At 72.2% G+C, this 113,084-nt stretch carries 100 protein-coding genes and 1 pseudogene (2 of these 101 only partly in view); 55 read left to right on the forward strand and 46 right to left on the reverse strand.

Annotated features, from left to right (window positions below; translation table 11 throughout):
- The 4 genes from ACSMTC_RS08460 to ACSMTC_RS08475 form a co-directional block, all read left to right on the forward strand.
- On the forward strand, positions 1–57 hold the 3' portion of the coding sequence (locus ACSMTC_RS08460) for a WD40/YVTN/BNR-like repeat-containing protein (protein WP_436559035.1). It extends 1,032 nt beyond the left edge of the window; 57 of the gene's 1,089 nt are visible here — the last part of the coding sequence; its start codon lies beyond the left edge, outside the window; its stop codon occupies positions 55–57.
- A 210-nt stretch (positions 58–267) separates the two neighbouring features.
- Positions 268–825, forward strand: a complete 558-nt coding sequence (locus ACSMTC_RS08465; RefSeq protein ID WP_436559036.1) for a hypothetical protein — start codon at positions 268–270, stop codon at positions 823–825.
- Positions 826–915: 90 nt separating this feature from the next.
- Positions 916–1,755: a DUF4097 family beta strand repeat-containing protein gene (locus ACSMTC_RS08470; RefSeq protein ID WP_436559037.1), complete on the forward strand. Its 840-nt coding sequence runs from the start codon at positions 916–918 to the stop codon at positions 1,753–1,755.
- Positions 1,756–1,905: 150 nt separating this feature from the next.
- Positions 1,906–3,099: a cytochrome P450 gene (locus ACSMTC_RS08475; RefSeq protein ID WP_436559038.1), complete on the forward strand. Its 1,194-nt coding sequence runs from the start codon at positions 1,906–1,908 to the stop codon at positions 3,097–3,099.
- 272 nt (positions 3,100–3,371) lie between these two features.
- Here ACSMTC_RS08475 and ACSMTC_RS08480 read toward each other — a convergent pair whose 3' ends face one another.
- The gene (locus ACSMTC_RS08480) at positions 3,372–3,881 is read right to left on the reverse strand and encodes a MarR family winged helix-turn-helix transcriptional regulator (RefSeq protein WP_436559039.1); all 510 of its coding nucleotides are present in this window, start codon (positions 3,879–3,881) and stop codon (positions 3,372–3,374) included.
- 89 nt (positions 3,882–3,970) lie between these two features.
- Here ACSMTC_RS08480 and ACSMTC_RS08485 point away from each other — a divergent pair, with 89 nt between their 5' ends.
- The 6 genes from ACSMTC_RS08485 to ACSMTC_RS08510 all read left to right on the forward strand — a co-directional run bounded on the left by ACSMTC_RS08485 (position 3,971) and on the right by ACSMTC_RS08510 (position 9,533).
- Positions 3,971–4,753, forward strand: coding sequence for a dioxygenase family protein (locus tag ACSMTC_RS08485; protein ID WP_436559040.1), 783 nt, complete (start codon positions 3,971–3,973; stop codon positions 4,751–4,753).
- A 135-nt stretch (positions 4,754–4,888) separates the two neighbouring features.
- Positions 4,889–5,659 carry an SDR family NAD(P)-dependent oxidoreductase gene (locus tag ACSMTC_RS08490; protein WP_436559041.1) on the forward strand — a complete coding sequence of 257 codons (771 nt, stop codon included), beginning with the start codon at positions 4,889–4,891 and terminating at the stop codon, positions 5,657–5,659.
- 38 nt (positions 5,660–5,697) lie between these two features.
- Positions 5,698–6,072: a MerR family transcriptional regulator gene (locus ACSMTC_RS08495; protein WP_436559042.1), complete on the forward strand. Its 375-nt coding sequence runs from the start codon at positions 5,698–5,700 to the stop codon at positions 6,070–6,072.
- Positions 6,073–6,136: 64 nt separating this feature from the next.
- The gene (locus ACSMTC_RS08500; RefSeq protein ID WP_436559043.1) at positions 6,137–7,669 is read left to right on the forward strand and encodes an AMP-binding protein; all 1,533 of its coding nucleotides are present in this window, start codon (positions 6,137–6,139) and stop codon (positions 7,667–7,669) included.
- A 178-nt stretch (positions 7,670–7,847) separates the two neighbouring features.
- A complete protein-coding gene (locus ACSMTC_RS08505) occupies positions 7,848–8,648 on the forward strand; it encodes a TIGR03084 family metal-binding protein (RefSeq protein ID WP_436559044.1) in 801 nt (266 codons plus the stop codon).
- 195 nt (positions 8,649–8,843) lie between these two features.
- Positions 8,844–9,533: an aspartate/glutamate racemase family protein gene (locus tag ACSMTC_RS08510; protein WP_436559045.1), complete on the forward strand. Its 690-nt coding sequence runs from the start codon at positions 8,844–8,846 to the stop codon at positions 9,531–9,533.
- A gap of 35 nt (positions 9,534–9,568) precedes the next feature.
- Here ACSMTC_RS08510 and ACSMTC_RS08515 read toward each other — a convergent pair whose 3' ends face one another.
- The 3 genes from ACSMTC_RS08515 to ACSMTC_RS08525 all read right to left on the reverse strand — a co-directional run bounded on the left by ACSMTC_RS08515 (position 9,569) and on the right by ACSMTC_RS08525 (position 15,996).
- Entirely contained in the window at positions 9,569–12,904 is a 3,336-nt protein-coding gene (locus ACSMTC_RS08515) for an error-prone DNA polymerase (protein ID WP_436559046.1), read from the reverse strand.
- Positions 12,905–13,117: 213 nt separating this feature from the next.
- The gene (locus ACSMTC_RS08520; RefSeq protein ID WP_436559047.1) at positions 13,118–15,178 is read right to left on the reverse strand and encodes a DNA polymerase Y family protein; all 2,061 of its coding nucleotides are present in this window, start codon (positions 15,176–15,178) and stop codon (positions 13,118–13,120) included.
- Between the two features lie 41 nt (positions 15,179–15,219).
- Positions 15,220–15,996 (reverse strand): hypothetical protein, encoded by a 777-nt coding sequence (locus ACSMTC_RS08525; RefSeq protein WP_436559048.1) that lies wholly within the window; start codon positions 15,994–15,996, stop codon positions 15,220–15,222.
- Between the two features lie 310 nt (positions 15,997–16,306).
- Between ACSMTC_RS08525 and ACSMTC_RS08530 the strand changes: the two genes are divergently transcribed.
- On the forward strand, positions 16,307–16,726 hold the full coding sequence (locus ACSMTC_RS08530; protein ID WP_436559049.1) for a RidA family protein: 420 nt from the start codon (positions 16,307–16,309) through the stop codon (positions 16,724–16,726).
- A gap of 123 nt (positions 16,727–16,849) precedes the next feature.
- Here the strand turns inward: ACSMTC_RS08530 and ACSMTC_RS08535 are convergent, their stop codons facing one another.
- The gene (locus ACSMTC_RS08535; protein WP_436559050.1) at positions 16,850–18,697 is read right to left on the reverse strand and encodes a glycoside hydrolase family 15 protein; all 1,848 of its coding nucleotides are present in this window, start codon (positions 18,695–18,697) and stop codon (positions 16,850–16,852) included.
- A 248-nt stretch (positions 18,698–18,945) separates the two neighbouring features.
- On the opposite strand from ACSMTC_RS08535, the gene ACSMTC_RS08540 reads away from it, so the two are divergent.
- From ACSMTC_RS08540 to ACSMTC_RS08555, 4 genes are all read left to right on the forward strand, one after another.
- Entirely contained in the window at positions 18,946–19,866 is a 921-nt protein-coding gene (locus ACSMTC_RS08540) for an oxygenase MpaB family protein (protein WP_436559051.1), read from the forward strand.
- A 340-nt stretch (positions 19,867–20,206) separates the two neighbouring features.
- On the forward strand, positions 20,207–21,808 hold the full coding sequence (locus ACSMTC_RS08545) for an AMP-binding protein (RefSeq protein ID WP_436559052.1): 1,602 nt from the start codon (positions 20,207–20,209) through the stop codon (positions 21,806–21,808).
- 100 nt (positions 21,809–21,908) lie between these two features.
- Complete coding sequence (locus ACSMTC_RS08550; RefSeq protein ID WP_436564624.1) at positions 21,909–21,983, forward strand: putative leader peptide; 75 nt, start codon at positions 21,909–21,911, stop codon at positions 21,981–21,983.
- A 132-nt stretch (positions 21,984–22,115) separates the two neighbouring features.
- Entirely contained in the window at positions 22,116–23,129 is a 1,014-nt protein-coding gene (locus ACSMTC_RS08555; protein WP_436559053.1) for an isopenicillin N synthase family dioxygenase, read from the forward strand.
- A 72-nt stretch (positions 23,130–23,201) separates the two neighbouring features.
- Here the strand turns inward: ACSMTC_RS08555 and ACSMTC_RS08560 are convergent, their stop codons facing one another.
- Complete coding sequence (locus ACSMTC_RS08560) at positions 23,202–23,855, reverse strand: hypothetical protein (RefSeq protein ID WP_436559054.1); 654 nt, start codon at positions 23,853–23,855, stop codon at positions 23,202–23,204.
- 214 nt (positions 23,856–24,069) lie between these two features.
- Between ACSMTC_RS08560 and ACSMTC_RS08565 the strand changes: the two genes are divergently transcribed.
- Together ACSMTC_RS08565 and ACSMTC_RS08570 are read left to right on the forward strand one after the other, a co-directional pair.
- Complete coding sequence (locus ACSMTC_RS08565; protein ID WP_436559055.1) at positions 24,070–24,510, forward strand: BlaI/MecI/CopY family transcriptional regulator; 441 nt, start codon at positions 24,070–24,072, stop codon at positions 24,508–24,510.
- Between the two features lie 3 nt (positions 24,511–24,513).
- A complete protein-coding gene (locus ACSMTC_RS08570) occupies positions 24,514–25,446 on the forward strand; it encodes a M56 family metallopeptidase (protein ID WP_436559056.1) in 933 nt (310 codons plus the stop codon).
- Between the two features lie 62 nt (positions 25,447–25,508).
- Here the strand turns inward: ACSMTC_RS08570 and ACSMTC_RS08575 are convergent, their stop codons facing one another.
- The gene (locus ACSMTC_RS08575; protein ID WP_436559057.1) at positions 25,509–25,781 is read right to left on the reverse strand and encodes a hypothetical protein; all 273 of its coding nucleotides are present in this window, start codon (positions 25,779–25,781) and stop codon (positions 25,509–25,511) included.
- Positions 25,782–26,034: 253 nt separating this feature from the next.
- Here ACSMTC_RS08575 and ACSMTC_RS08580 point away from each other — a divergent pair, with 253 nt between their 5' ends.
- On the forward strand, positions 26,035–26,760 hold the full coding sequence (locus tag ACSMTC_RS08580) for a MerR family transcriptional regulator (protein WP_436559058.1): 726 nt from the start codon (positions 26,035–26,037) through the stop codon (positions 26,758–26,760).
- Between the two features lie 119 nt (positions 26,761–26,879).
- Here the strand turns inward: ACSMTC_RS08580 and ACSMTC_RS08585 are convergent, their stop codons facing one another.
- From ACSMTC_RS08585 to ACSMTC_RS08610, 6 genes are all read right to left on the reverse strand, one after another.
- On the reverse strand, positions 26,880–29,045 hold the full coding sequence (locus ACSMTC_RS08585; protein ID WP_436559059.1) for a 3-hydroxyacyl-CoA dehydrogenase NAD-binding domain-containing protein: 2,166 nt from the start codon (positions 29,043–29,045) through the stop codon (positions 26,880–26,882).
- A 39-nt stretch (positions 29,046–29,084) separates the two neighbouring features.
- A complete protein-coding gene (locus ACSMTC_RS08590) occupies positions 29,085–30,332 on the reverse strand; it encodes an acetyl-CoA C-acetyltransferase (RefSeq protein ID WP_436559060.1) in 1,248 nt (415 codons plus the stop codon).
- Between the two features lie 44 nt (positions 30,333–30,376).
- The gene (locus tag ACSMTC_RS08595; RefSeq protein ID WP_436559061.1) at positions 30,377–31,519 is read right to left on the reverse strand and encodes an acyl-CoA dehydrogenase family protein; all 1,143 of its coding nucleotides are present in this window, start codon (positions 31,517–31,519) and stop codon (positions 30,377–30,379) included.
- A gap of 31 nt (positions 31,520–31,550) precedes the next feature.
- Positions 31,551–32,693, reverse strand: a complete 1,143-nt coding sequence (locus ACSMTC_RS08600; protein ID WP_436559062.1) for a CaiB/BaiF CoA transferase family protein — start codon at positions 32,691–32,693, stop codon at positions 31,551–31,553.
- A 437-nt stretch (positions 32,694–33,130) separates the two neighbouring features.
- Positions 33,131–34,228: an IS701 family transposase gene (locus ACSMTC_RS08605; protein ID WP_436564625.1), complete on the reverse strand. Its 1,098-nt coding sequence runs from the start codon at positions 34,226–34,228 to the stop codon at positions 33,131–33,133.
- A 111-nt stretch (positions 34,229–34,339) separates the two neighbouring features.
- Positions 34,340–35,221, reverse strand: a complete 882-nt coding sequence (locus tag ACSMTC_RS08610) for an oxygenase MpaB family protein (protein WP_436559063.1) — start codon at positions 35,219–35,221, stop codon at positions 34,340–34,342.
- Between the two features lie 193 nt (positions 35,222–35,414).
- Here ACSMTC_RS08610 and ACSMTC_RS08615 point away from each other — a divergent pair, with 193 nt between their 5' ends.
- From ACSMTC_RS08615 to ACSMTC_RS08630, 4 genes are all read left to right on the forward strand, one after another.
- On the forward strand, positions 35,415–35,678 hold the full coding sequence (locus ACSMTC_RS08615) for a DUF1876 domain-containing protein (protein WP_436559064.1): 264 nt from the start codon (positions 35,415–35,417) through the stop codon (positions 35,676–35,678).
- A 282-nt stretch (positions 35,679–35,960) separates the two neighbouring features.
- Entirely contained in the window at positions 35,961–37,331 is a 1,371-nt protein-coding gene (locus tag ACSMTC_RS08620; RefSeq protein WP_436559065.1) for a sensor histidine kinase, read from the forward strand.
- A complete protein-coding gene (locus tag ACSMTC_RS08625; protein WP_436564626.1) occupies positions 37,331–37,975 on the forward strand; it encodes a response regulator transcription factor in 645 nt (214 codons plus the stop codon). The genes ACSMTC_RS08620 and ACSMTC_RS08625 overlap by 1 nt, the downstream gene beginning before the upstream one ends.
- A 337-nt stretch (positions 37,976–38,312) precedes the next feature.
- Positions 38,313–38,960: a Pr6Pr family membrane protein gene (locus tag ACSMTC_RS08630; RefSeq protein ID WP_436559066.1), complete on the forward strand. Its 648-nt coding sequence runs from the start codon at positions 38,313–38,315 to the stop codon at positions 38,958–38,960.
- A 12-nt stretch (positions 38,961–38,972) separates the two neighbouring features.
- On the opposite strand, the gene paaK is transcribed toward ACSMTC_RS08630, so the two are convergent.
- The 4 genes from paaK to ACSMTC_RS08650 form a co-directional block, all read right to left on the reverse strand.
- Positions 38,973–40,232: a phenylacetate--CoA ligase PaaK gene (gene paaK / locus ACSMTC_RS08635; RefSeq protein ID WP_436564627.1), complete on the reverse strand. Its 1,260-nt coding sequence runs from the start codon at positions 40,230–40,232 to the stop codon at positions 38,973–38,975.
- Between the two features lie 300 nt (positions 40,233–40,532).
- On the reverse strand, positions 40,533–40,901 hold the full coding sequence (locus tag ACSMTC_RS08640) for a toxin Doc (RefSeq protein WP_436559067.1): 369 nt from the start codon (positions 40,899–40,901) through the stop codon (positions 40,533–40,535).
- A 2-nt stretch (positions 40,902–40,903) separates the two neighbouring features.
- A complete protein-coding gene (locus ACSMTC_RS08645) occupies positions 40,904–41,155 on the reverse strand; it encodes a hypothetical protein (protein ID WP_436559068.1) in 252 nt (83 codons plus the stop codon).
- Between the two features lie 65 nt (positions 41,156–41,220).
- Positions 41,221–42,828, reverse strand: coding sequence for an ABC-F family ATP-binding cassette domain-containing protein (locus tag ACSMTC_RS08650; protein WP_436559069.1), 1,608 nt, complete (start codon positions 42,826–42,828; stop codon positions 41,221–41,223).
- Between the two features lie 269 nt (positions 42,829–43,097).
- Between ACSMTC_RS08650 and ACSMTC_RS08655 the strand changes: the two genes are divergently transcribed.
- The 3 genes from ACSMTC_RS08655 to ACSMTC_RS08665 all read left to right on the forward strand — a co-directional run bounded on the left by ACSMTC_RS08655 (position 43,098) and on the right by ACSMTC_RS08665 (position 46,265).
- Positions 43,098–44,753 carry an ABC-F family ATP-binding cassette domain-containing protein gene (locus ACSMTC_RS08655; protein WP_436559070.1) on the forward strand — a complete coding sequence of 552 codons (1,656 nt, stop codon included), beginning with the start codon at positions 43,098–43,100 and terminating at the stop codon, positions 44,751–44,753.
- Positions 44,754–44,837: 84 nt separating this feature from the next.
- A complete protein-coding gene (locus tag ACSMTC_RS08660) occupies positions 44,838–45,512 on the forward strand; it encodes a nitroreductase family protein (protein ID WP_436559071.1) in 675 nt (224 codons plus the stop codon).
- A gap of 162 nt (positions 45,513–45,674) precedes the next feature.
- A complete protein-coding gene (locus ACSMTC_RS08665; RefSeq protein ID WP_436559072.1) occupies positions 45,675–46,265 on the forward strand; it encodes a GNAT family N-acetyltransferase in 591 nt (196 codons plus the stop codon).
- A 74-nt stretch (positions 46,266–46,339) separates the two neighbouring features.
- Here the strand turns inward: ACSMTC_RS08665 and ACSMTC_RS08670 are convergent, their stop codons facing one another.
- Entirely contained in the window at positions 46,340–47,296 is a 957-nt protein-coding gene (locus ACSMTC_RS08670; protein WP_436559073.1) for an aldo/keto reductase, read from the reverse strand.
- Between the two features lie 221 nt (positions 47,297–47,517).
- On the opposite strand from ACSMTC_RS08670, the gene ACSMTC_RS08675 reads away from it, so the two are divergent.
- From ACSMTC_RS08675 to ACSMTC_RS08690, 4 genes are all read left to right on the forward strand, one after another.
- Positions 47,518–48,681: a serine hydrolase domain-containing protein gene (locus ACSMTC_RS08675; protein WP_436559074.1), complete on the forward strand. Its 1,164-nt coding sequence runs from the start codon at positions 47,518–47,520 to the stop codon at positions 48,679–48,681.
- A gap of 200 nt (positions 48,682–48,881) precedes the next feature.
- Positions 48,882–49,607, forward strand: coding sequence for a polysaccharide deacetylase family protein (locus tag ACSMTC_RS08680; RefSeq protein ID WP_436559075.1), 726 nt, complete (start codon positions 48,882–48,884; stop codon positions 49,605–49,607).
- A gap of 238 nt (positions 49,608–49,845) precedes the next feature.
- Positions 49,846–50,952: a calcium:cation antiporter gene (locus ACSMTC_RS08685; RefSeq protein ID WP_436559076.1), complete on the forward strand. Its 1,107-nt coding sequence runs from the start codon at positions 49,846–49,848 to the stop codon at positions 50,950–50,952.
- A gap of 111 nt (positions 50,953–51,063) precedes the next feature.
- Entirely contained in the window at positions 51,064–51,222 is a 159-nt protein-coding gene (locus ACSMTC_RS08690; RefSeq protein WP_436559077.1) for a hypothetical protein, read from the forward strand.
- A 427-nt stretch (positions 51,223–51,649) separates the two neighbouring features.
- Here the strand turns inward: ACSMTC_RS08690 and ACSMTC_RS08695 are convergent, their stop codons facing one another.
- On the reverse strand, positions 51,650–52,657 hold the full coding sequence (locus tag ACSMTC_RS08695; RefSeq protein ID WP_436559078.1) for an NsdA family TPR-like regulatory protein: 1,008 nt from the start codon (positions 52,655–52,657) through the stop codon (positions 51,650–51,652).
- Between the two features lie 468 nt (positions 52,658–53,125).
- Here ACSMTC_RS08695 and ACSMTC_RS08700 point away from each other — a divergent pair, with 468 nt between their 5' ends.
- A complete protein-coding gene (locus ACSMTC_RS08700; RefSeq protein WP_436559079.1) occupies positions 53,126–53,305 on the forward strand; it encodes a hypothetical protein in 180 nt (59 codons plus the stop codon).
- Between the two features lie 53 nt (positions 53,306–53,358).
- Positions 53,359–54,510 (forward strand): Gfo/Idh/MocA family protein, encoded by a 1,152-nt coding sequence (locus ACSMTC_RS08705; RefSeq protein ID WP_436559080.1) that lies wholly within the window; start codon positions 53,359–53,361, stop codon positions 54,508–54,510.
- Positions 54,511–54,795: 285 nt separating this feature from the next.
- Here the strand turns inward: ACSMTC_RS08705 and ACSMTC_RS08710 are convergent, their stop codons facing one another.
- The gene (locus ACSMTC_RS08710; RefSeq protein ID WP_436557603.1) at positions 54,796–55,638 is read right to left on the reverse strand and encodes an IS5 family transposase; all 843 of its coding nucleotides are present in this window, start codon (positions 55,636–55,638) and stop codon (positions 54,796–54,798) included.
- A gap of 191 nt (positions 55,639–55,829) precedes the next feature.
- Between ACSMTC_RS08710 and ACSMTC_RS08715 the strand changes: the two genes are divergently transcribed.
- Positions 55,830–56,399 carry an NUDIX hydrolase gene (locus tag ACSMTC_RS08715; protein WP_436559081.1) on the forward strand — a complete coding sequence of 190 codons (570 nt, stop codon included), beginning with the start codon at positions 55,830–55,832 and terminating at the stop codon, positions 56,397–56,399.
- A 95-nt stretch (positions 56,400–56,494) separates the two neighbouring features.
- Here ACSMTC_RS08715 and ACSMTC_RS08720 read toward each other — a convergent pair whose 3' ends face one another.
- The 3 genes from ACSMTC_RS08720 to ACSMTC_RS08730 form a co-directional block, all read right to left on the reverse strand.
- Entirely contained in the window at positions 56,495–57,508 is a 1,014-nt protein-coding gene (locus tag ACSMTC_RS08720) for a YdcF family protein (protein ID WP_436559082.1), read from the reverse strand.
- 206 nt (positions 57,509–57,714) lie between these two features.
- A complete protein-coding gene (locus tag ACSMTC_RS08725) occupies positions 57,715–58,875 on the reverse strand; it encodes a Cmx/CmrA family chloramphenicol efflux MFS transporter (RefSeq protein WP_436559083.1) in 1,161 nt (386 codons plus the stop codon).
- A 371-nt stretch (positions 58,876–59,246) separates the two neighbouring features.
- Positions 59,247–60,401 (reverse strand): FAD-dependent oxidoreductase, encoded by a 1,155-nt coding sequence (locus tag ACSMTC_RS08730; RefSeq protein WP_436559084.1) that lies wholly within the window; start codon positions 60,399–60,401, stop codon positions 59,247–59,249.
- Positions 60,402–60,512: 111 nt separating this feature from the next.
- Here ACSMTC_RS08730 and ACSMTC_RS08735 point away from each other — a divergent pair, with 111 nt between their 5' ends.
- Entirely contained in the window at positions 60,513–61,085 is a 573-nt protein-coding gene (locus tag ACSMTC_RS08735; RefSeq protein ID WP_436559085.1) for a TetR/AcrR family transcriptional regulator C-terminal domain-containing protein, read from the forward strand.
- A gap of 362 nt (positions 61,086–61,447) precedes the next feature.
- Here ACSMTC_RS08735 and ACSMTC_RS08740 read toward each other — a convergent pair whose 3' ends face one another.
- A complete protein-coding gene (locus tag ACSMTC_RS08740; protein ID WP_436559086.1) occupies positions 61,448–63,046 on the reverse strand; it encodes a CocE/NonD family hydrolase in 1,599 nt (532 codons plus the stop codon).
- Between the two features lie 206 nt (positions 63,047–63,252).
- Here ACSMTC_RS08740 and ACSMTC_RS08745 point away from each other — a divergent pair, with 206 nt between their 5' ends.
- Complete coding sequence (locus ACSMTC_RS08745; protein ID WP_436564628.1) at positions 63,253–63,954, forward strand: TetR/AcrR family transcriptional regulator; 702 nt, start codon at positions 63,253–63,255, stop codon at positions 63,952–63,954.
- Positions 63,955–64,109: 155 nt separating this feature from the next.
- On the opposite strand, the gene ACSMTC_RS08750 is transcribed toward ACSMTC_RS08745, so the two are convergent.
- A complete protein-coding gene (locus ACSMTC_RS08750; RefSeq protein ID WP_436564629.1) occupies positions 64,110–66,479 on the reverse strand; it encodes a Tex family protein in 2,370 nt (789 codons plus the stop codon).
- Between the two features lie 287 nt (positions 66,480–66,766).
- Here ACSMTC_RS08750 and ACSMTC_RS08755 point away from each other — a divergent pair, with 287 nt between their 5' ends.
- The 4 genes from ACSMTC_RS08755 to ACSMTC_RS08770 all read left to right on the forward strand — a co-directional run bounded on the left by ACSMTC_RS08755 (position 66,767) and on the right by ACSMTC_RS08770 (position 71,940).
- On the forward strand, positions 66,767–68,044 hold the full coding sequence (locus ACSMTC_RS08755; protein ID WP_436559087.1) for a glycosyltransferase family 87 protein: 1,278 nt from the start codon (positions 66,767–66,769) through the stop codon (positions 68,042–68,044).
- A gap of 217 nt (positions 68,045–68,261) precedes the next feature.
- A complete protein-coding gene (locus ACSMTC_RS08760) occupies positions 68,262–68,786 on the forward strand; it encodes a PadR family transcriptional regulator (protein WP_436559088.1) in 525 nt (174 codons plus the stop codon).
- 11 nt (positions 68,787–68,797) lie between these two features.
- The gene (locus tag ACSMTC_RS08765; protein ID WP_436559089.1) at positions 68,798–69,502 is read left to right on the forward strand and encodes an ABC transporter ATP-binding protein; all 705 of its coding nucleotides are present in this window, start codon (positions 68,798–68,800) and stop codon (positions 69,500–69,502) included.
- Positions 69,499–71,940 (forward strand): FtsX-like permease family protein, encoded by a 2,442-nt coding sequence (locus ACSMTC_RS08770; RefSeq protein WP_436559090.1) that lies wholly within the window; start codon positions 69,499–69,501, stop codon positions 71,938–71,940. Before ACSMTC_RS08765 ends, ACSMTC_RS08770 begins: the two co-directional genes overlap by 4 nt.
- Positions 71,941–72,013: 73 nt before the next feature.
- Here the strand turns inward: ACSMTC_RS08770 and ACSMTC_RS08775 are convergent, their stop codons facing one another.
- The 7 genes from ACSMTC_RS08775 to ACSMTC_RS08805 all read right to left on the reverse strand — a co-directional run bounded on the left by ACSMTC_RS08775 (position 72,014) and on the right by ACSMTC_RS08805 (position 78,973).
- The gene (locus ACSMTC_RS08775) at positions 72,014–72,568 is read right to left on the reverse strand and encodes a hypothetical protein (RefSeq protein ID WP_436559091.1); all 555 of its coding nucleotides are present in this window, start codon (positions 72,566–72,568) and stop codon (positions 72,014–72,016) included.
- A gap of 41 nt (positions 72,569–72,609) precedes the next feature.
- Positions 72,610–73,038: a hypothetical protein gene (locus tag ACSMTC_RS08780; RefSeq protein ID WP_436559092.1), complete on the reverse strand. Its 429-nt coding sequence runs from the start codon at positions 73,036–73,038 to the stop codon at positions 72,610–72,612.
- A gap of 31 nt (positions 73,039–73,069) precedes the next feature.
- Positions 73,070–73,864, reverse strand: coding sequence for a hypothetical protein (locus tag ACSMTC_RS08785; RefSeq protein WP_436559093.1), 795 nt, complete (start codon positions 73,862–73,864; stop codon positions 73,070–73,072).
- Between the two features lie 28 nt (positions 73,865–73,892).
- Complete coding sequence (locus ACSMTC_RS08790; RefSeq protein WP_436559094.1) at positions 73,893–74,348, reverse strand: hypothetical protein; 456 nt, start codon at positions 74,346–74,348, stop codon at positions 73,893–73,895.
- A gap of 42 nt (positions 74,349–74,390) precedes the next feature.
- Positions 74,391–75,938, reverse strand: coding sequence for a phenylacetate--CoA ligase family protein (locus ACSMTC_RS08795; RefSeq protein ID WP_436559095.1), 1,548 nt, complete (start codon positions 75,936–75,938; stop codon positions 74,391–74,393).
- A gap of 112 nt (positions 75,939–76,050) precedes the next feature.
- A complete protein-coding gene (locus ACSMTC_RS08800; RefSeq protein WP_436559096.1) occupies positions 76,051–77,463 on the reverse strand; it encodes a pyridoxal phosphate-dependent decarboxylase family protein in 1,413 nt (470 codons plus the stop codon).
- A gap of 766 nt (positions 77,464–78,229) precedes the next feature.
- A complete protein-coding gene (locus tag ACSMTC_RS08805; protein WP_436564630.1) occupies positions 78,230–78,973 on the reverse strand; it encodes an SGNH/GDSL hydrolase family protein in 744 nt (247 codons plus the stop codon).
- Between the two features lie 401 nt (positions 78,974–79,374).
- Between ACSMTC_RS08805 and ACSMTC_RS08810 the strand changes: the two genes are divergently transcribed.
- Positions 79,375–80,220: a GNAT family N-acetyltransferase gene (locus ACSMTC_RS08810; RefSeq protein ID WP_436559097.1), complete on the forward strand. Its 846-nt coding sequence runs from the start codon at positions 79,375–79,377 to the stop codon at positions 80,218–80,220.
- 260 nt (positions 80,221–80,480) lie between these two features.
- Here ACSMTC_RS08810 and ACSMTC_RS08815 read toward each other — a convergent pair whose 3' ends face one another.
- From ACSMTC_RS08815 to ACSMTC_RS08825, 3 genes and pseudogenes are all read right to left on the reverse strand, one after another.
- Entirely contained in the window at positions 80,481–81,263 is a 783-nt protein-coding gene (locus ACSMTC_RS08815; RefSeq protein ID WP_436559098.1) for a PASTA domain-containing protein, read from the reverse strand.
- Positions 81,263–81,856 (reverse strand): SigE family RNA polymerase sigma factor, encoded by a 594-nt coding sequence (locus ACSMTC_RS08820; RefSeq protein WP_436559099.1) that lies wholly within the window; start codon positions 81,854–81,856, stop codon positions 81,263–81,265. Before ACSMTC_RS08820 ends, ACSMTC_RS08815 begins: the two co-directional genes overlap by 1 nt.
- Before the next feature lie 249 nt (positions 81,857–82,105).
- Positions 82,106–82,456, reverse strand: a pseudogene (locus tag ACSMTC_RS08825) (winged helix-turn-helix transcriptional regulator); the annotation flags it as partial.
- A 102-nt stretch (positions 82,457–82,558) separates the two neighbouring features.
- Here ACSMTC_RS08825 and ACSMTC_RS08830 point away from each other — a divergent pair.
- Entirely contained in the window at positions 82,559–83,770 is a 1,212-nt protein-coding gene (locus ACSMTC_RS08830; RefSeq protein WP_436559100.1) for a pyridoxal phosphate-dependent aminotransferase, read from the forward strand.
- Positions 83,771–83,811: 41 nt separating this feature from the next.
- Here the strand turns inward: ACSMTC_RS08830 and ACSMTC_RS08835 are convergent, their stop codons facing one another.
- The 5 genes from ACSMTC_RS08835 to ACSMTC_RS08855 form a co-directional block, all read right to left on the reverse strand.
- Positions 83,812–84,147, reverse strand: coding sequence for a YnfA family protein (locus tag ACSMTC_RS08835; protein WP_436559101.1), 336 nt, complete (start codon positions 84,145–84,147; stop codon positions 83,812–83,814).
- Between the two features lie 129 nt (positions 84,148–84,276).
- A complete protein-coding gene (locus tag ACSMTC_RS08840; protein WP_436559102.1) occupies positions 84,277–85,932 on the reverse strand; it encodes a purple acid phosphatase family protein in 1,656 nt (551 codons plus the stop codon).
- Positions 85,933–86,141: 209 nt separating this feature from the next.
- A complete protein-coding gene (locus tag ACSMTC_RS08845; protein ID WP_436559103.1) occupies positions 86,142–86,852 on the reverse strand; it encodes an MBL fold metallo-hydrolase in 711 nt (236 codons plus the stop codon).
- Positions 86,853–86,919: 67 nt separating this feature from the next.
- Complete coding sequence (locus tag ACSMTC_RS08850; RefSeq protein ID WP_436559104.1) at positions 86,920–87,720, reverse strand: aminotransferase class IV; 801 nt, start codon at positions 87,718–87,720, stop codon at positions 86,920–86,922.
- Positions 87,721–87,795: 75 nt separating this feature from the next.
- Complete coding sequence (locus ACSMTC_RS08855) at positions 87,796–88,254, reverse strand: (2Fe-2S) ferredoxin domain-containing protein (protein ID WP_436559105.1); 459 nt, start codon at positions 88,252–88,254, stop codon at positions 87,796–87,798.
- Positions 88,255–88,725: 471 nt separating this feature from the next.
- Between ACSMTC_RS08855 and ACSMTC_RS08860 the strand changes: the two genes are divergently transcribed.
- Complete coding sequence (locus ACSMTC_RS08860) at positions 88,726–89,160, forward strand: CBS domain-containing protein (RefSeq protein ID WP_436559106.1); 435 nt, start codon at positions 88,726–88,728, stop codon at positions 89,158–89,160.
- Positions 89,161–89,264: 104 nt separating this feature from the next.
- Here ACSMTC_RS08860 and ACSMTC_RS08865 read toward each other — a convergent pair whose 3' ends face one another.
- Entirely contained in the window at positions 89,265–90,920 is a 1,656-nt protein-coding gene (locus ACSMTC_RS08865; protein ID WP_436559107.1) for an FAD-binding dehydrogenase, read from the reverse strand.
- Between the two features lie 320 nt (positions 90,921–91,240).
- Here ACSMTC_RS08865 and ACSMTC_RS08870 point away from each other — a divergent pair, with 320 nt between their 5' ends.
- Positions 91,241–92,164, forward strand: coding sequence for an SGNH/GDSL hydrolase family protein (locus ACSMTC_RS08870; protein ID WP_436559108.1), 924 nt, complete (start codon positions 91,241–91,243; stop codon positions 92,162–92,164).
- A 117-nt stretch (positions 92,165–92,281) separates the two neighbouring features.
- Here ACSMTC_RS08870 and nicT read toward each other — a convergent pair whose 3' ends face one another.
- On the reverse strand, positions 92,282–93,394 hold the full coding sequence (gene nicT / locus ACSMTC_RS08875) for a Nickel transporter NicT (protein ID WP_436559109.1): 1,113 nt from the start codon (positions 93,392–93,394) through the stop codon (positions 92,282–92,284).
- Between the two features lie 368 nt (positions 93,395–93,762).
- Here nicT and ACSMTC_RS08880 point away from each other — a divergent pair, with 368 nt between their 5' ends.
- Positions 93,763–95,790: a CocE/NonD family hydrolase gene (locus ACSMTC_RS08880; RefSeq protein WP_436559110.1), complete on the forward strand. Its 2,028-nt coding sequence runs from the start codon at positions 93,763–93,765 to the stop codon at positions 95,788–95,790.
- Positions 95,791–95,886: 96 nt separating this feature from the next.
- Here ACSMTC_RS08880 and ACSMTC_RS08885 read toward each other — a convergent pair whose 3' ends face one another.
- Positions 95,887–96,645 carry a DeoR/GlpR family DNA-binding transcription regulator gene (locus ACSMTC_RS08885; RefSeq protein ID WP_436559111.1) on the reverse strand — a complete coding sequence of 253 codons (759 nt, stop codon included), beginning with the start codon at positions 96,643–96,645 and terminating at the stop codon, positions 95,887–95,889.
- Between the two features lie 73 nt (positions 96,646–96,718).
- Here ACSMTC_RS08885 and ACSMTC_RS08890 point away from each other — a divergent pair, with 73 nt between their 5' ends.
- From ACSMTC_RS08890 to ACSMTC_RS08900, 3 genes are all read left to right on the forward strand, one after another.
- Positions 96,719–97,885, forward strand: a complete 1,167-nt coding sequence (locus tag ACSMTC_RS08890) for an MFS transporter (RefSeq protein WP_436559112.1) — start codon at positions 96,719–96,721, stop codon at positions 97,883–97,885.
- Positions 97,886–98,079: 194 nt separating this feature from the next.
- Positions 98,080–99,027 (forward strand): hypothetical protein, encoded by a 948-nt coding sequence (locus tag ACSMTC_RS08895; protein WP_436559113.1) that lies wholly within the window; start codon positions 98,080–98,082, stop codon positions 99,025–99,027.
- A 206-nt stretch (positions 99,028–99,233) separates the two neighbouring features.
- Entirely contained in the window at positions 99,234–99,995 is a 762-nt protein-coding gene (locus tag ACSMTC_RS08900; protein WP_436559114.1) for a peptidylprolyl isomerase, read from the forward strand.
- Positions 99,996–100,320: 325 nt separating this feature from the next.
- On the opposite strand, the gene ACSMTC_RS08905 is transcribed toward ACSMTC_RS08900, so the two are convergent.
- Positions 100,321–101,814 carry a DUF2079 domain-containing protein gene (locus ACSMTC_RS08905; protein WP_436559115.1) on the reverse strand — a complete coding sequence of 498 codons (1,494 nt, stop codon included), beginning with the start codon at positions 101,812–101,814 and terminating at the stop codon, positions 100,321–100,323.
- Positions 101,815–102,125: 311 nt separating this feature from the next.
- On the opposite strand from ACSMTC_RS08905, the gene ACSMTC_RS08910 reads away from it, so the two are divergent.
- The 9 genes from ACSMTC_RS08910 to ACSMTC_RS08950 all read left to right on the forward strand — a co-directional run bounded on the left by ACSMTC_RS08910 (position 102,126) and on the right by ACSMTC_RS08950 (position 110,773).
- Positions 102,126–102,332, forward strand: coding sequence for a hypothetical protein (locus ACSMTC_RS08910; RefSeq protein ID WP_436559116.1), 207 nt, complete (start codon positions 102,126–102,128; stop codon positions 102,330–102,332).
- A gap of 53 nt (positions 102,333–102,385) precedes the next feature.
- Positions 102,386–104,581, forward strand: a complete 2,196-nt coding sequence (locus ACSMTC_RS08915; protein ID WP_436564631.1) for a heavy metal translocating P-type ATPase — start codon at positions 102,386–102,388, stop codon at positions 104,579–104,581.
- Positions 104,578–105,063 (forward strand): copper chaperone PCu(A)C, encoded by a 486-nt coding sequence (locus ACSMTC_RS08920; RefSeq protein ID WP_436559117.1) that lies wholly within the window; start codon positions 104,578–104,580, stop codon positions 105,061–105,063. Before ACSMTC_RS08915 ends, ACSMTC_RS08920 begins: the two co-directional genes overlap by 4 nt.
- A 62-nt stretch (positions 105,064–105,125) precedes the next feature.
- The gene (locus ACSMTC_RS08925) at positions 105,126–105,644 is read left to right on the forward strand and encodes a GNAT family N-acetyltransferase (RefSeq protein WP_436559118.1); all 519 of its coding nucleotides are present in this window, start codon (positions 105,126–105,128) and stop codon (positions 105,642–105,644) included.
- Between the two features lie 142 nt (positions 105,645–105,786).
- Positions 105,787–106,731 carry an ATP-binding cassette domain-containing protein gene (locus tag ACSMTC_RS08930; RefSeq protein ID WP_436559119.1) on the forward strand — a complete coding sequence of 315 codons (945 nt, stop codon included), beginning with the start codon at positions 105,787–105,789 and terminating at the stop codon, positions 106,729–106,731.
- Positions 106,732–106,881: 150 nt separating this feature from the next.
- The gene (locus ACSMTC_RS08935) at positions 106,882–107,706 is read left to right on the forward strand and encodes an ABC transporter permease (RefSeq protein WP_436559120.1); all 825 of its coding nucleotides are present in this window, start codon (positions 106,882–106,884) and stop codon (positions 107,704–107,706) included.
- Positions 107,707–107,740: 34 nt separating this feature from the next.
- Positions 107,741–109,150 carry a sensor histidine kinase gene (locus tag ACSMTC_RS08940; RefSeq protein ID WP_436559121.1) on the forward strand — a complete coding sequence of 470 codons (1,410 nt, stop codon included), beginning with the start codon at positions 107,741–107,743 and terminating at the stop codon, positions 109,148–109,150.
- Positions 109,147–109,815: a response regulator gene (locus ACSMTC_RS08945; RefSeq protein WP_436559122.1), complete on the forward strand. Its 669-nt coding sequence runs from the start codon at positions 109,147–109,149 to the stop codon at positions 109,813–109,815. The genes ACSMTC_RS08940 and ACSMTC_RS08945 overlap by 4 nt, the downstream gene beginning before the upstream one ends.
- 175 nt (positions 109,816–109,990) lie before the next feature.
- Positions 109,991–110,773: a class I SAM-dependent methyltransferase gene (locus tag ACSMTC_RS08950; protein WP_436559123.1), complete on the forward strand. Its 783-nt coding sequence runs from the start codon at positions 109,991–109,993 to the stop codon at positions 110,771–110,773.
- A gap of 46 nt (positions 110,774–110,819) precedes the next feature.
- Here ACSMTC_RS08950 and ACSMTC_RS08955 read toward each other — a convergent pair whose 3' ends face one another.
- Together ACSMTC_RS08955 and ACSMTC_RS08960 are read right to left on the reverse strand one after the other, a co-directional pair.
- Positions 110,820–112,421: an ABC-F family ATP-binding cassette domain-containing protein gene (locus ACSMTC_RS08955; protein ID WP_436559124.1), complete on the reverse strand. Its 1,602-nt coding sequence runs from the start codon at positions 112,419–112,421 to the stop codon at positions 110,820–110,822.
- Positions 112,422–112,710: 289 nt separating this feature from the next.
- Positions 112,711–113,084 carry the 3' portion of a sodium:solute symporter family protein gene (locus tag ACSMTC_RS08960; RefSeq protein WP_436559125.1) on the reverse strand. The gene runs 1,105 nt beyond the window's last position, so the window shows 374 of its 1,479 coding nt (coding positions 1,106–1,479); its start codon lies beyond the right edge, outside the window; it ends in the stop codon at positions 112,711–112,713.

A 113,084-nucleotide genomic window follows, 5' to 3' on the forward strand; every position in this document is an offset into this window, starting at 1 on the left:
CTGCTCGCCTCGCACCTGCCGGACGTGCTCTGCGTCCGGGCGGCGAGGCTCGACTGATACGTCGCCACCTCTCCGTACCTGGCTCGCCTGAGGAATCGTCACCATGCTGAGTGGAACTACCTGAGCAGTCGTCACCGTGCCCAACTGGCAACTCTTCGGGGCGCGCGGCGCGGTTAAACGCCCCCTGACCTGGGGGTACGCCACACGCCACCAAGCTGAGCCAGAAAGGCACTTGAAGTGGTGCCATAGTGGTGCCACCATGGCGTCATGGACCTCACGCCGTACGTCGACAGTCTCCGGCAGCAGCTCGCGATTGCCGCCGAAGCCGGCGGTGAGGACGCCCGCGAACTCGCCGAGCGCCTCACCGCACCACTGGAGGCGGCCGCTCGGCTCACCCTGCTGAACGCGCTCTCCGCCGCCGCCAGTGAGATCACCCGCGACCTCGCGCCGGGCTCGGTCGACCTACGGCTGCGGGGTCTCGACCCCGATTTCGTCGTGACCCCACCGCTCACCCACCAACCGTTCATCCACGAATCTCTCAAGGGTGCCCGCGAGGACCACGCCGAGCCCGCACCCACCGCCGTCCACTCCTCGGCGCCGCAAGCACCGCCGGAGGCGGAGGAGGGCGGCACGGCACGGATCAACCTCCGCCTGCCCGCCCATCTCAAGGTCCGGGTCGAGGAGGCCGCGAGCCGGGAGGGCCTCTCGGTCAACTCCTGGCTCGTCCGTGCGGCCTCCGCCTCCCTGGAGTCCGGCGCCAACGAGCACCGGGGCGGCCGCAGCCACCGCTGGGGCAGCCAGAGCTACACCGGCTGGGTGCGCTGACCCACCCGCCACAGCGACACCGCCTCATACCTCTCGTCTCACTCGTCCCACCCGCGGGACGCCCAGCAGACCCATCAGGACGGTACCGCCATGCCAGTTTTCGACACCCCCGAGCCGATTTCCGCCACGGTCCAGCTCGACCTCGGCGCGGTCCGGATCACCGCCGGCCACCGCACCGAAACCCTCGTCGAGGTGCGCCCGAGCGATGAGCTCAGGGAGGCCGACATCCGGGCCGCCGGGCGCACCCTGGTCGAGTACTCCGACGGCAGGCTGCTGATCAAGGGGCCCAAGCAGCGCTCCCTGTTCGGCCGGGGCGGGTCGGTCGACATAGCGATAGAGCTGCCCGCCGGCTCGCAGGTGCACGGCAGTGCGGCCATGGCCGAGTTCCGCTGCACGGGCCCGCTGGGGGACTGCAGGCTCAAGACCTCGTACGGTGACATCGAGCTCGACCGGGCGGGCGCCCTGCAGCTGGACACCGGCTACGGAGACATCACCACGGACCACTCGGTGGGCCATGCCGAGGTCGCCACCGGGTCCGGCGGTATACGGATCCGCGAGATCGACGGCACCGCCGTGATCAAGAACTCCAACGGCGACAGCGAGATCGGCGAGGTCACCGGCGGCCTTCGGCTGAACGCGGCGAACGGTGACATCTCGGTCGACCGGGCGCACTCCGACGTCACCGTCAGGACCGCCCATGGGGACGTCCGGATCGGCGAGGTGACGCGCGGTTCAGTCCTCCTCGAAAGCGCCTACGGCGAGCTGGAGGTCGGCATCCGCCGGGGCACCGCCGCCTGGCTGGACGTGCGCTCCGACTACGGCGCACTGCACAACCGCCTCGGCGCCTTCGACGGCCCGACGGAGTCGGACGAGACCGTCGAGGTGCGGGCCCGCACCGGCTACGGCGACATCCTGATCCGGCATTCCTGATCCACTCGGCCCACCCACCCACGAACGACCCGTCCGAAGCACCATCTCGCACCACGGCCCGTCAGAGGACCGGGCTCCGCCACGCACCATCGGTACGGAGCACCGCCCCTCTGAAGTCCAGCCGACATCCACCTGGAAGGGACCCAAACGATGATCATCCCCGCCGACGAATGGGGCAGCCACCCCCAGCAGTTCTGGCTGCGCGGGAGGCAGCCGGAGCAGCCGGTCCGGTTCGACGAGAAGCTCGGCTTCTGGAACGTCTACGGCTACCAGGAGTCGCTCGACATCCTGGGCGACCCGGGTACCTACTCCTCCGACACGACCCGACGGTTCCTCCCCGACGCCGACGAGTCGCTCACCGCCGGCAACCTGGTCCAGCTGGACCCGCCGGACCACCGCAAGCTGCGCACGCTGGTCAGCCATGCGTTCACCCCGAAGATCGTCGCCGAGCTCGAACCGCGGATCGGTGCACTCACCCACGAGCTGCTGGACGCGACCACCGGCCAGGATCGACTGGAGCTGGTGAACGACTTAGCGTATCCGCTGCCGGTGATCGTCATCGCCGAGCTGCTGGGCGTGCCGAGCAGCGACCGCGCCATGTTCCGGGAGTGGGTGGGCAACCTCCTCGACAACGACGACCAGTTCTCGCTGAGCGACCAGAGCGAAGAACAGAAGCGCCTCCTCCAGAAGCGGATAGAGCAGGCGCAGGTCATGGTCTCCTACCTCCACTCACACGCCGACGAGCGCAGGCGGCAGCCCCGGGAGGACTTGCTGACCCTGCTCGTCCAGGCGGAGGTCGACGGCGAGCGGCTCACCGACCGGGAGGTCGCGAACTTCGCCAACCTGCTGCTGACCGCCGGGCACATCACCACCACCATGCTGCTCGGCAACACGGTGCTCTGTCTGGACGCCAACCCCGAGCAGGCGGCGCGGGTACGCGCGGACCGCTCGCTGGTGCCGGGCGCGATCGAGGAGTCCCTGCGCCTCCTGACCCCGTTCACCGCCGTCTTCCGCCGCACCACCACCGAGGTGGAGATCGCCGGGCAGCGAATAGCCGAGGACGAGGTGCTCGCGGTGCGGCTCTCGGCGGCCAACCGGGATCAGCGCCAGTTCGCCGACCCGGACGTCTTCGACCCCACCCGGGATCCGAATCCGCACATCGGCTTCGGCCGTGGCATCCACTTCTGCCTGGGCGCACCGCTGGCCCGTCTGGAGGGCCGGATCGCGCTGAACATCCTGCTGGACCGCTTCCCGGTGCTGCGCACCGACCCGGACAACCCGCCGGTCTTCATGGCCGCCCCGGATCTCACCGGCCTCAGGTCGCTGCCGCTCCTGACCAGTTGACACAGCCCCAGCCGACCCAGCGGTAGCCGCTGACAGGCAGGACCTGGCGCCGGGGCAGCCACATCGAGAATGCGGCCGCCCCGGCGCACCCCTCCGAACGATCAGACTGCCCAGGGAACCCAAGGGCACTGCCGACAAACACCGATCCCCGGCAGGTCAGCGCACTCCGTGCGCACCCCGGCCATGCACCGTCCCGTCCACGACCACAAGCCGGGCATACGCGCCGCCAGCGCTTGGCCTCAGTGCTCGGCCTCAGCAGCCGACGCCGGCGCTCAGCGCTCGGACCCTCCACGCTCGGAGCCGCCGCGCTCGGCACTCCCCCGCTCGGCCGCGCGCAGTCGCTCACTGACCTCGCCGAGGCTCTCGCCCAGCATCACCAGTTGCTCCCGGCTCAGTACGTCGATCAGCACCTCGCGCACGGTGGCGACATGCCCCGGCGCAGCCGCTCGCAGGACCCTCCAGCCCTCCTCGGTCAGCTCGGCGAAGACCCCGCGCACATCACTGTCACAGGAGCGACGGCGGACCATCCCGGCCTTCTCCATCTGGGTGACCTGGTAGGTCAGACCGCTCTTGGAGGTGACCAGCCGGTCGGCGAGGTCGGTCATCCGCAGTGAGCCGTCGGGGGCCGCGGAGAGCTGCACCAGGATCTCGTACTGGGTGTGGGAGAGCCCGGCGTTCTCCTTGAGCTGCTGCTCCAGGCGCCGTTCGATGAGATTGCTGGCGACGACGAAGCCCCGCCAGGCGGCCATCTCCTGCTCGTCAAGCCAACGGGGTTCGTCCATGACCCCCATCCTACCCTGTTGTTCAAATTCGAACGAAGGTGTACCGTCGGTTCAAATTTGAACTATCAAGTTGGGAGTCGAAGCAGCCCATGAGCACCACCACCCCGGCGCGCATGCCCGCCCTCTATCTCTCGCACGGCGCGCCCCCGCTGGCCGACGATCCGATCTGGCCCGGCGAGCTGGCCGCCTGGTCGGCCGGGCTGCCCCGGCCCAGAGCGATCCTGATGATCTCCGCACACTGGGAGGAGGCCCCGCTCGCCCTCGGCGCGACCACCACCGTGCCGCTGGTCTACGACTTCTGGGGATTCCCCCAGCACTACTACCGGGTCCAGTACGCCGCGCCTGGCGCACCGGAACTCGCCGAGAGCGTGCGCAAGCTGCTGCGCGCCCCTGGCACCCCGGTCCAGGACATCCCCGACCGGGGTCTGGACCACGGTGCCTACGTACCGCTGGTGGAGATGTTCCCGGACGCCGACATCCCGGTACTCCAGGTCTCGATGCCGACCCTCGACCCGCAGCGGCTGCTGGAGCTCGGCCATCGACTGGCCCCGCTGCGCGACCAGGGCGTACTGATCGTCGGCAGCGGCTTCTTCACCCACAACCTGCGGGCGATCAGCCCCGACGGCCGAGTGCCCTCCGTGATGGCGGAGTTCGACGACTGGGGCCACCGTGTCCTGGCCGCCCAGGACCTCGACGCGCTGCTCGACTTCGAACGCAAAGCCCCTGCCGCGAAGTTGGCCCACCCGCGGACCGAGCACTTCGCGCCGCTCTTCGTCACCCTCGGCGCGGCCGAAGGTGACCTGGCCTCGCAGCGCAGCGTCATTGACGGCTTCTGGATGGGCCTGGCCAAGCGCTCGATCCAGTTCGGCTGACCCGGCCGCCCCGGCTGACCCGGCCGCCCCACCGGTCCACCGACCCACCGGTCCACCGACCCACCGCTCCCGCAGTCCGCCTCCGTGCCACCACCTTGACCCTGACACTGGCGGCAGGGTTGCACGCTCTCCCCCATGGACAGCATCGACAGCACCTCGCTGCACGGAAAGGTCGTCGTGGTCACGGGCGCGGGGACCGGTATCGGCCGCGCGACCGCGCACGAGTTCGCCGCGCTCGGCGCCCAGGTGGTGGCCGTGGGACGCCGCCCCGAGCCGCTCGCCGAGACGGCCGCCGCCGGGGGCTCCCGCATCACTCCCCTGCCGGCCGACGTCACCGCCCCCGGCGCACCCGACCAGGTCGTCGACGCCGTGCTGGCCCGGCACGGGCGCCTGGACATCCTGGTGAACAACGCCGGGATCGTCCGCAGCGCACCGCTCGGCGCCATCTCACAGGCCACGCTCGAACCGCAGTTGGCCACCAATCTCATCGCCCCGATCCTGCTCACCCAGGCCGCCCTGCCGGCGCTGACCACCGCCCGCGGCGTGGTCGTCAACATCACCACCTCGGTCGGCCAGCGCGCCTGGCCCGCCGGCGGCGCGGTGTACGCGGCCACCAAGTCCGCGCTCGAACTCCTCACCCGCAGCTGGGCGGTCGAGCTCGCCCCGCGTGGCATCCGGGTGGTGGCCGTCGCCCCGGGCGCGATCGAGACACCGATCGGTGAGCACTCGGGTCACACGCCCGAGCAGTCCGAGCGGATCCGCGACTGGCAGATCGCCCACACCCCGCTCGGCCGACTCGGCCGGCCCGAGGAGGTGGCCTGGGCGATCACCCGGCTGGCCTGCCCGCAGAGCTCCTTCGTCACCGGCGTAGTCTTCCCGGTGGACGGCGGCGCGGTCGTCGCATGAGACCGGCGGGTGTGCGGGGCCGAGGGTGTGGGGCGAGGGTGCGGATCGGTGAACTGGCCACGGCCGCAGGCGTATCGGTCCGTGCCCTGCGGCACTACGAGCAGTCCGGCCTGATCCACTCCGAGCGCACGGACAACGGCTACCGCCGGTACGGCGACCAGGCCGTCAACCGGGTGCGCAACATCCGCCACCTGCTCGACGCCGGGTTGACCCTCGACGACGTCCGGGTCTTCCTGTCCTGCCTGGACGGCGACCTGACCACCACCACCCCCTCCGGCAGGGGCCTGCAGGTGGCGCTGGACAGGCTCGCCGTGCTGGAACGGCGCATCGCCGCGCAGTGCGAGATTCGCGACCGGCTCGTGTCGGCACTGCGCTCGGCCGGGGTGGCGATCGGCGAAACGGTCCTCAACTGAACCACCGGGCCGCACCCGTGGCCAGGGGGGTGCGTGGAGCGGCCCGGCCGGGCAGAGTGGCGTCATGCACACTCCACTCACCGTGATGGACTTCCTCGACCGGGCCGAGCTGGTCTACGGGGACCGTGTCGGCCTGATCGACGAGCCGGTTCAACCCGCTTCCTCCTTAGGAGAGGTGACGTACCGACGGCTGGCCGAGCTGGCCCGTGCGCAGGCCGCCGGCCTGGACCGGCTCGGGGTCGGGCCCGGCGAGCGGGTCGCCGTCGTCTCCCACAACTCGGCCCGCCTGATGACCTCGCTCTACGGGGTGAGCGGCCACGGCCGGATCCTGGTGCCGGTCAACTTCCGGCTGAAGGCCGAGGAGGTGGCGTACATCGTCGAACAGAGCGGCGCTTCCGTCCTGTTGGTGGATCCGGAGCTGGACCAGGCGCTCGCCGGGATCGCGGTCAAGCACCGGTTCGTCCTCGGTGCCGAGAGCGACGAGGTGCTGTACGACTTCGCCGGCGAACCGGTCCGGCACCCGGTCTCCGAGTCGCAGACCGCGACCGTCAACTACACCAGCGGAACCACCGCCCGCCCCAAGGGAGTCCAGCTCACCCACCGCAGCCTCTGGCTCAACGCGGTACTGATGGCACTGCACTTCGGGGCGAGCGACCGGGACGTCTATCTGCACACGCTGCCGCTGTTCCACGTCAACGGCTGGGGCATGCCGTTCGGGCTGACCGGGCTCGGCGCGCAGCACGTCATCCTGCGCAAGGTGGACGGCACCGAGATCCTGCGCCGGGTCGAGCGGCACGGGGTGACCCTCCTGAGCGGCGCGCCCGCCGTCGCGGCGATGATCCTGGAGGCCGCCGCCGACTGGGACGGGCCGATCCCCGGCCGGGGCCGGGTCCGTATGGTCATCGCCGGCGCGCCGCCGCCCACCGCGATGGTGCAGCGCTTCGAGGACGAGCTGGGCTGGGAGTTCATGCAGCTCTACGGCCTGACCGAGACCTCCCCCCTGGTCACGGTCAACCGCGGCCGGGCCGAGTGGGACCACCTCCCCTCCGCCGAGCGGGCGGAGAGGCTGGCTCGGTCCGGTGCGCCCGCGCTGGGCACCCGGCTGCGGGTGGACGGGCAGGGCGAGGTGCTCGTCCGCTCCAACACCGTGCTGGAGGGCTACTGGCAGCAGCCACAGGAGACGGAGGCGGCACTCAAGGACGGCTGGTTCCACACCGGTGACGGCGGCGCTCTCACCGACGGCTACCTCATCATCGCCGACCGGAAGAAGGACGTCATCATCTCCGGCGGCGAGAACGTCTCCTCGATCGAGGTGGAGGACTGCCTGTACCGGCACCCGGCGGTCCTGGAGGCCGCGGTGATCGGTGTGCCGGACGCGAGGTGGGGCGAGACGGTCAAGGCACTGGTCGTGCTCAGGGACGGCCACAGCGCCGACGAGGCCGAGCTGATCGCGCACTGCAAGCAGCGGCTGGCGGGCTACAAGTCGCCGACCTCGGTGGAGTTCCGCGACGCCCTGCCCAGGACCGCGACCGGGAAGCTGCAGAAGTTCCGGCTGCGCTCGCCGTACTGGGAGGGGCACGAGCGGCAGGTCAACTGACCGCCGCGGAGCACGCGGCAGCCGGCCGGGGCCCGGTCGCGGGCACCCGGCCCGGCTCCCCGTCCGGCCGACCCGTGGTGTCCGCGATGCCGCGGGCGGTGCGGCCGGTGTGACCGGTGCGGCCGGTGCGGCACCCCGCCGTTGGAATCGATTGGCACCATGGAAGGAAGGCACACCGATGGCAGACCTGACCGCGCTGCTGGACGACCTGCGGGCCGAGAGCGCCGAACTGGACGGCCTGGTGGCCGGGCTGGACCGCGCCGGCCTCGCCACCCCGACCCCGGCCGCCGGGTGGACCATCGCCCACCAGCTCTCCCATCTGGCCTGGACGGACCGCTGGTCGCTGCTGGCGGTCCGCGACGCGGAGGGCTTCCGGGCCGCCGTCGAGCGGGAGTTCACCTCCGGCGCGGAACCGATCGAGGCGGGCGCGGCGGAGGGCGTGGGCGAGGAGCCCGCCGCGCTGCTGGGCCGCTGGCGCGCGGGCCGGGCGGAGTTGACCTCGGCCCTGCGCGAGGCCGAGGCCGCAGGGCTGAGGCTGCCGTGGTTCGGGCCGCCGATGAAGCCGGCCACCATGGCCACCGCCCGGCTGATGGAGACCTGGGCCCACGGGCAGGACGTCGCGGACGCCCTCGCCGTGGAGCGCGAACCGACCGGCCGGCTGCGGCAGGTGGCCCACCTGGGCGTACGGACCATGGGGTTCGCGTTCGCGCTGCACGGACTTCCGGTACCGCCGCCACAGCTGCCGGTCCGGGTCGAACTCACCGCGCCCACCGGCGAGCTGTGGGCCTGGGGACCCGAGGACGCGGCGGACCGGGTGAGCGGTCCCGCGCTGGACTTCTGCCTGCTGGTGACCCAGCGGCGGCACCGGGACGACCTGGCGCTGCGCGCCGAGGGTGCGACGGCCTCCGCCTGGCTGCCGATCGCCCAGGCCTTCGCGGGTCTCCCCGGAGGAGGGCGGCTTCCGGGGGAGACGGGGTGACCGCAAGCTCCCCGGGGTGAGCGGTTCACCGCCTCGGGCTCGATCCCGGTCGTCCTGACCGGGTGACGGGGCGACGGCACCGGCTGGGACGCCTGCTGCGCCACCGCCTCTCCGGTCTGCCGGTCAGCGACCTCACCGGCCCGCCCGCCCGACCTCACCCGCGGTCCGGATCATCGGGCATGCGAGAGTGACCGGATGAAGACCATCGGCCTGCTCGGCGGAATGAGCTGGGAATCCACGGCGGAGTACTACCGCCTGCTCAACGAACTGACCAGGGAGCGCCTGGGCGGCCTGCACTCGGCCCGGTGCGTGCTCTACTCGGTCGACTTCGCGGAGATCGAGCGCCTCCAGGTCGAAGGACGCTGGGAGGAGGCGGGTGCCGTGCTCGCCTCCGCCGCCGGGTCCCTCGAGGCGGCGGGCGCGGACCTGCTGCTCATCTGCACCAACACCATGCACAAGGTCGCCGACCAGGTCGCGGCGGCCGTCGGGATCCCGCTGCTCCACCTCGCCGACACCACGGCGGCGGCCGTCCGGGCGGCCGGTCTGCGCCGGGTCGGCCTGCTGGGCACGGCGTTCACGATGGAACAGGACTTCTACCGCGACCGCCTGGCCGCCCACGGCCTCGACGTCCTCGTTCCCACCCCCGAGAGCCGCGCCGTCGTCCACCGTGTCATCTACGAGGAACTGTGCCAGGGCATCGTCCGGGCCCAGTCGCGCCTGGCCTATCAGGAAGTCATCGCCGAACTGGCCGCCGCCGGCGCGGAAGGAGTCATCCTCGGCTGCACCGAGATCGAGCTGCTCATCGCCCCCGAGCACAGCACCCTCCCGGTCTTCGCCACCACCCGTCTGCACGCCGAGGCGGCGGTGAGCGCCGCCCTCAAGTAGGGGCCGTCCTGGGGCGTGCCCTCTCCTCCGCTGCCTCACACGCCGATCCGCAGGGCGGTCAGACGGGTGGCGACCAGGTTGGTGGCACCGTGGTCGCGCTCGACGAGGCCGTGGACGAGGAGACCGGCCCGGTCCAGGGCGGTACGGCGGTCGGGTTCCCAGACCGGACGGCTGCAGACGACGTTGATCAGACCGGTCTCGTCCTCCAGGCTGAGGAAGAGGACACCGCCGGCCGTGGGCGGACGTTGGCGGTGCGTCACCAGTCCGCCGACCAGGACGGAGGTACCGGGCTCGACCCCGGGGAGGGCCGACGCCGGGAGGACACCACCCCGGTCGAGGGCCGGACGCAGGTGCTGCATCGGGTGGCTGGTGGCGGAGGTGCCGGTGGCCCAAAGGTCCGCGATGGTCTCCTCGACCGGGGTCATGGCGGGCAGCGGCGGAGCGTCCACACCGGGAGCGGTACCCGGCAGGCTGTCCGGGGAGAGCGTCGCGTACACCCCGGCGGACCACAGCGCCTGGCGCCTGGTCAGTCCGAAGCAGCCGAAGGCCCCGGCCGTGGCCAGTGCCTCCAGGACGGGTGCGGGCAGGGCGGTGCGGCGGGCGAAGTCCTCCAGGTCCGTGTAGGGCTGTCCGGCGGCGACCACCTCGGCCTGGGGGGTGCCGAGCCCCCGGACGGTGGTCAGGCCGAGCCTGATGGCGGGCTGGCCGACGGCGGGCTGACGGACGGCGGCCCGCCCGGCCCGGTCGCGGACGGGCTGCTCCGGGGCGGGCTCTGGGGCGGGCTCCAGGCTGGGACCGGGAGAGCTGGCGTTGACGTCCACACCGCGGACCTGGACGCCGTGCCGCCGGACGTCGGCGACCAGGCTCAACGGCGAGTAGAAGCCCATGGGCTGGTTGGCCAGCAGGGCACAGGTGAAGGCGGCCGGGTAGTGGTACTTGAGCCAGGCGCTGGCGTACACCAGGTAGGCGAAGCTGATCGCGTGGCTCTCCGGGAAGCCGTAGTTGGAGAACGCCTCGATCTTGGTGTAGACGTCTTCGGCGATGACGGCGGGGATGCCGCGCTCGGCCATGCCGTCCAGCAGGCGCTGCCGCAGTTCGGCGACCCGCTGGTGGGAGCGTTTGGCGCCCATCGCCTGCCGCAGCCGGTCGGCCTCGGCCGGGCTGAACCCGGCGCAGTCGATGGCCAGTTGCATCATCTGCTCCTGGAACAGCGGTACCCCGAGGGTCTTGCTCAGGGCGTTCTCCATCAACGGGTGCGGGCAGCGGGCCGGTTCGGCCCCGGCGCGGCGGCGCAGATAGGGGTGGACGGAGCCGCCCTGGATCGGTCCGGGCCGGATCAGTGCGACCTCGACCACCAGGTCGTAGAACTCGCGCGGCTCCAGCCTCGGCAGGGTGGCCATCTGGGCACGTGACTCGACCTGGAAGACGCCGACCGTGTCGGCCCGGCAGAGCATCTCGTACACCGCCGCGTCGTCGTCCGGGATGCTCGCCAGGTCGAGCCGGCGGCCGTAGTGGGCGGCGATCAGGTCGCAGGCGTCGTGCAGGGCGGAGAGCATGCCGAGGCCGAGCAGGTCGATCTTGACCAGTCCGGCTCCGGCGGTGGAGTCCTTGTCCCACTGCAGCACCGAACGCCCCGGCATCCGGGCCCACTCGGTGGGGCAGATCTCGCCGACCGGTTCCCGGGTGAGCACCATGCCTCCCGAGTGGATGCCCAGATGCCTCGGCAGCCCGTGGAGCCGGCGGCCGAGGTCGAGCACATCGGCGGGGATCACCGCGTCCGCCCCCGGCGGACTGCGGAAGTCGGCCTGCCGGGTGAAGGCCTCGATCTGCCCCGGCGGGTAGCCGAGCACCCGGGCCGCGTCGCGCAGCGCCAGCCGGGGCCGGTAGGTGACGACGTTGGCGACCTGGGCGGCGTGCTCACGTCCGTAGCGGCGGTAGACGTACTGGATGACCTCCTCACGGCGGCGGTTCTCGATGTCGAGGTCGATGTCGGGCGGCCCGTCGCGTTCGACGCTGAGGAAGCGCTCGAAGAGCAGCCGGTAGCGGACCGGGTCCACGGCGGTGATGCCGAGGGCGTAGCAGACGGCGGAGTTGGCGGCGGAGCCCCGGCCCTGGCACCAGATGTCCTGCTCCCGGCAGAAGTCCACGATGTCGTGGACGATGAGGAAGTACCCGGCCAGGTCCAGCTGTTCGATGACGTCGAGCTCACGGGCGAGCTGGCGCCGCGCGGGTGCGTTGTCCGCGCCGAACCGGACCGGACCGGCCTCGGCGACCAGGGCGCGCAGATGGCTGATCTCGCTCTGCCCCTCGGGCACCGGGAAGCCCGGGAGCCGGGGGGCCAGTCCGCCGAAGTCGAAGGCGCAGGCGCGGCCCAGTTCCACGGTGGCCTGCTGGACACCGGGGTAGCGGGCCAGCCGGGCGGCCATCTCCCGGCCGGAGCGCAGATGGGCCGTGCCCGCGGCCAGCGTCCAGCCGGCCGCCTGCTCGACGGTCCGGCGTTCGTGCAGCGCGGCGAGCCCCTGGGCCAGCCTGGCTTCGGCCGGGGTGGCGTGGTGCACGTTGTTGGAGGCGACGACGGTCAGGCCGAGCCCGGCCGCGAGCGCGGCCAGCCGGGCGTTGCGCAGATCGTCACCGGGCAGGCGCTGGTCGACCAGTTCGACATGGACGTTCTCCCGGCCGAACGCCTCGACGAGCCGGAGGAGTTCACGTGTCGCCGCCTCCGGACCACCGGAGGCCAGGGCGGCCGGTACCCGCCCCCTGCGGCAACCGGTGAGCACCGCCCACTGGCCCTGGTGGGCGGCGGCGAGCCGGTCGAAGTCGTACGCCGGGCGGTTCTTGGCGCCGCCCGCGAGCTGGGCGGCACTGATCTCGGCGGACAGGCGGCGGTAGCCCGCCGGACCGCGGGCCAGCACCAGCAGGTGCTCGTCCCGGCTCAGGCCGAGCTCGGCGCCGAAGACCGTCCGTACTCCCAGCTCCCTTGCCGCGTCGGCGAACCGGACCACCCCGTACAGGCCGTCGTGATCGGTGAGCCCGACGGTCTCGATGCCGAGCCGGGCGGCCTCCCCGGCCAGCACCTCGGGGTCGCTGGCGCCGTCGAGGAAGCTGAACGCCGAGTGGGTGTGCAGCTCCGCCCACGGAACGGCCGCCCCCGACGGGGCCGGGAACGGGGTCAGGGCCGGAGCCGGAGTCAGGGCCGGAGCCGGGTCCGGGGCGTGCGGGGACGGACGGTGGCGGCGCAGCGGTACGACCTCGCCGCCCGACCGCTCGGGCTCGGCCCCGGGCCCGGCTCCGGTTCCGGGCTCGCCCGGTCGGCCGGTCATGCGGCGGTGCAACTCGCTCCAGGGGAGCGAGGGGTGGCTGGTGAATCCCATCGCGGGTAGTGCTCCGTCGGGGTGGTGCGGATGGTGCCGGTGGCGCGGGTCCGGCCCTGTCGAGCCCCCTTCGTTCCGTCCGCCCGTGCGCGGTCGCGGGCTGCGCCGGTGCCGGCGGGTAGGTGGGTACCGGCAGGTGCGCCGGCTCCGGTCGTAGGCGGTGCCGGTAGCAGGCGGTACCGGTCATAAGAGCAGTGCCGGCCATGGACGGCATCAGTCATAGGCGGCCTCCACGGACCAGTGGCCGTTCTCGACGGTGAGCATCAGGGCCCGGTCGCCGGCCACCGTGATCTGGAAGCGGGCCCGGCGGCGGCGCCTGGCCGGGTCCCACCAGTACTCGACGGCGGGCCAGGGCCCGGTCCAGCCGGTGACCTCCAGCAGGCTGCCGCCCAGGGCGAGCCGGGCCGGCGGGGCGGACACCTCGGCCCGCCCGCTGACGGTGACGGGTCGGCCGTCCGGGTCCAGGACGGTGACCGGTACCGGGCTGCGGGGCACCACACTGGGCGCCGGGTCCTGCAACCGGCCCGGCCAGGGAGCGGGTGCGGGCGCCTCGTACGCCTCTCCCCAGGGGACGCGCGCCAGTTGCTCGGCCGGGCCGCGGCCGCCGGCGGGCTCGGCCCGGCGCAGTCCGGCATGCCCGAGCACCGCCTGTACCCGGGCGACGGCGCGTTCGATCCGGTCCTCGGCCACGGCCTGTCCCCAGAGCGCCAGCTGCCGCCCCTGATCAGGGACCAGGCCGTCGGGGACCAGGCGCAGCACGGTGAAGCCGGCGCCGGCGGCGGGATCGCCGAAGTCCGCGGGGCCGGCGGGGGCGGCGGAGGGGGCCGCCGCGAAGGTGCCCGCTGTCTGCCAGGCCTGGAGCTGCCAGCGGACTCGTTCCGCGAGTGCGAAGGGGCCGAGCCTGCCCTCGTGCCGCCAGAGGCGGGCGGCGGTCCGGCCGTCGGCGCAGGTCACCTCGACGGAGAAGCGCCGGCAGGCCAGCCCGGCCGCGGCCAGCCGGGCGTGCAGCTGTTCGGCGAGTGCACGGGCGACGAAGATCAGTGGTTCGGCGAGCAGCTCCGGCGGGTCGAAGCGGTGTTCCACCGCGAGGTCGAGGCCTTCGGGGCGGGGTACCAGCGGACGGGACTGCAGTCCCCGGGCGCGGCGGTGCGCGGCCGTCCCGGTCGGACCGAAGCGGTCGGCGACCGCCCGTCCGGAGAGCGCGGCGAAGTCGCCGACGGTCTGCACCCCGAGCCGGACCAGCAGTTCGGCCAACGGCTCGTCCCCGAGCGCGGCCACGGGGTACGGGGCGAGGAACTCCCCCGTCCTGCCGTCCGGTACGAGTACCCCCGCACGGGCCGCCAGCACTGCCGCGAACAGCCCGTCGGCCACCCCGACCCGGCAGCGCGGCGGCACCCTCGCTGCGTCCGGCGAGTCCGGTACGTCCGGCGAGTCCGGCGAGTCCGGCGGGGTCACCGAGGCGCTCCGGGCCGCCGAAGCCTCCGAAGCCTGCGTGGTCTCCGTGGTCGCCGAAGCCCTCGGAGTCCGAGGGGCCAGCGGGTCCACTCCGGGGTGGTCGGCGGCAAAGTCGCGGCCGGCCTCCCCGGGGGCGGTCCGCTCACGGTGCGGCGGCGTGACCGCACCGGCGGCCCGCCCCTCCTCCGACGGTCCGTCACCTCCGTACAGCGGCAGTACCCGTGCCCCCGTGTCCGCAGCCCCCGCCCCGCCACCGGGTGTCTCCTCCCCACCCGGCAGCCGCGCCCCCGGCGGCGGCGCGTCAGCCGGAGCTTCGGGAGCGGGCCGGGACATGCCCCGGGCCAGGGCCTCGGTGACTGCCGCGTGCACCTGGGCGGCCAGTGCCTCCTCACCGCCGAAGTAGCGGCCGGGTCCCTTGACCGGGATCGCGGACATGCCCGGGCGCAGCACCTCCACCCGGGGCGTGAACGCCTCCACCGCGGCGACCGCCGGTTCGAACAGCCGGGTCTCGGCCTCCGGGTCGCGGTCGCGGAGTTCCAGCGCCGGGCAGAGCCGCTGGGCCAGCCGCAGCCGCTGCCCACGGCGTACACCCGCGGCGCGGGCCGCCTCCGAACAGGCCAGCACCCGTCCCGCCTCCAGCACCGCCACCGCCCGGTCCGTACCGGCGGCCTCCGGTGCCGTGGCCACGACCGGCCAGTCCGGGCACCACACCACCAGCACCCGAGGAACGCCCGCACCCACGCCCATGCCCGGGTCGGCCGCCGCCTCCCCGTCCGCACTCGGGCCGCCCCGCTCCGCCGTCACCTTCGTCGCCGCCATCTCACACCGCCGCACCACTCGCGCCATCGCCCGACCGCTGCTCACACCACCGCCAGCCCGAGACCGCCGGCCGCGGGCTCCGCCTCAGCAGGCCCGGCGGTCCCGGGAAGCCCAGCGGATCCGGGAAGGCCGACGACTCCGGGAAGGCCGACGGCTCCGGGAGACCGAGCAGGCACCGCGTCGGCCGACTCAGCGGGTTCGACCACCCGCGCCGCCCCGTGTTCGTCCGGCAGCCACAGGCGCGCGGTACGGGCCCGGGCTCCGGCCCCGCGGCCCTCCGCCGTGACCTCGGTCTGCCGTCCCACCAGCTGGCCGTACCCGTCACCGAGGCCGAACCAGCGGGCGGACTTCACGGCCAGCCGCAGTCCGGCGCCCGGCCAGGGGCCGGCGACCAGCAGCGCGCAGCCGCCGCGCCGCAGCACGGCGGTGAGCCTGGCCGCCAGCTGGGCGGACACCGGCCCCTCGGGGCGCAGCAGGATCAGCCCGACCGCTCCGGCCAGGGCCGCGACGACCTCCGGCCAGTGCTGTCCGGGGTCGTCCACGAGCAGCAGCCGCCGCAGGTCGAATCCGTATCCGGCGGCGGCCGCCAGCCCGAGGTCGGGCAGCCCCACGGCCGCCGACCAGGCGCCCTCGACCGCCGCCGCACCGGCCGCCAGGGCCAGTAGCAGACCGGTGTCACCCAGGACCGACACCACCGCACCACGCCGCAGTCCGCCCCCGGGCAGCAGCGGTGCCAGCGCCGGGAGGACGGGCAGCAGGTCTTCTCCGGTCGGCGTGAGGGCGGCCGGCCGGATCAGCGTGGAATCGAAAGTGGGCACACTTCAGGATCGAACATATGTTCAGTGATATTCAAGTCCAACTATCTGATAGAGCAGCAGAAACGTCCTGACCTGCACATATGTGAAACCCTGAGATCATTCGGTCACACTCCGCATTCGGGGGCAAAATCGAACACCCGCATCCGCCGACACCGCACCGACAGCCCGCCCCCACTCCGGCCCGCGCCACCCCGGCCCGCGCCACCCCGGCCCGCGCCAGCCCATCCAGCCCGGCCCGCCACGCGGCCCGGCAGCCGCCGGCGCCGTTTTTCACTGGCGGGGCGGACGGGCGACAGCCCAGGATGAGCCCATGACCGAACAGCAGACCCGACTGACCCACATCACCGCTCCCGAAGGCGTCGCCCCCGGAAACGGATACAGCCATGTCGTCCTGGGAACCGGCCGCCTGGTCGCCGTCTCCGGGCAGGTCGCCCTCGACGCGGACGGCAAGGTGGTCGGCGAGGGCGACCCCGAGGCTCAGGCGCAGCAGGTCTTCGAGAACCTGGAGCGCTGCCTGGCCGCCGCCGGCGCCACTTTCGCGGACGTCGCCAAGTTCACCTACTACATCACCGACGTCGCCTACCTGCCGGCCATCCGGACGGTGCGCGACCGGTTCATCGACACCGAGCGCCCGCCGGCCTCCTCGGCGGTCCAGGTGGCCGCGCTCTTCCGGCCCGAACTACTGCTGGAGATCGAGCTGTTCGCGGTGGTCGGGCCCACCGACCGGTGAGCGCCGGCCAAGCGTCGTCCGCCCCGGCGGGCGCCGACCAAGCGTCGTCCGCCCCGGTGAGCGCCGGCCAAGCGTCGTCCGCCCCGACGGGCGTCAGCCCAGCGCCCATCGCCCCGGCGGGCGTCAGCCCAGCGCCCGGTCGAGGTTGAACGCGGCGCTGATCAGCGAGAGATGGGTGAACGCCTGGGGGAAGTTGCCCAGTTGCTCGCCGGTCGGGCCGATCTCCTCGGCGAAGAGGCCGAGGTGGTTGGCGTAGGTGAGCATCTTCTCGAAGGCCAGCCGGGCCTCCTCCAGGCGCCCGGCGCGGGCCAGGGCCTCGACGTACCAGAAGGAGCAGATCGAGAAGGTGCCCTCGGTGCCGCGCAGGCCGTCGGGACTGGACTGCGGGTCGTAGCGGTAGACCAGCGAGTCGGACACCAGGTCGGCGGTGAGCGCGTCCAGGGTGGAGAGCCACTTGGGGTCGGTGGGCGAGACGAACTTGGCCATCGGCATCATCAGCAGGGCGGCGTCGAGCACGTCGCCGTCCAGGCTCTGGACGAACGCTCCCCGCTCGGCCGACCAGCCGCGCCGCATGATCTGCCGGTAGATCGCGTCGCGGCTCCGCCGCCAGCGCGGGAAGTTGGCGGGCAGGCCGCGCCGGTTCGCCATCCGGATGGCCCGTTCGATCGCCACCCAGCACATCAGCCGCGAGTACAGGAAGTTCCTCCGGCCGCCCCGGCTCTCCCAGACGCCTTCGTCGGGCTGGTCCCAGTGGCTGCACAGCCAGTCCACCACTCCGCCGACCTCGTCCCACCGGTCGCTGCCGATCGGCTGCCCCCACTTGTCGTACAGGTAGACGGAGTCGATCAGCGCACCGTAGATGTCCAGCTGCAGCTGGCCGGTGGCGGCGTTGCCGACCCGCACCGGGGCCGAGCCCAGGTAGCCCTCCAGGTGGGAGAGCTCGTACTCGGGCAGCTCGCGCCGCCCGTCGATGCCGTACATGATCTGCAGCGGGCCGGTGGCGTCGATGTCCCCCAGCGAGTCCAGTTGCACGGCCCGCTCGTCCAGGAAGGCCATGAACGCCTCGGCCTCCGAGGTGAAGCCCAGCCGGAGCATGGCGTAGACGCAGAAGGCGGCGTCACGGACCCAGACGTACCGGTAGTCCCAGTTGCGCTCGCCGCCGATCTGCTCGGGCAGGCTGGTGGTCGGCGCGGCCACGATGGCGCCGGTGGGCGCGTAGGTGAGCAGCTTCAGCACCAGTGCGGAGCGGTGCACCGTCTCGCGCCAGCGGCCGTGGTAGCGCGAACCGGCCAGCCAGCGGCGCCAGAACCTGACCGTGGCCCCGAACTGGTCCTCCGCCTCGGCCCGGGGGCAGGCCCTGGGGCTGACCTCGTCGCCGATCTGGTCGAGGGCGAACACCACGGACTCGCCCTCCAGGAGCTTGAAGTGCGAGAAGACGTCCCTGCCGTCGCACTCCAGCGTCGTGGTGGCGCTCAGTGCCAGCGACAGCGACTGCGATTCGAAGGTCGCCTCGTGGCCCTGCAGCCGCACGGTGTGCGGTTCGGCCCCGTAACCGAAGCGGGGGGCCACCTTGGCCCGGAACGGCAGGGTGCCCCGTACGCAGATCACCCGCCGGATCAGCCGGTGCCTGGCCGCCTCGCGGGACTCGTCGACGACCGGCATGAAGTCCTGGATCTCCGCCACCCCGTCGGCGGCGAAGAACCGCGTGATCAGTACGTTGGTGTCGGGGAAGTAGAACTGCCGGGTACGGGTCGGCACGTCGGCGGCCAGTTCGAACGATCCGCCCCGCTCCGCGTCGAGGATGGAGCCGAAGACACTGGGCGCGTCGAAGCGCGGGCAGCAGTACCAGTCGATGGTGCCGTTGGTACCCACCAGTGCGGCGGTGCGGAGGTCGCCGATCAGGCCGTGTTCGGAGATCGGCAGATAGCGCGAGCCGTCCACTCCCCCAAGACCAGCGATGTCGAATGCCATACCGGCCTCCCTACCGCCGCCGCACGGGCACCGAGAAACCTCGCATTTCATGGTAAACCGCCCCGGAAGCGGACACCCGGTGGCAGTATCCGGGGCCGCCCGGGCAGGTCCCGACCCGCCCGGGCGCGCTCCCTCCCGCGCATCGGCGATCCGCCCCGACCACTCGCACCGACGGCGCGTCAGACCGTAGAGTCTGGGCGACCGTTCAGCAGCGACACGTCGCCACAGCGCGGCCGTGAGGGATCCCGATGAAGCGTCACGTGTGGTTGGACCGGATACACCGGCTGGATCCGGAGACCGACTTCGCCGAGATCTACCGGATCAGCAGCCAGTACGAGTTCCCCTGGGACACCAACCAGTCGCTCGGCTTCGCCCTCTACCGCACCTACGCCGTGCCGAGCATCGGCCGCCTGCTGGCCGGGACCGGCGAGTTCACCGGGCGGACCCAGAAGCGGTACGACGACACGGTGCTGATCCTGGACGCGGTGGTCGAGCACGGCTTCGACTCCGCGCAGGGCCGCGAGGCGATCCGCCGGATGAACCGGATGCACCGGCGCTACGACATCTCCGACGAGGACTACCGCTACGTGCTTGCCACCTTCGTCGTGATGCCCAAGCGCTGGCTGGACGAGTACGGCTGGCGGCCGTACTCCCCGCACGAGGTGCGGGCGGCCGTCAACTACTACCGCCAACTCGGCCGCCACATGGGGCTCAAGGACATCCCGGAGACCTACCAGGAGTTCGAGCGGCTGCTGGACGACTACGAGCGGGCCAACTTCGCCTTCGACCAGGGCGGCCGGGACGTCTCCGACGCGACCCTCGCCCTGACCGCGAGCTGGTACCCGAAGATGCTCGGCGGGGCGGTGCGCGCCGCGTCGGTCTGCCTGCTGGACGACCCGCTGCGCGAGGCGTTCGGCTACCCCCGCCCGTCCGCGCCGCTGCGCCGGGCGGTCCGGGCCGCGCTGCGGCTGCGCGGTCGGGTGGTGCGGATGCTGCCGCCGCGCCGCAAGCCGGCTCCGGCCCGCGAGAGCAGTCAGGTCAGGGGCTATCCGAACGGCTACCGGCTGAGCGAGCTCGGCACCTTCGAGGAGGGCGGCGGCTGCCCGTTCACGGCGGCGGATCCCGCTTCCGCGGATCGCACCGGCGCCGGACATGTCAGTCCCCGGTAGTCCCGATCTCGATCCTTGAACCTTCGGTCGTCGCCGATGATTCCGGTTCCGGGCGGACTTGCCGGGGGCTTAGCCAGATCCTGGATCATTGTCACAGAGGCCGATGAACGTCTTCATCTTCCAGCGTGGCTCTGTCCGGTTTTCCGGTGTAATGACCAGTTTCCTCCGTATTCGGCCCAGGTCAAGACCCCGGGGTGACAATCCCGCCGAGAACTTTGCGCATCCGGCCGGACACCGTCGGCCACGGAAGATGTCTTGACGAACCGTCCCCGTTGGCCAAATCTGGTCGGGCACAGCGCGACACCCCCGCCCCGATCCACCGACGAGCCGGAGGTCCACGGTGACCGAGCAGGCGTCCTACTCCCGCGGCAGCAGCGGGAATCCACTGCCGGCCTGCACCATCGGGGAGCGCCTCGACCAGGTGGTGTCCGCCTTCCCGGAGCGGGAGGCGCTGGTGGACGTGGAGAGCGGGCGGCGCTGGACGTACCGCGAACTGGCCGAGGACGTCGACCGGCTGGCGGCGGGACTGCGGGCGCGCGGGGTGGCCGAGGGCGACCGGGTGGGCATCTGGGCGCTCAACTGCCCGGAGTGGGTGCTGGTGCAGTACGCCACCGCCCGGCTCGGCGCGATCCTGGTGAACATCAACCCGGCGTACCGCAGCGACGAGCTGGCGTACGTACTGAACCAGGCCGGGGTCAGCCTGCTGGTGGCCCAACCCGCCTACCGCGACAGCGACTACCGGGCGATGGTGGCCGAGGCGCGGGCCGGGGGGCGGTGTCCCACGCTGCGCGAGACGGTGTGGATCGGCGAGTCCGGATGGCCGCAACCGGCGGGGCCGGCCGAGGACTTCCCGGTGCTGCACTGCGACGAGCCGATCAACATCCAGTACACCTCCGGAACCACCGGCTTCCCCAAGGGCGCCACCCTCTCGCACCGCAACATCCTCAACAACGCCCACTCGGTGGGCGAGTTGCTCGGCTACACCGAGCAGGACCGGATCTGCGTGCCGGTGCCGTTCTACCACTGCTTCGGCATGGTGATCGGCAACCTGGCGGCGCTCAGCCACGGCGCCTGCGTGGTGATCCCCTCGCAGGGCTTCGACCCGGCCGCCGCACTGCGCGCCGTCGCCGCCGAGCGGGCCACCTCGCTGTACGGGGTGCCGACCATGTTCATCGCCGAACTCGGCCTGCCGGACTTCGACTCCTACGACCTCTCCTCACTGCGGACCGGCCTGATGGGCGGCTCGCCCTGCCCGGTGGAGGTGATGAAGCGGGTCCAGGCGGACATGCACATGAGCGAGGTCGCCATCGTGTACGGGATGACCGAGACCTCACCGGTCTCCACCATGACCCGGCGCGAGGACGACCTGGCGCACCGCACCGAGACGGTCGGCCGGGCGATGCCGCAGGTCGAGGTGAAGGTGGTCGACCCGGGGAACGGACGGACGGTGCCGCGCGGCGAACCGGGCGAGCTGTGCACCCGGGGGTACTCGGTGATGCTCGGCTACTGGAACGACCCCGAGCGCACGGCGGAGGCGGTCGACGCCGAGGGCTGGATGCACACCGGCGACCTGGCCGTGATGCGCGAGGACGGCTATCTGTCGGTGGTCGGACGGATCAAGGACATGATCATCCGCGGCGGGGAGAACGTGTACCCGCGCGAGATCGAGGAGTTCCTGCACACCCACCCGGCGATCGCGGACGTCCAGGTGGTCGGGGTGCCGGACGACCGGCTGGGCGAGGAGATCTTCGCCTTCGTCGTCCTGCACGACCCGGCGGACACGCTCGGCATCGAGGAGGTGGCCGCGTACTGCGCGGGACGGATCGCGCACTTCAAGACGCCGCGCCACGTGCGGGTGGTGCGGGAGTTCCCGATGACGGTGAGCGGCAAGGTCCGCAAGACCGAACTGCGCGAGCTGGCGGCCCGGGACCTCGAACGGTGAGTGCGCCGGATGCGGCCACGCGCCACATCCGCACCACCCTCCACAGGCGGTTACCAAAATGTGTTCGACCACCGCCCATAAGTTCATCTAACCTAGGCGCATGCTTATTCTTATGAGTCGGCGCCACGTGGACCTGTGCCGCGTCACGAGCATGTCCTGTCGACGCTCAAGCTGATCCCGCCTCCCCGCCCTCAGGGCACCACCCTCCCCCGGCACCGCTGCGCCCGCCCTCATCCCGGCGCGACAGTGGGCGGCTCTCCGGCGACCGCCGGACCAGCCGGGGCATCGACCTCAGCGGATGTCATCCATGACTCAGCAGTCGCACCCCGTCAACCTGCCCGTGATCGACCTGTCGCTCGCCGACGGCAGCCCCGAGGAGCGCGCCCTCCTCCGCAGCACCCTGCGTGCGGCCGCCACCGGCGTGGGCTTCTTCCAGCTCGTCGGCCACGGCATAACCCCGGCCGAGACGGCCGCCCTCACCGGCGCCATGCGGGCCTTCTTCACCCTCCCCGAGGCCGACCGGCTCGCCGTGGCCAACCTCAACTCCCCGCACTTCCGCGGCTACACCCGCACCGGCGACGAGCGCACCGGCGGCAGCCAGGACTGGCGCGACCAGCTGGACATCGGCGCCGAACTGCCCCCGCACGTCCCCGGCCCCGGCGAGCCGGCCTACTGGTGGCTGGAGGGTCCCAACCAGTGGCCCGAGGCGCTGCCGGAACTGCGCAGCGCGGCGCTGGGCTGGATCGACCGGCTGAGCGGTGTCGCCCAGCGACTGCTGCACGAACTCCTCGCCTCGATCGGCGCCCGGCCGGACTTCTACGACCACGCCTTCGCCGGGCACCCGCACCTGCGGCTCAAGCTGGTCCGCTACCCGGGCACCGCGCCCGACGGCGCCGGGCAGGGCGTCGGCTCGCACAAGGACTACGGGTTCATCACGCTGCTGCTCCAGGACGAGGTCGGCGGGCTCCAGGTGGAGCGCCCCGACGGCTCCTACCTGGATGTGCCGCCGATGCCGGGCGCCTTCGTGGTCAACCTGGGCGAGCTGCTCGAGGTCGCCACCGAGGGCTACCTCAAGGCCACCAGCCACCGGGTGGTCAGCCCGGCCGGGGCGCGCGAGCGGTTCTCGGTCCCGTTCTTCTACAACCCGCGCCTGGACGCCCACATCGAGCCGCTGGACTTCCCGGGCGCCGGGCTCGCACCGGGTACCACCCAGGACCCGGCCAACCCGCTGTACGCGGACTTCGGCTTCAACGAGCTGAAGGGGTACCTCCGCGCCCACCCCGAGGTGACCCGCCGCCACCACGCCGCGCTGGCCTCCTAGCACCTAGCCGGCGCACCCGCACCGCCGCCGGCCTTCCGACGCAGCGTCGGACCGGGTCGGCGGCGCGGGCCCTCAGGCCGACAGGTCCCCGCCGGGGGCGGGTTCGAGCCGGCCCAGCAGGAAGGGGAGCATGCCCCGTTCGAGCAGTGCGGCCCGCCAGGTCTCCCGGGCCAGCAGCAGACCGTCCGGCACCGGCTCGGCGCCGTTGCCCTGCGCCAGGGCGGCCGAACGGTGCCGGCCCGCCGTGATCAGCAGTCCGACCACGCCGACGAAGGCGCTGGCCGCCGCGACGATCGCCGCGGACCAGGCGGCCTCGACCATCGAGTCGGCCAGCCCGCGCTCGGAGTGCGCGAAGAACTCGAGCAGGTAGCCGATCAGGTAGCAGAGCACCGCGGCGGCGCCCGCCAGGACCGGGGTGAAGACCGCGAACGCGCTCATCAGGCCACCGCCGTCGCGCCGCCCGCCCCGCTCCTCCCGCGGCCGCGCGGCAAGCGTTCCGGCCAGGTCGGCCGCGGCCCGCAGTCTGGCGTACTCGTCGTACTCGTCCGCCGCGGCCGAGGCGATCTCCGCCGAGGCCGACCTGGCCAGGGCGCGCAGGCTCGCGCTGTCCAGCCCCTGGGCGCTGCGGGCGAGGGCCGCGCGGATGCCGTCGGTGGCCAGCGCCTGGGTGAGCGCACGCTCGAAGTCGGCCTGGTCCTGCTGCCGAAGCCGAGGAGGTACGTCCACAGGTGTCCTCCGATGCGTTGGACGCCGGACCGGACCGGCCGGCTGCCCGAGTCGCGGATAAAGCATTGCGGCGCACTGAATCTACAGCAGTGTAGAGGAAGCGGGTCACCGCCGAAGGGCGGGTGGCGGCCGTCCGCGGGGCGCTCATTAGGATGAGGGGCGCGCATGACGACGCACGCCGCGCGCACGGGCGGGCCCGCCGGGAGGAGACACCATGGACCGGAGCAGAGGCGACCTGGGCAGGCGGCCACGCAAGCGCGGCCAGGGGGAGCTGGAGAGCCAGGTCCTGGAGGTGCTCAGAAGCGCCCCCGAGCCGGTCACGGCGGGTTGGGTGCAGGAGCGCCTCGGTGGCGGACTGGCCTACACCACGGTGATGACCATCCTCTCCCGGCTGCTCGCCAAGCAGGCGGTCTCCCGCAGCCGCTCGGGCCGGGTCTACCTCTGGCTGGCCGCCTCGGACGCGGCGGGACTGGCCGCGATCAGGATGCGCAGGGTGCTCGACACCGAGTCCGACCGGGACGCGGTGCTGGCCAGCTTCGTCAGCGCCCTGCTCCCCGAGGACGAGCGCCGGCTGCGGGCCCTGCTGGACACCACCGCCGAGGGGCGGTCGGCGGGATCGGCGGACGGACGCCCGGCCGGGCGACGGGAGCGCTGAGCCATGGGTGTCTTCGTCTTCCTCCCGCTGGTCCTGCCGCTGACGGCGCTGCCGATCGCCCGCCTCGCCGAGCACCACCTGCACCCGCGCAACGCGGTCCGGCTGCTCACCTGGATCAGCGTGAGCATGGCCGTGTGCAGCTCGCTCTGCCTCGGCCTGCTCTTCGTGGTCGGCACGGCGCAGATCCCGGGCAACCCGCTGCCGGACAACTGGTCCGATCCCGAGGTGCGCGCGGCCGTCCCGTTCCACGAGGAGGTCGGTACGGCGGCGGTGATCGTCCTGGTCACCGTGCTGACCATGTGCTCGGTCACCCTGCGGCGGCACCTGCGGATCAGGGCCCGCGCCCAGCGCGCCCTGGAGTTCGTACCGCGCGACTCCGACCTCGCGGTGCTGCCCGACAGCGACCCGTACGCCTATGCGGTGCCAGGCGCACCCGGGCGGATCGTCGTCTCCACCGGCATGATCGACAGCCTTGAGGCCGAGGAGCGCCAGGCCCTGGTCGCGCACGAGCGCTCCCACCTGGCCAACCGCCACCACCGCTACCTGATGGCGACCCAACTGGCCAGCTGCGTCAACCCGTTCCTGCGGCCGCTGCAGAAGGCCGTCGCCTACGCCACCGAGCGCTGGGCCGACGAGGAGGCCGCGCACAGCGTCGGCAGCCGCCGGGTGACGGCCCGCGCGGTCGCCAAGGCCGCCCTGGTCTCCCGGCACATACCCGCGCCCGGATTCGCCGCCTTCGCCGCCCCCGGGCCCGTTCCGCGCCGGGTGGCCGCCCTGCTCAACCCCGAGGTACTGCCCGAGTCCTGGCCGCCCGCGCGCAGCCCGGTCGGCCTGGCCACGATGGTCGCCGCCGCCGGCACCGCGGCCTCGGCGCTGTCCGCGCTGAACGCGGCCGTCGCCCTGCTGCTCGTACTCAAGGCCGCCACGCCGCTGTAGCCCGGCGCCCGAGGGCGACGGCTGTCGGGCGGCTCGGCCGGTCTTATGCGCTCAAGGCCGGTTCAGGTCCCCGAGAGCGGCAGCAGGACCAGCCGCTCGGGGTCGAAGGGCATCCAGGTCGGCGCCCCGCCCCTCCCGATGGTCCGCACCCGGCACCACGCCTCGCCGCCGGCCGGCTGCCACCAGGCGTTGATCCGGCCCACCGCCCAGGTCCCGTCCTCCCGGTGGACCTCGACCGGCTGGTACACCCTGCGCACCTCCGCCTCGGGCGGCTGGAAGGCCCCCTCGTCATGGCGCCGGGCCGCGTCCCCGGAGCGCTCCTGTGTTCCGTGCACCGTCCCGCTCCCCTGCTCCGTGGGCGACTGTCACCAGAACTCTACATACCTGTAGAAGTCTCCGGGGCGGTTCCGCGACCCGGCCTCCGGACCGCGGCCGGTCGTCTCCGCGGCAGTCGCCCCAAGCCTCCCGGCGACGCCGGCCTCACGTCGTCCTGGCATGGACCCCGGGGCCGCGGCGGTGTCACACTGATGCTGTCACAGCGGCACTGCCGTATCGGGCTCCCCCTGAACCAGCATGAGGTTTCGTTCCATGACAGCAACGTCGGCCGGACCGCTGCGACTTACCGTCGACGAGCTGGCCGCCAGAGCCGGGGTGACGGTGCGGACGCTGCGGTTCTACAGCACCAAGGGCCTGCTGCCGCCGCCGGAACTGGGGCCGCGCCGGGTCGGGCTGTACGGTCCCGAGCACCTCGGCCGCCTTGAGCTGATCGAGGAGCTGCAGCGGCAGGGCCTCACCCTGGCGGCGATCGAACGGTATCTGGCCCAACTGCCGGAGGACATCAGTTCGCTGGACCTGGCCATCCACCGGGCCCTGGTGGCCTCCTGGACCCCGGAGGCCGCCGAGGAGGCCACCAGGGACCAGCTGGGACGGCGGGCCGGCCGGGCGCTCTCCGACGCCGATGTGGACCGGCTGGCCGCGATGGGCGCACTGCACCGCACCGCCGATCCCGAGGTGTTCAAGATCGACCCGGGTCTGCTCCCGCTCGGGGTACGGGTGTTGGACGTACCCATCCCCCTGGAGACGCTGGTCGCGGCCCGGGCGGTGGTCCGTCTGCACAGCCAGGCGACCGCCCACGACCTGCACCGGCTGTTCCGTGAGACGGTCTGGAAGCCCTACCGCGAGAGCGCCCCGCCCCCGGCGGAGCTGGAGCGGATGAAGGAACTGACCGACCAGATCCAGCCGATGGTGGTCCAGGCCCTGGTGACGGCCTTCCAGCGGTCCCTCGCGGACGAACTGGCCGCACAGCGGAACTGAGCCCCAAGGACGCGGAGCCCGACGCGTCCGGGCAGACCCGCCAGGGGCGCGGGGAACCGCTCGACCACCCCTACGGAGGTGCGTGGTCGCGCACGGTCCCCCGCGCCCCTGGCGGAGCCTCAGTCCTGGAAGCGTCCGCCCTCCGCCGCGAGGCGCTCCAGCAGCGCGGGCGCCTCGAAGCGCTCGCCGTACGTCGCCGCCAGCTCCCGGGCGCGGGCCAGGAACCCGGGCAGTCCGCCCTCGTATCCGTTGATGTACTGGAGCACGCCACCCGTCCAGGCCGGGAACCCGATGCCCAGGACGGAGCCGATGTTGGCGTCCGCGACCGAGGTGAGCACCCCCTCCTCCAGGCAGCGCACCGAGTCCAGCGCCTCGGCGAAGAGCATCCGCTCCTTCATGTCCTCGAACGGGATCCGCGCCTGGGCCCGGGTGAAGTGCTCCCGCAGCCCCGGCCAGAGGCGGGTGCGCTTCCCGTCCTCGTACTCGTAGAAGCCGGCGCCGCCGCTGCGCCCCGGCCGGCCGAACTCGTCGATCATCCGGTCCATCACCGCGTCCGCCGGGTGCGGGGTCCAGGTGCCGCCGGTCTCCTCGACCGCGCGCCGGGCCTCGTTGCGGATCTTGCGCGGCAGGGTGAGCGTCAGCTCGTCCAGCAGCGAGAGCACCTTGGCGGGGTAGCCGGCCTGGGCGGCGGCCTGTTCGACCGAGACCGGGTCGGCCCCCTCGCCGACCATCGCCACGCCCTCGTTGATGAACTGGCCGATGACGCGCGAGGTGAAGAAGCCGCGCGAGTCGTTGACCACGATCGGGGTCTTGCGGATCTGCCGGACCAGGTCGAAGGCGCGGGCCAGCGCCTCGTCACCGGTCCGCGGTCCCCGGATGATCTCCACCAGCGGCATCTTGTCGACCGGCGAGAAGAAGTGCAGGCCGATGAAGTCGGCGCTGCGGGAGACCCCTTCGGCGAGCAGGCCGATCGGGAGGGTGGAGGTGTTGGAGCAGAGCAGCGCGTCCGGCGCGACGACGTCCTCGATCTCCTGGAAGACCTTGTGCTTGAGCTCCGGGTTCTCGAAGACCGCCTCGATCACCGCTTCGCAGCCCGCCAGGTCCGCCGCCTCGGCGGTCGGCGTGATCCGGGCCAGGAACTCCTCCCGCTCCTCGGGCGTGGTCCGCCCGCGCGCCACCGCCTTGTCCAGCAGCCCGGCGGAGTAGGCCTTCCCGCGCTCGGCGGCCTCCAGCGAGACGTCCTTGAGCACCACCCGCATCCCGGCCTTGGCACAGGAGTACGCGATGCCCGCGCCCATCATCCCGGCACCGAGCACGGCGACCTTGCGCACCTCGCGGGCTGGCACGTCCTTCGGCCTGCTCGCACCGGAGTTGACGGCCTGCATGTCGAAGAAGAACGCCTGGATCATGTTCTTGGCGGTCTGTCCGCAGGCCAGCTCGGTGAAGTACCGGGACTCGATCACCAGCGCGGTGTCGATGTCCACCTGGGCGCTCTCCACCGCGGCGGCCAGGATGTTGCGGGGGGCCGGGTAGGGAGCGCCGTTCAGCTGCTTGCGCAGGTTGGCCGGGAAGGCGGGGAGGTTGGCCGCGAGGGCCGGGGTGGCCGGGGTGCCGCCGGGGATCCTGTACCCCTTGACGTCCCAGCGCTGCACCGCCTCGGGGTTGGCCTCGATGAAGGCGCGCGCCTTGGCGGTCATCTGCTCGGTGCTGTCGGCGAGTTCGTCCACCAGGCCGATCTCCAGCGCCTGCGCCGGACGGTACTGGGTGCCCTGCAGCAGCACCTTGAGCAGCGCGTCGGTGATGCCGAGCATCCGGACCGTGCGGACCACGCCACCGCCGCCGGGCAGCAGGCCGAGGGTGACCTCGGGCAGTCCGATCCTGCTGCCGGGGACGTCCAGCGCGATGCGGTGGTGGCAGACGAGCGCGAGCTCGAGGCCGCCGCCGAGGGCGGCTCCGTTGATCGCGGCCACCACCGGCCTGCCCAGCGTCTCCAGCTCGCGCATGGCGCGCTTCAGCCGCAGCGTGTTCTCCAGGAACTCGCCCGCCTGCTCGGGCCTGATCGCGCGCAGCATGTGCAGGTCGCCGCCGGCGAAGAAGGTCTTCTTGGCCGAGGTGACGATGACGCCGCGCAGCCCCTCGGTCGCCTTGAGGCGCTCGACCACGGCGACGAACGCCTCGGTGAAGGCGGCGTTCATGGTGTTGACGGACTGGGCCGGGTCGTCGAGGACGAGGGTGACCACGCCCTCCTCGTCCTGCTCCCAGCGGATGGCGGTTGCTTCGGTCATGGGGATGAGTCCTTGGGGAGTCCGGGAGTCAGGAGGTGGTCAGATGCGCTCGATGACGGTGGCGATGCCCATGCCGCCGCCGACGCAGAGGGTGGCCAGGCCGTAGCGCAGGTCGCGGCGCTCCAACTCGTCGATCAGGGTGCCGATCAGCATCGCGCCGGTCGCGCCGAGCGGGTGGCCGAGGGCGATGGCACCGCCGTTGACGTTCACCTTGTCGTGGCTGAAGCCGAGTTCGCGCATGAAGCGCAGCGCGACCGCGGCGAAGGCCTCGTTGATCTCGACCAGGTCGATGTCCTCCGGCCGCAGGCCGGCCTTGGCGAGCGCCTTGCGGGTGGCCGGGGCGGGACCGGTGAGCATGATGGTGGGCTCGGAGCCGGAGACCGCGGCCGAGACGATCCGGGCGCGCGGGCGCAGCCTGTAGCGCTCGCCGATCTCGCGCGAGCCGATGGCGACCAGGGCGGCGCCGTCCACGATCCCGGAGGAGTTGCCGGCCGTGTGGACGTGGTCGATCGACTCGACCCAGTGGTACTTCTGCAGCGCCACTGCGTCGAAGCCGCCCGCCTCGCCGATGGCGGCGAACGAGGGCTTCAGGCCGGCCAGTGTCTCCACGGTGGTGCCGGGGCGGAAGAACTCGTCGCGCTCCAGCACCACGAGTCCGTTGCGGTCCTTGACCGGTACCACCGAGCGCTCGAACTTGCCGTCGGCCCAGGCCTTCGCGGCGCGCGCCTGGGACTCGGCGGCGAAGGCGTCCACATCGGTGCGGGAGTAGCCCTCGATGGTGGCGATCAGGTCGGCGCCGATGCCCTGCGGAACGAAGCCGATCTGGTAGCTGGTCATCGGGTCCATCGCCCAGGCGCCGCCGTCCGAGCCCATCGGGACCCGGGACATCGACTCCACACCGCCGGCCAGGATCAGGTCCTCCCAGCCCGAACGGACCTTCGCCGCGGCCAGGTTGACGGCCTCCAGGCCTGAGGCGCAGAAGCGGTTCTCCTGGACGCCCGCCACCGAGTCCGGCAGCCCGGCGGCGACGGCGGCGATCCGGGCGATGTCGGATCCCTGGTCGCCGAGCGGGCTGACCACGCCGAGCACGATGTCGTCGATCGCGGCGGGGTCCAGGTCGGGGAAGCGGGCGCGGATCTCGTGGATCAGGCCGACCACCAGGTCGATCGGCTTGGTGCCGTGCAGCGAGCCTCCCCCAGGCCCTTGGGGGCCTGGGCGGTGCCCCCCTGCCTTGCCCCGGCCGCGCGGGGTGCGGATCGCGTCGTAGACGTACGCTTCGGTGGTCACGGTGGGATGCCTTTCGGAAGGTTTCAGCCGGGTTCAGCCGGGGTTCAGCCGAGGAGCGAGCGGCCGATGATCTCTTTCATGATCTCGGTGGTGCCGCCGTAGATGGTCTGGATCCGGCCGTCGGTGAACGCCTTGGCGACCGGGTACTCCGCCATGTAGCCGTATCCGCCGTGGAGTTGGAGGCAGCGGTCGGCGGTGCGCTTCTGCAGCTCGGTGGCCCACCACTTGGCCATCGAGGCGTCCACCGGGGTGAGCGCGCCACGGTTGTGCTCGGTGATGCAGCGGTCGATGAACGTCCGGGTGACCGCGCACTCGGTCGCCAGCTCGGCGATCTCGAACCGGACGTGCTGCAGCTTGGCGAGCGGGCGGCCGAAGGCGGTGCGGTCCTTGACGTACGCGGTGGTGAGCTGGACCAGGTGCTCGGCCCCCGCGATCGCGGAGACCGCGATCGTCAGGCGCTCCTGGGCGAGGTTGCGCATCAGGTACACGAAGCCCTGGTTCTCCTCACCGAGCAGGTTCTCCTTGGGGACGCGTACGTCGTCGAAGAACAGCTCGGCGGTGTCCTGGGCCTTCTGGCCGATCTTGTCGAGGTTGCGGCCGCGCTCGAAACCCTCCATCCCGCGCTCCACCACCAGCAGGCTGAGGCCGTGCGCGCCGCCCTCGGGAGTGGTCCTGGCGACGACCACCACCAGGTCGGCGAGGATGCCGTTGGAGATGAAGGTCTTGGCACCGTTGAGCACGTAGTGGTCGCCGTGGTCGACCGCGCTGGTCCTGATGCCCTGGAGGTCGGACCCGGCGCCCGGCTCGGTCATCGCGATCGCGGTGACGGTCTCACCGCTGCAGAAACCGGGCAGCCAGCGCCGCTTCTGCTCCTCGTCGGCGAGCGAGGTCAGGTACGGGCCGATGATGTCGTTGTGCAGTCCGAGGGCGAGACCGCTGACCCCGGCCCTGACGAACTCCTCGGCCAGCACGGCCGGATAGCGGAAGTCCGCGGTGCCCCCGCCGCCGTACTCCTGGGGAACGGCCAGGCCGAGCAGCCCCTGCTTGCCCGCCGCCAGCCAGGCGGAGCGGTCCACGATGCCCGCCTGCTCCCAGCGTTCGTTGTGCGGGAGCACCTCTCGGGCCAGGAACTCGACGACGCTCTCCCGGAACGCCTCGTGCTCCTCGGTGTAGATCTCGCGCTGCACTGCGCTCTCCTCAGTGGTTCGGCGTTCGGGGTCAGTGATCGGTTGTCGGCCCGGAGTCCGGCAGCAGTCCGGCCACACCCCAGTCACGGGCCACCTCACCGGTGTGCGCACCCGGCCGGGCGGGCGGGCGGCGCAGCTCGCCCGGGGTGGCCGAGAAGCGCGGCGCGGGCGCCGGCTGGGTGATGCCCTGGTGCGTGGTGTACGTACCGCGCGCCGCGAGGTGTGCGTGCCCGGCCGCCTGCGTGAGCGTCAGCACCGGTGAGGTGCAGGCATCGGTGCCCTCGAAGACGGCCGTCCACTCGGCCTGGGTACGGGTGGCGAAGCGGGCCGCGATCCGTGCCCGCAGCTCGGGCCAGCGGGCGAGGTCGAACTGGCCGGGGGCGTCGTCCTCCAGCTCCAGCAGCCTGGTGAACTCGGCGTAGAACTGCGGTTCCAGCGCGCCGACGGCCATGTACTCGCCGTCGGCGGTGCGGTAGACCGAGTAGCAGGGAGCACCTCCGTCGAGGAGGTTGACCCCGCGCCGGTCCTGCCACTGCCCGGCGGCCAGCAGGCTCCAGAGGATCGCGGTGAGGTGGGCGGCGCCGTCCACGATGGCCGCGTCCACGACCTGGCCGACACCGGTGGCACGGGCGTGGTGCAGGGCGGCCAGCAGACCGACGACCAGGTAGAGCGAGCCTCCCGCGTAGTCGCCGAGCAGATTGGCGGGAATGGCCGGGGCCTCGCCGGGCGCCCCGATCAGCCCGAGCACCCCCGCCGTGGCGGCGTACCCGATGTCGTGGCCGGCACTCGCGGCGAGTGGCCCCTCCTGCCCCCAGCCGGTGATCCGGCCGTAGACCAGCGCGGGGTTGCGGGCCAGGCACGCCTCGGGCCCGACCCCGAGCCGCTCGGCCACTCCCGGGCGGTACCCCTCGATCAACAGGTCGGCGCGTGCGGCGAGTTCGAGCACCAGGCCGGGCCCCTCGGGCGACTTGAGGTCGATCACCACGGAGCGCTTGTTGCGATTGGTGACGTCGTGCTCCGGTTCCGGCCCGATCGGCGGCGGACCGGGGCGGTCCACCCGGACCACGTCCGCACCGAGGTCGGCGAGCAGCATCCCGGCGAACGGCCCCGGGCCGATCCCCGCCAGCTCCACCACGCGTACCCCCGCGAGCGGCCCACTGCTGCGCTCCGGCACCGGCGGCTCTCCCCTGTCCGATGTGTTTGACAGTTTGGCTGTCACAGTCGTGATGATAGGGATCCGACTCACCGGTAACAAGGGCCGGTGCCCCCGGTGACGCGAGGAACCGCGCAGGCAACCCGCCGTCCCCTCCCCCGAGTCCACCACCGGAGAGCCGCACGCGCGAGCAGTCCGCCGCCGCGGACCCCGGCCCCACCGCCGGCGACCGGCGCCGTCCGGGGATGTCCCATGGTGCCGCTGCGGCTAGTACTGCAATCACAGTTATGGGATGTGGCCTCGGCGTTTGTAGTGGCTGAGGCGGGCTCGGGTCTGGCTGAGACGTCGCCACCATGACCAGCGCAGATGATGCGCCGGAGTGAGGTGGTGGGGGTGGAGGATCAGGCCGATGAGGCGGCGAATCTCCGCGACAGACAGGGGTATGAGGTCGCTTTGTCCTAATCGGCAGCCCCTTTTTCCAGCTCGTGGGCGCGGATCGCGGTCAGCGCGGCGAGGGCGGCCATGGACAGGGTGATGTGCCGGTACCAGGCGTCGTAGCGGCGGACCTGGTAGTGGTCCAGGCCACACTCGTTCTTCGCGACCTGGAACGACTCCTCTATTGCCCACCTCGCCGCGGCGACCTTGACCAGGTCTTTCAACCGGGTGGCCACAGGCCCGTAGCACACGTAGTGGGCGATCTCGGTCGGGTCGCTGACCGAGCGGCGGGCCAGCACCCAGTGCCCGACGCCGTCCTCCCACACCGGGCGGATCGCCACCCTGGCCCAGTCGTAGACCCGCTCGCCATGGGAGCCCTTACCACCGGACAGGCGCTTCCAGGCCTGCCGCGGCAGCGCGGCGACCAACTCGTCGACCCGGACCTCACGCCACCGCGTCGTGATCACGGTGTCGTTGACCCTGGTGGCCAGCACATACCCGATGCCGCGCTGCTCCAGCCAGACCCGCAGGTGCTTGACCTGCCCGTAGGCCTCGTCCGCGGTCACCCACGCGAACGGCACCCCGGCGTCGATCGCGCGCTGCAGCATCCAGCGGAAGTGCTCGTTCTTCGTCGCGAACGGCACCTCATCGGGCACGCCGGCCGCCCGGCAGCGCTCGCGGTCGTCCGTCCACGAGGCCGGCAGGTACAGCTCCCGGTCGATCAGCGCGCGGCCCTTCGCCGAGGCGTAGGCCAGGAACGTGCCGATCTGGGAGTTCTCCGTCCGTCCCGCCGTCCCCGTGTACTGGCGCTGGACCCCGGCCGACCGCGTGCCCTTCTTCAGGAAGCCGGTGTCGTCGCCGATAAGGATCCCGTCCTTGGCACCGATGGTCTCCACGACGAAGTCCCGCACGTCGTCACGGACATCGTCCGCGTCCCAGTCCGCCTCGCCGAGCAGGCGTTGCATCCCGATCGGATGTCCCTCGCCCGCGCGCTCCGCGAGGGTCCACCCGTTCTTCCTCTCCAGCGGAGCGATCAGCCCTGCCATATACGTCAGGGCACGCGCACGCGGCTCCGACCTGGAAAAACGCGCAGCGAACCGCGCGTGCAGCCCGGACAGCATCTCCTGCCAGGCCTCAACCTGCCCCACCCCGAGATCCACAGACACGGCGAAACACAACCACAGCCACCGGCAGAACTCACAACCGCCCCACCCGTAACTGTGATTGCAGTACTAGTCCCGTGCGAGGTTGCGCGCCGGTGACTCCACGCGCCCCGCGGCCACCCCGCGCTCGCGCCGCCATGCGGCCCGTGCCCGCGGGTGGAACCGCCGCTCGAACGGCACCAGCCGCCATCCCGCGGCGACCAGCCGCCCGACGACCCGGAGCCCGAACGCGCTGCGCCGTGACCACCGGTACCCGAGCCGCTCCCGCACCACCGGCGGATAGAGCCCGACCGTCAGCCACACCCCGAACCGGGCGAGCGGCACCCGCAGCACCCGCCACACCGGCTGCGGCAGCCACCCCAGCGCCGGCGGCCGGGCGATCCGCCGGATGTCCAGCACGGCCCGCGCCGCCGGACTGTCCTCCAGCACCTCGGCGCACATCCGGTCCCAGTACGCGCGAAAACCGTCCCAGTCGGCCGGCGCCGGACGGTCGCTGACCCCGTACAGCGCGTACCAGCGCAGGCTCTCGGCGTACAGCCGCTCCCGCTCCGCCCGGGTGAGCGGGCGGCCGAAGTGCTCGCAGAGCAGCACCGGGATCATGACGAAGGTGGCGTGCGCCCAGAAGAAGGTGTCCGGGTCGAGCGCGTGGTACCGGCGGCCCTGGCGGTCGGTGCCCTTGATGCCGAGGTGGTAGTCGCGCACCCGGCGTGCCGTGCGGGCGGCTTCGGGGCCGTCGTAGACCACCCCGGCGATCGGATAGAGCGAGCGGAACAGCCGCTCCCAGCGCTCCTCGAAGAAGTGCGAGTGCTGCTCGACCCCGGCGCCCAGCCCGGGGTGCATGTTCTGCATCGAGCCCGCCCACAGGGCGAGCAGCAGGGAGCGCCAGTCACTGAAGTACCGCCAGGTCAGCGAGGACGGGCCGAGCGGTTCGGGGTCGGTCCGGCCGGTCATGGCGCCTCCCGTTCCAGGGCCTCGCGGAGCCGGTGTCGCAGAGCCGGTGTGACAAATCCTGCTCCGTGGCGTCACCGAGGGTCAACAGCCCAAGCCGCCGCGGATCTCCCGGAACCCGGCCACGCCTTGCGGGCGTCCCCCGTCCGGCGGATTCTGAGGCTTACGATCTCTCCATTCGAGGAGATGAGCCACCATGCACAATCACTGGATCGTCGACCTCAACTTCGAAGAGGACGAGAACCGCACCACCTGCACCGCCTCGCTGAGCGGCTTCAGCGCGCCCGGAGTCCAGGGCCTCGGCGTGGCCCGCCGCAACCCGGACGACACCCCGGACGCCACCGTCGGCGAGGAGCTGGCCGCCGCCCGTGCCTGCTCCAACCTGGCGCACGAACTGATCAACAAGGCCGCCACCGGAATCGAGGTCCGCACCCACGAGCGCGCCCACCTGATCTTCTGACCCGGACACCTTCTGATCGCCTGCGCTTCTGACGGGAGCCGGCGGCTGCCTGCGGCCACCCCCTGGGGAGGAGGACGTGATCCCCCGCCAGAGGGAGGCGGATCGTAGGCGGGGGCGATGACCGCACCGGGCCGGTGGCGGGAGAGTCCTGGACATGGGCTCCACCGACCACCGTCTTCCCCGCCCCGGCGGCATGCGCAGGGCGCTCAGCGGCATCACGATCGCGGCGGCCTTGTCCTGCCCGCTGCTCGAACGGTCCGCCACTGACGTAGGGTCAGCCAGATGACTACGGTGGTGGGCGCCCTGGTCGGCCGGCGGGCCGCGCTGCGCTGGGTGCACCTGGTGCTCGGCGGCGCGCTGCTGATGCCGTACTGGCTGCTGTCCACGGTGCTGCTGGGCGCCATCGTGCCGGGGGTGAACACCGACCCGGGGCACCAGGTCCTGTCACAGCTGCTCGCCCTTCCGCTCTCGCTGCCGATGGCGGCGGTCACGGCGCTGGTCCCGGTGGTCCGGCCGCTCGAAAGCGCGGCGGCCCGGGCGCTGTGCGCGGGTGCGGCAGGAGCACGGGGCGACGGCCTGGCAAGCGAGTCGGCGAGCACACCCGCCCGCTCCTGGGCGGCGCGGCGGCGGACCTCCGCCTGGTTCGTACTGCACGTCCTGCTCGGCGGCATCGTCAGCGGGATGTCGCTCTCGGTGCCACCGGCCGTGCTGTTCCTTCTCTCCTCCTCGTTCGGCGCCTTCGGCCGTGCCGGCCAGGAGACGGTCCGCCGGGTCTTCGGCGAGCACGCACCACCTCAGCTGCTGATCGCATCGGCCCTGCTGCTCCTGCTGCTGACCACCAACGCCCTCTGCGGAGCCCTGCTGGCCCGCTGCGCTCCCCTGCTGCTCGGCCCGACCCCCGGCGAACGGCTGGTCGCCGCCGAGCGGCGCGCCGCCGAGCTGGCCCACCGCAACCGGCTGGCAAGGGAGTTGCACGACTCGGTGGGCCACGCGCTGAGCGCGGTGACCATCCAGGCGGCAGCGGCGGGCAGGGTGCTGCGCTCGGAGCCGGAGTTCGCCGCGGAAGCACTGCGGGCCATCGAGGAGACCGCGCGCGCGGCGGTCGCCGAACTCGACACCGTCCTCGGCCTGCTGCGCGAGGAGACGGCCGACGAACGGCGGGCCGACGGCGGCCCGACGCTCTCCGAACTCGACACCCTGATACGGCAGATGGCCCTGGCCGGAGTGCGGGTCGAGACCCTCATCGGCCCGGGACTCGGCGGCCTCGCGCCCGAACTCTCCCGCGAGGCCTACCGGATAGTCCAGGAGGGCCTCACCAACGTACTCCGCCACGCCGGCGGGGTATCCGCCCGGCTGAGACTCGAACTCTCCGACGGCAAGCTTGAGTTGGAGCTGGAGAACCCGCTCGGCGCCGACCGTCCCAGCCGCCCCGGCGGTGGCCGCGGACTGCGCGGGATAGCCGAGCGCGCCGCGACCCACCGCGGCGGCTACCGGGCCGGCCCGCAACCGGACGGCAGCTGGCGGCTCCTGGTCTGGCTTCCTGCCCCCGCACCGCCGGCCGCCCGTAGCGCCGAACCGCCGCACCGCGGTGCGCCGGACACCGAAACCGCCGAGTACGGCGAAGCCGAGTACAGCAGAGGGGGACGGCCGTGATCCGAGTGGTGATCGCCGATGACGAGCGGCTGGTACGCACCGGCCTGCGGGTGGTGCTCGACGCCGAACCGGGAATCGAGGTGGTGGGCGAGGCGGCGGACGGCGCCCAAGTCCTCCCGCTGGCCCGCGAACTGCGGCCGGACGTCGTCCTGATGGACGTCCGGATGCCCGGCCTGGACGGCATCCGGGCCACCGAACTGGTCCTGGACGCGCTCCGGCCCCCGCCGAAGGTCCTGGTGGTCACCACCTTCGAGAACGACGACTACGTCTACGAGGCGCTGCGCGCCGGGGCCGCCGGCTTCCTGCTGAAGCGGGCCCGCGCGGAGGAGATGGTGCAGGCCGTCCGGCTGGTGGCGCACGGCGAGTCGCTGCTCTTCCCGGCCGCCGTGCGGGAGTTGGCCGTGCGGCACTCCGCCCGCCGCGACCGCGCACCCGCCCCGCTCCCCCGGCTGACCCAGCGGGAGGGCGAGATCCTGCGGCTGATGTCCGCCGGACTGGCCAACGGCGAGATCGCCGAACGGCTGGTGGTGAGCCCGGAGACGGTCAAGACCCATGTCGCCGGCATCCTCGGCAAGCTCGGTGTCCGGGACCGCACCCAGGCCGTGATCGCCGCCTACGAGTCCGGTTTCGTCCGCCCCCGCTGAACCCCCGGGGTTCAACCCCTCGGCATTGCCGCCCCACTAAGACCGACCGGCAATAGGGAGCGTGGGTGAAGAAGGGGGTCCCCCCGGCCGAAGGCTGGGGGAGGGTCGAGAGCCGAGTCTGGGCGTGCAGCGTGAGGAGAGCGCAGCGGCGCTGCGCGCGACGAGGGATGTGCGTTCAGGCGAGAGCTATCGGCACGCGACGCCGCGGGCCCTATTGCCGGTCGGTCTAAGCTACCTTGGCGTTCCGCCGGTTCCCGTCGGACGGGTTTCGCCTGGCCGGTACCCGTGGGTAGAGTGCGACGATCCGACAAACCGTACGAAAAGAACCGGTGAACGCATGTCAGTCTGGACCCGTCCCGCGCTCTGGTGGCGCCTGGCCATCATGCTCTCGGCCGGACTCGGGCTGATCCTCGGCACCGGCTCCCTCGTCTACTTCACCGTCCAGAGCAACGTCATCGTGTTCGGCTACTTCACGGGCGCCGTGTACTGGATGACCAAGCGCAACACCACCGACGGCCCGGCGCCCCGGCTGCGCGGCGCCGCCGTGCTCTACATCACCATCACCGGCCTGGTCGCCCACATCATCCTCAACCACGGTGCGAACCCGCTGCCGGGCCTGGTGTCCGGACCCGACCGGCTCCAGAACTGGTCCAGCTTCTTCCTGCACTACGTGACGCCCGTGATGGTCATGCTCGACTGGCTCTGCCTCAAGCCGCGCAACGTCTCGCACTGGCGCAACCTGCCGCTCTGGCTCTCCTTCCCGCTCGGCTACGCCGCGGTGACCGAGCTGCGCGCCGCGCTCTTCCCGCACTTCGACAACAAGTACCCGTACTTCTTCCTGGACCCCACCGAGCACGGGTACGCCTGGGTGGCCGGCCAGATCGCCCTGCTCACCGTCGAGTTCATAGCCCTCGGCGCCGCCGTGGTCGCCCTCGACCGCCTGGGCACCGCCGTGCTCCGCAGGCTCCGCCCGGCCACCGCCTGAGCCCGGCGGGGCTCACCGCTCCCGCAGGTCCACCACCCGGCGGATCTTGCCCACCGAGCGCTCCAGGGTCTCCGGGTCGACGACTTCCACCTCGACCGTGACGCCCACCCCGTCCTTGACGCCCTTGGCGATCTCCTCGGCCGCCGCCGCGCGCCGCTCGGATCCGGTGTCCGGGCGGGCCTCGATCCGGACCGTCATGTGGTCCATCCGGCCGCGCCGGGACAGCCGCAGCTGGAAGTGGGGGGCGACGCCGGGTGTGCGCAGCGCGATCTCCTCGATCTGGCTCGGGAAGACGTTGACCCCGCGCAGGATGATCATGTCATCGCAGCGTGCGGTGATCTTCTCGATCCGGCGGAAGGCCGGACGCGCGGTGCCGGGCAGCAGCCGGGTCAGATCGCGGGTGCGGTAGCGGATGACCGGCAGCGCCTCCTTGGTGAGCGAGGTGAGGATCAGCTCGCCGCGCGTTCCGTCGGGCAGCACCCGGTCGGTGAGCGGGTCCACGACCTCGGGCAGGAAGTGGTCCTCCCACAGGTGCAGCCCGTCCTTGGTGTCCACGCACTCCTGCGCCACCCCGGGGCCGAGCGCCTCGGACAGCCCGTAGATGTCGACCGCGTGGATGCCCATCCGCTGCTCGATCTCGCGGCGCATCTCCTCGGTCCAGGGTTCCGCGCCGAAGATGCCGATCCGCAGTGAGGTGCCGCGCGGGTCGATGCCCTGGCGCTCGAACTCGTCCAGCAGGGTGAGCAGATAGGAGGGCGTGACCATGATGATCTCGGGCTGGAAGTCCTGGATCAGCTGGACCTGCCGGGCGGTCATCCCCCCGGAGGCGGGGATGACCGTGCAGCCGAGCCGCTCCGCCCCGTAGTGCGCGCCCAGCCCGCCGGTGAACAGCCCGTACCCGTAGGCGATGTGCACCTTGTGCCCGGGGCGGCCGCCGGCGGCCCTGATGCAGCGGGCCACCAGGTCGGCCCAGAGCGAGAGGTCGCGGTCGGTGTATCCGACCACGGTGGGGCGCCCGGTGGTTCCGCTGGAGGCGTGCAGCCGCCGCACCTCGGACATCGGGACGGCGAACATCCCGAACGGGTAGGAGTCCCGCAGGTCCGCCTTGGTGGTGAAGGGGAACCGGGCGAGGTCGGCGAGCGTACGGCAGTCCTCGGGCCGGACCCCGGCAGCGTCGAACTTCCGCCGGTAGAGCTCGACATGGTCGTACGCGTGGCGCAGCGTGGCCCGCAGCCGGACGAGTTGGTGGGCGCCGAGCTCGTCGCGGGTCATCCGCTCACCGGCGTCGAGGAGTTCCGCCGGGGTCGGCTCGCCGAGGCGGCGGCCGCCTGGGGTGGTGTCGGTCGGGGTGTGGCTCAACGACGCGTCCTCTCCGGTCGGCTGCTGCCGGTCCCGCCACCCAGCCGGAGGACCGACCGAACATTCGGTCATCAGCAGTGTGGAGCCCAGTAATCCAGTAGGTGGTCCAACTGTCAAGAGATCGCACCGATGTCCGACCAGTCCGGACTGTCCGTATTCGGCCGGTCACCACCCGGGGGGCGGGCGCGGACGGCGGCAGGGCGGCGGGCTGGTTCAGATCCGCCAGGAGCGGATGCGCCGGGCGGCGGCGAAGACGTCCGAGGTGCCGTCGGCCACGTCGCGGGCCAGTTCGACCAGGGCCCCGTACGGCGGGTCGATGCCCTCATCGGCGGCGTGCATGTAGGCGGCGGTGGCCATGCAGGCGTAGAGGTTGTTGCGGACCGGCAGCGGCCGCAGCAGCACGATGGTGTGCATCAGGGCGGCCGCGCACCAGGCCGGGTCGGCGTCGTGGCCGAGCTGTGCGGTGTTGACGCGGTGGCGGGCCACGGCGGCCTGCAGGGCGGAGTAGTCGCGCACGCTGAGGTCCTCGGGCGAGGCCAGCTCCTGGACGTCGAGCAGCCAGCGGATGTCGACCTGGAGCATCGTCAGGCGGCGGCCGGGTCGGAGCACTTGCCGCCGCGGCGCCCCGCGCCCGGGGCGTCCTCGGGGAAGGCCGCGTCGAACTCCTCGACATGGGCGTTCCAGAAGGCCACCCCGTGGCTGACGAAGGTGCGCCGCTTCTGCTCACGGACGCTCAGATCGTGCACATACGCCTTGACACTCTTGCCGTCCGCAGCGGCGGCCTCGCGGATCGCCGCGAGTTCGAGCTCGGTGTACTCAATATTGAGCGCTGGCATGCCCGGGATGGTACCGGAGGGGCACCGGCTCGCGGCACCCCTACCGGTCGACCATCCCCATGCCGTCAGCCCATGCCGACGTCGCGCAACTCCCCGTCCAGTTCGAGCCATCGGGTGATCCCGATCCCACGCAGGAACGGCACGTCGTGGCTGGCCACGATCAGTGCGCCCTGGTAGCCGGCGAGCGCCTGGGTGAGCTGGCGGACGCTGGCCAGGTCGAGGTTGTTGGTCGGCTCGTCCAGCAGCAGCAGTTGCGGCGGCGGGTCGGCGAGCAGCAGCGCGGCCAGTGCGGCCCGGAAGCGCTCACCGCCGGAGAGGGTGCCCGCGAGCTGTTCGGCCCGCCCGCCGCGGAACTGGAAGCGGGCCAGCCTGGCCCGGATCGCGTTGTCCCCCGCACCCGGCGCGTACGCCTTGACGTTCTCGGCCACCGAGCGGCCGTCGTCCAGCAGGTCGAGGCGCTGCGGCAGGTACCGCACGGGTACGGGCACGGTGATCTCCCCTGCCAGCGGGGTGAGTTCGCCCGCGATGGTGCGCAGCAGGGTGGACTTTCCGGCACCGTTGCGGCCGACCAGGGCGACCCGCTCGGGCCCGCGCAGCTCCAGGTGGGCCGAGGTGCCGTACGGGAGCCGGACCCGGTCGAGGTCGAGTACGGTCCGGCCCGGCGGGACGGCGGTGCGCGGCAGGTCGATCCGGATCTCGGCGTCGTCGCGGACGGCCTCCTCGGCGGCGGTGAGCCGCTCCTTGGCCTCGGCGAGGCGTTCGGCGTGCATGCTCTTCACCCGCCCGGCCGTCTCCTCGGCCTGCCGTTTGAACTTGCCGGCGAAGATCTTCGGGTCGTTGCGCTGCGCCGAGCGCTTCCTGCCGTAGCTGGCGCTGCGGGCCAGCTTGGACCGGGCCTCGACCAGATCGCGCTGCTGCCGCTGGACGTCGGCCTCGGCGGCCCGCACCAGCCGCTCGGCGGTCTCCTGCTGGGCGGCCACGGTGCGCTCGTAGTCGGCGAAGTTGCCGCCGTACCAGGTGACCGTGCCGTCGCGCAGATCGGCGATCTGGTCGACGTGTTGCAGCAGTTCGCGGTCGTGGCTGACGATGACCATGACCCCGGGCCAGCTCTCGACCGCCTGGTAGAGCAGTGAACGGGCGTGGCGGTCCAGGTTGTTGGTCGGCTCGTCCAGCAGCAGCACGTCCGGGCGTCGCAGCAGCAGGGCGGCCAGGTGCAGCAGTACCGCCTCGCCGCCGGAGAGTTCGCCGGTGGTCCGGTCGAGGTCCAGGCGGTCGAGGCCGAGCCGGTCGAGGGTGGCGCGGGCGCGCTCCTCGACGTCCCAGTCGTCGCCGATCGCGGCGAAGTGCCGCTCGTCGGTGTCGCCGGACTCGATGGCGTGCAGGGCCTCGCGGGCGGCCCGGATGCCGAGCGCCTCGTCCACCCTCTGAGCGGTGTCCAGGGTGAGGTCCTGGGGCAGGTAGCCGAACTCGCCGCTGATCCGGACGGTGCCGGCGGCGGGGGTGAGTTCGCCCGCGATCAGCCGCAGCAGGGTGGACTTGCCGGCTCCGTTGAGCCCGATCAGCCCGGTGCGCCCGGGGCCGACGGCGAGCTGGAAACCGTCCAGGACGGTGGTGCCGTCGGGCCACTCGAAGCCCAGGTCGGTGCAGAGGACGGCGGCGGTGGGATGTGCCATGGGAAGGCCTCCGGTGTGTTTGCTACGGGTGATGGGAGCAACACGGGAGACACCGCGGGGTGCGGGGAGATCGGGAGGGCGCCAGGGCCGCTCGATACCGAGGTCGCACGCTCACGCCACGCACACGTCGGGGTGCGTGGGGGCGGTGTCTCAGGACCTCAGTAGAGCAACGGCCTTCTCCTCGTCTGGCGGCAACGGCCCGAGCCTAGGGGGACCGCCGGAGCACCCGCAAAGGGTTTTCCGTCGGCGCCGATAGGATCGGGTCCATCATGAGCGCCACTCTCGTAGTCAACGACCTCACCGCCGGCCACGGCGACCGCAGCCTGTTCTCCGGCCTCGACCTGGTCGTCGCTCCCGGCGACGTGGTCGGCCTGGTCGGGGTCAACGGTGCGGGCAAGTCCACCCTGCTGCGGCTGCTGGCCGGTCTCGACACCCCCGAGAGCGGCACGGTCAGGCTGAGCCCGCCGACCGCCAGCATCGGCCACCTGCCGCAGGAGCCGGAGCGCCGGGCGGGCGAGTCGGTCCGCGCCTTCCTGGCCCGCCGCACCGGCGTGGCGGCGGCGCAGGCCGCCCTGGACGAGGCCACCGAGGGCCTGGTCGAGGGCCGCCCGGGCGCGGACGACGCGTACGCGGTCAGCCTGGACCGCTGGCTGGACCTGGGCGGCGCCGACCTGGAGGAGCGTTCGGAGGAGATCGCCGAGTCGCTGGGCCTGAAGGTGAGCCTGGACGCGCCGATGACCGGGCTCTCCGGCGGCCAGGCCGCCCGCGCCGGGCTGGCCTCGCTGCTGCTCTCCCGCTACGACGTGTTCCTGCTGGACGAGCCCACCAACGACCTGGACCTGGACGGCCTGGCGCGCCTGGAGTCCTTCGTCAAGGGCCTGCGCGCGGGCACCGTGCTGGTCAGCCACGACCGCGAGTTCCTGGCCCGTACGGTCACCCGGGTGCTGGAGCTCGACCTGCACCAGCGGCAGGTCAACCTCTACGGCGGCGGCTACGAGGCCTACCTGGAGGAGCGCTCGGTGGCCCGCCGCCACGCCCGCGAGCAGTACGAGGAGTACGCGGACACCAGGGCGGGCCTGGAGTCGCGGGCCCGGATGCAGCGCAACTGGATGGAGCACGGCGTCCGCAACGCCCGCCGCAAGGGCGGCGACAACGACAAGATGGGCCGCGCGATGCGGCAGGAGTCGACCGAGAAGCAGGCTTCCAAGGCCCGGCAGACCCAGCGCATGATCGAGCGCCTGGAGGTGGTCGAGGAGCCGCGCAAGGAGTGGGAGCTGCGGATGGAGATCGCCGCCGCACCGCGCTCCGGCTCCGTGGTCGCCACCCTGCGCGCGGCATCGGTCAAGCGCGGGGACTTCGTCTTCGGACCGGTGGACCTGCAGATCGACTGGGCCGACCGGGTCGCGATCACCGGTGCCAACGGAGCGGGCAAGTCCACCCTGCTCGCGGCGCTGCTCGGCCGGCTCGAACTGGACGGCGGCAGCGCCTCGCTGGGCTCGGGCGTGGTGGTCGGCGAGATCGACCAGGCACGTGGGCACCTCCTGGGGGACGGGCAGGGCCTGGATGAGCAGCCGCTGGCGGACGCCTTCGCGGCGGCGGTGCCCGAGCTCTCGCCGGAGGAGGTCCGCACCCTGCTGGCCAAGTTCGGGCTGAAGGCGGCCCATGTGATGCGCCCGGCCGCCACCCTCTCCCCGGGTGAGCGGACCAGGGCGGCGCTCGCCCTGCTCCAGGCCCGCGGGGTCAACCTGCTGGTCCTGGACGAGCCCACCAACCACCTGGACCTGCCCGCCATCGAGCAGTTGGAGTCCGCCCTGGCCTCCTACACCGGCACCCTGCTGCTGGTGACCCACGACCGGCGGATGCTCGACACGGTGACCGTCAACCGCCGCATCGAGGTCGCCGACGGCCGTATCCGGGAGCTCTGAGGCCCCGGCCGGCGCCTTCCGGGGGGAGCCCCCGGAGGGCGCCGGGCCTTCCGCCGGACCGGGTCATGTGCTGTGCTGGGCGCCATGGTTGACAGTGCATCGGCAGCGTCCGCGTACCCCACGGTCCCGCTCCGCCCCATGACGGTGCCCGCCCAGGAGGCTGCGGACCGCAGCCGGGCCTTCTACGAGGTGATGTCGCAGCGCCGGACCGTGCGCGACTACTCCACCCGCCCGATCCCCGACGACGTGATCGAGTGGGCCGTCCGCACCGCCTCGACCGCGCCCAGCGGTGCGCACGTCCAGCCCTGGCGGTTCGTGGTGATCACCGACCCGGAGCGCAGGCGGCGGCTGCGCGAGGCCGCCGAGGCGGAGGAGCGGGAGTTCTACACCCACCGCGCCTCCGAGGAGTGGCTCGAAGCCCTCCGGCCGATCGGAACGGACTGGCGGAAGCCGTTCCTGGAGGACGCCCCCGCCGTGATCGTGGTCTTCGAGGTGCACAAGGGGCCGCAGTCGCCGCGCCCGTACTACACCAAGGAGTCGGTCGGCATCGCCGTCGGCCTGCTGCTCGCGACCCTGCACCAGGCGGGCCTCGCCACCCTCACCCACACGCCCAGCCCGATGCGCTTCCTCAACGAGGTGTGCGAGCGGCCGGCCGAGGAGCGCGCCGCGTACGTCATCCCGGTCGGCTACCCGGCCGAGGACGCGCGCGTGCCGGATCTGCGGCGGAAGGACCTCGCCCAGGTCCTGGTCCGCCTCTGACCGTCCTGCCACCGCTCACCACCTCTCCCGGCCCGCCGCGCCCAGCCGTCCTCGCAACGGTCTGCAACCGGCCCGTACCTGCGGTCCACGCGCCCCCAGAGAGCTGACATGCACCCAGAAAATCGCTGTTAGGAGCGGGTGCCGCGGAGCAATAATCCGGTCATGAGTCAAAGCACCGACGAACTCACCGCCGTCACCCCAGGGCGCCCGCCCGAGCTGCTCCCGCTGCCGGGCGGGTTCTCGCTGCGCCGCCGGACGACGGACGACGCGCCCGGGCTGAACGCCGCGGTGACGGCCAGCCTCGACCACCTGCGGCCGTGGATGGCGTGGGCCAGACAGCGGCCGAGCCTGGAGGACACCCGGGAGATGGCCCGGGCCGGGGTGGCGGCCTGGGATTCGGGCAGCGACTTCATGTACCTGCTCGGCCGGGACGACCGGCCGGGCAGCGTGGTCGGCGCCTTCGGCCTGCACGGGCGGATCGGCGCGGGCGCCCTGGAGATCGGGTACTGGGTGGCCGTCGACCACGTCGGCCGCGGTCTGGCGACCACCGCGGCCGGGGCGCTGACCGAGGCCGCGCTCGCCCTGCCCGGCATCGTGCGGTTGGAGATCCACTGCGACGAGGGCAACCTGGCCAGTGCCGCCGTTCCGCGCAAGCTCGGCTACCGGCTCGACCGGGTGGAGGACTGCGAGCCCACCGCGCCCGCCGAGACCGGCCGCAGACTGGTCTGGATCAAGGACGGCTCCGCCGCCTGATCCCCGCCGGGTCCCAAGCCGCCGGTGTGCCGGCCGGGCGCCCTGCGACCCCCGGTCGGCGCATCCGGACCGTCTCAGTACCTGCCGCCGACCGGCGCGGGCAGCGCGTCCAGTTCGGCCAGGTCCGCCGCGCTGAGCCGGATGTCCGCCGCACCGGCGTTGTCCGCCAGGTACTTGGGCGTCTTGGTGCCCGGGATCGGGATCACGTACCGCCCCTGCGCCAGCACCCAGGCGAGCGCCACCTGCGCCGGGGTGGCACCGGCCCTGGCGGCGATCTCCTTGACCTTCTCCACCAGCACCTGGTTGGCCTGCATCGCCTCGGCCTGGAACCTCGGCAGGGTGGCGCGCCAGTCGTCGGCCGACAGATCGTCCGCGGAGCTGATCCGGCCGGTCAGGAAGCCCCGGCCGAGCGGCGAGAACGGCAGGAAGGCGATCCCCTGCTCCTCGGTGTACGGGACCACCTCGGCGAGCGAGTCCCTGGTCCAGAGCGAGAGTTCGTTCTGCACCGAGGCCACCGGGTGCACCGCCTGGGCCCGCTTGATCTGCTCGACCGTCACCTCGGACAGGCCGATCCGCCGGGCCTTGCCCGCCGCGACCACCTCGGCGAGCGCGCCCCAGGTCTCCTCGATCGGGACGGCCGGGTCCACCCGGTGCAGCTGGTACAGGTCCACGTGGTCGGTGCCGAGCCGGCGCAGGCTGTCGTCGATCGCCTTCCGCACGTGCTCGGGACGGCCGTCGTTCGCCGTCCGGTCGTCGCCCGTCCCCGGCACCAGGCCGACCTTGGTGGCCAGGAACGCCCGCTCCCGGTAGGGGCCGGCCAGCGCCCGGCCGACCAGCTCCTCATTGCTGTACGGGCCGTAGATGTCCGAGGTGTCGATCAGCGTGACCCCGAGGTCCAGCGCCTCCCGCACCACCCGGGTCGACACCTCGTCGTCCCGACCGCTCGGGTCGTACGCCCAGGTCATCCCCATGCAGCCGAGCCCGACCACACCGACCTCGTCTCCGGTGCTTCCGAACGTCGTGTTACGCATGTCTCTTCCTCCCGCAGCCGTTTCCGTGAGTGCGTGATCGACTCTGCCGGTTGGAGCGCACTCCAGGTCAAGCGCCCACGCCGCCCCGGGTCCGCCGCCCCGGCGGACATGGCCGGCCGACGGTGCCGGCACGGCGCAAAAAACCCCGCCGGACCGGAATGCTGACGGTGCGTCCGCTGTTGCAGCCCGGCAGGGAATCGCATGATCAACGGGGAGGATCCATGTCCGGACGGGCTGACGTCAAGGGAACAGTGGCCGCGGGCTTCGAGGAGGTACGGGAGGAGTTCGCCGCCGTACTCGCCGAGGAGCCGCACTCTCCGGGGGCCCAGCTCTCGGTCCATCTGCACGGGCGGCCGGTGGTCGACCTCTGGGAGGAGGACGGGGCGACCACGGGGGACACCCTGACCGGTGTCTTCTCCATCACCAAGGGCGCGTCCCATCTGGTCGTCGCCCTGCTGGTGCAGGAGGGCGTTCTTGAGCTGGACCGCGAAGTGGCCCACTACTGGCCGGAGTTCGCCGCCGAGGGGAAGGGCGGGGTCACCCTGCGGGAGCTGCTCTCCCACCAGGCCGGAGTGATCGGCGTCGAGGGCGGCTTCACCATGGCGGAACTCGCCGACGACCGGCTGCTGGCCGAGCGGCTGGCGCCCCAGAAGCCGTACTGGGAGCCCGGCACGGCCTACGGCTACCACGGCATGGTGATCGGCGCGCTCACCGGCGAGGTGGTCCGCCGGGCCACCGGCCGGTCCATCCAGGAGCTGTTCGAGGAGCGGATCAGGGCCCCGTACGGGCTGGACCTCCACCTCGGGCTGCCCGAGGAGCTCGAGGCCCGCTACCTGGAGGTCCGGCCGGCGGAGCCCACGCCGGAGCAGCTCGCCGCCTTCCGCGCGGAGCGGCCGGACGGCCCCGGCGCCCTCATGGCGGTCGCCTTCAACTACAACTCGACCCCGCCCACCGACCTGACGGCGTTCGCCAACACCCGTGCGGTGCGGGCCCTGGGGCAGGCCTCGGCGGGCGGCGTGGGGAACGCGCGCGGGGCGGCCGGGATGTACGCGGCGATGATCGGCGAACTGGACGGCCGGGGCCCGCTGCTGACGCCCGCCACCATCGCCGAGTTCAGCCGCCTGCACACCCCCGGAACGGACGTGGTGGTCGGCATGCCGGACCACTTCGGACTCGGCTTCGAACTGCCGGGCCTGGTCTACCCGTCCCTCGGGGCGGACGCCTTCGGCCACGCCGGTGCCACCGGATCCCTGGCCCTCGCCGACCCGCGCAGCGGCGTCGCGTACGGCTACGTCCGCCGCCGCTTCGCCTTCCCGCCCGGCGGCGGCGCGGTCGAGAACCACCGCCTGCTCGCGGCGGTCATCCGCGCGGCGGGCAACAGCTGACGGCACGGTCCGGTCGGGCGGCGCCTCCAGAGAGCCGCCCGACCGGCCGTCCACCCGACCGGCCCGCATGCCCGGCCGTCCGCACGCCCGGACGGCCGCGTGCCCGTCCCGGCCCGGACATCTGCCCGCTCTACCGGGGCCGGTTGACCCATCCGACAGCCCCGGCGTGTCCCGGAGCGGTCAGTCGCGTTGGCCCGGACATGAACCTCCTGCTCGCCATCGCCGTCGCCCTCGCCACCTCCCTCTCGGGCACACCGTCCCCCGCCCGAGCCGCCGGCCCGGCCCCGGTCACCCGGCTCTTCGGCCAGGCGGTCCGGGTGATGCCCACCACGCACCGGGTGGTGGCGCTGACCTTCAACGCGGCCTGGGACGAGACCGGACTGACCGAGGTCCTGGCGACGCTGCGCCGCGAGCACGCTCCGGCCACCTTCTTCCTCACCGGACAGTACGCCGAGCGCCACCCGGCGGCGGCCCGTGCGATGGCGGCCGAGCACGGCATCGGCAACCACTCCTACCGCCACCCCGAGTTCACCGGCCTCACCCCCGGGCAGCAGCGGGAGGAGGTGCTGCGGGCGGACCGCGCGATCCGCGCGGCCACCGGGGCCGTTCCGCTGCCCTTCTTCCGCTTCCCGTACAGCGCCACCACTCCGCAGGGCATCACCACGGTCAACTCCCTCGGCTTCGCCGACATCGAGTTCACCACCGACACCAAGGGGTACCTCGGCACCGCCGGCGGCATGACCGTCGACAGGGCCGTCGCCCGCGCCCTGGACCGGCTGGCCCCGGGCGAGATCATCCAGCTGCACGTGGGTACCAGCGACGGCCTGGCACCCGCCCTGGACGCCGAGGCGCTCCCCCAGATCATCACCGCCGTCCGCGCCCGCGGCTACGAGATCACCGACCTGCGCACCCTCCTCACGGACTGACCCGCCTCGCAGACGGCGGCCACGGCTGCGGCATGAGCGCCGGGAAGCGGTCGCACGGCCCCGTCCACCGCCGCCGGGGCCTCGTGCGCGGGGCGGGCACGGCCCGTACGCAGTACATCCGTGCGCGGGGCGGGCACGGCCCGTACGCAGTACATCCGTGCGCGCCCACCTCCCCTACCCCACCGGTCCGTGATCTGCTGGCCCGACCAGCAGCGCGGCGAACCGGGAGGCCACCGGCATGCTCATTCGGCTCCGGGCGGAGGCCATTCGGTGGACCGTCACCGTGCCCCTGCTGGCTGTCGTCCTGCTGGCACTCGCCTGGGGGCGCTCGCTGCCCGGGCCACTGGCCGCGCTGGTGGCCTTCTTCCTGGCGGCCTCGGTACTGGCGGCCGTGCACCACGCCGAGGTGATCGCCCACCGGGTCGGTGAGCCCTTCGGGTCGCTGATCCTGGCGGTGGCGGTGACGATCATCGAGGTGGCGCTGATCGTGACCCTGATGGTGGACGCGGGCACGGGCGCCAAGAACGCCACCCTCGCCCGGGACACCGTGTTCGCCGCCGTGATGATCACCTGCAACGGCATCCTCGGGCTGTGCATCCTGGTCGGCGCGGTGCGGCACCGGATCGTGATCTTCAACGCCGAGGGCACCGGCGCGGCACTCGGCTCCGTCGCGACCCTGGCCACCCTCAGTCTGGTCCTGCCGACCTTCACCACCAGCACCCCGGGACCGCAGTTCTCCACCCCCCAGCTGGTCTTCGCCGCAATCGCCTCGATCGTCATCTACGGGCTGTTCGTCTCCACCCTGACGGTCCGCCACCGCGACTACTTCCTGCCCATCACCAGGGAGGGCGAGCTCCTGGACATCAGCGACCACGCCGAACCTCCCACCACCCGCGCGGCGTTCACCAGCCTGGCGCTGCTCGGGGTCTCCCTGGTCTCGGTGGTCGGCCTCACCAAGGGCGTGGCGCCGACCATCGAATCGGCCGTGCTCACGGTCGGACTGCCCCCCTCGGTGGTCGGCGTGATCATCGCCCTGCTGGTCCTGCTGCCGGAGACCATCGCCGCCGTCCGGGCCTCCCTCCGGGACCGGATGCAGACCAGCCTCAACCTCGCCCTCGGCTCCGCCCTCGCCAGCATCGGCCTCACCATCCCCGCCGTCGCCGCCGCCTCCAGTTGGCTGAACAGCCCCCTGGTGCTCGGCCTCGGCTCGACCCACATGGTCCTGCTCGCCCTCACCGTCGCCGTCGGCACCCTGACGGTCGTCCCCGGCCGCGCCACCCCGCTCCAGGGCACCCTCCACCTCGCCATCCTGGCCGGCTACCTGGTCCTCGCCGTCAGCCCCTGACCCGTCCGAGGGCAGGAGCGGATCCGCCTACGGCCGCCGGGGCCAGATCATGTCCCACAGTTCGCGGAGCCCGGCGGAAACTGTCGTTATCTTGAGCAGGAACTAGCCTTCATGCGGCTCTGGAGCGGACGGCGAACGAACGCGACCAGGCCCGCACCGGGCGGTGCCCACCTACGGGCCGAGCTCGCCGACACACAGGACCAGCTCGCCTCCGTCCGGGAGGCCAACCGCAGGATCATGAAGTCCGCCAACACCGGGCGCACTCCGTAGCCGCCGCCGGGCGGTTCCTCAACTCGATTACCTCAGGCGCGAGTTCGGCCAACGGCCTCGAACCGAGCTGGGGTATAGGCCGGGCGTGGCAGATAGCGCCTGCCCGCTCCGAGTCACAGTGGCCCACGTCCACCGTGGCGGCGAAGACAAGGTTCCCCGAATCGCGCAGCAGCGTTCCGCCAGGTCATCCAAGTAATCCGCGGCGGGGTGGACGTGGGCCTTCCCACGAGCTGGAGCACACGATGACCAGGGGCCGTTCACGAAGACGCTCGCCTGGTCACCGAGGTTCGCCAGGGGGCAAGGCCACGTCACATTGGTTGACGGTACATCAGCTTTGATCAGCAACGTTAAGCGTGGACCCCTCTCAAGATTCACCCTTTCGAGTGAAGCTGGAGAGGGAGTCCGGTTCCGGTGCGACCAGGGGATCTCAGAGGGCCGAGGCGCGCTCGTCCAGTTCGGCGACACCGGCCACTGCATGGAGTCGGGACAGGCGGGCGCGCATGTCGTGCACGGCGTCTTCGACCTTGACGGAGCGGATGCCATCGGAGCAGTCCAGGAACTCGTGCCAGGCGGCGAGGGCACCGTCGACGTCGTCCTGGCGGAGGCGGACGGTGCCGAGATCAGCGAGGACGATCGCCCGGCTGCGACGGCGGTCGAGGCCGTGGATGTCGAGGGCGTGGTGCAGGTGCTCCTGGGCGGCCTCATAGTCGCCGAGCTGGGCGAGGATCATGCCGGAGTGGTGGGCCCAGCGTCCGATGCTGAAATGCGAGGCCCAGGATTCGCCGGGCTCTGGCGCGGAGCGTTCGATGTTGGTCTGGGAGGTGGCCAGGTAGTGCGTCGCGGTCCGGCGGTCGCCATCCTGGGCGGCGGCGTCGGACAGCGTGACCTGGTAGTACGCCAGGGCCTTGGGATCGTTGAGGTGCTTGGCCTCATCGACGCAGGCTTCGGAGAGCCGGACGGCGGCGGCTCGGTAGCCGAGGTCGATGGCCTGGACGGCGAGTCCGCGCAGGGCGGTGGCGGAGAGTTCGGCGTCACGGGCCTCGGCCGCCAGGCTGTAGGAGTGCGCGTAGTACTGCTGGGCGAGGCCCTGGTTGCCCTCGTCCTGGGCCATCCAGCCTGCCAGGTGGACGAGTTGGGCAGTCGCGGCGTACAGCTCGCGGCCGACGGCCTCGGTCCAGGTGCCGTTCAGCCAGCGGTCGACGTCGGCGTTGAGGTAGTGGACGACCAGGTGGCGGGCGTGACCGCCGCCGAGCTCGGCGGCAGCGTCGCCGAGGGCCTTGGTCATCTGCCGGATCGCTGCGACCTCGCCGCGGCCGACGCGGACGGCGCCGCCGGCCTGGAGGCGTGTTCGCCGGGTGATGCTGTCGAGGTCGGGCAGCCCGAGGGCTGCGAGGGCGTATCCGCTGGAGGCTGCGAGAAATTGCCGTCGTTCCACGTCGCTCCTTCCCAGCACGAGGACTGATGCCACGGTATCGCCAGGAAGGGAATGCCCTTCGCCGGTTGGCGATCCACCCTCCGCGTCTGCCAGTTGGAGACCCAGAACGTCGATCAGGAACGGCATCCAGTACTTCGGGACGCGGCCGCCGCGCTCCCACCGTGAGACCTGATCCCGTTGAGGTCCCTCCGACCTCTTGCCCTCCGCGATGCCGAGTTCCCGCCCCAACCGGCTTTGCGACCAGCCCTTCTTCATCCTCGCGGACCTGATCGTCACCCCGATCGCCTTGGCGTCGTCCGACACGGGCTCCCCTCCCCTGGTCGACACGGGCCGACAGCCTGGCACCTGCCGCCTGAGCGTACACAGCCGTTGACTGAGAGTCAGCCGCTCGGGGTGGCCGATCCGCCCTCGGCCTGACGCCCAGTCAGCAGATTGCGGCTCCCCCTGCGCTCCGAGGAGAGACCGGTCATGCAGCGACGTTCCCCATCGGACCCGGGTCGAATCGACGGGTTCGTCACCGCGGCCTGGCTGGCCCTGAACATCGCCGCCGCGACCCTGCTCGGCATCACCGTGCACCAGGCCGAGACCAGCACCGCCGGCTCGCCGTCCGTGGCCGAGCTGCCGGACACCGTCCCGGCGGACGCCTGAGCCGCTTCTCGGACCGGCTCCACCCCCGCGCCAACGTTCTGGATGGGAGTGCCATGAAACGCCGTGCAGCCATGATCGGCCTGGGCCACCAGGCCGTCGAAGACCACCTCCCGGGCCTGGCCGGGTCCGGCAAGGCCGACCTGGTCGCGGTCTGCGACAGCGACCCCGACGTGCTGCGAGCCCAGCAGCAGGCCCACCGGGTGCCCGGATTCACCGACGTCCGCCAGATGCTGGACGAGGTGAAGCCGGACTTCGCAATCGTCGCGGTGCCGCACCACGTCGGCCGCCAGGTCGTCCAGGAGTGCGCCGCCCAAGGCGTCCACATGCTCAAGGAGAAGCCGTTCGCCACCTCCCCGGAGGAAGCCCGAGGGCTGGCGGAGATCTGCAAGCTCGGGCAGATCGAGCTCATGGTCACGCTCCAGCGCCGCTTCAACCCGATCCACACCAGCACGATCGGCCTCCTCGACCAGATCGGCACGCCGTTCCTGATCGACGGCCAGTACACCTTCCACACCGACGACCCCGGCGCCGGATGGCGGGGCGACGTCCGGCAGGCCGGCGGCGGCTGCATCATCGACATGGGCTACCACCTGATCGACCTGCTGCTGTGGTACTTCGGGCTGCCCGACCGGATCATCGCCGAGTTCTCCGCCGCCGCGCTGCCCGACGCCGACTACGACGCGGAGGACACCGCCGTCGTCCAACTCGGCTACGGCAGCGACCTCTACGGATCCCTGCTGCTGTCACGGTGGATGGCGCCGAAGACCGAACGCCTCCACGTGGTCGGCACCCGCGGCTCCGTCCTGCTGACCAAGGGTGCCGTCCAGCGCCTGAACCTGGACGGCACCGTGGCCGAGGAGCTGAGCCGCCCGCACGCGCCGGCCAGCGCCGCGACCGCCCAGATCGACATGGGCGGCCTCTGGGAGATCCCCTCCGGGACCGTCGAGGACAGCGAGAGCATCCTCGAAGCCGTGTACCGCGAGACCGCCGAGGAGACCGGCCTCACCATCAGCGAGATCACCGGCTACATCGGGCACTTCGACTACCAGAACAGCCGCGGCGGCACCACGCGGCAGTTCAACTTCTCCGCGACCGTGGAGAAGACCGAACCCGTGATCCTCACCGAACACGACGCCCACCAGTGGGCCCTCCCCACTGAGCTCCCCGAGGTCAGCGACGCGGTCCGCAACCTGATCGCCTCCTGATCCGGGGCCGCGCTCACCGGCGGCTCTACAGCGTGGCCCGTCTCTCGAACAATCGAGAGACGGGCCACAGCCATTTCGAATCCGGTGGGGCGGAGTCCGGAGCCCCTGTCGGGGCTCCTGCACGGTTGAAAGCCCGACACGCCCGGCGGAAGGGCAGTCCCGCCGCCGTCCGCCCGGACGCGGCGAAGCAGGCGCGGCACACCGCCGGATCGGCCGAAGGCCGATGCCTCGCTAGGCCACCCACGGCATGGACTTGCCTTAGAGGCTGCGCAGATAGGCGGCTGGTCATGGGCGGCGTCGGGGGCGGGTGTCCCAGCGGTGGGTGGTCCAGGCTCGGCGGATCAGACTGCGGACGGTGATGACGGTGTCAGCGAGGTCGAAGAAGGCTTCGATGACGCTGGTGCGGCGCTCGTAGCAGCGGGCGAGGCGGTGGAAGGCGTTCTGCCAGGCGTGGGTGCGCTCGACATGCCATCGCCGGGTGGCCTGGACCGGCGCCTTGGTCCCCTTGCGCGCGATCTGACCGCACAGCTTCCGCTCGTCGAGCACGGCACGGGACTTGTCCGAGTCGTAGCCGGCGTCGAGGTGGACGGTGATCTCGTCGGGCAACGGCCCAAGTCCCTCCAGGAGATCGAGAGTTGGCGCCAGGAGCGGCGAGTCGTGGCGGTTGGCGCCGGCCAGGACGCGGCCGAGCGGGATGCCGTAGCCATCGGTCATCCCGGACCGTTTCATGCCCTGCTTGCCCCGGTCGACGGGTGAGCGTCCGGCCGCTTCGCCGCCGCCGGGGGCCTTGGTGATGGCGCCGTCCACGGCAATCTGGTCGAGGACGAGGCCGACGACGCGGTCATAGGCCTGGAGGGCGATCTGCTTCAGGCGGGCGAACAGGCCCAGGCCGATCCACTCGTCGCGGCGGCCTCGGATCGTGGCGGCCGAGCAGGTCGAGTCCGCTATCGCCTCGTAGGAGCAACCGAACCGCAGGACTTGGAGCAGCTTGTCGAAGACGATCCGGTCGCTGATCCGGCGTCGGTGGCAGCCCAGCGGGTGGGCTGGATCGAACTGTGGCCGCTGCGGCAGCAGGGCGGCGAATTGGTCCCAGAGCGGTTCGGTCAGCCAGAATGGCAGCACAGGCACAGGTCTCCCCAATGATCACAGAGCGTCGCAACTCCATGATCAAGGAACCTGTGCCTGTCTCGTCCGCCGACTGGTCCCACCAACCGCCTATCTGCGCAGCCTCTTACTTGAAGTACACATCCTCAGACGGCTGAACTGCATGAACAGTTGACAGCACTAGATAAGCCGGGGACACGCCCTAAGATCCTTGGATGACGGACACCACTGACAGAGCCGCGGAGCTCGCCGACCTGGCGGCCCGGTTCCCCGCCCTGCACGCGCCGCAGCGCTGGGCCTGGGGCGGCATCGACGCCCGGTTTTCGCCTGAGCTTCCACCGGACGCGCTGATCACCAACATCCACCTGGTGGGGTTCTCGGACGGCGGGGTGGTGCTCTGCCGGGACGCGCGCGGTCACTGGTTCCTGCCGGGCGGCACCCGGGAGGAGGCGGAGAGCATCGAGTCGTGCCTGGTACGGGAGTTGCGCGAGGAGGCCGGGGCGCGGCTGGCGGGGGCGCCGGTGTGGATCGGCGCGCACCGGTGTGTGACGGACAGTCCGGTGCCGTACCGGCCGTGGCAGCCGCACCCTGAGAAGGCCTGGCTCTGGGGCTGGGCCGAGGTGGTGGTGGACTCCGCCCCGACCAACCCGGAGGACGGCGAGCAGGTCGTCGAGGTCCGCACGGTCGCCCCCGAGGAGGCCCGCCGCCTGCTCACCCAGGGCCGCGACGCCTGGTGGGGCGAGCTGGTCGAGCTCGCCGTCGAGTCCCACGAGCGGACCGACTGACCTGCGCCGGACGGCAGTCGGCCGGTCGGATGCCGCACTTCCGGCCGGCCGCTCCGACCGGCCGGGCCAGTCGGAGCGACCGGTCTACCCGGCCGTCACAGCCGCCACCAGGCGGCCAGCCCGAGCAGGCAGATCAGCAGGCACACCCCGAGGTTCACCACCTTGTGGGTGAGGAAGACGGCGGCGAACTCGCGGATCGTCGCGCTGGGCCAGTAGTACGCCGCGGTGTGCGAGCCCACGACCTGGCCGTTGACACCGGTGCTGCGGGCCAGCAGGGCGGCGCGGAAGGCGTGGAAGTTGTTGGTCACGATGACGCACCGGTAGCCGGGCTTGGCCTGCTCCATGATCGCCCTGCTGTACGTCAGGTTCTCCTCGGTGGTGCGGGAGCGGTCCTCGCGGACTATCCGGTCGGCGGGGAAGCCCCGGTCCGTCAGATAGTCGGCCATCGCGTGCGCCTCGGGCAGGTGCTCGTCGCGGCCCTGGCCGCCGGAGGTGATCAGTACCGGTGCGTGCCCGCGCGCGACCTGCCGCTCGTACACCGCGCGGCCCCGCTCCAGCCGGCTGGCCAGCAGCGGCGAGACCCGGGACCCACCGATCAGCCCGGAGCCCAGCACCACCACGAAGTCCGCCTTCCCGGCTGCCGTCAGCCGGCCGTACCGGCCGTAGAGGAAGGCGTAGCCGACGAAGCAGACGAAGAGGAACGAGACGTAGGCCGTCACCAGCAGCAGGGTGCCGGTCAGCACCTCCAACGCCCTGGAGTGGATGAGCGCGGCCTGCGCCATCAGCGCGACGAGACCGAGGATGCCCAGACCCACCAGCAGTGACAGCAGGTTGGTGAGGCTCCGGCCCTCCTTCCGCAGCATCGTCCGGCCGTTGAGGATCAGCAGGACGGCCAGCACCAGGGTGCCCAGCGAGGGGGCCAGCAGGACCACGGCGGCCAGCAGCACGACCACCACCGGCGAGAGGTGGTCGCGCGCCGGGAACAGAATGACGGGGAGTGAGATGACGAACAGGCCGAGGTGGACGGCGTTGCCGAACCTGCGGCGATCACGCAGTACACCGATGAGGAAGAGCAGCAGGAACAGGCCGGGGACCGCGAGTACGAGCATGCCACCACGGTAGGTGCGGGTCTCCGGCCCGCCCATGAGACCGCAGGAGGATTCCGGATCCCCCCACTGGCAGTCGTCCGGTCCCCGAGCCGCACGAGCGGCCGACCGGGATCCGACCGGAGCTCCCGACCGGCGCGGCTGGTCGTACGGGGATCCGGGTCGCCGGCCGGCCGGCGCCCCGGACACTCACGGAGCGCTGCGGCGCGTCACCGGACCGCCCGCTCGCGGGCAGCGCGCAGGTGCGAGGCGGCGATGACCGCCACCGCCATGGCGGCCAGCGCGGCGCTGACCCACACGGCATCCCGGTAGTCACCCGTCGTCCCGGTCACGGCACCGGCGAGCAGCGGCCCCGGAAACGCACCGGCGTTCAGCGCGACGGTGGCGAACGCCCCGTTCAGGGACGGGGCTTCGGACGCGACGTGCATGACACGGTTGACGAGCGTCGATCCGATTCCGAACGACAGCCCGCCCTGGATGACCGTCACGATGAAGAGCGGCACGGTCCGCGTGCTGGTCATGGCGAGTACCGCCCACCCGACGGGCAGAGCCCCCATGGCCAGGACCACGCCCCGCCGAAGCCGGCCGTGGGCCGTCCGACCGGCTGCGTTCACTCCGATGAAGGCGCCCGCTCCGAACGCGGCGAGCAGACCGGGGACCGCGCCGGCGGGCAGGTGGGTGACGTCCGTGGCGATGACGGCCAGGTACGCGAAGGCCGCGAAGGTAGCCCCGTTGACCACGGCCGCGAGCGCCATGGCCAGCCTGACCGGACGGGACGTCAGCGTACGCAGTTCCCGCCTGACCGAGACCTCGTACCGGCGGGCGGCGTCGACGGGTGCCGCCCGGAACACGAGCGCCAGTGCGGGCAGGCAGAGGGCGGCGACGGCCCAGAAGGCCGAACGCCAGCCGGACCAGTTCCCGAGCAGGGCGCCCGCGGGTACGCCGGCGGCACACGACAGCGTGGCTCCCGACAGCAGGACGGCGGTGGCCCTGGCCTGCCTTGCCGGCGCCACGAGGGCGGCCGCCGTACTCATCGCGACCGCCAGGAAGCCGGCGTTGACGATCGCGGCGACGACACGGGTCCCGAACAGCACGGCGAAGTCCGTCGTCACCGCACCGATGACGTGCACGACGACGAACCCGGCCAGGAAACCGGCCAGCGCGCGACGGCGTGGCCAGCGCGCACCCAACACGGCCATCACGGGCGCACCGACGATCATCCCGATCGCGTACGCGGAGGTCAGGCTTGCGGACGCGCCCACCGATACGGACAGGTCACGGGCGATACCCGGTACGAGACCGGACAACATGAACTCGGAGGTGCCTTGCGCGAAGACGGCAAGGCCGAGGACGTAGACGAACAGGGGCACGGAGTCGACTCCAGCGTTGACGTGTGCGGGCAGGAACATCCGCGCGCTGGACGTCGAACCGCGTCACCTGTTGCTGGGACGGAAGCCGGAACCGGACCGGACGCACGGAGCACGTGTCCGGCCACCCGCGGCGAAGTCGACCGAGGAACCAACAGGTCGTTGGTCAGAGGACAACCCGCCGCCGGGTGACCGGCGGCTCCGTTCTGTCCGACTCGGGGCTCGTCATGTGAGGCACAGTACTCACGCGCCCGGTGGCCATCAACCGGCTTGGAGGATCAGGTCCCTCGGACCGCTGCTGATCACGGAGGCGCCGCGGGACAGCGTCCGCCCGGACCGGGCGTCAGGAGGCCGGACGACGGCCGTGCCACCCGTCAGTGTGCGCTCGCCGCGCCCGCCGTGACCGACGGGGCGAAGGCCGGCAGCTGCTCCAGGCTCTCCGCGACCGCCGCGAAGCCGTACTCGAGCATCTCGCGCTCGTACCGCTCGACGGCCGGCAGCAGCTCCGCCTCGCCCCGCTCGACCGCGGTGAGCGCGCGGCAGAGCAGTGCCGCGTCCCGGAACGCGGTGTTGGCTCCCATGCCGCCGCTCGGCGGCATGACGTGGATGGCGTCGCCGAGCAGGGTGACCCGGCGGGTGCCCCAGTGCGGCACCGGCTTCGCGTAGCGGACCGTCAGCATGGAGCTGTTCACCACGTCCGACTGCCGTACCAGCTCCACCAGGTCGGGGTGCCAGCCGGCGATGCCGGCCAGCAGCAGGTCGCGGATCGCCGGCCAGTCGGCGGGCAGCGGCCTGATGTACTCGGGCAGGAACGCTGCCCAGCGCAGGTAGCTTCCGGTTTCCGGGAGTTCGACATCGGGGGCCAGTTCGGCGGCGGCGAGGTGCGGCGGGCGGCGGAACTCCATCTTGCCGAGCAGCATCCGCACCTCGGGGCCGTGGACGATGGTGCCGAAGCCCGGGACCAGGCCGGCGAACCGGTCGGTCAGCGGCGTGCGGCCGAGCAGGCCGTTGCCGTCCAGGGTGACCACCTCGGCGTCGGGCAGGAGCTGCCGGCGCACGGGGGAGTTACCGCCGTCCGCGCCCACCAGCAGGTCTCCGGTGGCACTGCTCCCGTCGGCGAACTCGGCCCGGACGGTGCCGTCGGTCAGCTCGGTGTAGCGGACCAGCCGCTTGCCGAACTCGATCCGGTCGGTGAGCCCGGCCAGCAGCAGATGCCGCAGGACGTGCCGGTCGGTGGCCGTTCCCCCCTGCATCGCGCCGAGTTGGCGGATCTCGCGCAGCTGCTCGTCGACCACCCGCCGCTCACCCGAGAGCTCTCCGGTGCTGGCCTCCAGCACCGGGTGCAAGCGCTGCGGCAGGCATTCCCGCAGCGCGGCCAGCCCCGGGCCGCCGATGCCGATCCGGAAACCCTGGTACCGGGCCCGCACGCTCGCCTCGCGCTCGTAGATCCGCACGTCGATCCCCGCCTGCCGAAGCCCCTGCGCCAGGCACAGACCGCCGATTCCGGCACCGATCACCAGAACACGCATGTCGCCCCCCAAACTTGAACACCGTTCACTTGATCACTGTTCAATTTAGTTGGTCAGTGTTCAAGTGGCAAGATGCTCCGGTAGCAGGAAGGGCTACGAAAGGGAGACCCGATGCCGCTCCGGCAGGCCGATGTGCTGCAGGGCGCGATGGAACTGCTCGACGAGGACGGCCTCGACGAGCTGACCACCCGTCGCCTGGCCCAGCGGCTCGGCGTCCGCGCCGGCGCCCTGTACTGGCACTACCCGAGCAAGGCGGCACTGCTGGACGCGCTGGCCGACCAGATCATCGGCGAGATGCTCACACAGCCGCCCGCCGGCGACCCGGGCGCCGCCCCCGCCGCCGAGCAGGACTGGTCCGACCGGCTCCGGGAGCTGGCCACCCGGGCCCGCGCGGCCATGCTCGCCCACCGCGACGGCGCCCGGCTCGTGGTCTCCTTCACCGCCCCGCCACCCAACGCAGTCGCCTACTTCGGCTCCCTGGTCGACGCCCTGCGCTCGGCCGGTGCCGACGACCCGGCCGCCCACCTCGGCGCGGACGTGGTCACCAGCTTCGTCAACGGCTACACCCTCGAGGAACAGGCCCGCCAGGCCGCCCTGATCCCCCTCGACCAGCGCGACGCGACCTTCCGCCTGGAGCTGGACATCGTGATCGCCGGCATCCGCGCGCGGCTGCTGCGCGACTGAGCGGAGCTCGCCGCCGGCCGGCCGCCATCCGGGTCGGCGCGGCCACGGACCCCGCCCGTTCCGGCGCGTGGTCGAGAGTCCGGGTGAACGTGCCAGGCGCCCGGATCGGGGCCAGGTGGTGTGGTTCGGGTTCCGGGTCGGGTCGGCCGCGTATCGAGCAGGCGCCGGTCCAGGTGGCCAGGAGGGTCTGGAGTTCGCGGAGGACCGCGCAGAGGGTCAGGCCGGCGCAAGGACATCCGGGTCGAGCCTGAGCATGGTGCAGAAGGCCTGGGCGAGGGCAACGAGGGTGACGTGGCGGTGCCAGCCGAGGTAGTTGCGGCAAGCTACCCCCGCTTGATTGTCCGGGGGCACCTGACAAAGCCCTACCAGTCGGCTGCGGCCTCATCCGCGATGGGGAGTACGAGCGCTGACGGGTGGTGGAGCGAGATCCGAACCGGTGCGAGGCGGACGGCCGTTGCCGCGGGTTCGCCGGTTCCGGTGTTGCGTGCGAAGCGCGGGTGGGCTCCGCCGCTGATCTGCAGGCGGATCCGGTGGCCGGCGGGGAAGCGGTAGGCGGTGGAGCCCATTCCCACTGTGACGGTGGCCGGGGTATCGGCAGGCTGGAGCCGCTGCAGTCCGTCGCAGACGTTGGTCGAGCGGTCATGAGGGTCGACGTCGCAGAGCCGGGCGAACACGTCGGCATGGCCGGTGTCCGTACTGATCCGCAGTACCGCACCGACCGGCCCGAGGATGTCGACCGGTGCGGGCAGCGGTTCCGTGGTGAAGGTCAGCACGTCGTCCCGCGCCTCCAGAGGCCGGTTGTCCCGCTGTGCGGCCTTGCCGCCGGCCAGGGCACCGCCGAGGGAGGGGGTCGGATCGGCCGGGTCGTAGCGGAAGGACGGCGGCTCCGTCATGTCCTCGGGTGCCCGGGGTATCAGGGTGCCGCCGGTGTCGACGTACCAGTGCCGGTCCCGACGGGTCGGCGGCCAGTCGGGGAGATCCTGCCAGGCCTGCCGGCCTCCGAAGTGGACACGGACTCCTGTCGGCCGCAGGCCGGAGGGGTCACCGCACAGGTGGGCCCGCAGCCAGGCGAGGCTCTCGGTGAAGACCTCGGGCCAGCCTTGCTGGAGTGCCGACTGGTGCGACCAGGGCCCGACGAGCAGGGACGTTTCACAACCGGCACGCCGCAGGCGCCCGTACTGGGCGAGGGTCTGGTCGAGGTTCACGTCGTGCCAGCCGCCGATCAGACTGGTCGGCACGGTCAGACCATCGGCTGCGGACCCGACGTCCGCCCCGTGCCAGTGGACATCGTCGGGATCGGGGTGTGCCATCGCCTCTTCCAGGAACGGCACCGGCCCGCCCAGCGCGGGCCGGTACGCCTCCGCGAGGGGAAGGCCTCCCGTGGCCTTCCGCCGGTGGCGCTGCAGCCGCAGGGTCGCCCGCAGAAAGCTCGGTACGCCCCGGTGCTGACTGGTGAGGCCGACCCCGACGACGAGCGCGTCCTCGAGGGAGAACGCGCCACCCCGGTAGAAGAAGCCGTGCGGGTCGTGCATGGCGATCTGGACCACCATCGCGCGCAGCTCCGGTGGCGGGTCCAGGGCGAGGGCCCACTGGACGTAGCCGAGGTAGCTGGGGCCGATGGTGCCCAGCGCACCGGAGAACCAGGGCTGCCCGCGCAGCCAGGCGACGGTGGCCTGACCGTCGGCGGCCTCGTTGCGCCAGAGGTGGAACTCGCCGCCGGAGCCACCGGTGCCGCGGCAGCTCTGGAGGACGACGTGGAAGCCCTGCTCGGCCAGTAGCACGCCGTACATCGGCGCCCAGGGGAATCCCCGGCCGTAGGGCGAGCGGATCAGGAGCGTGGGGAAGTCCCCGTCGTCCAGGGGGAAGTAGTGGTCGGTCAGCAGCGGACTGCCGTCGGCTGCTGGCACGACGAGGCCGGGCTCGTAGGCGATGTCGTGCAGTTTGGGAGGAAGTCCCCGCATGGACCGGCTCATGATCCTGGTGCTCAGGGGCGGCTTCTTCGCGGGTGGGCGGCGCGTCGGCATCGCAGCGGTGCCTCGATTCGTGGGCGTGGGCGAGTCCCTCATTTCCCGTACAATGTACGAGAATAGCTCATGCTTGGATGGCTGATCAGAAGGAGGGAGGTGCCACCGTGGCCCGCGCGGAATCATCGGGTGGCCATGCCGGCGTGGATCCGGAGCTGCTCTGGTCGGCGGCCGAACGCCCGCGCCGGGGCAGGCCGCCCGCTCACAGCCGCGCCGCGATCACCGCGTCCGCGGTCGCCATCGCCGACACCGAAGGGCTTGCCGCCGTCACGATGCGCGCGGTCGCGGCCCTGCTCGGAGCCGGAACGATGTCCCTGTACAGCTACGTCCCCAACAAGGAGACGCTGCTGGAGCTGATGATCGACGAGGTGAGCGGCGACCACCGCCTGCCGGCCGAGCCCTCTGGTGACTGGCGCCGCGACCTTCGACAGATCGCCCATGGGCAACGCGCCATCATGCGGCGTCACCCCTGGCTGCCCGCCGCACTACCAACCCGGCAGACCCTCGGCCCGAACACCCTCGCCGTCCTGGACTACGCGCTCGCCGCACTCGCCCCCACCGGCCTGGACGCCCAGGCGCGGCTGGAGACCTTCAGTCTTCTCACCGGATTCGTGGCCAGTCACATGTCGTACGAACTCGCCCAGGAACGCGCCGTCGAAGCCGCGGGCCGGACTCCCGGCGAGCTCCTCGACGCCCAGGCCCGCTACCTTCGCTCCACCGTCGCCAGTGGCGACTATCCCCATCTCGCCCAGGCCCTGGCCGAACCGGGCGGCAGCCAGAGCCCCCAGGCGGTGTTCGATCGCCTTCTTGACCGCGTGATCAACGGGATCGCGCCGGGGGCGTGACATCGGCCGAGCGGGTTGATCACCGCGCCGGCCCTTCTCCGACCGAATCCGGTCCAAATCCCCTGCCGCACAGGACCTTTGGGGAGAACGCAGGGTCCCCCCGACCCGAGGGCCGGGGGGACAGCGGCACGGCGGCGGTACTGCCGCCGGTCAGGTCAGCGCCGGCCGGAGTCGCCGCCGGCCAGGCCGGCCCGGCGGAGGGCGTCGGCCATCGCACTGTTGGCGAGCGGGGCCGGTCCCCCGCCGCGGCGGTCACCGCCACGACGGTCGCCGTCGCCGCGCCGCTCCTGGCGCGGCGGGCGCGGGCCGCGGTCGCGCTCGCGGCGCCCCTCCCCGCCGCCGGTGCCCTGGCGCACCTCGTCGTCCAGCCGGAGGGTGAGGCCGATCCGCTTGCGCGGGACGTCCACCGAGGTGACCCGCACCCGGACGATGTCGCCGGGCTTGACCACCTCGCGCGGGTCCTTGACGAAGTTCCGCGACAGCGCCGAGACGTGGACCAGGCCGTCCTGGTGCACGCCCACGTCCACGAAGGCGCCGAACTGGGCGACGTTGGTGACCACGCCCTCCAGCACCATGCCGACCTCCAGGTCGCCGATCTTGTCGACGCCCTCCTTGAAGACGGCGGTGCGGAAGGCCGGGCGCGGGTCGCGGCCCGGCTTGTCCAGCTCGGCGAGGATGTCGGTGACGGTCGGCACGCCGAAGGTCTCGTCGGCGAAGTCGCCCGGGCGCAACGCCCGCAGCCTCTCGCTGTTGCCGATCAGTTCGCGCAGTTCGCCGCCGGTGCCGGCCAGGATGCGGCGGACCACGGGGTACGCCTCGGGGTGCACGCTGGAGGCGTCCAGCGGGTCGTCGCCGCCGGGGATGCGGAGGAAGCCCGCGCACTGCTCGAAGGCCTTGGGGCCGAGCCGGGCCACGTCCTTGAGCGCCTTGCGGGTGCGGAACGGGCCGTTGGCGTCGCGGTGGGCGACGATGTTGTCGGCGAGGGTGGCGGTGACGCCCGAGACCCGGGTGAGCAGCGGGGCGGAGGCGGTGTTGACGTCCACGCCGACGGCGTTGACGCAGTCCTCGACCACGGCGTCCAGCGAACGGGAGAGCTTCACCTCGCTGAGGTCGTGCTGGTACTGGCCGACGCCGATCGACTTGGGGTCGATCTTGACCAGTTCGGCCAGCGGGTCCTGGAGCCTGCGGGCGATGGAGACCGCGCCCCGGATGGAGACGTCCAGCTCGGGCAGTTCCTGGGAGGCGTACGCGGAGGCGGAGTACACCGAGGCGCCGGCCTCGGAGACCATCGCCTTGGTGAGCTTCAGCTCCGGGTGGCGCTTGATCAGGTCGTCGGCGAGCTTGTCGGTCTCCCGGGAGGCGGTGCCGTTGCCGATCGCGACCAGGTCCACCGAGTGCCTCTTCGCCAGCTCGGCGAGGGTGGCCAGGGCCGCGTCCCACTTGTTGGCGGGCTGGTGCGGGTAGATGGTGCTGTGCGCCACGACCTTTCCGGTGGCGTCCACCACGGCGACCTTGACGCCGGTGCGGAAACCGGGGTCCAGGCCCATGGTGGCGCGGGTGCCGGCGGGGGCGGCGAGCAGCAGGTCGCGCAGGTTGGCGGCGAAGACCCGGACCGCCTCGTCCTCGGCCTCCTGGCGCAGCCGGGTGCGCAGGTCGATGCCGAGCCGGACCAGGATGCGGGTGCGCCAGGCCCACCGCACGGTGTCGGTGAGCCACTTGTCGGCGGGGCGGCCCCGGTCCGCGATGCCGAAGCGGGCGGCGATCCGCTGCTCGTAGTCGCTCTCGCCGGGCAGGTCGGTGCTCTCCGAGCCGTCCAGGGGCGAGAGTTCGAGGTCGAGGATCTCCTCCTTCTCACCGCGCAGCATGGCCAGGATGCGGTGCGAGGGGAGCTTGGTGTAGGGCTCGGCGAAGTCGAAGTAGTCGGCGAACTTGGCGCCTTCGTTCTCCTTGCCCTCGCGGACGCCGGCGACCAGCCGGCCACGGGTCCACATCCGCTCGCGCAGGGACCCGACCAGGTCGGCGTCCTCGCCGAAGCGCTCGACCAGGATGGCGCGGGCGCCGTCCAGCGCGGCGGCCCGGTCGGCGACCGAGTCGTTGAGGTAGCCGGCGGCCAGCTCCTGGGGGTCCTGGCCGGGGTCGGCGAGCAGGGTGTCGGCGAGCGGTTCGAGGCCGGCCTCACGGGCGATCTGCGCCTTGGTGCGCCGCTTGGGCTTGTACGGGAGGTAGATGTCCTCGAGGCGCGCCTTGGAGTCGGCGGCGAGGATCTGCGCGCGCAGGGTGTCGTCCAGCTTGCCCTGGGCCTCGATGGAGTCCAGGACGGCGGTGCGCCGCTCCTCCAACTCGCGCAGGTAGCGCAGCCGCTCCTCCAGGGTGCGCAGCTGGGCGTCGTCGAGCGAACCGGTGGCTTCCTTGCGGTAGCGGGCGACGAAGGGGACGGTGGCACCGCCGTCGAGCAGTTCGACGGCCGCCTTCACCTGCCCTTCGCGGACGCCCAGTTCTTCGGCGATCTTGCGTTCGACTGGCATGGTCACGAAGTCGGCCACCTTCTCCTGGTTCAGAGTTGAGCGTTCCGCACCGGGCTCCTCACACGGTGCGGGCGTCCTGCGGTTCGCCCTGCATTCTGGCAGGTACCCCGCCCGAAGGGGGTGCGGGCGTGTCCTCGGAGCGGCGTGGCGCGTTGTGCTGACGGTCGGTGACACGCAACCGGGCGGTGATCACCCGAACCGACCGTTCTGATATGAGATAGATCACACGGCACCTTCTCGTGGAGGCGATGGTGGCTCAGGCCCCGACACCGGTCACTCAGTGGGGCATGCCCCAGGCGGGCCCGTTCCGCTGGACCAGACCGGCCACCTGGCCGCGGGAGGCGCTCGCCCTGGCGGGCTACTGGCTCGCCAGCCGGATGGTCATGATCGGGATGCTCAAGTCGGGCAAGGCCGAACAGGCCGTCGAGGTCCACCGGACCTACCACGGCTGGTTCCAGATCCTTGAGACCGGCACCTTCCCGGTCGGCGACGTCACCTGGCAGTACCCGCCCGGCGCCGCCCTGGCGATGCTCGCCCCCGGGCTGCTCCCCTTCCTGACCTACCTCCAGGCCTTCGCCCTGCTGATGCTCGCCACCGACGCGATCACCCAGGCCGCCCTGGTCCGGGTCTCGCTGCGCCGCAACGGCGGTGTGCACCGCGGCCGTTCGACCGCCGGGGCGTGGATGTGGGCGATGGCGCTGCCGCTGATGCTCGGCCTGCCCTACGGCCGCTACGACCTTCCGGTGACCGCGCTGGCGATGGCCGCGCTGCTGCTGCTGCCCAGCCGCCCGAGGATGGGCGGGGTGCTCGCCGGGATCGCCGCCATGGTGAAGGTCTGGCCCGCCCTGGTGGTGTTCGGCGCACCGCGCGGCCGCGGTACCCGGCAGGCCTGGTCGGCGATGTGCGCCTCGGCCGCCGCGCTGCTGCTGGTGATGGCCGTCCTCTTCCACGGGGCCTTCGACTTCCTCACCGCCCAGAAGGGGCGCGGCGTGGAGATCGAGTCACTGGGCGGAAGCGCGCTCCAGGTGGCCAGGGTGCTCGGCTGGCCCGGTGACGTCGACCAGCACTACGGCTCGCTGGAGTTCCTCGGCCCCTACGTCCACTCCGTCGCCCGGCTCTCGCTGCTGCTCACCGCGCTCGCCTTCGGCTGGCTGCTGCTCTGGCGCTTCCGGGCGCAGCAGTGGAGCGCCGCCACCCCGTACGACGCGGCGCTCACGGCGGTGCTGCTGTTCACCGTGACCAGCCGGGTGATCAGCCCGCAGTACCTGATCTGGCTGATCGGGCTCTCGGCGGTCTGCCTCACCGTACGCGGCTCCAGCCAGCGGCCGGTCACCCTGCTGCTCCTGCTCGCGACGGCGGTCACCACCGTCGACTATCCGCTCTTCTTCGACGCGCTGATCAGCGGCGGCTGGAAGGGCACCCTGGTGATCGTGGTGCGCAACGGGCTGCTGCTGGCCGCCTCGCTCTGGTCCGCCGCCCGTCTCTGGCGCGCCACCGTCTCCCCGGCCGCCGCCCGCCAGCTGGTACCCCAGCTGCGCCGGCGCGGCCCGATCCGGGTCGCCTGACCAGGACCCCGGGGCAGCGGGGGCCGCGCGGACACCTCCGTGCGACCCCCTCCGCCACCCGAGCCCGGCCCCCCCGGTACTCACCGGGGAGTTCCGGGCTCTCTTCTTCGGCTTCGACCCGGGACGGCCCCGCCCCGTTCGTACACCACCGCATCTCCGTCCGCGCTCTGCACCAGGTGTATACACCGCGTGTATACACCTGGTGTATGGTCATGCCATGGCAATCGGACAGGCATTTCTCGGGCTCCTGGAAGCCGGGCCCAGACACGGCTACGACCTCAAACGGGCATACGACCAGCGCTTCGGCCAGGGCCGCCCGCTCGCGTACGGGCAGGTGTACGCGACGCTCTCGCGGCTGCTGAAGAACGGGCTGGTCGAGGTCGAAGGCGTCGAGCCGGGCGAGGGCCCCGAGCGCAAGCGGTACGCCATCACCGACGCCGGGGTGACCGACATGGCCGAGTGGCTCGGCCGCCCCGAGAGGCCGGAGCCGTACCTGCAGAGCACCCTCTACACCAAGGTCGTGCTCGCCCTGCTCACCGGCCGCCCGGCCGCGGAGGTCCTGGACGTCCAGCGCGCCGAGCACCTGCGCCTGATGCGCGAACTCACCCGCCGCAAGGTCGGCGGCGACCTCGCCGACCAACTGGTCTGCGACCACGCCCTGTTCCACCTGGAGGCCGACCTGCGCTGGCTGGAGCTCACCGCCGCGCGGCTCGACCAGCTCGCCGCGGAGGTCCGCCGATGAACGGCACGCCGATGAACGCAACGTCCGACCTGTCCACGCCCCCGCCGCTGCTCTCCGCCGTCGACCTGCACAAGTCCTTCGGGCCCACCAAGGCCCTGGCCGGCGCCGAGATGCACGTCTGGGCCGGCGAGGTGGTCGCCGTGATGGGCCCGTCCGGGTCCGGCAAGTCCACCATGCTGCACTGCCTGGCCGGGATCGTCCCGCCGGACTCCGGCGAGGTCTCCTACGACGGGCGGCTGCTGACCGGGATGAGCGACACCGAGCGCAGTGCGCTGCGCCGCAGCGAGTTCGGCTTCGTCTTCCAGTTCGGCCAGCTGGTACCGGAGTTGAGCTGCCTGGAGAACGTCGCCCTGCCGCTGCGGCTGGCCGGGGTACGGCGTGCCGAGGCCGAGCGCCGGGCCGCCGAGTGGATGGCCCGGCTGGAGGTCGACTCCCTCGGCCGCAAGCGTCCCGGCGAGGTCTCCGGCGGGCAGGGCCAGCGGGTGGCGGTCGCGCGCTCGCTGGTCACCGGCCCCAGGGTGATCTTCGCCGACGAGCCGACCGGCGCCCTGGACTCGCTCAACGGCGAGCGGGTGATGCAGCTGTTCACCGCCGCCGCCAAGGAGTCCGGTGCGGCCGTGGTGCTGGTGACGCACGAGGCCCGGGTCGCCGCCTACTCGGACCGCGAGGTGGTCGTCCGGGACGGCCGGGCACTCAACGTGGAGCGGATCGGATGAACTCGACCGCTCCCGACCCGACCCGCGGCCCCGGTCCGGCCGGAGGTACCGGCGCCACCGCCGGCCGCGAGCGGGCTTCCGCCCGCACCCCGATACCGGCCCGCAGCCCGCTCCGGGCCTGGGCCGCCGACCTGCTGTTCGGCGCCCGGCTGGCGCTGAGCGGCGGCCGCCAGGGCTGGCTGCGCACCGCGATGACCGCCTTCGGCGTCGGTCTCGGCGTCGCTCTGCTGCTGGCCGCGACCGCGATCCCCAGCGCCCTCCAGGAGCGCCACAACCGCGACTACGCCCGGCTCGACGCCGGCCGGGTCGCGGCGGACAAGCCCGCCGCGGACACCATGGCGGTCGACACCGTCTACGGCAAGTTCCGCGGCGAGGACATCTCCGGCCGGCTGCTCCAGCCCGACGGCCCCAAGGCTCCGCTGCCGCCGGGCCTCACCGCCATGCCGAAGCCCGGCGAGATGGTCGTCTCGCCCGCGCTGCGCAAGCTGCTGGAGGGCAACGAGCTGCTGCGCGAACGCTACCCGCAGCGGATCATCGGCACCATCGGCGACGCGGGACTGGCCGGCCCGTCCGAGAACTACTTCTACGCGGGCACCGACCGGCTCGACCCCGTGGCCGGGGTGGGCTACCGGATCAGCTCCTTCGGGGACCGGCCCCCGACCGAAGCGATGAGTCCGATGCTGGTCCTGCTGGTGATCATCGGCTTCGTGGTGATGCTGCTGCCGGTCGCCGTGTTCGTGGCCGCGGCCGTCCGCTTCGGCGGTGAGAGCCGCGACCGCCGGCTGGCGGCCCTGCGGCTGGTCGGCTCCGACACCCGGATGACCCGCCGGATCGCCGCCGGGGAGGCCGCCTTCGGGGCGCTGATCGGCGTACTGGCCGGTGCGGTGATGTTCCTGTTCGGCCGCCAACTGGTGCGCTACGTCTCGCTGTTCGACCTCAGCCTGTTCCCGTCGGACCTCCGGCCGAGCCCGCTGCTGGGCGCGCTCACCGTGCTGGCCGTCCCGGCGGCCGCCATCGCGGTCACCCTGCTCGCCATGCGCGGCGTGGTGGTGGAGCCGCTCGGCGTGTTCCGGCAGGCCCAGGCGCCGCGCCGGCGCCTCTGGTGGCGGCTGGTGCTTCCGGTGGCCGGCGTCGCCCTGCTGACCCCGCTGTTCGGCGGCGCGGGCGCCCGACAGGGCTTCAACGAGTACCAGGTGGCCGGTGGCGCGGTGCTGATCCTGGTCGGCGTCGCCGCGCTGCTGCCGTGGCTGATCGAGTCCGTGGTGGCCCGGCTGAGCGGCGGACCGGTGGCCTGGCAGCTGGCGATCCGCCGGCTCCAGCTGGACAGCGGCACCTCGGCCAGGGTGGTCAGCGGTATCGCCGTCGCGGCGGCCGGGGCGATCGCCCTGCAGATGCTGTTCAGCGGCGTCGACGGCGACTTCGAGCGGAGCACCGGCCGCGATCTGAGCAAGGCCCAGGCCCTCGTGATGGTCCCGGCCGGCCAGGGCCGGATCCTCGCCTCCGAGCTCGACCAGCGGCTGCGTGCCACCCCGGGAGTCACCGGCTCGAACTCCCTGCTGGACCTCACCATCGCCACCGGTGGCGGGGCCGGCCAGCCGCCCGCGCTGATGCCGCTCGCCGTCGGCTCGTGCGAGGTGCTGCAGAACCTCGGCGAGGTCGGTGACTGCCGCGACGGCGATGCCTTCTCGCTGGAACGCGGCGACGGGCAGTCCACCGAGGCGTCCGAGTTCAAGCCGGGCCAGCAGGTCGAGGCGGGCTACGACTTCGACTTCAAGATGCGTGCGGCCCGTCCGAACTGGACCCTGCCGGCCTCGTTCCGCACGGTCGCTCCGCACGAGGTGAACCCGGTACTCGGACAGGGCAGCAGGTTCCTGCTCACGCCCGCCGCCGCCAAGGACCTGCCGCAGCTCCGGGCCAGGATCACCGGCTACGTCAAGGTGGACGAGAGCAACCCGGACGCCTACGAGCACCTGCGCAACTCCGTCGCCGCCGTGGACCCGGCCGGCACCGTGTTCCTGTTCCAGTCGGTCGACGTGAACCGCCGTTTCGCCGCGGTCAAGCGCGCGCTGTTCGCCGGGGTCACGGTCACCCTGCTGCTGATCGGCGCGAGCATGCTGGTCGGTACGGTCGAGCAACTGCGCGAGCGGCGCAGGCTGCTGGCGGTGCTGATCGCCTTCGGCACCCGGCGCGGCACGCTCTGCGCCTCGGTGTTCTGGCAGACGGCCGTGCCCGTGGCACTCGGCATCGCGCTGTCGATCCTCACCGGGATCGGCCTGGGCGCGGCCCTGCTGTCCATGGTCGACCACCCGGTGCACCCCGACTGGGGCACGGTTCTCGGTCTCGGCGCGATCGGCGCCGCGGTGGTGCTGCTGGTCACGGCGGCCAGCCTGCCGTCCCTGTGGCGGATGATGCGCGCCGAGGGCCTGCGTACGGAGTGACGCGTCCGGCCGGCGAGCGCGGTGCCCCTGACCGTCCTGGTCAGGGGCACCGCGCTCATCCCGTTCCCGGGTGTCAGACCGAGATCACCCGGAGCGCCGGGTGGTCGACCGTGTTGAGGTACAGCTTCTCCTTGGTGCCCTCCTGCTCCAGCTCGACCACCAGGCGGTACCGGTACAGGCCGGGCTTGGCGGTGCTCAGCACGGTGCCGGCCCAGTAGTAGTAGACCGGGGTCAGCGGGGAGCGCATGCGGTCGGGCATCCCGTAGATCTTGAGCTCGGTGAAGAGCTTCCGCTCCGCGACGTCCTCCTCGTCACCCAGCTCGGTGTCGAGGACCACGATGTTGTTGATCTTGGGCATCGGAGGCCAGGTGCCGTCCAGCCGCCGCTCCATGTCGATCGGGCGGATGATCCAGTTGATCACCTGGCCCTGCTTGCAGACCGTCTCCAGCTGCCGGGTCCCCTGACCCGAGCCGCCGACGCTGTTGTCCATCATGTACATCGCGTTGCTCAGCGAGCCCGTCGCCGCCGCCCGTTCCATGTTCACGAAGGTGACGATGTTGAGCTGTACCGAGTTCAGCTGGCCGGGGTTCTGCTTCTCCGCCTCGGTGTTGCGCGTACTGGTTGTCAAGGTTCCTCCTTCGAGCGCGCCGCTCGGGGCTGTCCGGTGTGCTAGCCGACCAGGGCGGGCGACAGCGTGGTGGTGATCGGCTCGGTCTGCGTGCCCAGCCTGAACTTGATCTGGTACGGGACGTGGGACACCTCGTCCTTCTTCACCGTCCCGATCCAGTACGCGACGTCGGTGCCCGGGTAGACCTTCCGGACCGGCTCGCACACCTCCGGGTCGATCACGATGCCGTCGATCGCGACGAAGGCCTCGCACTCGAGCGCCAGCACGTTCCAGAGCAGCTGGTCGCCGGCCTTGACCTTGGTCCGCAGCTCCTCGGTGCCGAACCCGGCCGACCCGCCGGCCCGGTTGGTGTCGTACAGGTACAGGTGGCCGTTGGTGCTCTGGGCCGCCAGCATCCCGACGCAGTCCACCACGGCGGTGATCGAGATCGGGCGCTTCGGTGTGGTCTTCTGCCTTGGCTTGGTGGTCATCTCTCCTCCTCGTCCTTGCTGGATCTCGGGCTTAGGCGAACGCGGCCGGGGCGATGGGCAGGTAGCCCATACCGGCACCGGTGAACGCGTTCCGCTTGGGCTCCGAGACGATCCGGAGCTTGGACTCGCAGGTGAAGTTGACCGGCTCCCAGGTCCACTCGCCGGCCCGCTGGACCAGGTCGTGGAGCTGGATCCGCATCTTGTAGGTGTACGTGCCCGGCCGGGAGGTGTCGACCGTCGCGGACCAGTACCAGCCGTCGGTGACCAGGTCGGGGGAACCGTACTCGGCCGGGTAGATGATCTTCTCGTCCACCGCCTCGCCGAAGATGTCGGTGATGACCGGGGCCGGGTAGCTGTGCGCACCCTGGCTGTGGTCGGAGACCACCTGGCCGGTGACGTCCAGGACCCGCTGCCCGGAGTGCGCGCGGGTGCGCCCGGTGGTCCTGACCCGGGTGCCGACGGTCTTGTGGATCTTGGCGAGCGCGGCGTCGGTGTCGCCGTTGACCGACGGCTTGCCCGCCAGCGCCGCCAGCTCGGCCAGCGCCTCCGACTCGGCCTGCCGCGACCGGGTGGTGTGGTAGCCGCGCGGCACCGTCGGCGGAATCGAACCCAGGCTGTACGGCAGCCAGTTGAGCACCTGCTCACCGGCCTGCGAACCGTCGTTCCAGTAGGCGCCGTTGACCGCGGTCACCAGTTCGCCGCTGCCCTGGTTCAGGGAGCCCTGCAGCTTCATGTTGTCGAACAGGTACGTGTTGCCGTCCAGCGTCCGGGACTCCAGCGCGTTGCCGACGTCCACGAGCACGATGATCGCTAGCTGTTGGGCCATGAGCCCACCCTCCTTGTCGGTGTTCCGCTTACAGGCACATCAGCGCGGGCGAGTCGATGTACAGCACGCTGTGCTCGCCCTCGTACATCTGCAGTTCGAGCCGGTACCGGTACGGCACTCCGGGGGTCATGAAGTAGGGCACCACGCCGGACCAGACGTGGAGGTCCAGCTTCCCGCCCTCCGCCTGACGGCCGGCCGGGGCGGCGTCCTCGCCCTCGGGCGCGTACTCGGTCGCGCTCGCCGCCTCGCCCGCTCCGAGGAAGGTGATGTTCTTGATCTCGACCGGTGTCTGCAGGTCCACCGCCAGGGCGGACCACTGGACCACCTGGCCCGGCGTCACGATGGTGCACAGCTCGGCGGACCCCTGGCCGGTGCTGTCGAACGCACCGTCATCGATCAGGCAGAGGTTGCCGTTGAGCAGCGTCTTGTCGGAGAGCGCCCCGATGACGTCCACGACGACGGCGATGTTCACTTGCGGCTTCACACTCACTCCATTCCTCAAACGTGGTTCCCGGAGCCGCTGTCGCTAGCCCCGGTCCCGCACCAGCGGGACCTTGCCGACCTCGGTCCGCTCGATCTCGGCGGACGAGCGGTGTACGAACTTGATCTGGAACCGGTAGCCGGTCTTCTCGATCGAGGCGGGGTTCGCCTCGCCCTGGTTGAACAGCGAGAGCGAGCGGGGCAGCGCGTTGACGAACACGTGCTGCACCCCGTACGGACCGAGCGCGGTGTCCATCCGGTACGTCAGACCGGGGACGTCGTCGACCGAGGCGATCAGCGTGATGGTCTTGCTCTCGCGGTGGTTCACGAACTGGACCTCGTGGGCCGCCACGTCCAGGTCCAGCGCCCCGGCCTTCTTCAGGTCCTCGCGCACCGCGTCGTAGGCGCGCGCGGCCGAGTACTGGCTGTCGTTCAGGTGCAGGATGTCCCCGGTGCGGCCCGCGAACTCGAACTGCTGGGCCTTCAGCCCCGGCCCGTCCAGCCTCGGCCGGCGGATCATCCGGTCGCCCAGCTTGAGCCGCAGCAGCGGAGCCTCGTGCCCGTGCAGGCGGGTGACGACCAGCTCGCCCTCCTCGCCCTCGGCGACCCAGCGGCCCTCCTTGTCCACGATCTCGACCAGGTGCAGCCCGGGGACGGACGTCAGGAACGGCGAGTCCTCCCGCAGCTGCAGCCCGATGGTCTCCGCCTGGGTGGCGGCGAAGTAGCTGAGGATCGACAGGTTCGGGTACATCGCCTTGAGCTCGGCCCGCTTGCGCTGCGGCAGCACCCCGCTCCCGTACAGCGCGACCCGGAAGCTCTCCTTGGCCTGCTGGCTCATGCCCGCACCGAGCTCGCTGAGGATCGCGATACCCGCGGTGATCCCCATCAGCGCCTTCGGGCCCGGGTAGGAGAACATGTGCTCTAGCACCGGGGCGGTGACCGGACCGGCACCGATGTAGTTGACCCCGGGCACATGGGCGAGCACCCCGCCCACCATGGTGCCGCTGCTCCACATCTGGTAGTCGGCCAGCGTGGTGTACAGCCACTTGGGGTCGCTGCCGGTCAGGTAGTCGCTCAGCTGGTAGGTGCCCATGAAGCGGCCGGCCACCTCGTAGGTGTCCCGCAGCTCGCTCAGCGGGTACACCGTCTCCAGCGGGCGCCCGCTGCTGGTGCCGCCGCTGGCCACGATCTCGAACCCGCCGCGCTCCAGCGGCACCACCATGCCCGGACGCGAGTCCATGAAGAAGTCGCGCTGGGTGTCCTTGTCGGACAGCGGGATCCGCTGCCAGTCCTCGTACGTCTCCGGCGCGCTGCTGATCCCGGCGCCCGAAAGGCGGCTGCGCCACAGCGGGTTGAGCAGCACCGTGTTGACCATCTGCTGGAGCCGGCGCAGCACCAGGGCGTCCTGGACCTCGTGCGAGACCTCGCTGTACGGCGCCTGGCAGACCCGCTCGCACTCCTGGAGCTTGCTGAGGAACGAGGGGAGCTTCGTGACCGCGTCGACGGAGTCCGGCTTCAGCTCCCATTCGGGGATCAGCCAGCCCGCCAGCTCGTCGATTCCCCCCGGAGCCGGCCGTGCCTGGGCAGCACTCACTGCACTCATTGTCATTTCCCTGCTCATCCTTGAATTCGCTTGACTTCGCTTGAATTCGCCGCCTGGATTCGTCACGAATTCGCCGGGCGGACCGGCTGCGGAAATCCGTGGCTCACTTGCCGCCGTCGAGCAGGTCGCGGCCGATCCGCCTGATCTCGCCCAGCAGCATCCGGAAGTGTTCGGCGGTGATCTCGTGGTTCATCATCACCACGCGCAGCGCGGCGACGCCGTCGATGTTCACCTTGGAGATGAAGAAATTGCCCTGGATCTTGATCCGGTTCCGGATCGCCACCTGGACGCGGTGCACGTCCTCGTCCCTGATATCGGCGGGACGGTAGCGGAAGCACATGATGTTGGCCTCCGGCTGGTGCACCGATTCGAAGTCGGGCTCGTCGAGGACGATCCGGTGGATCTCCTCCGTGAGGTCGCAGAGATACTCGATCTTCTCGGCGAACAGGGCCCGGCCGTAGACCGACCAGAGCGTCCAGAGCGGCATGATCATCGGGCGCTTGGTGCACTCGAAGTTCACCCCGCCGCTGTCCAGCTCGGTGTAGCGGTCCGGCTCCTCGTCGAAGACGTAGCTGGCGCGCTGCTGGAAGGCCCCGAGGCTGTCCTGGCCGTTCCGGTAGAACAGCAGGGTGCACGGCGCGGGAACGAACATCATCTTGTGTGCGTCCCAGGCCAGCGAGTCGGCCTTCTCGATGCCCTTCAGCTTCCCGCGGAGGCGGTCCGAGACCAGCAGGCTGGCCCCGTGCGCACCGTCGACGTGCAGCCAGATGCCCTTCTCGCGGGCCAGGTCGCCGAGCTCGTCGAGCGGGTCGAAGGCGCCGACCGAGGTGGTGCCGGCCGAGGCGACCAGGCAGAACACCTTGAGACCGCGCCGCTCGGCCTCCTCCAGAGTGGGCCCGACCTGGTCGATCGCGATCTGCTGGGCCTCGTTGAGCGGCAGGCGGACGATCTGCGCCTCGCCGATCCCCAGGATCCCGGCGGCCCGCGAGATGCTGTAGTGCACATCGGCGCCGACCGCGACGGCCGGGCGGGGCTGGCCGTCGGACACCGGACTGCCGCCCGACCAGAAGTCGGGGAACATCTTGTTCCTGGCCGCCAGCAGCGCGGTCAGGTTGGCGAGCGACCCGCCGGAGGTGGTCACCATGGCGAAGCTCTCCGCTTCCCACCCGATGAACCGGTTGAGCTCCTCGGCCATGAGCCGCTCGGCCACGCTGGGCAGCTGCCCCGCCTCGTAGAACGACGACGGCTGGTTGACCACCGAGCTCACGAAGTCGATGACACCGGCCAGCGGGACCACGCCCGAGAACTGCCGCCCCATGTAGCCGGGCGAGTGCACCTGGATGCCGGTCCTGACGTACAGGTCGATGATCTCGGTCAGACGCTTCTCGTCGAAGGCCGCGATGTTCTCGCGCTCCGTGGTCATCAGGGCCCTTGCGGCCTGCGTCAGGACTTCCGGGTCGATCAGGTCGAGTCCCCTGATCGAGAAATCGGCCAGATGGCTCTCCAGCCGGCTCACCGCTGTTTCGGAATTCTCCCGGAACAGCTCGGGGTCGAATGCGTCGACCAGTAGCCCGCCCCGTGGCTCCTTACCGGTGGACGGGAGCAGCGGCCTCGGTTTCTGGACGCCGAAAAGCGACCCAGGCCCGCCCTGCTGCTCAATGATCTGGTTCTTCGACCGCGATTCCACCATAGGAACCCCCCAAGGACATGTGCTGGACATGTGCCGTATGTCCTGACGTACATATTTCAGGACGACGTGATGGACTCTCTCGTTCCGGAGCCGTTCGTGTCCAGCTGGGTAACTCCAACGGGTGAATCTGCACTCGTTGCTGACTTTCGATTGCGCGCCGCCCCGTCAGCACTCCAGTACTAGACGGTTCCAGATATTTCCTGGTCAGAGCAGGTAGTCGCCGACTCACATTTCGAACATCAAATTCGTACATGCCTGCAGCGATTCGAACAGAACGCCAGCGGCAGGCCAAGTGGAGGGACCGCTACCGCAGCAGAACGCCCGGCTTGGACAGTGTCCGGGCCGGGCGCACAAATGATCTGATGAGACGTCACAACACCAGCCCCATGCGGAAGTTGGGCATCAGAAATGTTGAATCGCCCCGCGTCCGCTTCTCCCCAGGGGCCCCTACGGCCGCCACATCCGCCGCCCCGGGGCAGGCCGACCGCGTTCGATGGGCACGACGAGCCGGGCATGGGCGCCGCCGGCGGGGCGGGCCGCCCTGGCCGGCGATTCGGCGACGAGCCCGCTCCGGGCCGGCCGAACCGCCGGATCAGCCCTCGTAGGGCAGGAGTTCGGCGCGCTTGGGCGGCCGGTGGTCGCCGGAGGAGCGGCCGGTGAGGCGGCGGCCGATCCACGGGCCGAGGTGGACCCGCAGCCAGCGCAGGTCGGAGTGGAGCCGTTCGGCCCGGCCGCGCGGGGCGGCGGGAGGCAGCGGCGCGCGCCAGTCGAAGCCCGCCGGGCGGCCGAGTGCCTCCAGCACGGCGGCCGCGACCCGGCGGTGCCCCTCCGGGGAGAGGTGCAGCCGGTCCTCCGCCCACAGTCGGCGGTCGTCGAAGCAGGGCGCCGAGAAGAGGTCCACCACCAGGACCTCGGGGTGCTGCCCGGCCAGTCCCTCGACGAACGCCTTCATCTCCAGGATCGCCGGGAGCAGCCGGACGCTTCCGGCCAGCCGGCGGGTCGGATCGGTGCTGGTGAACATCACCACGGTCGAGCCGGGTCCGGTGCCGTCGCCGGCCAGCAGAGTGGTGGCTGCCAGCCCGAGCAGCCGCCTGACCTCGGCGACGTCGCAGCCGGGCCGCAGCACGTCGTTCAACCCGCCTGCGAGGGTGACCAGTTGGGCGTTCATCGCGGCGGCCCGGTCCACCTGCTCCGCGTGGATCTGGCCGATGAGCTTGCCGCGCACGGCGAGGTTGGCGTAGCGGAACTCCTCCCCCGGCCGCTCGGCGGCCAGCGCGGCGGCGACCCGGTCGGCCCACCCCCGGAACTGGCCGTCGGGCAGCAGCTCGTCGCACATCCCCTCGGTGAAGGAGTCCCCGACGGCGACGTAGGAGGCGTACCCGGTGCGCCCGGGCACGGGCGTCCGAGCGGGACAACTGCCCTGGGGGGCCGGGGCGGTGGCGGCGGTGCTCTCGTTCATCGGTACAGGATCGTACGCGTAGCACGTACCGCCCGGTCACGGAGCCCCCGGCCCTGGCCATGGCGGGCCCGGACGGCGTCCCGGCAGGTCGGGTGGGGGCGGGCCGGCCGTCGGGGGCGCGGGTCGGCGGCCGGGGGCGCGGGTCGGCGCTCGGGGGGAAATTCGCGGCGAGGGGGGTCACGGGAGTGCGGGGAATGCGCGGCAGGGCGGCGCGGAACCGGGTCCGCGCGAGTCCGGGCCGGGATAAACCGGTGACAGCCCCCGCACTCGCTGCTTTGATGCACTGCGTGACTCCAACCGATACCCGGCCGTCAGCGCCCGTCCTGGACATTCTTGAGCGTTACTACGACAGCGTGCCGAGGAGCAGCGCCCGGGTCGAGGACTTCGGTCCGCTCTCGCTGTTCGTCCGCGAAGGCGAGGGCTGGCCGTTCTACGCCAGGCCCGCGCTCGGCGCCGCCACCGCGGTGACGGTCGCGGACGTGCAGCGGGTCAGGGCCCGGCAGCGGGAGCTGGGCGCGCCGGAGGCCTTCGAGTGGGTCGCCGAGACCACGCCCTCGCTGCGCGCCGCCGCCGAGGCCTCCGGGCTGAGTGTGCACGCGCATCCGCTGATGGTGCTCGCCCCGGAGGCACCGGTCCCGCCGACCGGGCCTCGCGCCGGTGTCACCGTGCGCCTGCTGGACGCCGACGACCCGGCCCTGGCCGCCGCCCTGGCGATCGGACGGCTGGCCTTCGCCGAACCCGGTACCCGGCTCGGTGCCGCGGGCCCGGCCGAACTGGCCGACGCGGCCCTGGTCGCGGCCCGGGACGGTTCCGTCGAGCGCATCGCCGGCCGGATGCGCGCGGGCCTGACCCGGGTCGCGATCGCGATCGCGGACGGCGTCACACTGTGCTCGGGCATGCACCAGCCGGTCGGGGAGGTCAGCGAGGTGGTCGGTGTCGGCACCCTGCCCGCCGCGCGCCGCCAAGGGCTCGCCCGCGCGGTCACCGCCGCCCTGGTGGCCGACGCCCTCGCGGGCGGCGTCCGTACCGTCTTCCTGTCCGCCGGGGACGAGGACGTCGCCCGGATCTACGCCCGTGTCGGCTTCCGCCCGGTCGGCACCGCCCTGATCGCCGAACCCTCCTGACCCCCGCCCCACCGGGGACCAAAGGCCCCGCGGCGGCGCACGGCGACCGGGTCGCCGTGCGCCGCCCGGTCGAACACGCGGGCCCGCCCCAGAAGGAGCGGGCCCGCGTTCGATCCCGCCCCGGCCTCATGGGTCGGCCGGTTCCGGGGGCGGTGGTGTCAGGGCTTGCCCGGTGTCAGGGCTTGCCCGGTGTCAGGGCTTGCCCGGTGTCAGGCCTTGCCCCGTGTCAGGGCTTGCCCGGTGTCAGGGCTTGCCCGGTGTCAGGGCTTGCCCTTGGAGACGAAGAGGACGACGGCGGTGCCGGGGGCGACGACGGCGCCGGCTGCGGGCTCCACGCTGATCACGGCACCGGCCGGGATCTTCCAGTCGGTGAAGTTCTGGATGTGAGCGATCCTCAGTCCGGCCTCCGTGAGGAGTTCCTGGGCCTGAGCCTGGGACTTGCCGAGCACCGTCGGAACGGTGACGGAGGCCTTACCCGGCCCCGGCCTGGTGTCGACGCCGGGAGAGGGCGTAGCGACCGCCGCCGGCGTGCCGGAGGGCACCGGGGCCGGCCCGCCACCGGCCGTCGGCGCAACGGAGGGCACCGGAACGGGCGTGCCGCACGGCGGCGTTCCCGCGGGCACCGGGGCGGGCGTGTCACAGGCCGTCGGCGTGCCGGAGGGCACCGGGACGGGCGTGCCGCACGGCGACGTTCCCGCGGGCACCGGGACGGGCGTGTCACAGGCCGTCGGCGTACCGGAGGCCACGGGGGTGGGTGTCGCGGTGCCGGCGGAAGCCGCGGCGCTCTGCCGGGCGGGAGGCTCGCCGGAGCCGTTCAGGGCGAAGGCGGTACCCGCCGCCAGGACGACGGCGACCGCCGACCCGGCGACGGCGAGCAGCCCGCGCCGACGGCGGGTGCGGCGCAGGATGGCGGTGCCGTCGAACGTGGGAGGGTGCGCGTCGTGCGCGAAGTTGTCCATGGCCTGGATCAGTGCCTCTCTGAAGTCGTGGTCCTGGGTGGAGCCTTGGCGGCCGAGGTGGCCGTCGGGCGGGAACGAGGTCATCACGCACCTTCGAACTGGGGCAGGGAAAAGGGCCGTTCGTCGTCCGGTGCGCGCGGAGGCGGTTCGGACCGGGGTACCGAGGTACGCAGTTTGGCCAACCCGCGGGCGAGTTGCGAGCGCACGGCGGACGGCGAGATCCGGAGGACCTCGGCGATCTCCTGATCGCCCATGTCGTGCAGGAAGTGCAGCACCACGACGGTGCGCATCCCGATCGGCAGGGCGTGGAGCGCCTGTACCAGTTCGTCGCGGAGGTCCACCAGCCGGTACGGGTCGCGGGGATCCGCGTGGTCCGCGAGATCCGAGCGCTCACCGGACCGGCGGAGCCTGCGCCATCGGTCGTTGGCCAGGTTCACCACGATCCGGCGCACATAGGCCTCCGGCGAGTCCGCCACGGCGACCTTGCCCCAGTGCCGGCACGCCTTCTCCAGCGCCTCCTGCAGCAGGTCCTCCGCGGTCTCCCGGCTTCCGGTCAGGACGTAGGCGGTCCGGAACAGTGCCGCGGAGCGCTGCTGGACGAACTCGGCGAAGTCGACCCGTCCGCCGTCCCTGCCGCTGTCCCTGCCGCTGTCCCTGCCGCGCCTGCCAATCCTCACCAGGCGTCCGCCGATGCACTCATGCTCTCCTCCTTGACGTTCCCGCACCCATGACGGCCGCCCACCGCGCCCTGCTGCACCGGCCCGGCCGAAGTGACGCGCATCACTGTGGCCGGCGCGGCGGGAGGCGGCCCCGAGGTGGAAAGCCCGACGCCCCCACCGGAACCGTCGGGGCCGGTGGGGGCGTCGGGGTGTGTGGCCGTGTGGCCGTGCGGACACCAGGTGGAGCCGGGCCTAACCTCCCGTCACCCAGTGCTCGCGGACGGCGTCGGTGGGCCGGGGCTCGCCGAGGGCGTCGAGGCCCCATACGCCGAGGGCGTCGATGACCTGACGGAGCGCGAGTCCGCGTTCGGTCAGCTGGTAGACCGTCCCGCTCGCGGGGCGTTCCAGCTTGCGGCGGACCGCCAGCCCGTCGCCCTCCAGCTGCTTGAGGCGCGCGGCCAGGATGTCGGTGGAGACACCCGGCAGGTCCGCGTGCAGGTCGGTGTAGCGGCGTGGGCCGCCGAGGAGTTCACGGACGATCAGGAGGCTCCAGCGCTCCCCCACCGTGTCCAGGGCCCGGGCGACGGCACAGTACTGGTCGTAGCTTCGGCGTGGCATGCGGATCAGCATAGCCAAGAGGTTGGACTTTCCAAGTAGATACTTGGTAGAACAAAGTGACCAGACTGACCGTGCGGTGACGGACGCCTCGGGAGACCACTGATGGAGTTTCGGCAGTCCAGCAAGCTGAAGGACGTGTGCTACGAGATCCGCGGCCCGGTGGTCGACCAGGCCAACGCGCTGGAGGAGGCCGGGCACACGGTCCTGCGCCTGAACACCGGCAACCCGGCCCCGTTCGGCTTCGAGGCGCCGGAGGAGATCCTCCAGGACATCATCCGCAACCTCCCGAACGCGCACGGCTACAGCGACGCCCGCGGCATCCTGCCCGCCCGCCGCGCCGTGGTGCAGTACTACCAGCAGCGCGGCGTCCCGGGCGTCACGGTGGACGACGTCTACCTCGGCAACGGCGCCTCCGAGCTGATCCAGATGAGCGTGCAGGCGCTGGTGGACGACGGCGACGAGGTACTGGTCCCGATGCCGGACTACCCGCTCTGGACCGCGGTCGTGCGGTTCGCCGGTGGCAAGGCCGTGCACTACCTGTGCGACGAGGAGGCGGACTGGTACCCCGACCTCGACGACATCGCCGCCAAGATCACCAGCCGCACCAAGGCCATCGTGGTCATCAACCCCAACAACCCCACGGGCGCGGTCTATTCGAAGGAGCTGCTGGAGGGCATCCTCGAACTCGCCCGCCGCCACGGGCTGATGGTCTTCGCCGACGAGATCTACGACAAGATCCTCTACGACGGCACCGAGCACCACTGCCTGGCCGCGCTCTCCGACGACGTCCTCACGCTGACCTTCAACGGCCTCTCCAAGGCCTACCGGGTGGCGGGATTCCGCAGCGGCTGGCTGGTGGTCTCAGGCCCCAAGCAGCACGCCAGGGACTACCTGGAGGGGCTGACCATGCTCGCCGGGATGCGGCTGTGCCCCAACGTCCCGGCCCAGTACGCGGTGCAGGCCGCGCTCGGCGGCCACCAGTCCATCCACGACCTCACCCTGCCGAACGGGCGCCTCACCGAGCAGCGCGACGTCGCCTGGCGGGCGCTCAACGAACTGCCCGGCGTCAGCTGCGTCAAGCCCAAGGGCGCCCTCTACGCCTTCGCCAGGCTCGACCCGGCGGTCCACAGGATCGTGGACGACGAGCGGTTCGTCCTCGACCTGCTGCTCCGCGAGAAGATCCACCTCGTCCAGGGCAGCGGCTTCAACTGGCCCCGCCCGGACCACTTCCGCTTCGTCACCCTCCCCCGGGCCGACGACCTGGAGACCGCCATCAGCCGCATCGGCCGCTTCCTGGCCACCTACCGGCAGTAGGACCGACCGGCGGCAGGCGGCGCCCGGGCCCACGCCCGGGCTCAGCTCCCCCTCGGGCCGTACATGATGACGGCGACACCGGCCAGGCAGATCAGCGCACCGATGACGTCCGCCCGGTCCGGCCGGTAGCCGTCCATCACCACGCCCCACAGCAGCGAGCCGGCCACGAACACCCCGCCGTAGGCGGCCAGCACCCGCCCGAAGTGGCTGTCGGACTGCAGGGTCGCCACGAACCCGTACGCCCCGAGGGTGACCACGCCCGCCCCCACCCAGGCCAGCCCCCGGTGCTCGCGGACCCCCTGCCACACCATCCACGCACCCCCGATCTCCAGGATCGCGGCGAGGACGAACAGCAGGACGGAGCGTGCGACGGTCATGGTCAGCGAGCTTACGGGGTGAGCGGGCGGACCTCGGCGCACCGCCTCGGGCACCGAGGCCGCAGGGCCCGTGCTCGGGTGAGCACGGGCCCCGCGCCGTCCTGGGGCGACGCCGTCGGCGTCAGCGGCTCAGCCGCGCGGCCGGCGGCCGTCGCCGTCCTCGTCGTCCCAGCAGTCGCCGGCCTTGCGCAGGATGGTGTAGTGGTCGATCCGCGTACCGTCCTCGGCCAGGGCGGTGACCTTCATCGAGGACTTGCGGCCGGGGTGGGCCGGGGTGACGTCCACCTTGATGAAGGAGTAGCCGGTGTAGCGGACCCGGGACCACTGCACGGTCTCGTCCACCTTCACGCCGCCCTTGGCGAAGTGGAAGGTCTTGACCTCGTCGACGCGGTGCTCGTGGCCCTCGTAGGTGTCGGGGTAGTCGAAGTTGTAGAGGCTGCGGCCGGCGGCACCCGCGGTGACGTAGACGATGCCGTCCTTGGCGGGCTCGATGGTCTCGCCGCTCGGCACGGCCCTGGAGACCTTGTTGCCGAGGATCGCGTCGGTGCGCTCGTAGACGTGGTTGTGACCGTTGATCACCAGGTCCACCCGGTACTTCTCGAACAGCGGCACCCAGGCCTCGCGGACACCGCCCTCGGAGGCGTGCTGGTGGGTGGTGGAGAAGGCGCAGTGGTGGAAGAAGACCACGATGAAGTCGATGCCGTCGTCCGCGCGCAGCTCGCGCAGCTTACGGTCCAGCCACCTGGTCTGCTTGCCCGCGGTGAGGCCGAGGTTGGCCGGGATCTCGTAGGAGACGTCGTTGGCGTCCAGCGAGACGACACCGACGTTGCCGTACTTGAAGGCGTAGACCCCGGGGGCCTTGCGCGGGTCCGGGCCGTTCTCGGGCAGGTAGAACCGGGCGTTCTCGCCGCCGTACCCGTTGTGCGAGTACCAGGCCTCCATGTCGTGGTTGCCGTAGGAGACCATCCACGGGATCTTCGAGGCGACGGTCTCGGTCTGGGCCAGGAAGGCGTCCCAGGTCCTGGCGTTGTACGCGACCTTGTCCGAGTCCTGGCCCTGGCCCATCGGGTCGGCGTAGCAGATGTCGCCCGCGTGCAGGTGGAAGGCCGGCTTCTGGGCCAGGATGACGTGGTCGTTCCCGGCGGCGTGCGAGCTGACGCCCTGGTCACCGAAGGCGGTGAAGGTGAACGGCGCGTACGGCCTGCCCCGGCGCCAGTGGCGGCTCGGCGCGGTGTGGAAGGTGCTCAGGGTGGAGATGGCCTGCTGCGAGGCCGGGTCGAAACCGTCGTGGCCGACACCGTAGTAGTAGGTGGTGTCCGGGTCGAGGTCGTCCAGCGAGACGTGCAGGTAGTACTGGTCGACCGGGGTGCCGGTCGGGGTCAGCGCCGGGGTGTGCAGGGCGCGCACCTCCGCCTGGACCTTGTGGCCGAGCGACCACGGGTGCTTGCCGAAACGCAGGAACGGCCGCTTGACCGGGGCCGGGACCTGCCAGGAGATCCGGAACTGGGTGTCCGGCTCGGCGCCGAAGGCCAGGTGGCGGCCGATCGGGGCCACCATCGAGCCGTCGATGCCGGCCGTGGCGCCCGCCGCGAGCAGGCCCGGGGTCGCGGGGGCGGCGAAGGCGGTGCCGCCCAGCGCCCCGCCGACGGCGACCGCCCCGACCGTCACGGCGCCCATCCGCAGCGCCCTGCGACGGGAGAACCTGCTGCGCAGGTACTCGTGCTGCTCGGCCATGCTCATCCGGTCGGCGAGCTTCTCGGGCACGCCCATGCGTGGGATATCCATGGCGTGGAGATTCGCAGCGGCGGATGGCGCGCACACGGACATCCGGTGAACGATCACTGGCGTGTCGATGTTCCGGACCGCAAGTTTCGACCAAGTGTTCGCAAAGAACGGGTGACTGCCCGGTGGCGCATGGGAACTGATTGACGGTCGCGTGACCCGGATTTGACCGACGGCTTCGGCTTCCCCCGGAGCGGCGACCGTCTCCGCTCTCAGACGGTGTCCGCCGCCGCGGCCCTCAGCGCGGCGGCGGCGCCGCTGGTGATCGGCTCACCGTGGCCGAAGACCGCCACCCGCGCGTCCAGCCCCGCCAGCCGGTGGAGGGACTCGATCGCCCGCGCCCGGTCCCGGTTGAAGACCCCGAGCATGGTCCGCCCGGCGACGTTGGCCACCGCGTCCCCGGTGAACAGCACCCGCGGGCCGGGCAGGTAGAACGCGGCGCTCCCGTCCGTGTGCCCCGGCACCGCCACCACTCTCGCCCCGCCGCCGAACCCGACCGCATCGCCCTCGGACAGCTCGACGTCCACCCGCGCGGGCGGAACCGCCGGCAGATCGGGCTTGGCCGCCCAGAGTTCGCGCTCCCACGCCGGGGCGTCGTCGAACACCGGCAGCAGCATCGGCTGGTCGCCCCGGATCACCGGCGCGTCCATCCGGTGCGCCATCACCTGGACCAGGCCCTCGTTCCAGCCGCCGATCTCGGCCGCCGAACCCGTGTGGTCCTCGTGGCAGTGGGTCAGCAGCACCCGGCGCAGCTCGCCCGGATCGCGCCCGAGCCCCCGGATCGCCTCCGCGATCGCCGGCCCCGAGCCGGCCACCCCGGTGTCGATCAGCGTCAACTCAACCGGATCGCACCAGAGATAGACGCAACCGATCTCAAAACCCAGCTGGTACAGCCGTCCTGGAAGGATCTCGATGGTCTCCATGCCGTCGATCCTTCATCGCGGCGACCCCGTTGGCGACCCAACTTCGCTGTGAGCGCACCGGATCAGCTCACAGCGGATCACCCGGCAGTGCCGTGTACCGCGCGCGCAGCTCCTCGATCACCGGGTGTCCGGCCGGGAAGAGCAGCCCGTCCAGCGCGCTCACGGCCCGGACTCCGACGGCCGCGTTGGTCGCGAACGCGGCTTCGAAACCCGCCGCCTCCGCCAGACCGACCCGCTCCGACCGGCAGGGGTGGAGCCCCCGCAGCAGTTCCATCGTGATCCCCGCCAGGTGGTCGGCCTCCGGCCAGACCACCTGGCGGCCGCTGACGAACCCGATGTTCCAGGTGCCGCCCTCGGAGATCCCGCGCTCGCCGTCCACGAACAGCACGTCGTCGAAACCCGCCCGCTGTGCCTGGCGGCGGCGCCAGAGCGAGCCGAACAGGGCGACGCTCTTCACTTCGGGCAGATCCCTGCGATGGGTCACCGAGCGCACCCGCAGCGGCGGCAGCGGCCCCGGACCGCCCGCCGGGCGGGCGGTCACCAGCAGCCGCGGTTCGGCGGGGGACCCGATCGTGCCGATGTCCAACGCCGGGTCGAAGACGGTCACCCGGACCACCACCGCACCGGTGGCCGGGACCACCCGGCGGGCGAACTCCCGTACCCGGCCGAGGTCCAGCTCGGTCTCGAAGACCGTACGGCAGTCGCGGGCCAGCCGCTCCAGGTGCAGTGGCAGGCCACGCACCCGGCCGTCCTCGACCAGCATGGTCGTGTAGTGGCCGTAGTTGGTGAGCGCCAGCGTCTGGAGCTCCGCCGGGCTCACCGGCCTTCCGTCCAACTCCGCCGTGCCGGGTGCGTCCTGGTCTGCCATGCGGCCAATCATGGCAGCTCGCCGTGGACCGAGGCGCCGGGCGGCCGCCTCCGGGGTGCGGGGCCCTGCCCGGTGTCAGTCGCGCAGGCCTTCACGGACGCGGCGGGAGACCGCGAACTCCTGGAGGTCGAGGGTGCCGGGCGGTTCGGCGATGCCGGGGCCACCGGCCCTTACCCATTCGGTTATCTCGTCCAGCATGTCGTCGGCCAGTACCCAGCCCAGCCAGACCGGGCGGCCGCCCGCCAGCCGTCCGGCCGGCGAGGGGCTGACCACGACCACATTGGAGTGGTCGCAGGCGTCCAGGCACGGCACCGCCCGTACCCGGCCGGCCTCGCCGACGCCCTCACGCAGCCGTACCAGCTGCGCCCCGTGGTCCACATCCGGGTGCCTGGCCGTGGTCCCGCAGCAGCAGCCCCGGCAGACCGTCACGGTGCAGCCCGCTTCGGCGCCGGAGGCCTTCGCGCCCCCGGCGCCCTTGCCGGTGCCGGGTGCGGCCTGGGCGGCGGATTCCCTACGGGTGCTGCGACGAGCCATCAGTTTCCTTCCGACAGGGCCCGCCGCCACGCCGGGTCGCGCGGTGGCCGCAGGCCGTTGAGACCGACGATCGCGGTGGACTCCCCGTGCCCGGCGACGCCGGTCGGCACACGGCAGCGCGCCGGCCGGGTACCAGGTCACCGGAGCGGCGACGAAGCCCCCCACGAGCACCAGATTCTGCCCCACCGGCCGCCCGGCCCGCCGGTGACGGCGGAGCGGGCAGCCCCGCCGGGACCGCGGAGCGCCCGGCCGCCGGCGCCGTCCCGTTCACCGGGACGGACCAGCGCGGTGCCGCCGGCCTCCGGCCCGGTCGTCGGTGAGCGCCGGAGCGACCGGCTCTCCCCCGTCCGCTTCGCCGCGCGGTCCGGCGCGCCGGTGCTTATGGTGACCACATCGCCAGACTCCGCCCGCGTCTCCAGCGGTTGCGAACGGCGCTGCCGCCGGGGCGGAGCGACCGAGGAGGATTAAACCGTGATCACAGCACGTGACGTCATGCACGCCGGAGCCCAGTGCATCAACGCCGACGAGACCCTGGACAAGGCCGCCAAGCTCATGCGTGACAAGGGCGTCGGCGCCCTGCCCATCTGCGGCACCGACCAGAAGCTCAAAGGCATCATCACCGACCGGGACATCGTCGTCCGATGTATCGCCGAGGGCAAGGACCCGGCCAAGATGAGGGCCATGGACCTGGCCGGCCATCTGCACTGCGTCCGCGCCGACGACGACATGGACACGGTGCTGAAGAAGATGGAGCAGCACCAGATCCGCCGCATCCCGGTGATCGAGAACGAGCGGCTGGTCGGCATGATCAGCGAGGCCGACCTGGCCATGGGCCACCGCGAGGGCCAGCGTCTCACGGACAAGCAGATCATGGACTTCATGGACAGCGTCTACGTGAACCGCTGACGGCACCGCCCGCCGGGAGCGTCACCCGAAGGCCCGTTCGGCCGCGCCGGGTGACGCTCTTTCGCTGCGCGCCGCCCCGGCGGCCCGCCGGTGTCCCCAGGGCGTCACACCGTGGCGCGGGCGGCCGCCCGTCCGGCGATCCGGCCGGAGAACAGGCAGCCGCCGAGGAAGGTCCCCTCCAGGGAGCGGTAGCCGTGCACGCCACCGCCGCCGAAGCCCGCCGCCTCCCCCACCGCGTACACGCCGTCCAGCGGCGTGCCGTCCGCTCGCAGCACCCGTGCCGAGAGGTCGGTCTCCAGCCCGCCGAGCGACTTGCGGGTGAGGATGTTGAGCCGTACGGCTATCAGCGGACCCGCCTTCGGGTCGAGCAGGCGGTGCGGCGCCGCGGTGCGGGTCAGCCGGTCGCCCAGGTAGCGGCGGGCGCCGTGGATGGCCGTCACCTGGAGGTCCTTGCTGAACGGGTTGGCCATCTCGCGGTCGCGCGCCTCGATCTCGCGGCGCAGTTCGGCCTCCTCGATGAGGGGCTGGTCCGTCTTCGCGTTCATCCCCCGCACCAGTTCGGACAGGGTGCGGGCGACCACGAAGTCCACGCCGTTGCGCTTGAACGCCTCGACCGGCCCCTGCGCGCCCGACCGCGCCCGGCCGAGGACGTCCCTGACGCTGCGGCCGGTGAGGTCGGGGTTCTGCTCGGAACCGGAGAGGGCGAACTCCTTCTCGATGATCTTCTGGGTGAGCACGAACCAGGTGTGGTCGTAGCCGGTGGTCATGATGTGTTCGAGCGTGCCCAGGGTGTCGAAGCCCGGGAACAGCGGTACGGGAAGGCGCTTTCCGCGGGCGTCCAGCCAGAGCGAGGAGGGGCCGGGCAGGATCCGGATGCCGTGGCTCGGCCAGATCGGGTTCCAGTTCCGGATGCCCTCGGTGTAGTGCCACATCCGGTCACCGTTGATCAGACGGCCGCCGGCCGCACCCGCGATCTCCAGCATCAGGCCGTCCACATGCGCGGGCACACCGGAGAGCATCCGCTCCGGCGGCGTGCCGAGCCGTGCGGGCCATGCCTTGCGGACCAGGTCGTGGTTGCCGCCGATACCACCCGAGGCGACGATCACCGCCTGCGCGCGCAGCTCGAAACTCCCCGCCACCTCGCGTGAACTGGCCTCGCCGCGCGCGACGTCGCTCGGCGCCAGCACCTCGCCGCCGACGGTGTCCGTCACCCCGGCGCTCGCCGACAGCGCGGTGACCCGGTGGCGGAAGCGCAGGTCCACCCGCCCCCGGGCGGCGGCCGCCAACACCCTTCTGGCGAACGGCTCCACGACACCCGGACCGGTCCCCCAGGTGATGTGGAAGCGGGGCACCGAGTTGCCCGGGCCGCTGGCCAGCAGCCCGCCGCGCTCGGCCCAGCCGACCACCGGGAAGAACCGGATCCCCTGCGCGCGCAGCCAGTTGCGCTTCTCACCCGCCGCGAAGTCGACGTACGCCTCGGCCCAGCGGCGCGGCCAGTGGTCCTCGGTGCGGTCGAAGCCGGCCGTTCCGAGCCAGTCCTGCCAGGCGAGTTGGTGCGAGTCGCGGATCCGCATCCGGCGCTGCTCGGGCGAGTCCACCAGGAAGAGGCCGCCGAAGGACCAGTGCGCCTGGCCGCCGAGCGAGGCCCTGGGCTCCTGGTCGAGCAGGATCACCTTCCGTCCGGCGTCGGCGAGTTCGGCGGTCGCCACCAGGCCCGCCAGTCCGGCTCCGATGACGATGACGTCGGCGTCCAGTGCCATGCGGCGATCCTCCGGAGATCGGCTGGGGCCCAGCAGGCGGGTGGGGCCGGGTGGTCCGATCCTGCGCCCTGGGCCGCCGCCGGTCAACCGGTCGGTAACAAGCCCTCGGCGCTTTTCGCTCCACGGCGTATCCGAATTAGATATCCGCTCCACCTCGGAGCGAAATTCGGTGATTTCCCGACGGGGATTCAGGAATCCATCCGGTTGAATATCTGGACAATCTGTTAACGCGTCAGTAACTTACCAAGCGGTAGCCGGAAACATCCCCAGCGCCGGCCGCCCCCACCCGACCCCCTGTTTCTCTCCCCCAGGAGGAACCCGTGCTCCGCCATGCCCTGAAGCGCACATCCGCCCTGATCAGCGGTGTTCTCGCAGCCGCCGCGCTCACCGCCTTCGGCGCTCCGGCCGCCCATGCCTCCACCGGCCTCAACTACGTGGCACTCGGCGACTCCTACGCCGCAGGGGCCGGGGTACCAGGCCAGTCCGCCGGGCTCTGCCTGCGCTCCGACCACAACTACGGACACCTGGTCGCCTCCGCCCTCGGCACCACCGGCTACACCGACGTGACCTGCGCGGCCGCCAAGATCAAGGCGATGACCTCACCCCAGTACGACCTCTTCATCCGGGTCAACGACCCCCAGCTCGACGCGGTGAAGGCCGACACCGACCTGGTCACCCTCGGCATCGGCGGCAACGACCTGGGCACCTCCGACATCGGCATCGGCGACGTCATCGCCACCTGCATCGCCGGCGCGGTGATCAACCCGTTCGGCACCCCCTGCCACGACCACTACGCCGACGGCCACTGGGACTTCACCACCTGGTCCTGGCAGTACGGCGAGGACACCCTGGTCGACCGCATCAACGCCGCCGCCCCGCAACTGGCCGACACCCTCCGGCGGATCCACACCAAGGCCCCCAACGCCAAGGTCCTGCTGGTGGGTTACCCCGCCGTCCTGCCCGACAACGAACGCGACTGCCTCGGCCGCCAGCCCGTCACCACCGGCGACGTCGCCTACCTGCACGGCATCCTGGGCAAGCTCAACACCATGCTCGCCACCACCGCCGCCGCCAACGGCGCCACCTACGTGGACACCTTCACCCCCACCAAGGGCCATGACGCCTGCTCCACCGACCGCTGGATCGAGGGCGCCCTCCCCGGCTCCCCCGCCGTGCCCTTCCACCCCAACGCGACCGGCGAACGGGTGATGGCCAAGGCTGTACTGGCGGCGCTCGGCCGCTGACGGGGCCACAAACCGACGAGCGGGTGGGCCCGGGAGATCTCTCCCGGGCCCACCCGCTCGTCATCACGGCGAAGGAGCCGGCCAGGCGGTGCGGCTTCCCCGCACCGTGGGGCCGCCCTACTCGGTCTCGCTGGCCGCCGGGACCGGCTCGCGCACGCCGGCGGACCACTTCTGCTCGACCTTGCCGAACTTCCAGAAGGCGAGCGCCCCGGCCCAGGTGACCACGAAGAGGCCGACGATGGCGTAGCCGACCAGGTTGAGGTCGAGGGAGGCGATCCAGCCGATCGGGCCGGTGGTGATGTCGAACTTCTCGCCGAGCAGGCCGATCAGTTCGACCAGGCCGATCACCAGGGCGACCAGCACGGACAGTCCGGTGACGGTGAGGTTGTAGTAGATCTTGCGGACCGGCTTGGAGAAGGCCCACTCGTAGGCGAAGTTCATGAACGAGCCGTCGATGGTGTCGAGCAGGCTCATCCCCGCCGCGAACAGGACGGGCAGCACCAGCAGGGCGTACCAGGGCAGCGAGAACGCCGCCGCGCCGCCGGCCAGGACCAGGAGCGAGACCTCGGTCGCGGTGTCGAAGCCGAGACCGAAGAGCAGGCCGACCGGGTACATGTGCCAGGGCTTGGTGACGGCCCTGGTGACCCGGCCGAGGATGCGGTTCAGGAAGCCGCGCTTGTCGAGCTGCTTCTCCAGCTCGGCCTCGTCGAACTCGCCCTGCCGCATCCCGCGGAAGACCTTGAGGATGCCGTTGAACGCGCCGAGGTTGATCAGGCCGATCAGCAGCAGGAAGGTGCCGGAGACGCTGGTGCCGATCAGGCTGGTGACCTGGTGCAGGTTGGAGTCATCGGCCTCGACCTGCCCGGCCAGCGAGCGGATGCCGAAGGCGAGCAGGGCGCAGAGGCCGAAGACGATCGAGGAGTGCCCGAGCGAGAACCAGAAGCCGACCGAGAGCGGCCGCTTGCCCTGCCCCATCAGCTTGCGGGTGGTGTTGTCGATGGCCGCGATGTGGTCGGCGTCGAAGGCGTGGCGCATGCCCAGGGTGTAGGCGGTCAGGCCCATCCCGGCGCCGAAGACCTGGCCGCCGACGTCGTAGTGCCTGGGGGCGATCACCGCGAGCACGGTGAACCAGCCGATGACGTGCAGCGCGAGGACGAAGCCCCCCATACCGGCGAGGCGGATCCATTCGTCCCGGGTGAGCCGGCCACGCAGACGGCTTGGCGCAGACATGAAAGGGGTCCTCTCCGAGTGACAGCGCGGTTGAGCTGGGTCATCCTTCCCCCTACCGGTGCGTATTTGCAAGTCATGTGCAACTGCTGGCGGACCGCACAGTAGCCGGGATTTCCCCCACCGAACCCCGGCCGGCACTTCCGTTCGCGAACGGCCGCCGGGCGGGGGAGTTCCGCGGCCACCGGGAACGCCGCGACCGCCCCGGGCGCCACCACCCGGGGCGCCGAGGCGAACTGACGGCCGCTCCCCGACCGGCCCGGGCCACCGCGGACCGGCCACCGCCTGTCATGGAATGTGGCGAAGTGTCCACTATTGTCTAGTTCCGCTCGCCGGACGATGTGGACACTGACCCCTCGGGAGGCCCCGCCATGCAGCACCCCGCCTCGTACCCGTACTCCACCGTCCGCGAGGACCGGCGCATCCCGCTCGCGGACGGCGTGGAGCTGTTCGCCCGGATCTGGCGGCCGGTGACCGGGGAACCGGTACCCGCGCTGCTGGAGTACCTGCCGTACCGGCTCGGTGACTGGACCGCGCCGCGTGACGCCCAGCGCCACCCCTGGTACGCCGGGCACGGCTACGCGAGCGTCCGGGTCGACATCCGGGGACACGGCAACTCGGGCGGGCTGCCCGGTGACCAGTACTCCGAACAGGAGACCGCCGACGGTGTCGCCGTGGTGGAGTGGCTGGCCGCGCAGCCGTGGTGCTCCGGCAGGGTGGGGATGCTCGGGCTCGGCTGGGGCGGCTGCGCCGGCCTGCAGATCGCGGCCAGGGCCCCCGAGGCACTGAAGGCCGTGGTGACCGTCTGCGCCACCGACGACCGCTACGACAACGACGTCCACCACGTCGGCGGCTCGCTGCTGGCGGTGGGCGCGCACTCCCGGTCGGCCGCCATGCTGGCCTTCACCGGACGGCCGCCGGACCCCCGGTACGTCGGGGACGACTGGCGGCGGATGTGGCTGGAACGGCTGGAAGCGGTGGAACCGCTGATCCACCCCTGGCTGGAGCACCAGATCCGGGACGGCCACTGGCGGCACGGCAGCGTCCGCGAGGACTACGGCGCGATCGAGGCCGCCGTACTGGCCGTCGGCGGCTGGGCCGACCCGTACCGGGACACCGTGCTGCGACTGGTGGAGCACCTGGACGCGCCCGTGCGCGGGATCATCGGCCCGTGGTCGCACCAGTACCCCGACCTCGGTCTGCCGCCCGGCCCGGCGATCGGCTTCCTCCAGGAGACGCTGCGCTGGTGGGACCACTGGCTCAGGGACATCGACACCGGGGTGATGAGGGAGCCCGCGCTGCGCAGCTGGATGAACGAGTCGGTGCCGCCCGCCACGCTCTACGCCAACCGCCCGGGGCGGTGGGTGGGCGAGGGGTCCTGGCCGTCGCCCGACGTGCAGGAGATCCACTACGGCCTGGACGAGGCGCTGCGGACGGCCGGGACGCCGTCCGACGACCGCTTCGTCCACGTCCGTTCACCGCAGCACACCGGGATCGACGCCGGACGGTTCCTCCCGCGCGGGAAGGCCGCCGACCTGCCGCCCGACCAGCGCGAGGAGGACGGACGCTCGGTCTGCTTCGACTCTCCGCCGCTGCCCGATCCGGTCGAGATCCTCGGCCGGGCGCGACTGCGGCTGCGGGTGCGGTGCGACGGCCGGCACGGGCAGGTGGTCGCCCGGCTCTGCGACGTGGCGCCGGACGGGTCCTCCACGCTGGTCACCCGCGGGGTGCTCAGCCTGACGGCGCGCCACGGCTTCGACGATGTGGCGGAGTGGACGCCGGGGGCCGTGGAGGACGTCGGCTTCGAGCTGGCCGGGATCGCGCACGCGTTTCCGGCCGGGCACCGGATCAGGCTGGCGCTGTCCTCCGCGTACTGGCCGTGGGTGTGGCCGCAGCCCTGGGCGGGCGGGTTCGAGGTGGACCCCGGGCACAGCGTGCTGGGGCTTCCGGTGCGCCGTCCGGTCTCCGACGCCGCCGCGCCGGTCGCCTTCGAGGCGGCCGAGCAGGCGGTCGGCCTGGACGTGCACATCGCCGAGCCGCTCGTCGCGCGGCCCGAGCGGCAGGTGGTCCACGACCTCGCCACCGGGGAGTGGCGCCTTGAGGACTACCCCGACCAGGGCGGCTCGCGCATCTATCCGGACGGGCTGGTCCATGACGAGCACGCGGTGGAGGCGTACCGGATCCTGCGCGACGACCCGCTCAGCGCGGCGACCCGCTCGGACTGGACGATCCGCCTGGAGCGCCCGGACCTCGGCTGGGACGTCACCGTCCGCTCCCGCTCCGAAATCACCTGCGACGCAACGCACTTCACGGCCCACAGCCACCTGAGCGCACTGGAGGGCGGTTCGGTCGTCTTCGAACGCGACTGGGAGCACAGGGTCCCGCGTACCGCCTCGTGAGCCAGTGGGGCGGCGGCCCCAAGGTCCGGGGAAGCGCGCGGACGGCCTCGCACCGCGGTGGCCGTCCGTCCGCGCGATCGCCGCGCCCCCGGCGGTTCAGACGGTCCGGACGGTGACACCCGCCGCGCGGAGGGCCGCCGTCTCCTCGTCCGGGGCCGTGTCATCGGTGATCACGGCGTGCAGGGCGGCGGCCGGGACGACATGGGCGAGCGCGGTGCGGGAGAGCTTGGCGGCGTCCGCGACGGCGATGACACGGCGGGCCGAGGCGATGGCGGCCCGCTTGACCGCGGCGTCGGCCAGGTCGTAGGCGGTCAGCCCGTCCGCGGCGTTGAGCCCGCAGCAGCCGATGACCGCGGTGTCGAAGCGCAGTGCGGCCAGCGAGGCCTCGGCCAGCGGGCCCGTCAGACCGAGCTCACCGGGGCGCGGCTCCCCGCCGGGCAGCAGCAGCTTCAGCCGAGGGGCTCCGACCAGCGCGTTGACCGCGTGCAGGGACATCGGCATGACGGTCAGCCGACGCTCGCGCAGGGCACGGGCCACCTCCAGGCAGGTGGTGCCGCTGTCGAGGACCACCGACTCGCCGTCGGCGATCAGTGCGGCCACCTCGACGGCGATCCGCCGCTTGGCCTCCGGCCCCTCCTGCGCCCGCAGCGCGAACGGGGGCTCCTCGCCGCGCAGCAGCAGACTCCTGGCCCCGCCCCGGTAGCGCTCCAGCACCCCCTGGTCGGCCAGGACCTCCAGGTCGCGCCGGATGGTCATCTCCGACGCGCCGGTGAGGCCGGCCAGCTCCGCCACGCTCAGCTGTCCGCGTCCGCGTACCGCCTCGGTGATCTGCCGCAGTCGATCCGTACTCGCCATGGTCCGATTGAACACCAGCGCTGTTCTTTCCTCAAGCTTTCGAACACGAAAGATGTTCGATATGTTCGCAGACATGGAGAGAACGCTGCGGACCGCCCGGCTGGCCACCTTCGCCTTCTTCACGCTCAACGGCTTCGTCATGGGCATGTGGATCGTGCACATCCCCACCGTCGAGCACCGGGTCGGCATCAGCCACGCCGTACTCGGCTGGCTCCTGCTGCTGCTCGGCGGCGGAGCCTTCGCGGGCATGCAGCTGGCCGGTCCGCTCGCCGACCGCTTCGGCGCCCGCGCGGTCGTACCGCCGAGCGCGGCGCTGTGCAGTGCGGCGCTGATCCTGCCGGCGCTGGCCGGGCGGGCCTGGACGCTGGGCGCGGCACTGCTGGTGCTCGGCTTCGGCAACGGCTGCCTGGACGTCAGCATGAACACCCATGCCGTCCAGGTCGAGCGCGGCTACGGGCGGCCGGTCATGTCCGCCTTCCACGGGGCGTTCTCGATCGGCGGCGTCCTCGCCGCACTGGCCGGTGCCCAGGCCCTGAGCCGGGGCTGGAGTGCCACGGCGACGCTCGCCGGGGTGAGCCTGTCAGGCCTCGCCGTCGCGGCACTCGCCGCGCCCGCGCTGCTGCCTCCCGAGCCCGCTCCCGCCGAGCCCGCCGGACACTCCCCCGCAGGCACCCGGCGCGGGACGCCACCACGGATCTGGGCGCTGGCCGCCCTCGCGCTGATGCTCATGCTCTGCGAGGGAGTGGCCAACGACTGGAGCGCACTCCACCTGCGGGACGTGCTGGACGCGCCCGCCGCCACCGCCGCCCTCGCGTACGGCGCCTTCGCCACCGCCATGACCACCGGACGCCTGCTCACCGACCGGGTCGCCGGCCGCATCGGCCCGGCCGCCGTGGTCCGCCACGGCGCCGCGCTGGCCGCGCTCGGCCTGACGGCGGCCGCGCTCTCCCCCTGGATCCCGCTCGCCCTGCTCGGCTGGACCCTCTTCGGCCTGGGCCTCTCCGGCTGCATCCCGCAACTCTTCAGCGCGGCAGGCCACTTCGACCGGGAAGCGGCGGGTGCCAACGTCTCCCGGGTGGCCGGCCTCGGCTACCTCGGCATGCTCGCCGGTCCCGCCGTCATCGGACCACTGACCCACTTCATCCCGCTCAACCTCGCCTTCTTCCTCCCGGTCGCCTTCTGCGCCACGGCGGCCGGCGCGGCCCGCCTGCTGCGCCCCGCGCCCGGGACGGCCGACTGACCTGGCTCCCCGACCGGCCACGGCGGTGCACATCAACAGCTGTATCCGCCAAGGCCTTTGGCATAAGCACAGCAAAATCTTTGCGTAGCGTCATCCCAACCTATGGACGGACCGGAACCTGAGCTGATTGGGTGTCGGCGCTCAGATCGCACGCAGTTCCGCCCCTCCCCACCCCCTCACCCAGGAGCAGACGCATGCGCATTCGCCCGCTCAAGGCCGCCGCCCACGCCCTGGCCGCGGTGGCCCTGGCCGCGCTCGGCACCACCTCGCTCGCCGCCGCCACCGCCGAGGCGCAGCCGGCCCCGGACGCCGCCCACTACGGCGTCAAGCCGCTGGCCCACCGCACCGGGCAGCTCGCGCCGGCCGCCGCCTCCGCCGACACCCTGCAGGTCGGCTCCAGCGCCAGCCAGGGCGTGGTCTCCCCCAACCCCAAGGTCTACCTGGTCTTCTGGGGCTCGCAGTGGTCCTCGGACCCCGCCGGGGTGGCCACCGACATGCAGAGCCTGTTCAAGGGCCTCTACGGCGGCAAGGACACCTGGGGCACCATCCTCGACCAGTACTGCGAGGGCGTCGCCAAGGGCACCGTCACCTGCGGCACCAAGGGAATCCACGTCAACCACCCGAGCTCCTCCCCGCTGGGCGGAGTCTGGTTCGACAAGTCCGCCGCCGCGCCGGGCAGTGCGACCGCCGCGCAGATCGCCTCCGAGGCCGGCAAGGCCGCCGCCCACTTCGGCAACACCACCCAGGCGCCCAACCTCAACGCCCAGTACGTGGTGCTCTCCCCCACCGGCACCCACCCGGACGGCTTCCCCAACTCGGGCTTCTGCGCCTGGCACGACTACACGACCACCGCTTACGGCAAGCTCGCCTACACCAATCTGCCGTACATCCCCGACAGCGGCGCCGGCGCCTGCACCACCTTCACGGACGGCCGGCTGCTCTCGGGCATCGAGTCGACCGAGACCCACGAGTACGCCGAGACCGTCACCGACTTCTGGCCCAGCATCGGCTGGAACGGCGGCGGCGGTGAGATCGGTGACGCCTGCGTCCAGCTCGACGCGTACGTCCCCCTCAGCACCGGCACCTTCGACCTCCAGGGACTCTGGTCCAACAGCGCCGACAAGTGCGTGACCCACGGCTGACGCCGGCCCACGGTGGCCTCCCCCTCGACCGCGGGGGAGGCCACCCGCCCGCGGGGGGACCGTGGGAGTGTCCGGCAATTCCCGGCCATCCAGGCCGATTTGCACACCATTTCCACCGGCGGCCCGTCGCCCCGTCGATTCACGAGTGCCTGGATACGCTCTCGATGTCGCGTGATCCACAGCCACTCACCAGCATCGGGGCCCGGATGTCCGACAGCGATCGGCAAGGAAAGCCGAGAACCACCACCACGGGAACCAGGCGCGCGGTCAGGGCGGCCGCGACGGCACTCGCGGTCACCACGGCCGGCGCCGCCCTGACCTGGACGGCGGTCCTGCTGACCGGCGAGAGCGCCGACGCGGGGCCGCTGGCCCCACCGCCGCCCGCCTGCTCCTACCTGCCCACCGGGAGCGGGGGGTCCGCCCGGCTCCCCTCCTTCGACGCCGCGGCCGCGGCCCGGCCGTACACGGCCACACTGGTCACCAACCGGGGAACCGTCACCTTCGAGGCCCTGACCGGCCGTGCGCCGTGCGCCACCAACTCCTTCGCCTTCCTCGCCGGGAAGAAGTACTTCGACGGCAGCCGGTGCCACCGCCTGACCACCAAGGGAATCTTCGTCCTGGACTGCGGGGACCCCACCGGCCAGGGCGCCGCCGACCCCGGGTACTTCTTCCGGGACGAGAATCTGGCCGACGCCGCCTACCCCGCCGGCACCGTGGCGATGTCCAAGGTGGTGCCCGGGCAGAACGGCAGCCAGTTCTTCATCAGTTACGCCGATCCCGAGCTCCGGATGCCGTCCGAGTGGACCCCCTTCGGGAAGGTCACCAGCGGCCTGGACGTCCTGAAGGAGATCGCCGGGAACGGGACGGCGGACGGATCGACCGACGGAAGGCCCAAGGACCCGGTCGTCATCGAGTCGGTGACGGTACGGCAGCACGCGGCCGACTCCCCGGCCCGGAGCACCGGTTGACCGAAGCGCGCGGGGTGCCGGCCGATGTGGCCGGCACCCCGCGCGCCTGTTCCGGCGCCGCTTTAGACCGACCGGCAATAGGGCCCGCGGCGTCGCGTGCCGATAGCTCTCTCCCTCCTTGCCCGCCATCGGGCGGGGGTACCCCCGGCCGAAGGCTGGGGGCGAGGGGCCCTTGAACGCACATCCCTCGTCGCGCGCAGCGCCGCTGCGCTCTCTTCCCCCAGCCTGGCGGCTGGGGGTGCCCCCGCACGATGCACGCCCAGACTCGGCTCTCGACCCTCCCCCAGCCTTCGGCCGGGGGGACCCCCTCCTTCACCCACGCTCCCTATCGCCGGGCGGTCTTGTCCGCGCGGTTGAGCAGTACGAAGCCGTCCTGCTCGGCGGCGGTGCGGTACCCGTGCGAGCGGGCCTGCCCCAGGGCGGTCTGCTCGTCCGCCACGCTCAGCGGCCACCGCTTGTCCAACGGCATCCGGGTGTCCACCATGATCCACTGGGGGTTGGGCCGGCTCGCGCCCCAGCCGAAGAGGCTGACGCTGGTGCGGCCGGTGAGCTGGGGCACCAGGAAGGTGGAGGCCTGGACCGTGGCCCCGTCGGGGATGAGGTCCATCAGGCGGTGCGCCACGGCGACCCGGGGATCGGTCCGCCAGGTGGCCGGCTGGACCAGCTGCCAGAAGGGGAACTGCGGCAGGATCAGGAGGCTGATCGCGGCGCAGCCCGCGAGATGGCGGCGCACGCCCGCCGGGTGGGAGCATTGCCGGTTCAGGGCGTCGACGAAGGCCGCGAAGACGATCGGCATCAGCACCAGCGAGTAGTGGAAGCCGGTGCCCCAGTGGAAGGCGTTGCCCGAGGCGAAGCGCCACAGCAGGGTGGGCAGGGCGGCCCACAGCAGCGGGGAGCGCAGCGCCAGGAACAGGGTCGGGGCCAGCACCAGCAGCAGGGTGGTGACCTTGGTCTCCGGGGTGATGAGGCCGATCGTGCCCTTGAACAGCAGATCCGCCATGCCGCCCCCGCCGCCTCCCGGGCTGCCGGGCAGGAACCAGTGGGCCATCACCCCGTCCGGACTGAGGAGCGACAGGACGGTCACCCCCAGCAGCGTCCCGGTCAGACCGGCCACGGCGGTGACGGCCCCGAGCCTGCGCTCGCCGCGCCGGACGATCAGCAGACCGATCACCGCCACCGTCACCCCGAGGTCCTCCTTCACCAGCAGCAGCGGCAGCGCCCAGTACGCCGCGGCGCGCGGCCGGCCGCTCCCGAGCGCGCTCAGTGAGCAGGCGAGCAGCGGAACGGCGAAGGCCACCTCGTGGAAGTCGTAGCCGACCCCGCTCGCGATGCCCCAGGAGAGCCCGTAGCACAGACCGACGACCGCGGCGGCCGGCGAGCCCAGGGTGCGGCGCGCCCAGCAGGTCAGCGGAAGGACACTGGCGGCGATCAGCGCCGCCTGCGCCGCCAGCAGGCACATCGCCGACGGCCACAGCCGGTAGAAGGGGGCCAGCAGGGCGAGCACCGGAGAGAAGTGGTCCCCGAGGACGGGGAAGCCCGGCGCCTTCAGCTCGGAGACCGGCAGGTGGCCCGCCGCGTAGGAGCGGACGGCCTGTTCGAAGATGCCCAGGTCGTAGCTGTTGGAGCGGATCCGCTGGTGGATGCGGAGGGACACCAGCAGGTAGACGAGGAACAGCGCCGCGGCCATGGCCCAGATCCACCAGGCGGGTCGGGCGCCGCGTTCGAGGGACGGCCCGGGGGACTGCTCGGGCGCCGGCCGTCCCTCGGAGGCTGCCTGCTGCGGTACCGACGTGGTGCCGCCGGCGGGGGGTGCCTGCATGACTTCGCCTTCCGGAGTCTGCGGTTTTCCCCTCAAGATGCCAGTAATCGGACATAGCTGACTCGACGTCATTTTCCGGCCGGGCAGATTCCTTCCAATGGCCGTGCGCTCACCGCGTAGGTCATATGACCGCCATGCCGCCGTGGAGCCCGGTCATCCGCCGCCGGGGCACGAACCCCCCTCCGCCCGATGGCGGTTGGCAGCGCGATCCGGCCCAGCGCTCCTCGTGCGCGGGCGCCGCTCCCCTCGGTTGCCGCACCCCGGCGCGCCTGCCCGGGAACTCGTGCGCCCCGCAGTCCGACTGCTGTGGTGTGGCAGCAACAGAACCGGGCACCCGCCCTTCCGTCCTCCTGCTGGGCTTCGCCCTGCTCCTTCTCGTCGTCTTCCTCGGCGCCTTCGCGGCCGGCCGGGCCGCGGGGCCGGTCGCCCCCGGCCTGTCGCCGGGCAGCAGCGGCCCCGGCGGCCCGAGCGATCGGATGCCCGGCATGGACGGGCACGACATGGGGGCGGGCCGGTGACCGCGCCCCTGGAGACCGGTGAACTCACCACCACGGACCTGACCGTCGGCGGGATGACCTGCGCGGCCTGTGTCGCCCGGGTGGAGAAGCGGCTGGCCCGGATCGAGGGTGTGACCGCGGGCGTCAACCTGGCCACCGGCCGCGCCAGGGTGGTGCATCCGACCGGGGTCGGCACGGCCGAGCTGGTCGCGGCGGTCGAACGCGCCGGCTACACCGCAGAGCCCGTTCCCGACCACGGCGCCGCCGCCACCCCCGCCGAACCGGCCGAGGACCTGCCGCGCATGGTGGTGACGGCCGTGCTGGCGGGTGTGGTCATCGTGCTGTCGATGGTGCCATCGCTCCAGTTCCGGGCCTGGCAGTGGGTCTGCTTCGCGCTCGCCCTGCCGGTGGTCGGCTGGGGCTCGTACGGCTTCCACCGCCGCGCCTGGCAGGGGCTGCGGCACGCCACCGCCACCATGGACACCCTGGTGAGCCTGGGCGTCCTGGCCTCCTTCGGCTGGTCGGCGTACGCGCTGTTCCTGGGCGGCGCGGGCGAGCTCGGTATGCGGATGCCTGTCTCGCTGACCGCCGGCGGCGGCGCGGCGCACGTCTATCTGGAGGCGGCGGTCGGCGTTCCGGCGTTCGTTCTGTGCGGCAGGACGCTGGAGGGCCGGGTACGGCGGCGCAGCGGGTCCGCACTGCGGGCGCTGGCCGAGCTGGGGGCGAAGGAGGTCTGCGTCCGCGGCGCGGGGGGTGAGCGGCTGATCCCGGTCGAACAGCTGCTGCCGGGGCAGGAGTTCGTGGTCCGGCCGGGCGAGAAGGTGGCCACCGACGGTGTGGTCGTGGAGGGCGGTTCGGCGCTCGATCTGAGCCTGCTGACCGGGGAGAGCGTCCCGGTCGAGGTCGGTCCGGGCGACCGGGTCGCCGGGGCGACCGTGAACGTGGGCGGCTCGCTGCTGGTCCGGGCCACGGCGGTCGGCGCGGACACCCAGCTCGCCCGGATCACCGCCCTGGTGGCCGAGGCCCAGACCGGCAAGGCGCGCGCCCAGCGGCTGGCGGACACCGTCGCCGGGGTGTTCGTCCCCTGTGTGCTGGCGGTGGCCGTGAGCGTCCTGGGCTTCTGGCTCGGGGCCGGGGCCGACCCGCAGGCGGCGGTGACGGCGGCGGTGGCGGTGCTGGTGGTCGCCTGCCCGTGCGCACTGGGGCTGGCCACCCCGACCGCCCTGCTCGCGGCGACCGGGCGCGGCGCCGAACTGGGCGTCCTGGTCCGGGGACCCGAGGTGTTGGAGAGCCTGCGCCGGATCGACACCGTGGTCCTGGACAAGACCGGCACCCTGACCGGCGGACACATGGAGCTCACCGAGACCGTCACCGTTCCCGGTGAGGCGGCGGACGAGGTGCTGCGCCTCGCGGGGGCCGTCGAGCACCACTCCGAGCACCCGATCGGCCGCGCGGTCGCCGCGGCGGCCCGCCGGCGCTGCGGGTCCGAACTGCCCGGGGCCGCCGGCTTCACGGCCGTTCCCGGTGTCGGCGTCCAGGGCACGGTGGACGGGCGGAGCGTGCGGGTCATACGGCCTGACGACGCCTCGGGCCTGGCGCCGGTACTGCGGGACGCCCTGGGCCGGGCCGAGTCCGACGGCCGGACGGCCGTCGTGGTGGAGCTGGACGGCCGAGCGGTGGCGGTCCTGCTGGTCGGCGACCGGCTGCGGCCCGGCAGCTACCGGGCGGTGCACCGGCTGCGCGGGATGGGCCTGGAGACCGTACTGCTGACCGGCGACCGGCCGGGCGCGGCCCGCGCCGTCGCCGAGTACCTGGGCATCGGCGAGGTGCACGCCGGCGCCTCACCGGAGCGCAAGGCCGAGGTGGTCGCCGAACTGCGCGCGGCGGGCCGCACGGTGGCGGTGGTCGGCGACGGCGTCAACGACGCGATCGCACTGGCCTCGGCGGATCTGGGCATCGCGCTCGGCTCCGGCACCGACGCGGCGATCGGCGCGGCGGGGCTCACCCTGGTGCGCGGCGACATCGAGGCGGTCGTCGACGGGGTACGCCTGGCCCGGCGCACCCTGGCCACCATCCGGGTCAACCTCCTCTGGGCCTTCGGCTACAACGCCGTCCTGCTGCCGCTGGCGGCCCTCGGCCTGCTCAACCCGATGCTCGCGGCCGTCGCCATGTCGGCCAGCTCGCTCCTGGTGGTCGGCAACAGCCTTCGTCTGCGGACCTGGCAGCCGGCCCCCGGCCGGGCCGACACCACCGCCCGGAGGACCCGATGAGGCGGGCCGCGCTCCCTCCCCTGGCGGCGGCCGTCGCGTCCCTGGTCCTGCTGTCCGGCTGGACGGCGTTCGGCGGCGCGGGCCGGGACCGGCCGGTGCGGGCCGAGCCGGGCTGGATCCTGGTCCCGACCGGCGGCGGACCGACCGCCGCCTTCTTCACGGTCCGCAATCCCGGTGACGTACCCGACGAGCTGACCGGAGTCGGCTGGGACCGCCCGGGCCGGCCGGCGCTGAAGGAGCACCGGATGGCCGGCGCCACCGGCAGTTGGGCCTACTCCCCGGCCGTGACCGTGCCCGCCCGGGGTGAGCTGGCCATGTCGCCGGAGGGCGCGGACATCCTGATATCCGACCCGCCGGCGCTGCGCCCCGGGCAGTGGGTGGAGTTCACGCTGCACTTCCGCCGCAGCCCCGAACTGCCGGTCCGCGCCCGGGCCGTCACCCCCGCCGAACTCGCCGGCCTCCTGGACCGGTCCACGGGCTGACCAGGCCTGCCCGGCCGTCCCGGGTACGGTGGAGCGGACAACCCGGAACGAGGGAGGGCACGTTGGGAGACATCAGGCAGGCCCGGGAGAGCGACCACGGCGCGCTGGTCGAGTGCGTCCGCAGCTGGTGGGGCGAATCCCGGACCCCGCAGCAGGCCCGCGAACTCTCGTCGCTGCTGCCGAAGTTGTTCCTCCAGCACTTCGCCTGCACCAGCCTGGTGCAGGAGGGCCCGGACGGGATCGAGGGCTTCCTGGTCGGCTTCCACTCCCAGGACCACCCGGACCAGGCGTACATCCACTTCGTCGGGGTCCACCCGGAGCACCGGGGCCGGGGGGTGGCCAGGGAGCTCTACACCCGCTTCTGCGCGGGCGTCCTGGCGGCGGGGCGCCACCAGGTGCGCGCCATCACCTCCCCGGCCAACCTCGGCTCGATCGCCTTCCACCGGGCGATGGGCTTCACCCCGGACCCGGGCGACGGCGAGGTCGGCGGCGTCCCGGTACAGCTCGACCAGGACGGCCAGGCCCGGGTGGCCCTCCGGCTGGTGCTGGAGCGGGGCCGCGGCGGTGCCCCACTCGGGTGAACATCCGTCTTGAGATGTAGTCGGGCTGCATCGCGCGTCGCACCGGCGCGCCGGATGAATCGTCCTGGCGCCGCTCGTGGCCGCGGACCTCGGGAAATAGCGTTGGACTGCCCCGACAGTCCCTCCCCCCGAGGACCAACCCATGATCGAAGCCGTCGGCCTGAGCAAGCGCTACGGCCCCAAAACCGCCGTCCACGACCTGAGCTTCACGGTCCGCCCCGGCGCCGTCACCGGCTTCCTCGGCCCGAACGGCGCCGGGAAGTCCACCACCATGCGGATGCTGCTCGGTCTGGACACCCCGAGCTCCGGTCATGCCACCCTCAACGGCCGGCGGTACGCCGACCACGCCGCCCCGCTGCACGAGGTCGGCGCGATGCTGGAGGCACGCGCGGTGCACACCGGCCGCAGCGCCTTCAACCACCTGCTCGCGCTCGCCGCCACCCACGGCATACCGCGCCGCCGGGTGGAGGAGGTGGTCGACCTGGTCGGGCTGCGCCAGGTCGCCCGCAAGCGGGCCGGCGGCTTCTCGCTGGGCATGGGCCAGCGCCTGGGCATCGCCTCCGCGCTGCTCGGCGACCCGGCCACGCTGATCCTCGACGAGCCGGTCAACGGGCTCGACCCCGAGGGCATCCTGTGGATCCGCAACCTGCTCAAGTCCCTCGCCGCCGAGGGCCGCACGGTGCTCGTCTCCTCGCACCTGATGAGCGAGATGGCGCTCACCGCCGAGCACCTGATCGTGATCGGCCGGGGCCGGCTGATCGCCGACACCTCGGTCGAGGAGTTCACCCGCCAGGCCTCCAGCGGCAAGGTGCACGTCCGCACCCCGGACGCCGAGCGACTGGAGAAGCTGCTGCGCGACCTGCCCGGTGTCGAGGTGGCGGCCGAGGAGGGCGCGGAGGTCCTGGAGGTCTCCGGCGCCGAGAGCGAGCGGATCGGCCGGCTGGCCGCCGAGCACGGCCTGGTGCTGTTCGAACTGACCCCGCAGCAGGCCTCGCTGGAGGAGGCGTTCATGGAGCTGACCAGGGACGCCGTCGAGTACGAGGCCACCGTCACCACCACCGCACCGGCCGAGGAGGCCGCGGCATGAACGAGCGAAGCGAGCGAATGATGAAAAGGCGCGTGTTGCGCGAAGCGCCCACCGAGCGCGGCGGGGTGGACGCATGAACGAGCGAAGCGAGCGAATGATGAGAAGGTGCGTGTTGCGCGAAGCGCCCACCGAGCGCAGCGAGGTGGACGCATGAGCGCTGCCACCGCCACCGCGATCCCTGCCAAGGCCGGCGCCGGCCGGGTCACCCTGCCCCGGGTGGTCCACTCCGAGTGGATCAAGTTCCGTTCGCTGCGCTCCAGTTACATCACCCTGGCGGTGAGCGTGGCGCTCACCGTCGGCTTCGGCGCGCTGTTCTGCTGGGCCACCATGAGCCGCTGGGACCACCTCCCGGCCGAGGAGCGGGCCCACTTCACCCCGGTCGAGCACAGCCTGCGCGGCTACTTCATGGCGCAGATGGCGATCGGCGTGCTCGGCGTCCTGGTGGTCACCGGCGAGTACTCCACCGGCATGATCCGCGCCTCGCTGTCCGCCGTGCCCAAGCGGCTGCCGGTGCTGTGGGCCAAGACCGCCGTGTTCGGCGCGATCACCTGGGTGGTCGCCACCGTCTCCTGCCTGATCGCCTTCTTCCTCGGCCAGGCCATCCTGGCCGGCAAGCACCTGGATACCACGCTCTCCGCGCCCGGCGTCACCCGGGTGGTCCTCGGCATGGGCCTCTACCTGACCGCCGTCGGCCTGCTCGCCGTCGGGATCGGCACCCTGATCCGCAATACCGCCGGCGGCATCGCCGCGGTCTTCGGCACCCTGCTGGTCCTGCCGCTGCTGGCCGAGGCGCTGCCCAGCTCCTGGCAGGCCGACATCGTCCCCTACCTGCCGAGCAACGCCGGCCAGGCCCTCGCCACCCTGCACCAGGGCCCGCACGACCTGGCCCCGTGGACCGGCTTCGGCGTGATGTGCCTGTACGTCCTGGCGGCCCTGATCGGCGCTGCCGTCGTGCTCAAGCGGCGCGACGCATGACGGTCCGTACCGCCGGCTGGGAGAGAATGGCGCGATGACCGGCCTCGACCAGACCTCCGCAGCCCCCGGGGCGCGCCGCACCGGCGCGGCCCGGGGGCTCGCCGGGTTCGCCAGGTTCGCCGGGTTCGCCAGGCTCTCCGGGCTCGCCGGAATCACCGCCCGGCTGCAGGAGCAGCTCGGGCGGCTGCGCGGGCGGATACTCACCGAGCGCTACCCCACCCTGGTCGACTTCGGCTGCGCCCTCGTCCTGCTGCTGGTCACCTCGGCACCCCAGCACCTCTTCCTCTCCGCGCACCCGTGGCTGTGGGCGCTGCAGATGGGCCTGGTCCTGCCGCTGACCTTCCGCCGCCGGGCACCGTTCGCGGTCTTCGGCGTCACCGCGGCCGTCGCCTTCGTGCAGTGGCTCACCGCCTGGGGCATGCCCGCCGACATCGCCCTGCTGTACGCGCTCTACACCGTCGCCGCGCACTGCCGGCGCCGACGCACCATGATCGCGTATGCGGTCGCCGAACTCGGCGTGGTCCTGGCGGTGCTGCGCTGGACGCCGGTCACCGAGCACGGCGGCAGCACGCTCGCCCTCTCGGTCAAGATCTTCGTCATGCTCTCCGGCACCGTCACCGCGGCCGCCGTGATCGGCCTGAACGTCCGGGCCAGACGAGCCCAGCTGGCCGCCCTGCGGCAGCGCGCCCACGACCTCGAGCGGCAGCGCGACCAGCAGGCGGCGCTCGCGGTGGCCGAGGAGCGCTCCCGGATCGCCCGGGAGATGCACGACATCGTCACCCACAACCTGTCCGTGATGGTCGCCCTCGCCGACGGCGCCGTCTACGCCAACGCCCACGCCCCCGAGAAGGCCACCGCGGCGATGCGGCAGTCCGCCGAGACCGGCCGCCGCGCCCTCACCGACATGCGGCGCTTCCTCGGTGTGCTGCGCTCCGACGAACCCGACGCGCTGCGCCACCCGCAGCCCGGCATCGCCCAGCTCACCGCGCTGGTCGAGCAGGTCAGGGCGGCCGGGCTGCGCACCGAGCTGCACCTGGGCGGTGACCACTCCACCATCTCGGCCGGCGCCCAGCTCACCGTCTACCGGCTGGTCCAGGAGTCGCTGACCAACACCCTCAAGCACACCGCCCCCGGCGCCACCGCCAGGGTCCTGGTGGCCTGCGGCCCGTCCACCGTCACGGTCGAGATCCGCGACAACGGGCTCCCCAGGCCCCACCGCGGCCATTCGGCCCCGCTCGGCCACACCGGCCAGGGGCTGGCAGGCATGCGCTCACGAGCGGCCGCCTACGGCGGCGAGCTCATCGCCGGCCCGCTGCCCGGCGGCGGCTGGCGGGTGGCCGCCACCCTCGTGCTGGACGACACCGCGCTGGACTCCGCCGCCCCCGCCACCGACGGCGCGCCCGCCGTCACCGCCGACGACCCGCAGGAGCCGAACCCCCGATGACCATCCGAGTCCTGCTGGTCGACGACCAGCCCCTGCTGCGGGTCGCCTTCTCGCTGGTGCTCGGCTCCCAGCCGGACATGGAGGTGGCCGGAGAGGCCGAGGACGGCGCCGAGGCGGTGCGGCTGGTCGCCGAGGGCCGGGTCGACGTGGTCCTGATGGACGTCCGGATGCCCGGGATGGACGGCATCGAGGCCACCAGCCTGATCGTCGCGGCCAACCCCGACACCAAGGTCCTCATCCTCACCACCTTCGACCTGGACGAGTACGCCTTCGCCGGGCTGCGCGCGGGGGCCTCCGGCTTCCTGCTCAAGAACGCCCAGCCGGACGAACTGCTCGCCGCGATCCGCTCGGTCGCCGCCGGGGACGCGGTGGTCGCCCCCCGCATCACCCGCCGCCTGCTGGACACCTTCGCCTCCCAGCTGCCCACCGACGGCGGCCACCGGGCCCGCGCCGAGGAGGTGGTCGAGGTCCTGACCGCCCGCGAGCGCAGCGTCCTGGTGCTGCTCGCCCGAGGCCTGTCCAACGCCGAGGTCGCCGCCGAGCTGAACCTCGCCGAGGCCACCGTGAAGACCCACGTCAGCCGCATCCTGCTGAAGCTCGGCCTGCGCGACCGGGTGCAGGCCGTGGTCTTCGCCTATGAGAACCGCCTGGTGCTCCCGTCCTGAGGCCGGCCGGAGTTCGGTGCGGTGGTCGTGGCCGAGCGTGGTGAGCGCGGCGGAGAGCACCGAGGCTGGCGGCGGGGTGGTGGAGCTGCCGGCCACCAGCCGGCAGCCGAGGGTGTAGAGCGGCACCCCGGCCAAATCGCTGGACTGCCTGCCGTAATGCCGTAATGATCCCGATATGTCACACACCGCGCGAAGCTTTGACGATCTGGTGGCCGAGGCGGAATCCGTCCCGGTGGAGGGCTGGGACTTCTCCTGGCTGGAGGGCCGGGCGACCGAGCAGCGGCCCTCCTGGGGGTACCAGCGGTCGATGGGCGAGCGGCTGGCCCGCGCCTCGGCCGCACTGGACATCCAGACGGGCGGCGGGGAGGTCCTGGCCGGGGTGGGCAGGTTCCCCCGGCTGATGGTGGCGACCGAGTCCTGGCCGCCCAACGTCGCCAGGGCCACCAAGCTGCTCCACCCGCTCGGGGTCGTGGTGGTCTCCGATCCGGACGAGCCGCCGCTGCCGTTCGCCGACGAGGCCTTCGACCTGGTGACCAGCCGGCACCCGGTGACCGTCTGGTGGGAGGAGATCGCCCGCGTCCTGCGGCCCGGCGGGACGTACCTGGCCCAGCACGTCGGCCACTCCAGCGTCTTCGAGCTGGTGGAGTACTTCCTCGGCCCGCAGTCCGAGGAGGTCCGGCGCGGGCGCCACCCCGAGAGCGCCCGCGAGGGCGCCCAGGCCGCCGGCCTGGAGGTGGTGGACCTGCGGTTCGAGTCGCTGCGGACCGAGTTCCTCGACATCGGCGCGGTGGTCTACTTCCTCAGGAAGGTCGTCTGGATGGTGCCCGGCTTCACCGTGGCGGAGTACCGGGACCGCCTCAGGGAACTGCACGAACTGATCGGGCGCGAGGGGCCGTTCGTCGCCCACTCGACCCGGTTCCTGATCGAGGCCCGCAAGCCCTGGCACGCGTCGGCCTGAACCGGCGTACGGCCCGGGGCGCGGCGCCCCGGGCCGTACGCGTGCGTCAGGCGAGCGCCACCAGGTCCAGGTACTCCTCGCTCCACAGGTCCTCGGTGCCGTCCGGCAGCAGCAGGACCCGGTCCGGCCGCAGCGCCTCGATGGCCCCCTCGTCGTGCGTCACCATGACGATCGCGCCGGGGTACGAGCCGACCGCCGCCAGCACCTCGCCGCGCGAGGCCGGGTCCAGGTTGTTGGTGGGCTCGTCCAGCAGCAGCACATTGGCGCCGGAGTGGACCAGACCCGCCAGGGCGAGCCTGGTCTTCTCACCACCGGAGAGCACCCCGGCCGGCTTGCCGGCATCGTCGCCGCTGAAGAGGAAGGCACCGAGCACCTGGCGGACCTCGCCCTCGGTGAGGTGCGGCGCGGCGGCGGACAGGTTCTCACCCACCGTACGGGCGGGGTCCAGGGTGTCGTGCTCCTGGGCGAAGTAGCCGAGCCGCAGGCCGTGGCCGTGCACCACCCGGCCCGAGTCCGGCGTCTCGCGTCCGGCCAGGGTGCGCAGCAGGGTGGTCTTGCCCGCGCCGTTGAGCCCCAGCACCACGAGCCGGCTGCCCCGGTCGACGGCCAGGTCCACACCGGTGAGCACCCGTTGGTCGCCGTACGCCTTGGCCAGGCTGATCGCGCCGAGCGGCATCCGCCCGCAGGGGGCCGGTTCGGGCAGCCGGATCCGGGCCGTCCTCTCGGCCCGCCGGGCGGGTTCCAGCTCGGCGAGCATCCGGTCGGCCCGGCGCACCATGTTCCTGGCGGCGACGGCGGTGGCGACGTGCGAGCGCATCCGGTCGGCCTGGGTGCGCAGGGCGGCCGCCTTGCGTTCGGCGTTGGCGCGCTCGCGGGCGCGGCGCCGCTCGTCGGCCTGCCGCTGGGCGAGGTAGGCGTGCCAGCCGGTGTTGTGCACGTCGAGCGTGCTGCGGGCGGGGTCGAGGTGGAAGACCCGGTTGACGGTCTCGGCGAGCAGGCCGGTGTCATGGCTGATCACCAGCAGACCGCCCCGGTGCCCGGCCAGGAAGGTGCGCAGCCAGGCGAGCGAGTCGGCGTCCAGGTGGTTGGTCGGCTCGTCCAGCAGCAGCGTGCCGTGGTCGGCGAACAGGATCCGCGCCAGCTCGACCCGGCGCCGCTGCCCGCCGGACAGGACGCCGAGCGGCCGGTCCATCACCCGGGTCGGCAGTCCGGCCCCGGCGGCGACCCGGGCCGCCTCGGCCTCGGCGGCGTACCCGCCGCGTGCCTGGAACTCGGCCTCCGCGCGGGTGTAGGCGCGCATCGCCCGTTCCTGGCCGGCCGCTCCGGCCGCCTCGGCCATCGCCGCCTCGGCGGATCGCAGCGCGCCCACCGCCCGGTCCAGGCCGCGGGCGGAGAGGATCCGGTCGGTGACGGTGGTGGCCGGGTCGGCCTCACGGGAGTCCTGCGGCAGATAGCCGAGCGAGCCGGTGAGGGTGACGGACCCGGCGGCGGGCCGCTCCTGCCCGGCCAGGGTCCTCATCAGGCTGGTCTTGCCCGCGCCGTTGCGGCCGACCAGGCCGATGCGGTCGCCGGGGGCGATGTGGAAGGAGATGTCGGACAGCAGCAGACGGGCGCCGACGCGCACGTCGACACCGCGGACGGTGATCATGGGATAACGCTCCGAACAGGCAGAAGGACACACGGGTGGCGTGGAAGCGGGTCCTTGAGCTAGGAGATTCGGGGCGTCGACATGCGGGCCAGGGTAGCCGGGACCGCCCGGCGGCCGCATCCGCGTTTCGCGGGGCGCCGCCGGGCGGACCACCGGACCCTGACGGGACGCGGCGCGAGGGGTCGTGCGCCGCGACCGGAAGGTCCCGGCCGATGGTGCTCCTCCGGTCAACTCACCTGGGTGGCGGCCTGGTTCGGTACCGTCCGGCGCCCGGGGAGCGCTCGGCGGCTCACCCCGCGTCCCCGGCCACCGGGACCGCCGCCGTCTCGGCCGACGGCCGGGTGAGGGCGGAGACCGCCAGCAGCGCGACGGTGTTCACCACCAGCGCGATCACCCCGATGTTGAAGTCCTTCACCGCCTGCGGCAGGAAGGGCAGCAGGTCGGCGACGGTGGTGTGGGCCAGTGTGGTGGCGGCGACCGTGGCCACACCCGCGAGGATCCCGGCCGCCGCCCCCTGCTTGGTGACCAGCCGCCGGGCGGCCAGGGCGAACAGCAGCGGCGGGAACAGTTGGGTGACCAGTGCGTACCCCATGAGCAGCAGGTTCACGATGGTGCTGCCGCCGTTGAAGGTGAACAGCAGGGCGAGGGCCGCGAGCACGGGGA

Source organism: Kitasatospora sp. HPM-01-4, assembly GCF_051374625.1.
Classification (GTDB): Bacteria; Actinomycetota; Actinomycetes; order Streptomycetales; family Streptomycetaceae; genus Kitasatospora.

Excerpts from the sequence above, each read along its gene's own strand:
- ACSMTC_RS08530 (WP_436559049.1), top strand. The coding sequence starts at position 16,307 with ATGACCGAACAGCAGACCCGACTGACCCACATCACCGCTCCCGAAGGC.
- ACSMTC_RS08640 (WP_436559067.1), bottom strand. The coding sequence starts at position 40,901 with ATGCTCCAGGTCGACATCCGCTGGCTGCTCGACGTCCAGGAGCTGGCC.
- ACSMTC_RS08850 (WP_436559104.1), bottom strand. The coding sequence starts at position 87,720 with ATGGCAGACCAGGACGCACCCGGCACGGCGGAGTTGGACGGAAGGCCG.
- ACSMTC_RS08610 (WP_436559063.1), bottom strand. The coding sequence starts at position 35,221 with ATGACCGGCCGGACCGACCCCGAACCGCTCGGCCCGTCCTCGCTGACC.
- nicT (WP_436559109.1), bottom strand. The coding sequence starts at position 93,394 with ATGTCTGCGCCAAGCCGTCTGCGTGGCCGGCTCACCCGGGACGAATGG.
- ACSMTC_RS08835 (WP_436559101.1), bottom strand. The coding sequence starts at position 84,147 with ATGACCGTCGCACGCTCCGTCCTGCTGTTCGTCCTCGCCGCGATCCTG.
- ACSMTC_RS08475 (WP_436559038.1), top strand. The coding sequence starts at position 1,906 with ATGATCATCCCCGCCGACGAATGGGGCAGCCACCCCCAGCAGTTCTGG.
- ACSMTC_RS08900 (WP_436559114.1), top strand. The coding sequence starts at position 99,234 with ATGTCCGACAGCGATCGGCAAGGAAAGCCGAGAACCACCACCACGGGA.
- ACSMTC_RS08750 (WP_436564629.1), bottom strand. The coding sequence starts at position 66,479 with ATGCCAGTCGAACGCAAGATCGCCGAAGAACTGGGCGTCCGCGAAGGG.
- ACSMTC_RS08645 (WP_436559068.1), bottom strand. The coding sequence starts at position 41,155 with ATGCCAGCGCTCAATATTGAGTACACCGAGCTCGAACTCGCGGCGATC.
- ACSMTC_RS08520 (WP_436559047.1), bottom strand. The coding sequence starts at position 15,178 with ATGGCGGCGACGAAGGTGACGGCGGAGCGGGGCGGCCCGAGTGCGGAC.
- ACSMTC_RS08805 (WP_436564630.1), bottom strand. The coding sequence starts at position 78,973 with ATGTGCGACGAGCTGCTGCCCGACGGCCAGTTCCGGGGGTGGGCCGAC.
- ACSMTC_RS08885 (WP_436559111.1), bottom strand. The coding sequence starts at position 96,645 with ATGGCGAGTACGGATCGACTGCGGCAGATCACCGAGGCGGTACGCGGA.
- ACSMTC_RS08755 (WP_436559087.1), top strand. The coding sequence starts at position 66,767 with ATGCCCCAGGCGGGCCCGTTCCGCTGGACCAGACCGGCCACCTGGCCG.
- ACSMTC_RS08570 (WP_436559056.1), top strand. The coding sequence starts at position 24,514 with ATGGGTGTCTTCGTCTTCCTCCCGCTGGTCCTGCCGCTGACGGCGCTG.
- ACSMTC_RS08785 (WP_436559093.1), bottom strand. The coding sequence starts at position 73,864 with ATGGCCCAACAGCTAGCGATCATCGTGCTCGTGGACGTCGGCAACGCG.
- ACSMTC_RS08515 (WP_436559046.1), bottom strand. The coding sequence starts at position 12,904 with ATGGGATTCACCAGCCACCCCTCGCTCCCCTGGAGCGAGTTGCACCGC.
- ACSMTC_RS08465 (WP_436559036.1), top strand. The coding sequence starts at position 268 with ATGGACCTCACGCCGTACGTCGACAGTCTCCGGCAGCAGCTCGCGATT.
- ACSMTC_RS08615 (WP_436559064.1), top strand. The coding sequence starts at position 35,415 with ATGCACAATCACTGGATCGTCGACCTCAACTTCGAAGAGGACGAGAAC.
- ACSMTC_RS08720 (WP_436559082.1), bottom strand. The coding sequence starts at position 57,508 with ATGCTCGTACTCGCGGTCCCCGGCCTGTTCCTGCTGCTCTTCCTCATC.
- ACSMTC_RS08765 (WP_436559089.1), top strand. The coding sequence starts at position 68,798 with ATGAACGCAACGTCCGACCTGTCCACGCCCCCGCCGCTGCTCTCCGCC.
- ACSMTC_RS08650 (WP_436559069.1), bottom strand. The coding sequence starts at position 42,828 with ATGGCACATCCCACCGCCGCCGTCCTCTGCACCGACCTGGGCTTCGAG.
- ACSMTC_RS08700 (WP_436559079.1), top strand. The coding sequence starts at position 53,126 with ATGCAGCGACGTTCCCCATCGGACCCGGGTCGAATCGACGGGTTCGTC.
- ACSMTC_RS08940 (WP_436559121.1), top strand. The coding sequence starts at position 107,741 with ATGACCGGCCTCGACCAGACCTCCGCAGCCCCCGGGGCGCGCCGCACC.
- ACSMTC_RS08905 (WP_436559115.1), bottom strand. The coding sequence starts at position 101,814 with ATGCAGGCACCCCCCGCCGGCGGCACCACGTCGGTACCGCAGCAGGCA.
- ACSMTC_RS08585 (WP_436559059.1), bottom strand. The coding sequence starts at position 29,045 with ATGACCGAAGCAACCGCCATCCGCTGGGAGCAGGACGAGGAGGGCGTG.
- ACSMTC_RS08935 (WP_436559120.1), top strand. The coding sequence starts at position 106,882 with ATGAGCGCTGCCACCGCCACCGCGATCCCTGCCAAGGCCGGCGCCGGC.
- ACSMTC_RS08470 (WP_436559037.1), top strand. The coding sequence starts at position 916 with ATGCCAGTTTTCGACACCCCCGAGCCGATTTCCGCCACGGTCCAGCTC.
- ACSMTC_RS08500 (WP_436559043.1), top strand. The coding sequence starts at position 6,137 with ATGCACACTCCACTCACCGTGATGGACTTCCTCGACCGGGCCGAGCTG.
- ACSMTC_RS08890 (WP_436559112.1), top strand. The coding sequence starts at position 96,719 with ATGGAGAGAACGCTGCGGACCGCCCGGCTGGCCACCTTCGCCTTCTTC.
- ACSMTC_RS08705 (WP_436559080.1), top strand. The coding sequence starts at position 53,359 with ATGAAACGCCGTGCAGCCATGATCGGCCTGGGCCACCAGGCCGTCGAA.
- paaK (WP_436564627.1), bottom strand. The coding sequence starts at position 40,232 with ATGACCCGCGACGAGCTCGGCGCCCACCAACTCGTCCGGCTGCGGGCC.
- ACSMTC_RS08565 (WP_436559055.1), top strand. The coding sequence starts at position 24,070 with ATGGACCGGAGCAGAGGCGACCTGGGCAGGCGGCCACGCAAGCGCGGC.
- ACSMTC_RS08730 (WP_436559084.1), bottom strand. The coding sequence starts at position 60,401 with ATGCGTGTTCTGGTGATCGGTGCCGGAATCGGCGGTCTGTGCCTGGCG.
- ACSMTC_RS08620 (WP_436559065.1), top strand. The coding sequence starts at position 35,961 with ATGACTACGGTGGTGGGCGCCCTGGTCGGCCGGCGGGCCGCGCTGCGC.
- ACSMTC_RS08540 (WP_436559051.1), top strand. The coding sequence starts at position 18,946 with ATGAAGCGTCACGTGTGGTTGGACCGGATACACCGGCTGGATCCGGAG.
- ACSMTC_RS08945 (WP_436559122.1), top strand. The coding sequence starts at position 109,147 with ATGACCATCCGAGTCCTGCTGGTCGACGACCAGCCCCTGCTGCGGGTC.
- ACSMTC_RS08855 (WP_436559105.1), bottom strand. The coding sequence starts at position 88,254 with ATGGCTCGTCGCAGCACCCGTAGGGAATCCGCCGCCCAGGCCGCACCC.
- ACSMTC_RS08675 (WP_436559074.1), top strand. The coding sequence starts at position 47,518 with ATGTCCGGACGGGCTGACGTCAAGGGAACAGTGGCCGCGGGCTTCGAG.
- ACSMTC_RS08555 (WP_436559053.1), top strand. The coding sequence starts at position 22,116 with ATGACTCAGCAGTCGCACCCCGTCAACCTGCCCGTGATCGACCTGTCG.
- ACSMTC_RS08605 (WP_436564625.1), bottom strand. The coding sequence starts at position 34,228 with ATGCTGTCCGGGCTGCACGCGCGGTTCGCTGCGCGTTTTTCCAGGTCG.
- ACSMTC_RS08690 (WP_436559077.1), top strand. The coding sequence starts at position 51,064 with ATGCGGCTCTGGAGCGGACGGCGAACGAACGCGACCAGGCCCGCACCG.
- ACSMTC_RS08655 (WP_436559070.1), top strand. The coding sequence starts at position 43,098 with ATGAGCGCCACTCTCGTAGTCAACGACCTCACCGCCGGCCACGGCGAC.
- ACSMTC_RS08670 (WP_436559073.1), bottom strand. The coding sequence starts at position 47,296 with ATGCGTAACACGACGTTCGGAAGCACCGGAGACGAGGTCGGTGTGGTC.
- ACSMTC_RS08760 (WP_436559088.1), top strand. The coding sequence starts at position 68,262 with ATGGCAATCGGACAGGCATTTCTCGGGCTCCTGGAAGCCGGGCCCAGA.
- ACSMTC_RS08930 (WP_436559119.1), top strand. The coding sequence starts at position 105,787 with ATGATCGAAGCCGTCGGCCTGAGCAAGCGCTACGGCCCCAAAACCGCC.
- ACSMTC_RS08950 (WP_436559123.1), top strand. The coding sequence starts at position 109,991 with ATGTCACACACCGCGCGAAGCTTTGACGATCTGGTGGCCGAGGCGGAA.
- ACSMTC_RS08480 (WP_436559039.1), bottom strand. The coding sequence starts at position 3,881 with ATGGACGAACCCCGTTGGCTTGACGAGCAGGAGATGGCCGCCTGGCGG.
- ACSMTC_RS08680 (WP_436559075.1), top strand. The coding sequence starts at position 48,882 with ATGAACCTCCTGCTCGCCATCGCCGTCGCCCTCGCCACCTCCCTCTCG.
- ACSMTC_RS08920 (WP_436559117.1), top strand. The coding sequence starts at position 104,578 with ATGAGGCGGGCCGCGCTCCCTCCCCTGGCGGCGGCCGTCGCGTCCCTG.
- ACSMTC_RS08840 (WP_436559102.1), bottom strand. The coding sequence starts at position 85,932 with ATGGATATCCCACGCATGGGCGTGCCCGAGAAGCTCGCCGACCGGATG.
- ACSMTC_RS08490 (WP_436559041.1), top strand. The coding sequence starts at position 4,889 with ATGGACAGCATCGACAGCACCTCGCTGCACGGAAAGGTCGTCGTGGTC.
- ACSMTC_RS08830 (WP_436559100.1), top strand. The coding sequence starts at position 82,559 with ATGGAGTTTCGGCAGTCCAGCAAGCTGAAGGACGTGTGCTACGAGATC.
- ACSMTC_RS08915 (WP_436564631.1), top strand. The coding sequence starts at position 102,386 with ATGACCTGCGCGGCCTGTGTCGCCCGGGTGGAGAAGCGGCTGGCCCGG.
- ACSMTC_RS08685 (WP_436559076.1), top strand. The coding sequence starts at position 49,846 with ATGCTCATTCGGCTCCGGGCGGAGGCCATTCGGTGGACCGTCACCGTG.
- ACSMTC_RS08770 (WP_436559090.1), top strand. The coding sequence starts at position 69,499 with ATGAACTCGACCGCTCCCGACCCGACCCGCGGCCCCGGTCCGGCCGGA.
- ACSMTC_RS08630 (WP_436559066.1), top strand. The coding sequence starts at position 38,313 with ATGTCAGTCTGGACCCGTCCCGCGCTCTGGTGGCGCCTGGCCATCATG.
- ACSMTC_RS08715 (WP_436559081.1), top strand. The coding sequence starts at position 55,830 with ATGACGGACACCACTGACAGAGCCGCGGAGCTCGCCGACCTGGCGGCC.
- ACSMTC_RS08735 (WP_436559085.1), top strand. The coding sequence starts at position 60,513 with ATGCCGCTCCGGCAGGCCGATGTGCTGCAGGGCGCGATGGAACTGCTC.
- ACSMTC_RS08955 (WP_436559124.1), bottom strand. The coding sequence starts at position 112,421 with ATGATCACCGTCCGCGGTGTCGACGTGCGCGTCGGCGCCCGTCTGCTG.
- ACSMTC_RS08505 (WP_436559044.1), top strand. The coding sequence starts at position 7,848 with ATGGCAGACCTGACCGCGCTGCTGGACGACCTGCGGGCCGAGAGCGCC.
- ACSMTC_RS08810 (WP_436559097.1), top strand. The coding sequence starts at position 79,375 with ATGCACTGCGTGACTCCAACCGATACCCGGCCGTCAGCGCCCGTCCTG.
- ACSMTC_RS08895 (WP_436559113.1), top strand. The coding sequence starts at position 98,080 with ATGCGCATTCGCCCGCTCAAGGCCGCCGCCCACGCCCTGGCCGCGGTG.
- ACSMTC_RS08485 (WP_436559040.1), top strand. The coding sequence starts at position 3,971 with ATGAGCACCACCACCCCGGCGCGCATGCCCGCCCTCTATCTCTCGCAC.
- ACSMTC_RS08510 (WP_436559045.1), top strand. The coding sequence starts at position 8,844 with ATGAAGACCATCGGCCTGCTCGGCGGAATGAGCTGGGAATCCACGGCG.
- ACSMTC_RS08740 (WP_436559086.1), bottom strand. The coding sequence starts at position 63,046 with ATGCGGGGACTTCCTCCCAAACTGCACGACATCGCCTACGAGCCCGGC.
- ACSMTC_RS08865 (WP_436559107.1), bottom strand. The coding sequence starts at position 90,920 with ATGGCACTGGACGCCGACGTCATCGTCATCGGAGCCGGACTGGCGGGC.
- ACSMTC_RS08665 (WP_436559072.1), top strand. The coding sequence starts at position 45,675 with ATGAGTCAAAGCACCGACGAACTCACCGCCGTCACCCCAGGGCGCCCG.
- ACSMTC_RS08815 (WP_436559098.1), bottom strand. The coding sequence starts at position 81,263 with ATGACCTCGTTCCCGCCCGACGGCCACCTCGGCCGCCAAGGCTCCACC.
- ACSMTC_RS08880 (WP_436559110.1), top strand. The coding sequence starts at position 93,763 with ATGCAGCACCCCGCCTCGTACCCGTACTCCACCGTCCGCGAGGACCGG.
- ACSMTC_RS08845 (WP_436559103.1), bottom strand. The coding sequence starts at position 86,852 with ATGGAGACCATCGAGATCCTTCCAGGACGGCTGTACCAGCTGGGTTTT.
- ACSMTC_RS08780 (WP_436559092.1), bottom strand. The coding sequence starts at position 73,038 with ATGACCACCAAGCCAAGGCAGAAGACCACACCGAAGCGCCCGATCTCG.
- ACSMTC_RS08660 (WP_436559071.1), top strand. The coding sequence starts at position 44,838 with ATGGTTGACAGTGCATCGGCAGCGTCCGCGTACCCCACGGTCCCGCTC.
- ACSMTC_RS08535 (WP_436559050.1), bottom strand. The coding sequence starts at position 18,697 with ATGGCATTCGACATCGCTGGTCTTGGGGGAGTGGACGGCTCGCGCTAT.
- ACSMTC_RS08580 (WP_436559058.1), top strand. The coding sequence starts at position 26,035 with ATGACAGCAACGTCGGCCGGACCGCTGCGACTTACCGTCGACGAGCTG.